This is a genomic window from Pseudomonas sp. NIBRBAC000502773, from assembly GCF_006517195.1.
In the GTDB taxonomy this organism is placed as follows: Bacteria; Pseudomonadota; Gammaproteobacteria; order Pseudomonadales; family Pseudomonadaceae; genus Aquipseudomonas; species Aquipseudomonas marginalis.
This window is the reverse complement of sequence record NZ_CP041189.1, coordinates 6,459,654-6,574,996: the sequence shown is the minus strand read 5'-3', so window position 1 is coordinate 6,574,996 and position 115,343 is coordinate 6,459,654. Positions and strand designations below refer to the sequence as shown.

The window sequence follows — 115,343 nt, the reverse complement described above, 5'->3', positions numbered from 1 at the left end:
TCGTGTCCGCGCAGTTGCGCCAACGCCTGCAAGCAGGCTTGCCACCAGTCTTCCGGCGCCTGTTCAGACCAGCCGCTGTGCCGGCGCGACACGCTCAAGCGCACGCCGGCATGGGCCAGCACCGCGCCAGTGGCGTCCATGAGGATGGCTTTGAGTTCCGACGTGCCCAGGTCAATGCCCAGGGAAACAGGACTGTTCATGCGTGTGTTATTCCCATCAAGGACAGCCACAGGAGTTACGTAACTGCAGGGTCGGCGCCAGGCGCACGCTCTGGGGCGGTGCATCAGGCGACGCCATACGTTGCAGCAACAGGTCGACCGCGCGGGCGCCAAGGGCCTTGACCGGCTGTGCGATCAGGCTCAGGCGCGGCACGAAAAAATCCGCCCAGTCAAAATCATCAAAGCCCACCAGGGCCATTTGTCTCGGCACTTCAAGCTGCGCGTCACGCAGAGCGTGCATCGCGCCGAGGGTCATCAGGTTATTGCCGGCCATGATCGCCGTGGGTGGCGAAGCCAGGCCCAGCAACTGCGCCGTGGCCTGGCGCGCCGGTTCGGTGTTGGAGCCACCGTTGACCAGCAGCTGCGGATCGAAGGCCAGCCCCGCCGCGTGCAACGCCGCGCGGTAACCCCCGACCCGCTCATCCGTGGTACTGAAACCCGTGCGCCCGGCGATAAAGCCGATGCGGCGGTGCCCGTGCCCGATCAGGTGCTCAATCAGGGCCTGGGTGGCCTGGGCATTCTCCACCCCGACCTGGTCAAACTGCTCGCTCATCATGCGGTCCACCAGCACCGCCGGAATCTCGTTGGCGCGCATGTATTCCAGGGCCATCGAACCGTTCGACGGCGCCAGCACAATACCGTCGACCCGCCGGTGATGCAGCGCCGTGACCACACGCAGCTCCTGCTCCGGGTCGTCGTGGGTGTCGACAAACAGCATCATGTAGCCGTGCTTGGCGCACTCGGTTTCAATCGCGTGCACCGTCTCGCTGAAGTAATGGTTGGACAGCGCCGAGATCGCCACGCCGATCGTGTTGGTACTCGACCGCGCCAGCGAGCGCGCCAGGGTGTTGGGGATATACCCCAGTTCCTGGATCGCCCGCTGCACCGCCAGCACCGTGGCCGGGCTGACCTTGCGGGTGCCGTTCAACACGTGTGACACGGTCGACGTCGACACTCCCGCCCTGCTTGCCACGTCATCCATGGTCACCACGACGCTGTTCCTCTCACGTTATCAATGTTTACTCGACCAGCCGCTGTACGTACCGACGTTGTCGCGGGTGATCAGTTTTGGCGTGAGCAGGGTCACCGCTTCGGCCGGAGCTTTGTCATTGAGCAGGTCATTGCCGACATTCACCGCCGTCTGCGCCATGGCCCATGGGTCCTGGCTGGCTGACGCCTGGATCTGGGTGTCGGTCTTCAGCGCGTTCTCGATATCCGGCGCGCCGTCCACCGAGGTGATGATGATGCCGCTGCGTTTGAGCTGTTTGGCCGCCAGGTCACTGCCGATAGCCTGGGGGTCGTTGATCGCGAACAGGCCGTCGATTTTCGGGAAGCGCGTGAGGTAGCCCTGCATCACGTTCAGGCCGCCTTCGCGGGAGCCTTTGCCATCCTGGTCGTCGGACAGCACCTTGATGTCCGGCGCGCCGGCCAATGCGGCTTTACAGCCTTTGACACGGTCGGTCACGGCGGTGACTTGCGGGCCGTTCTGGATAATCACGTTACCCTTGCCGGCAAGCTTGTCCACCAGGTATTGGCAGGCCAGTTTGCCGGCTTCGACGTTGTCGGTCTGCACGGTGGCATTCACACCCTTGGCGTCCACATCCACCGCCACCACGACGATGCCGGCATCCCGGGCTTTCTTGATCGCCGAGGCCATGGCCGAAGGGTCGACGGCGTTGATCAGGATCAGGTCGACCTTGGACGAGATAAAGTTGTCGATCTGCGAAAATTGCTTGCTCAGATCGTAGTCGGCCGACACCGAGGTGACCTTGACGTTGGGGTTCAGCTCCTTGGCCCGGGCCGTGGCGCCATCGGCCAGGGTCACGAAATACGGGTTGCCGAGCGAGCCCATGCTGATGCCCAGGGCCTTGAGTTCGCGGGCCTCTGCGGCTTGGGACACCAGGGCAGCCAAGGCAATGACGGGAAACATGCGTTTAAGGTTCATGCGGGTCTCTCTTGTGATTGTTGTATGAGTGAAATCAGGTCCGTGCACCGGACTGGCGGTAGCGATCCAGCGCGACCGCGCCGATGATCACAATGCCCTTGATGATGTACTGCCAGATATCCGACACCCCCAGCAGCACCAGGCCGTTGGTGAGTACCGCGATGATCAGCGCGCCGATCAGCGTGCCGCCGATGGTACCGACGCCACCGGTAAAGCTGGTGCCGCCGAGGATCACCGCGGCAATCGCATCCAGTTCGTAGGATTGCCCCAGTTGCAGGCCGTTGGCGGCGAACAGGCGCGAGGCGCTCATCACCGCCCCCAGCCCGGCCAAGGCGCCGGACATGGCGTAGACGAACAGCAGCACCTTCCACACCTTGATCCCGGAGAGTCGCGCCGCTTCAGGGTTGCCGCCCACCGAATAGATCTGCACGCCCATCACCGTGCGCCGCAGGATGAACCACGACAGCGCCACCACCGCCACGGCGATCACCACCAGCCAGGGCACGCCGAGGATCGAGTCGTTGCCGATAAAGGCAAACGGCAGGTCGGGGTTGAACACCGTTTTGTCATCCGCCAGCAGACGCGCCAGTCCGCGCATGGCGGTGAGTGCACCGAGGGTGACGATAAACGGCGGCAGGCGCATGAAGGCAATCAACCCACCGTTGACCAGGCCCAGCAACAGGCCAAAGCCGATACCGGCCGCAATCCCGAACATGCCGAACTGCGGCGACATCGACGCCTGCAGCGCCACCACAGCCGACGCCGCCAGGATCGCCCCCACCGACAGGTCGATCCCCGCGGTTAGGATCACAAAGGTCATGCCCGCCGCCAGCACCACGTTGACCGAGGCCTGCTGGGTGATGATCGACAGGTTCTGCATGGTCAGGAAGTTCTCGCTGGCCAGGGCGAAGCCCACCAGCAGCAAAATCAGCACCGGCAACATGCCGACGGTGCGCATCAGTTCGCGGGCACGTTCGGCCTTGCCTGTTGTAGCAATCATTGAATCAGCCATGGGCAACCACCTGATCGCCACCGGTGGCGAGGTCAATAATACGTTCCTGGGAGATGGCGTGACCGGAGGCCCCGCCGACTTCGGCCACCAACTGGCCTTCGCGCATGATCAGCACCCGGTCGCAGGTGCCGATGATTTCCGGCAGCTCGCTGGAGATCACCACGATGCCCACGCCGGCCTGCGCCAATTGATTGATGATGCGGTAGATCTCGGATTTGGAGCCGATGTCCACGCCGCGTGTGGGTTCGTCGAGGATCAGCACGTGGGGCTTGACCTCCAGCAGCCGTGCCAGCAGGACCTTCTGCTGGTTGCCGCCGGACAACGTGCCGACATTGACCTTGCCCGACGCCACGCGAATCGACAGTGACTTGATTGCATCATTGGCGCGTTGCCAGCCATGGCCACGGTCGAGCACGCCGCCGGCACGGGCATCCGGCACACAGGCGCAGACGTTGATGTTGTCGGCCACGCTCATGTCCAGGAACAGGCCCTGGGCCTTGCGGTCTTCGGTGAGGTACACCACGCCGGCACGAATCGCATCCGCCGGGTTGCGCAGTTGGGTCACGGTCCTGCCCACCACTTCCAGGGTGCCGCTGGTGCGCGGGTCGGCGGCGAAGATCAGCCGCGCCAACTCGGTGCGCCCTGCCCCCACCAGCCCGGCGATCCCCAGCACTTCACCGGCATGCAGGTCGAAGCTGCAGTTGCGCACGCGCTTGCCATCGGCCATGTCACGCACGCGCATCACCACCGCACCGGGGTCGTAGGCGGCATGTTCCTTCTTGTAGAAACCGGACAGATCGCGGCCCACCATCATCTTCACGAGGACTTCGGCCGACAGTGCGTCGCGGCTCAGTTCGCCGATGTATTGGCCGTCGCGCAGCACCGAGACACGGTCCGACAGTTCATAGATCTCGGCCATGCGATGACTGATGTAGATGATCGCCAGGCCCTGGCTGCGCAGCTGCTTGATCAGCGCAAACAGACGGTCGGTCTCGCGGGACGATAGCGGCGTGGTCGGTTCGTCCATCACCAGGATCCTGGCGTGGGCGTGCAAGGCCCGGGCGATTTCCACCAGCTGACGCTCGGCAATCGACAGGCTGCTGACCTTAGTGGCTGGAGTGAATTCGGCGCCCAGACGCTGCAGGACTTCGACGCAACCGGCTTGCATGCCCTTGCGGTCGATGGTCCAGCCACGGCGCAGTTCGCGGCCCAGGTAGATGTTCTCGGCCACGCTCAGGTTCGGGCACAGGCTCAATTCCTGGTAGATCACGGCGATGCCGAGGGCTTTGGCGGTGGCGGGGGTAAAGGTGGCGACGGCCTGGCCGGCCATGTGGATTTCACCGCCGGGATCGGCCTGGTAAGCGCCGGAGAGGATTTTCATCAGGGTCGATTTGCCGGCGCCGTTCTCCCCCATCAAGGCGTGGATTTCGCCGGGGTAGACCTTCAGGCCGACATTCTTGAGCACGCGCAAACCGTTGAAGGTTTTGCTGATGCCCTGCATCTCGAGCAAGGGTTCAAGGCTCATCAATGAGCTCCTGGTTTTATTATTTTTGTCGTTCAGCCCCCTTTGATCAGAGCCGATTGCCACCGACTCTAATCAGATACATTTACTTACGCAAGCGCTTGCGCAGCCCGTTTGTCGCTAGAAGAAACGTTTCATCAAGCACATAAAGTGCAATTTTGGCATTTTTAACGTTTTGGCAGCAGGTGCTCAGGGTGTTCTGCGCGCAGGCTTTCAAGGCGTAATCGCGACTTTCATCACCCCATCGCGCTGATGGGCAAACAGTTCATAGGCCGCCTCGATGTCGTCGAGCTTGAAGCGGTGGGTCACCAGCGGCGACAGGTCCACCCCGCCGCTGGCGACCACCGCCATCAAGCGACGCATGCGTTCCTTGCCGCCGGGGCACAGGGTCGAGACGATGCTGTAATCCCCCAGGCCTGCGCCAAACGCGTCATAGGGGATGCGCAGGTCGCTGGAGTACACCCCAAGGCTGGACAAGCGGCCACCGGGACGCAGCACGCGCAAGGCCGATTCGAAGGTGCCTTGGGTGCCCAACGCCTCGATGGCCACATCCACGCCACGCCCGTTGGTCAGGTCCATGATTTGCTCGACCACGTTGCCTTGCTTGAAGTCGACGATATGGGTCGCGCCCAGGCCACGGGCGACGCCCATGCGTTCGCTGACGCCGTCGACCCCAATGATCATCGACGCGCCTTTGAGCCGTGCCCCGCCACCGCGCACAAGCCGATCGGCCCGAGGGCAAACACCGCCACGGTATCGCCAATGTTGACCTCACCACGCTCGGCACCGGAAAAGCCGGTGGACATGATGTCCGGGCACATCAGCACCTGCTCGTCACTCAGGCCATCGGGGATCGGGCACAGGTTGGCCAGCGCATCGGGTACCAGGACGTATTCGGCCTGGCAGCCGTCGAGGGTGTTGCCGAATTTCCAGCCGCCGGCGGCACGGAAACCATGGCGGGTGTCGGGGCCGTCCTGGGCGCCGCAGCCGCACAGGCACGCATAGCTTTGCCCGCTGGGCGTGATCGCGCCGGCGATCACCCGTTGCCCTTCGACGAAGCCGCGCACCTGGGAGCCCAGCCGCTCGATGACGCCCACCGGCTCATGGCCCACCGTCAGCCCTTTGGCCACCGGGTACTCACCGCGCAGGATATGCACGTCGGTGCCGCAGATGGTCGTGGTGGTGATCCGCACCAGGGCGTCCAGCGGGCCGACCTCGGGGATCGGTTTGTCCTCGAGGACGATGCGGTTTTTCTCAACGAAGACAGCGGCTCTCATGGTTGCCATGGTGTGACCTCCTGCTGGGCATGTGGGGTTGGACCAGACTGCGCCGCGACGGCGCGCCGAACGTTGATCATGGTCAACCCTTTGCCGATGCGCATGACCGAATGTCGCCTGCCCTGCCCGGCGGCCAGGCGTCTTGATGCAGATCAATGGCGCCCCTGCTCCCAGGGGCATGATCGAAAGGCACTGTTGCCCGATGCTGACCGCCAGGAGCCCACCATGCCTACCCTCGAAGCACGCAACCAGCAGGCCGCCCTCGCCTACGCAGCGCAACCGAGACCCCACTGGATCGATCAGCTCGACGATGGCCGTCATGTGCTGGTGCGCCCCCTCGGCGCCGACGACCGTGAACGGGAATACACGTTCATCAAGGGCCTGTCCCGTGAATCGCGGCACGCGCGCTTCCTGGGGGAAATCAACGAGCCCGGCAAGACCCTGATGGACCAATTGATGGATGTCGATAACCAGCAACGCATGGCCTTTATCGCCCTGGTGCACGACAACGGTCAACTGATCGAGATCGGCGTGGCTCGCTATGCCGCAGCCAACGCGGATGAATGCGAATGCGCGGTCACCGTGGCCGATGCCTGGCAACACCTGGGCCTGGGGCGCCTTTTGATGCTGCACCTGATGACGGCGGCCCGCGCCAATGGCTTCAAACGCATGTACACGGTCGACGCGGCAACCAATGCGCCGTTGCGCGAGTTGAACCAGGCCTTGGGATTCCACAGCCTCATCGACCCGGATGACAGCACCCAGGTCATCAGCAGCGTGATGCTCTAAGCCGCGCCGCCCGGTAACAGGGCGGCCCGCCGCCCTGTGTCGGCGTACACTCGTTTGAGTGTATCCATACCGTAGTGCGAGCGGTATCTGCTATTGTCCGGGGACCTCATCTCCTCCTCATCGCGTCCACGCGATTTTCTGTGAGCATGCTCTGCGGCCCTGTCATCGACATGGCCGGGCCGATCTGCCTGGAAAACACCGCCATGGACAAACCCGTCACTGGACCACCGCTTGAAGCCCAATCACGGGCTGAAAAAATCGTCGAATTCAAACGCCAGAAAACCCTGCTGAAAACCGGTGCCCTGCAAGACGCAATCTTCAATAGCGCCTACTTCTCCAGCATCGCCACCGATGAAAAGGGCGTGATCCAGATCTTCAATGTCGGCGCCGAACGCATGCTCGGCTATGCCGCCGAGGATGTCCTCAACCGCATTACCCCCGCCGATATCTCCGACCCCGACGAACTGATCACCCGCGCCGCCGCCCTCAGCCTGGAGCTGGACACGCCGATCACGCCGGGCTTCGAAGCCCTGGTGTTCAAGGCGTCCCGTGGCATCGAAGATATTTACGAGCTGACCTATATCCGCAAGGACGGCAGCCGCCTGTCGGCCATGGTCTCGGTGACGGCGCTGCGCAACCGTCACGACACCATCATCGGTTACCTGCTGATCGGCACCGACAACACCGCACGCAAACACGAAGAAGCCGAACGCAAGGGCTTTGAGCGCGCGCTGGAGGAAAAGAACCTGGAGCTGGAACATGCCAGCCATATGAAGTCCGAGTTCCTCGCCACCATGTCCCACGAATTGCGCACACCGCTGAATGCGGTGATCGGTTTTTCCGAGGCGTTGAAGGACGGGCTGGTGGGCGACATGAGTGAGACCCAACGCGAATACATCGGCGACATCTTTACCAGCGGCCAGCACCTGTTGTCGCTGATCAACGACATTCTCGACCTGTCCAAGGTCGAAGCCGGGATGATGGACCTGGAGTTGGAAGCCGTGGAGCTGGCGGGCCTGTTGTCCAACAGCCTGTTGATCGTGCGCGAAAAAGCCGCCCTGCAACGCATCCAGTTGAAGCTCGAAAGCCAGGGCGACTTCGGCACACTGGCCCTGGACCTGCGCAAGACCAAGCAGATCATCTACAACCTGCTGGCCAATGCGGTGAAGTTCAGCGCCCACGGCAGTTCCGTGACCCTGGCGGTGCGCCAGGTGGCCCGCGCGCAGGTCGGGCGAGTGCCCGGCGATTGGCCGATGCACGGGTTCGCCCTGCAACCCAGCGGCCACCAGCAGTTCCTCGAATTGAGCGTCAGCGACACCGGTATCGGTATAGCCGAGGAGGACATGGGCAAGCTGTTCAAGGCCTTCAGCCAGATCGACAGCAGCCTGGCGCGCAAATTCGAAGGCACCGGCCTGGGCTTGGCGATGGTCAAGCAGCTGGTCGACCTGCACGGTGGCAGTGTTGCGGTGGCCAGCCGTGAAGGCCTGGGTGCCCGGTTTGTGGTGTGGCTGCCACTCCACCGCGGCACGGAGGCTGGATGGCCCATATCCTGATCGTCGAAGACAACCAGGCCAATATGCGCCTGGCCCGACTGCTGCTGGTCAACGTCGGGCACACGGTGGTGTGGGCCGCCGACGCCGAGAGCGGGCTGACCCTGGCCCGTGAAGCCCAACCGGCGCTGATCCTGATGGACATCCAGCTGCCGGGCATGGACGGCCTGGCCGCTACCGCGCTGCTCAAGCAGGACCCGCACACCGCCCATATCCCGGTGATTGCCCTCACCGCCATGGCCATGAAGGAAGACCGTGAAAAGACCCGGTTGGCCGGTTGCGATGCCTACATCAGCAAGCCGTTGCGCTACAAAGAGCTGTACCAGATGATCGACACGCTGTTGCAACACACCACCCTCTCCCCCCTCAGATGAGTCCTCTCCATGGCCAGCCAACCCGCAACGCTGTTGATCGTTGATGACGAACCCCAGGTTCGCAAGCTGCTGGAAACCCTGTTGCAACATGAGGGCTACCAGACCCTGACGGCGGCCAGCGGCGAGGAAGCCTTGCAACTCGTGGCCAAACAGCCACCTGACCTGATCCTGCTGGACATCATGATGCCGGGCATGGACGGCTACGAAGTGGCCAGCCAGCTCAAGGGCGACGCAGCCACGGCGAGCATTCCGATCATCATGCTGTCGGCTCTCAGCGAGTCGAGTGCACGGGTCAGTGGCCTGGAAACCGGTGCCGAGGAGTTCATCAGCAAGCCGGTGGAACGGGTCGAACTGTGGCTGCGCGTGCGCAACCTGCTGCGGCTCAAGAGCCACGGCGATCAACTTAAGCGCCATAGCCAGTTGCTTGAGCAGCAACTGCAACACCATGCCGGTGACAGCGCGCGCATGAATGTGCACGACCTGGCCCGCCAGGACCTGGAAACCGCCCTGCGCCAGGCCGTGGAACGCGAGGAATTCACCCTGCACTACCAGCCAAAAATCGCGTTGGCCGATGGGCAGATCTGCGCCTTGGAGGCACTGCTGCGTTGGGAGCGCCCGGGTTACGGCGCGGTATCGCCAGCGATATTCGTGCCTATCCTTGAAAGCCTGGGCTTGATCGTGGAGGTGGGCCGCTGGGTGATCCGCAGCGTGTGCCAGCAAATTTCGACGTGGCGGCGCAGCGCGATTGGCGCCGTCGAGGTGTCGGTGAACGTCTCCGGCCATCAGTTGATCGAGGGCGACCTGATTGCCGATATCGCGCGTATTCTCAATGAGACCGGCGTCGAACCCCATTGGCTGGAAGTGGAACTGACCGAAGGCTCGCTGATGGAGAATACCCAGCACACCATCGCCAGCCTGCAACGCCTGCACGCCATGGGTGTGAAGATCTCCATTGACGACTTCGGTACCGGCTATTCGAGCCTGGCCTACCTGCGACGCTTCCCCATCGATACGCTGAAGATCGACATTGCGTTTATCCGCGAGGTCACCAGCAACCCCCAGGATGCCGCGATCACCCGCACCATTATCGAGCTGGCCCATAGCCTGAACCTGCGGGTGGTGGCCGAAGGTGTGGAAACCCAGGCGCAATTGGCGTTCCTCAAGGAGGCCGGCTGCGATCAGATCCAGGGCTACCTGTTCAGCCGGCCGCTGCCAACTGAAGACCTGGAGCGCCTGCTGATCAATCGCCAATGAATTCAAAGCGACGCAATCACATTGAACCTGCAGTCAGCGACACGCCTCGAACGTGAATAGACCACGGCCCTGGACACCCTCCCGATGACTTTTATTCTATGGATGGCCGTCCTCGGTGCCGTGCTGCTGACCCTTGCCCTCACCTCCTCTTACCTGCGCTGGATGCCGGTGACCACCTCGGCGGTGTGCCTGTTGCTGGGCGTGGGCATCGGCCCCCTCGGCGTGGACCTGCTGCACCTGGACATCAAGCAATCTGCGCGCTGGATGGAGCACCTCACCGAAGTCGCGGTGCTGTTTTCACTGTTCGTCAGCGGGCTCAAACTGCGCCTGCCCCTGGGCCATCGCACCTGGCGCATCGCGTTCGGCATGGCCGGGCCGGTCATGCTGTTGACCATCCTCGGCAGCTGCCTGGCGCTGCATTACGTGTTTGAACTGTCATGGGGGGTGTCGCTGCTGGTGGGTGCCATTCTCGCGCCGACCGATCCGGTGCTGGCGGGCCTGGTACAGGTCAATAATGCACAGGATTACGATGCGCTGCGCTTCGGTTTGTCCGGAGAAGCCGGGTTGAACGATGGCACGGCCTTTCCCTTTGTGATTTTTGCCTTGGTCTTCATGCAGCACGGCGGCTTTGACGGTGACTGGCTGGGCGGTTGGGCGATGAAGAACCTGCTGTGGGCGGTGCCGGCCGGGCTGTTGATCGGTTACTGGATGGGCCGGGGCATTGGCCGCACGACCCTGTGGCTGCGCGTCAACAACAGTGATAGTACGCTCTCCCCCAATGACTACCTGACCCTCGCCCTGATCGCCCTGGCCTACGTGGTGGCCGAAGCGGTGGGGGGTTACGGCTTTCTGTCAGTGTTCGCCGCCGGGCTCGGGCTGCGTCAGGCAGAGTTCAGGTCAACCGGCCACTCGCACACGCCGTCGGAGCATTTGGCGCTGCCGGTGGTGGGTCATCTTGAGGTGGAACCGGAGCACGCCCTGCAGGGGGATGTGAGCGAGCTGGCCGAGACCCAGATCGCCGCCGGCGTAATGATGGGCGACATGCTCTCGTTCGGCAGCCTGGTGGAGCGCTCGATGGAAGTGTTCCTGGTCACGGTGCTCGGCATCGTGCTGGCCAGTCATTGGGATTGGCGGGCATTGCCGTTGGCGGCGTTGCTGTTCTGCGTGATTCGACCGGTCAGTGTGTTTGCAATGCCCTGGGGTCGCCTGGTCGACCGCCAGCAGCGCGGACTGATGGGCTGGTTCGGGATTCGCGGAATCGGCAGCATCTACTACCTGTTCTACGCGCTCAACCATGGCCTTATCGGCACCAGCAGCGCGGTGGCGGTGAACCTGACGTTGTCAGTCATCGCCTTGAGCATCGTCGTTCATGGCTTGAGTACCCAGCCTATGCTCGCGTGGTATGAACGACGTGCCCAGGCGAAAGCTCAGTCCTGACGCTCGGTATTGCCCACATCCGCCGCGTCATCCAGATCGTTGAGCGGTACTTCTGCATCATCCATCAGGGACCCCGGGTCTTCATTGCCCGGATCGTTGAGTTCTTCTTCCAGTTCTTTGGACATGACCGTCTCCTCTAACCGCCTTGGGTGTCGATATCGGCATCGGTTTCAGGCTTGGGCTCGCGCTCAGGCTTGAAGTCTGGACTGTAGTCGTTTTCCCTGGCCTTGGGGTCGGCGGCGGGTTTCGGGTCTTTCGGTGCATCGGCCGCCGTGCCTGGGGCCGGTTCGCCGCCGTCGATTGCCGGGTCGTTACGGTTGCTGACTTGGGGATCATTGCCTGGGCACATGGGTCACCTCTGTTGAAAAAACGCAGCCTGGGTAAAGTTAAGGCCCCGTATGGCGCGATGAAGTTCCAATTGCTTAGCACCATAGGCACCTGCTCAGTCGGCCGGTGCCTATGGAAACCTCAGAGCGCCTGCTTGCGTTATAAGCGTTTCAGCCCGCGGGTGAAAACGTGACTGGCCGATAGGTGAATGTCCAGGCTTTGATAGGGTTGTAATGCGGATTTTTCTTCGCGACGTTGAACGCCTGGCTGGCGAATTTGTTTTCCACGTAGAAATTAGCGAGACCATCAACAGCCTTGCGCTCTACCGGAAGCAGCTGCTCTTCCCCTCCCAGGGTTCGTGAAATGTATTGTGTCGATTTGAGCTTGAGTTCGTTGATGAACTCCGGTGTGACATAGGCCGACAGGGTGCCCTCGTAGCCCTTTACCGGCTTGCCGATCAGCTTGCTGAATTCGGCGGCAAAGGAGTTCTCTTTGCCATTGCCGGAGTAGCACATCAATAACCGCACATTGTCATATTCGCTGGGATCGACCCCTTTGGCTTTCAGCGTATCCAATAACTCTTGTGGCGTGTGCGGCTTGCCGTCGTAAAGAATTCTCGTTGGTGTCTTGGTGTCAGTGCTCAATGTCCAGGTATTTGGCTCTTCGCCGTGCGCCAATATATTCAAACGCACCTTGGTGTCTTTTTTATTGAGATCGGCAAATGTGAAGAGGCCATCACCCGCTTCCTTGAGATTCTCCATGGTGCCCCCCAACTTAATCAGTTGGCCGTTCTGAACAGACATTTCGCTCACAGGTTGTATGCCGTTCACAGGGCTATGCGAGGTCTCCTCAGGCAACTTTTCTGTCGCGCCCGGTATCTTGGTCCGCACCGAACTTTTAGGTTTGCCAAGCATCTCTGAGGCAGGTATGTTTTTTCTGGCGGGGCTGTCAGGTTTCAATGCAAGCGCATCCGCCATGTCCCTCTTCTCTTGATCACTGAGCGGTTCATTTCTTATCGCCTTAGCAAGCAATGCCCCCAACGTTCTTGCCTGCCCATAAAAAGGAACAAAACCTTGGGCTACGTTCCCAACGCCACTTAATATGGAATCCATTTCTACTTTTTCGAGACCGAACACCTTGCCGATCTGATTATTCTTATTCAAATCCAGCAACAGTGCGCTGAATGGATTATCCATGTAGCGCTCTATGCTGTCTGCGGTATTTTTATCGACACCAAACACCTGCAATGCGTCGCCAATACCGTTGAAAGGATGTTCAAGGTGTGTCAGAAGTTCTTCGTACAGCCCTCGAATATCATTCGCGCCTACGTTATTGGCCGCCTCGTTCTCAACCTTTGCGGCGAATTCTCCGGCCGTCATCGGCACCAGCGGCTTGTAGGTATTCAAGCCCCCTTTGATAAAATAAAAATTCTCTTTTTTATCTTCTCCGATGAAGTTCCCATAAGCGTCATATGTATAAAGTACTTTTTCTCCGTCAGGCTTCACGCCGGAATAAAAAACACGCCCTTCAGGGCTGACGCGCTCTTTTTTAAGGCTGGTCAACCCGTTGACTTTAGCCGGAGGTTCAGAGTTTTGTTTATCCAGTCGATTGAATACATCTTCGCCCTCATTGGCATAGGGGCCAACGATGGCATTGATATCGTTATTCTTAAACCGGGTCATGGTGTCGATGACATGATTTTTTGCCCCGGTGCCACCCTCTGCAAAGTGCTGACTGAAAGAATCCAACTGAGTGGTGTCACTCGCCACTGTTTTTAGCCAGTTATTCATCTCCTCCATGGTGTTGAATGCCTGAAATGAAGTACCGTCGTTTTGAGGAATGAAAAGCACGATATTGACGCTATCTGTACGAGTAGGCACACGCTGCATGAAAATTATATCGCTGGCTTGTATACCATCCACGGCAAAAGTCTTGACTTGGACATTAGGCAAGTTTTTTTTGCCCGGTGATAACAATGCTTCAACGATATTATTCGTGTCCGGTGTCACACGGCCACTATTCAAATCCTTCACCAGAGCTTCACTCAACTTTTCCTGGGAATTTTTGAGCGTATAAGTGGTATGTGACGGCTCTGCGGTGCCAGAAGCCGTTGGGGCATCTGACGATTGCGTCTTGAACTTGAATTCATTACGGGGAGCAGACCAGGCAGAGGGAGCTATAGACATTAGTTTACCAAGATCGATGGGATTGTCGGAGTAATGACTCAGCAACGCAGGATCCTTCCGGCGAGGTGATCGATCTTATGTGATTTTGTTATAGGAAATTGTTCCTACAGCAACTATTACTTATTGTTTCAACAGTAACTATCATCAGTTCCAAATGCCTAGGAGCCCGGATTATCCACCTGAATGTAAAACGCATACGCCCCTAGCAACACCCAGAACACCATGAACAGCCACGGCGCACGCATGGAGAACAGCAGCGACTTGCGGTAGCCCTTATGGGACGACTCCATTTCGGAAAACAGCGGCGACTCATCGTAGGCCATGCCCATCACCGGCTCGCTGCGCAGCAGTTCGCTCTGTTTATAGTGCCAGTGATCGATGATTTCGTACGCGGCGCGGATCCCCGGCCAGGCATTCAGGGAACTGAGTATGCCGAGCAGCGTCAGGAACACCGGCACCACCAGGGTGAACAACTTGCCCCACTCGGGGTTGAGGTTGCCCATGCCGGAGACAAAGGCAATCACCAGGAACGACTGCGCCGTCAGGTAGGCATCGGTGCGGTTGGCAAGGATGGTGGTTTCGTATTGGATTTCGCGACGGTAGAAGTCCAGGCGGTCCTTGGGCGAGCCGAAGATCTTGGCGTTGTGCTCGCTGTGGTCGGCCAGGTTCGCTTCCGGGGTGTCGGGTGAAATGATTCTGGGCACATCCGTGCTCCCTGCTGGGCTTAAACCCCTTAGAAGAATCGGGCCGTGGCGAAGTTCAAGTTTGTTGTTGCACCATATCAGTGCGAAAACCGCTCCCTTATGGTGAGCAGCCTTGTCATGGCCTGCCTTTTTTGTGTGATAAGCGGGCTTAATATGGTGATCGGGCTTGTTGCGGTGAGCGGGCTTGCCCCGCGTTGGGCTGCGCAGCGGCCCCAAAAAAACTTGGGAGCGCTTCGCACTCCAACGCGGGGCAAGCCCGCTCACCACAGCAAGCCCGCTCACCACAGCAAGCCCGCTCCCCCCAGCAGTCCGGCTCCCCCCAGCAGTCCAGCTCACCACAACAGTCCAGCTCACCCCAGAAGCCTGTTAACCCCAGAAGGCCCGCTCACCACAATGGGAAATCAGCGCGGGATGCCCATTCCGGCACACGCATTGCTTTATCCATTCATCTGCCCGAATACAGGAACATTCGTTACCCCCCGACCCAGAGCCGACCCCATAAGAAAGTAAGGACCAGGCCCTGTGGCACCCTCAGCCACGGGCTCATAAAAAAATGCGTTTTTTAAAGCGGCAGTGCCACCCAAGGCTACCCTCGGCACTGACAAGGTACTGGAATGGCTCGATCTTTCTTCGATGAAATGAATGACGCAAACGGCGTGTGCCGTGCGCACTATCAGGACTTCTCCCGCTGGCTGGCCAACACGCCGCCGGAATTGCTGGCCCAGCGCCGTCGCGAAGCCGATCTGCTCTTCCATCGCGCGGGAATCACCTTCACCCTTTATGGCGACGAGCAGGACACCGAGCGCCTGATCCCCTTCGACATCATCCCCCGCAGCATCCCCGCCAGTGAATGGAGCGTGATCGAACGCGGTTGTATCCAGCGCGTCAATGCACTGAACATGTTCCTCGCCGACATCTACCACGACCAGCGCATCATCAAGGCCGGGATCATTCCGGCCGACCAGGTGCTGGGCAACGAGGGTTACCAGAAGGCCATGGTCGGCCTGGATCTGCACCGCGATATTTATTCCCACATCTCCGGGGTGGACCTGGTACGTGATGGCGACGGTACCTACTATGTGCTCGAAGACAACCTGCGCACCCCCAGCGGCGTGAGCTACATGCTCGAAGACCGCAAGATGATGATGCGCCTGTTCCCCGAGGTGTTCGCCAAGCAGCGTATCGCGCCGGTGGACCACTACCCCAACCTGCTGCTCAAGACCCTGAAAAGCGCCAGCCGCCTGGACAACCCCAATGTGGTGGTGCTGACACCCGGGCGCTTCAACAGCGCGTTCTTCGAACATGCGTTCCTGGCGCGGGAAATGGGCGTGGAACTGGTGGAAGGCGCCGACCTGTTCGTGCACGACCTCAAGGTGTTCATGCGCACCACCGACGGGCCCAAGGCGGTGGACGTGATCTACCGGCGTATCGACGACGCATTCCTCGACCCGCAGGCGTTCAACCCGGAATCGATGCTCGGCGTGCCAGGTCTGGTCGCGGCCTACTGCGCCGGCAATGTGGTGCTGGCCAATGCCATTGGCACCGGCGTGGCGGACGACAAATCGATCTATCCCTATGTGCCGGCGATGATCAAGTTTTACCTGGATGAAGAGCCGATCCTGCAAAACGTGCCGACCTTCCAGTGCCGCAAGCCCGATGAACTGTCCCACGTACTGGCCAACCTGGCCGAACTGGTGGTCAAGGAAACCCAGGGCTCCGGCGGCTACGGCATGCTGGTCGGCCCAGCGGCCACGGCGGCCGAGATCGAAGATTTCCGCCAACGCATCAAGGCCCGCCCCCATGCGTATATCGCCCAACCGACCCTGAGCCTGTCCACCTGCCCGACCTTTGTCGAAAACGGCATCGCGCCCCGGCATATCGACCTGCGGCCCTTTGTGCTCTCGGGCAAGGAAACCCGCCTGGTGCCGGGAGGCCTGACGCGGGTGGCATTGCGTGAGGGCTCGTTGATCGTCAACTCGTCGCAAGGCGGTGGAACCAAGGACACCTGGGTGGTGGAGGGCTGAGTATGTTGAGTAGAACCGCCGCAGATCTGTATTGGATGTCCCGTTACCTGGAACGCGCCGAGAACCTGGCGCGCATGCTCGAAGTCAGTTACTCGCTGTCGCTGATGCCCCAGGCCGGGCGTAGCGATGGTCTCGACGAACTGGCGATGTCGTTGCTCAGCAGCGGCACCCTGGACAGTTACCTGGAGCGCCACCAAACCCTGGATGCCGAGCGCATGCTGCACTTCTTCGCCCTCGACGAAGAAAACCCGGCCAGCATCTACAACTGCCTGCGCGCCGCCCGGGGCAACGCCCATGCAGTGCGCGGGCGCATCACCGCCGACATGTGGGAAAACCTCAACGCCACCTGGCTGGAAATGCGCAGCATCGCCGCCGGCGGCCTGGCACGCCATGGCATCAGCCACTTCTGTGACTGGGTCAAGCAGCGTTCGCACCTGTTCCGCGGCGCCACCTCGGGCACCATCATGCGCAACGACGCCTATCGGTTCATTCGCCTGGGCACCTTTGTCGAGCGCGCGGACAACACCTTGCGCCTGCTGGATGCACGCTATGAGATGTTCGGCGAAGAGTCGGAAGAAGTCAGCGACCTGTCGGCCCGCGGGTATTACCAGTGGAGCGCCCTGCTCCGCGCGTTATCGTCGTTCGAGGCATATACGGAGCTGTATCCGAATGCGCTGAATGCGCGGTCGGTGTCGGAGTTGCTGTTATTACGCAGTGACGTGCCGCGTTCGTTGCATGCGTGCATTGAAGAGTTGAGCCATATCCTCGCCGACCTGCCTGGCAGTTACGGGCGCACCGCACAGCGCCTGGCGGCGGAGTTCGAGGCGCGGCTTAGGTACACCGGGATTGATGAGATTCTCGAAGACGGCCTGCATAGCCGTCTCACGGAGTTCATCGACACCGTGCGCGAGTTGGCGCGTGCGATCCACAGTTCCTACCTGGAAGTGGTCTGACGGTTCAGTGCCGGCCCAGGAAATCGAGCAGCAACGTGTTAACCCGCGCGCCCTGCTCGTTCTGGATCCAGTGCCCGCAGTTGGCCAACACGTGCAGCTCCAACTGCGGCACGCATTCGGGCATGCGTTTGAGCGTATGGGCCTCGAATACGCCCACCGGATCGCGGTCGCCAATCAGGAACAAGGTCGGCTGCAACACCTGGCGGCCGGCGAGGAACTCGGTGCGCTGCCAGTTGCGCTCGAAATTACGGTACCAGTTCAACGGGCCGCGAAAGCCCTGTCCAGCGAAGGTTTGCACGTACACGTCGAGGTCTGCCGGTGTACACCAGCGCGGCAATGCACCGGGCGTTGAAGTGCCCTCAAGCAACGTGGCGGTGGCCGGTTTCTGCTGTAGAAACACATCCTGGTCCTGCATGAACAGGCGCAAGGTGCGTTCGATATCGGCATCCAACTCCTGCTCGGCCACTCCCGGTTCCTGGAAATACAGGATGTAATTGAAGCGGTCGGCATACAGCTCGCGCATGATGTCGATCACCGGCCGCCGAGCACGCCCGGCGAAAGGCACGGACATCGTGACCAACCGAGTGACGCGCTCCGGCTCGAGCAACGCCAGGTGCCAGGCCACCACGGCGCCCCAGTCATGGCCGACCATGGTGACCTGATCATGACCGAAGTGATCCATGGCCTGCTGAATATCGCCACACAGGGTCAACAGGTCATAGTCGGCAATCTCGGCGGGCGAACTCGATGGCCCGTAACCGCGCATTTGTGGGACAAACACCCGATAACCTGCCGCGGCCAACGCCGGAATCTGTTCACGCCAGGAGTGCCAGCACTCGGGAAACCCATGGAGCAGCCAGATGGGGCGGCCCTGTTCCGGCCCCGCGACATGCACCCATAGCTCAATACCGTTTACAGGGATCTTTTGCGCGGGCAGTTGGCTCATGGTCGGTGCCTTTCCTGGAAGTTTTTGCCTAGCCTGGGGGATCCGTCGTGCAAGAACCAGCATTATTGATGGCAGGAATAGCTCAATAAACCGTCCACCATCCCGGCAACAACTGGCGGACCCGCGCCTCCCCGAACCGATCATCCATCAACATCACCACGCCCCGGTCGTGCTGGCTGCGGATCACCCTCCCCGCCGCCTGCACGACCTTTTGGATGCCGGGGTACAGGTAGGTGTAGTCGTACCCTGCGCCAAAAATCGCCGCCATGCGCAGTTTTATCTGCTCGTTGACCGGGTTGAGTTGCGGCAAGCCCAGGGTGGCGATAAATGCGCCGATCAGGCGTGTGCCCGGCAAATCGATGCCTTCACCGAACGCGCCGCCCAGCACGGCAAAGCCGACGCCTTGGCTGTGCTCGGTGAATTGGTCGAGAAAGCCTTGGCGTTCGGCCTCGGCCATGCCCCGCGACTGTTGCCACAGCGGGATCTGCGGGTGTGTTTCGGCAAGCAGTTGCGCCACCTGCTGGAGGTAATCAAAGCTTGAGAAAAACGCCAGGTAGTTACCCGGTTGCCGGGCAAACTGACGGGCGATCAGCTCGACAATCGGCGCCAGCGAGGCTTGACGATGCACGAAGCGGGTGGAGATGTCATCGACGATGCGCACGTGCAGTTGTTCGGCCTTGAACGGCGATTCCACGTCGACCCAGGCCGTGTCCGCTGGCAACCCCAGCAGGTCGGCGTAATAGTGGCGAGGGCTCAAGGTGGCGGAAAACAACACGCTGCTGCGGGCCGCCGTCAAGCGCGGCCGGATGAATTCGGCGGGTACCACGTTGCGCAGGCACAGGGTCGAGCTGCTGCGTTTGCCGCCGAGCTGGCGCTTGCTGATGTCGAAGATGAAGTGCTCGTTGAACAGCTCGGCGACCTTGCTAAATTGCAGCGCTTCGAAGTAGAAGGCTTGCAGGTCACCGCTGAGGGCTTCGGGGTGGTCGTTGAAGTAATCGCCCAGGGCGCTGGTGCACAGGTTCAGGGCCTGGAGCAGTTTGTCCGGGCGCAAGCTGTAGGCCTGGTACGGCGCGAGCTGGTCCTTGTGCAGGGCGTTCCATTCGCGGTTGAGGCGCTGCAGGGGTTTCTTCAGCGGCTCGGGCGCGGTGTCCCGCAGGATCTTCAGGCTGTACTGGTCGAGGCTCGCGCTGTACATCGAGCGGGCGCGCTCGACCAGGTTGTGGGCTTCGTCCACCAGCACGGCAGCGCGCCATTGGTTGAGTTGGGCCAGGCCGAAGAGCATGGCACCGAAGTCGAAATAGTAGTTGTAGTCGGCAACCACCAGGTCGGCCCAGCGTGCCATTTCCTGGCTCAGGTAATAGGGGCACACCCCGTGATCGAGGGCGACATCGCGCAGGTTGTGTTGATCGAGCAGACGGACCTTGGAGGCGGCAAGGCGCGCGGCGGGCAAACGGTCGTAGAAGCCCTTGGCCAACGGGCAGGCATCGCCGTGGCAGGCTTTGTCCAGGTGTTCGCAGGCCTTGTCCCGCGCCACCAGTTCGAGAACGCGCAGGGGCAGGTCGCTGCTGGCGTGCAGCACCTTGGCTGCATCGAGGGCGAGTTTGCGACCGGGGGTCTTGGCGGTGAGGAAAAACACCTTGTCCAGTTGCTGGGGCGCCAGGGCCTTGAGCAGCGGGAAGATCGTGCCGATGGTCTTGCCGATGCCCGTGGGCGCCTGGGCCATCAGGCAACGGCCGGTGCTGACGGCCTTGTACACCGACTCGGCCAGAGTGCGTTGGCCGGGGCGAAAATCGGCATGGGGGAAACGCAAGGTCTGCGCCGCCGCGTCGCGCGCCTCGCGGTGCTGCATTTCCTGGCGGGCCCAGCCGAGAAACAGTGCACATTGCTGGTCGAAGAACGCTTGCAGCTCGTCCGCCTGGAAACGTTGATTGAGCAGGGTTTCGCCTTCGCCGACGATATCGAAATACACCAGCGCCACGTCGATATCCGTGAGGCCAAGCTTCTGGCACATCAACCAGCCGTACACCTTGGCCTGGGCCCAATGCAGTTGCCGGTGGTTGGCAGGCTGGGCACCCAGGTCGCCGCGATAGGTCTTCACTTCTTCCAGGCGGTTGGCGTCCGGGTCATAGCCGTCTGCCCTGCCCCGCACCTTCAGTTGCTGGTAGTCGCCTTCGAGGGCCACTTCGTTCTGGTAGTGCGCGCTGCGTCGCGAAGCAACGGTGCGATGGCCCGCTATACCTTCCTGGGCGCTGGGCGACGGGGTAAAGCGCAGGTCCAGGTCGCCCACCTTGGCGGTGAACTCGCACAGCGCCCGCACGGCTACGCTGTAGCTCAAGCGGGTTGCTCCGCCCAGCGTACGTAGCAGACGGTAACGGGCATCTGGTATTCGCCGCAGAACTCCAGCCAACGCAACTGGTTGTCTTGCAAGCGGTCGCCAGGGCCCTTGACCTCGATCATGCGATAGGTCTTCTGCGCCGGCCAGAACTGGATCAGGTCCGGCATGCCGGCACGGTTGGCGCGGATGTCCAGCAGCAACCGTTCGAACCAGTAGCGCAGGTGTTCGGCCGGCAGGCAGGCCAAGGCTTGTTCCAGCAGGTCTTCACTGAGCAGGTTCCAGAACACAAAGGGCGACTGGATCCCCCACTTATCGAGGTAGCGTTGGCGGATGGTGGTCATGTAGCGCCCGTCCTGCAGTTGCGCAAAACACGCGTCAAACAGGGGGGCGCGGCGCGCGTGGAAGTCTTCGCTGTGCAGGTCCGCCGGCCCGCGCTGGAACGGGTGGAAGAACGCCCCCGGCAGCGGCGCGAAGATCGCATCCCAGCACAGCAGGCCGAACAGCGAATTGATCAGGCCGTTCTCGACGTAGTGCACCGGTGCATCAGGTGCGCTCAGGTGGGCCTGGACACAGGACTCCACCGACATCAACGACTCCGGCAGCGCAAGTTCCAGGTCCAGGCGCGTGACTTCACGGGATTTGAGCGTCGGCAGCCGGGGTTCGCCCAGCTTGCGGCGCAGGCGGGGCATGACGCGCAACAGGTGCTGCTGTTCGGCGGCACTTTCCGGTGCTTGTTGCGCGACGTTTGCCAGGGCCATGGCCTGGGCGTAATCCTCCTGGCGCTCCAGCACGCGAATCAGCCGCGCGCGGGCGCCGGGATAAGCGCAGGTGCGGTAGACCTGCTGCGCCAGGTCCAACTCGGCACTGCGCTCGCAATACTGGCCGAGCTGGAACAACAGCTTGGCCCGGCGCTTTTCCAGCCAGGGGTTGTCGGTGTTCAGCGTGGCCACTTCAGCCAGCACCTGCGCCAGCGCCTCACCGCGTTCAAACGCCTGCTGGCATTGGTGCAGGAACATAAAACCGTGCACGTCGGCGCGGCTGCGCAACCCCCGCGATTCGGCGCAGAACTCGACTTTTTCATAGGTGTAGATGCCCAGGTCGGCGAGCACGAACTCGGACCAATCCTGGTGCAGGTTGCCGAAGAACATCAGCCGCAGGCGGTCGCATAACTCCATCACGGTGAGGCTGTACAGCGTGTCGGCCAGGTCCGGGCACCAGTCGGCGAAACGGCGCGTGTCGGTGAACTGCGCCGCCAACCCGTCCAGCCAGTCGGCCTTCCTGCCTTTGGGCTGGTCGATCCAGGGTGCAAAGGTGCTGAGGATCTCACCTTTTTGCAGCAAGGCGAATAATGCTTCAAATGCCAGAAGATGCTTGTCGTCCACCCATCCCAATTCCCGCAAAGGCGCGGCAGCGGCATGGGGGCAACCAATCTCCGCGTAGTGCAGCTTGCCCGCGCGAAAATGCACGCCCTTGCGCATCACCATGCGCACCAACAGCGCCTGGGACGCTTGCGGCAACCTGTCGAATTGCTGAATGAAATGCTGTTCGTCAGGATCGAGCAGATCGGCATAGCGTTGCCCCAGCCAATGCAGGACCTGGCGGAAGTTATGCAGGTAATAGAGCGGATCGTCGAGGGGATTGGGCATGGCGGGCGCAGGTCAAATACTGGTTATGCATACAGAGTGCCGTTCCCCATACTGTGTTGCAATCGGTAATAGATAAATGGCGCACGCAACTTTTTGTATAAAAGTGATCAGATGGGGGAGTCGATGGCGTAAAATTTATGGCCCGCAGCCTTGGCGCGGGACTTTTCAGGGTTAACGGTAAGGGTTATGAACATGAAGAATTTGGGGCTGCCACTGGTTGCACTCACTTTTCTGGTATTGGCCGGTTGCGCGACGCAAACCGTAGTGACGCTGCAAAATGGCACGCAGTATTTGACCAAAGACTCTCCAAAAACCAAGACGGCCGATGGTTTCTACGAGTTCACCGACATTGCCGGCAAACACATCCGTGTCAAAGCCGACGATGTGGCGACGGTGCGCAAGGAGGACTGATTTCCAGCGGCCCGCACTGATCAAATGTGGGAGAGGGCTTGGCCCCCTCCCACCGTTTTAACCGATCACAATCCCCTCCCCCGACAAGCCAACCACACCCACCAACGTCACCGAGTCCGCGCCAAAACTGATCACCGTATCCCCGCCCACGACCTTGGCGTGATCACGGTAATCCGCACTCCCCTCAACGTCCCTGAACACCAGCTTGTCCGTTGCTTGATAGCCGATAATCCGGTCCTGGCCAAACGGCCCGCTGAACAAAAAGGTGTTATGCCCGCTGCTGTCGCGGATCGTGTCATTGCCCTTGCCACCCTCGATGAAGTCCGCGCCCTTGCCGCCCTGGATCAGGTCATTGCCGTCGCTGCCAATGATGTAGGTATCGCCCTTGTGCGGTTCGGCATTGCGGTTGAGGTCCTGCACCCAGGTGGTGGCGCGTGCCGGGTCGGACAGGTTGGCGACGATAATCGTCGAGTCGCGGCTCATCTGCCCATAGAACCCGGACTCGAGGATGCGCGTCATCCCATCGCCATACCCCGTAGGCAAATGGGAGATCCAGGTCGGCAGGTTGGTGATGGAAAACGGCAGCACATTCCACAGCGTCGAAGCGTAGTGGTCGTTGAAGCTGACGATATTGTCGGTGGTCGATTCATGGGGTTTGTCATGCACGCCCAACGATGACCAATTGAAGGATGAGCCGTCCAGCGCCCGGAATACCGGGTCGTTTTCGTAGCCGATATTAAGCACCTTGTCGCCGGCGCTCTGGGTCGGCGAGGCGTAGGCCAGGTAGTTGGCGTCCTGGTAGAAACCTGCCCATTTGCTGCTGCTCAAGTCGGCCATGCTGTTGACCGCCAGGCCGCCCAGGCTGTGGCCGCTGACCACCACGTCGTGGCCGCTGAGGCCGTGGGCACTGGCGTAGTCGGCGACGTTCTTGAGCAGGCCGCCAAAGGCTTCGCCGGCGTAGTTCTTGGCGTAATCCTTGGGCCCCAAGGCCGCGAGCAGATCGCTGACCAGATCGCCAATGGAGTCGCTGACCAGCGTTTCCCGAGGGCCCGACGTACCGCGAAAACCGATACCGATTTCCAGCAACTTGCCGGCGTCGTCGTACTTGCCCAGCACCTCGACCTGGGCCGTGGTGTAGCCAGCCTTTTCGCCGAAGAACGTACCGCGGGCGTCGACCTTGCCGGTATAGCCCAGGGTGCTGGCGCTGATGGGGGTCCAGCCTGCAGCCTGTACGGCGTCCAGGGCGGCTTTTTCCGAATCCGGGTTCCAGGGAATGCCGGGAATCACGCCCTGGGAATCCGTGCTGCCCAGCAGTGCGCCCACCAGCGTGGCGGGCAAACCGAGCCCCAGGCCGTTGTGCTGGTAGCCCACGGCAAAGCCGTTATCCAGGTTGTGGTAGGTATACAGCGTGATCGCCATGGCATCGGCGAACAACGCTTTGGAGCCCTCGGCCCCGAGGTTTTTATAGTCAAACACGCCCATGGTCTTGCCTCTCTGTTGTTGGAATTGTCGAGAAAGTCAATTAATGCGGTGCCGACCCGAACGCCTCATCCACCTTGGCCAGGTCGGTGTCGCGCAGGTTGCCGGCGTAGTAGTGCAATTTGGTCCAGGCCATCAGGTAGTCGTAACGCGCCTGGGCCAGGTCGCGCCGCGTGCTGTAGAGCTGTTGTTCGGCGTTCAGCGCATCGAGGTTGACCCGCTCGCCACCGAGAATGCTCTGTTTGGTCGACACCACCAGCGCTTCTGCGGAGGCCAGGGCTTTTTGATAGGCGCGCAGTTTGCTCACGCCGGACAGACAGGCACTGAACTGCCGACGCAGTTCGATCAGGGTCTCGCGGGTCTTGCCTTCCAGCTCATACTCGGCCTGTTCCATGGCGCGGCTGGCCTGGCGAGTGGACGCGGAGATGCCGCCACCGGCATACAACGGCAGGCTCACTTCGACGCCGATGGTGTTGGTGTCGTAGCGCTGGTTGTAGGTGTTGCCGCTGTCGGACTCCTGCTGGCGCGAACTGGCATACGCAGTGACCTTGGGCAGGTGCCCGGCGCGGTTGCGCTCCACTTCATAACGTGCGACTTCCAGGGCCTGGCGCTGGGACGCCAGCGTGGGGTTGTTGCTGATCGCCAGTTCATGCCAGGTGTCGTAGTTCGCTGGGGTCAAGGTGAACGCGGCGAAGCCTTCGTTCAACGGGGCGAGGTCGTGGATATTGACGCTTTGCACACCGATCAGCGCGCCCAGTTCTCTAAGCGAGGCATCCTGTTCGTCCAACGCCTGGATCTCTTCGGCGGTGGCCAGCTCATAGCGCGACTCGGCTTCGAGGATATCGGTGCGGGTGCCCTCGCCCTGCTGGAACAGGTGCCGGTTCTGCTGGAACTGCTGCTCGAAGGCTTTCTTCTTGGCCCGTGCGATATCGATCTGGTCCTGGGCAAACAGCGCCTGGGTGTAATAGCTCAGCACCCGCACCAACAAGGCCTGGCTCTTGTCGCGAAAGCTTTCGTCGGCGAACAGTGCCTGGGCCACGCCCTTGCGGTAGTTGGCGTAGGCCTCATAGTCGAACAGCGGCTGTTGCAGGCTGAAGGTCGAGCCGTAGCTGTTGTAGTTGCGGTCGTCGTGGTAATTGCCGCCGCGGCCGTCGGGCAACGTGGCCTGGGAGTTGTTGCGGCCCTTGTTGTAGTTGTACGACAGTTTGGGCAGCAAGCCGGCGCGGCCGATGGTGCGGTTTTCCAGGCCGGCGTCGCGCTCCTTGATCGCACCGAGAAACACCGGATCGTTACGCAAGGCCTGCTCGTACACATCGAACGGGCCCATGGCGGCCTGGGCATTGACGCAGGTGAACAGCAAGGCGATGAACACAGCTTTCATGCTCATTCCTCGGTCAACGCGGAGCCGGCGCGGTCGAGCAGCGGCTTGAACAGGTAATTGAGTAACGAGCGCTCGCCGGTGCGCACGAACATCTCGGCGGGCATGCCCGGCTTGATCACCAGGCCGTGGAGGGTCTCCAGCGCCGCCTCGCTGACGGTGGTGCGCAGCACGTAATACGGCGCGCCGGTTTTTTCGTCGAGCATCTGGTCGGCGGAAATCAGGCTGACCTCCCCCGGCACACGCGGGGTGCGGCTCTGGTTGAAGGCGGTGAACAGGATATCCACCGGCAGGTGCGTGCCGACCTTGTCCACCAGGTGCACCGGCAAATGCCCTTCCACTTCCAGGCGCGTGCCCTGGGGCACGATTTCCAACAGGGTTTCACCGGCACGCACCACGGCGCCTTCGGTGTGCACGCTGAGGTTGACCGCAATGCCGTCGGCCGGTGCGTTGATCTCGCTGTGTTGCAGATCGAAGCCGGCCGAGGTGAGTTGCTGCTCCAGGGTCAGGCTGCGCAATTGCGCGTCGGCCAACTGGCTGCGCACGTCCTTCTGGTATTCCTCGCTGTGCTGCTGCAATTTCAGGCGCGATTCAAGGATGCCCTGCTCCACCCGGCCGCTCTCTCCGGTGTTCTGCGCCAGGTCCTGTTGCACCTGGGACAGCTGGCGTTGGTACTCCATCAGCCGGTTGCGCGGGATATAGCCGTTGTCGGCCAGGGGTTGCAGGTTGCTCAGTTGGTCGCGCAGGGACTGGGCCTGGGCGGTCAGGTCGCTGCGGGCGCGGCGCATGCCGTTGAGCTGCGCGGTGGCGCCCTCGATATTCGCGCGGATGCCCGCCTGTTCACGGGCAAAGGCTTCGCGACGGCTGCTGAACAATTGGCGCTGGCCTTCCAAGACCAACGCCAGTGCCGGGTCGGGGTTGCTGCTCAGCTCGGAGGGAAAGGTGATAGCGGATTGATTGTCGCGCTCGCTCTGCCACCGCGCGACGCTGGCCCAGGCCATGCGGTACTGGGCTTGCAGGGACTGCACGTCGGCCTGGTGCTGGGTCTGGTCGAGACGGAACAGCGGCTGGCCTTGCTTCACCAGCTCACCCTCCTTGACCAGGATCCGACTGACCACGCCGGGGCTGAAGGTTTGCACCGCCTTGCGTTTGCCCGACACCACCACCGTGCCCTGCACCGGGATGCCTTGGTCCAGGGGCGCCAGGCTGGCCCAGAGGAAAAAGCCACCGGCACCGACCAGGGTCAGCAGCCAGCCCATGCGCGCAAAGAACCGGGCGTCGCGCTCTTTGAAACGTGGTTCAACAGTGATACTGCTCATGCGCCTGGATTCCTTCCGGCTTGATACTGACGGCTGAAACTCACACCGGGTTTATCCTTCGGTGCTTCATGCTGGCCCGACAACGCCCGCAGCACGTCCTGGCTTGGCCCGAATGCCTGCAAACGCCCTTCGTTGAGCACCAGCAATTTATCGGCCTGGGCCAAGGCCGAAGAACGATGGGTCACCAGCACCACACTGCTGCCCTGGGCCTTCATCTGCACAATGGCGCTGGCCAGCGCGGCTTCGCCGACGGTGTCGAGGTTGGAATTGGGCTCATCCAGGACGATCAAGCGCGGCCCACCGTACAGCGCACGTGCCAGGGCTACGCGTTGTTTCTGGCCGCCGGACAGACCACCGCCGTTATCGCCGAGGACCGTGTCATAACCGTGGGGCAGGCGCAGGATCAATTCATGCACGCCGGCTTGCTGCGCAGCTTTCACTACCAGCTCGGGGTCGGCCTCGCGAAAACGTGCGATGTTGTCGGCGATGCTGCCGCTGAACAGTTCGATGTCCTGGGGCAGGTAGCCGATGTGCGGGCCGAGGTCGTCGCGGTCCCAGCGGTGAATATCCGCACCGTCCAAGCGCACGGTGCCGGCCAGGGTCGGCCACACGCCCACCAGCACACGGGCCAGGGTGGATTTGCCGGAGCCAGAGGCGCCAAGCACGCCGAGCACTTCACCGGCGCCAAGGGTGAAGCTGACCTGATGCAGAGTGGGCATGCGCCGCCCGGGCGGCCCCGCGCTGACCTGTTCGAAGCTGACCTGGCCCTTGGGTGCGGGCAATTTCATCTGCTCCACTTCCGGCGGGAACTCGCGCAGCAGTTCGTCCAGCCGCTGATAGGCCAGCTTGGCCGAACTCCATTGCTTCCAGACGGCAATCAACTGGTCGATGGGGCTGAGTACACGGCCCATCAGGATCGAGCCCGCGATCATCATCCCGGCGGTCATGTCGCCCTTGATCACCAGCAGCGCGCCCAGGCCCAGCACCAGGGATTGCAGGCACAGGCGCAGGGATTTGCTCAACGAGGTGATCACCGACCCGGTATCACTGGCTCTGTTCTGCAAACCCAGGAACTGCGAATGCACAGCAAACCAGCGGTGGCGCAACGCGCCGAGCATGCCCATGGCCTGGATGGTTTCGGCGTTGTGCAAATGGCTGGTGGCCAGCTGCGTCGACTGCTGGGAGAAACCACTGGCCTCGCCCAATGGCTTCTTGGTCAAGTATTCGTTGAGGCACGCAAGGCCGATCAACAGCACTGCGCCGGCGGTGGCCAACACCCCGAGCCACACGTTGAAGAGGAAAATCACAAACAGGTAGATGGGAAACCACGGCGCATCGAAGAACGCGAACAGCGCCGGGCCGGTGATGAATTGGCGGATATGGGTCAAATCCCCCAAGGATTGCCCGGCATGCCCCTGGCCGCGTTGCAGGTTGCGTTCGAACGCGGCCTTGTATACGCGCAAGTTGAAACGCCGCTCCAACTGGCTGCCGATGCGGATCACGATAAAACTGCGGATGACTTCGAGCAGGCCAATAAAGGCAAAGAAGCCCACCACCATCAGGGTCAACATCACCAGGGTGGTTTCATTCTGCGAGGAGAGCACACGGTCATACACTTGCAGCATGTAGATCGACGGCACCAGCATCAACAGGTTAATCAAAGCGGTAAAACAACCGACGCTGATCAAGATGCTCTTGTATTCACCCAGCGCCTTGAATAAAGGCGCAACCGCATGGGGCCTGGCCATAGGTTCTGATCTTCCTTGAATCAAATTACGCGCATAAGTTTGCCGCCCTCTGCGATAGAGGTCGCTCAACTAATGAAATCGAGTTATAGGCTTATAACAACAACTAAGGCACTCGTTTTAATTCAACCACGGTGCCGGACTTCGTCCGAGCCTGGTACTCACCGTCCTTCTGACGATTCAGATGAGTGATCCCGCTGCCTTCGGCATTGAACAGCCAGATACCGTCGGGTGTGGGCGACCAGGTCAGGGGCTTGTCCCCCAGCCACTGCGCCACACAGGCCACATCGCCGCCCAGGGCATTGGCCTGCTCGAGCAGGTCCAGTGCACACACCTGATCCTGCTGGTGCAACTGCCAATGCCCGGCCAGTTGGGCGCTGGTAGGTAAAACAAGACTGCTCGCCATTGCGTGGGCTCCTGCCGACACGAACATCACCTGCAACACGCAGGCGATCACATTGTAAAAACGCTGCATCTGTACGCTCCAGCCTGGAGGCGCGGCGCTTGCGCGCCGCGCCCGTGCATCATGCCACGATGTCGCTGACCGCTGCCTGGCCGACGGTGGTGACGAGGAAATCCGCCACGCCGTGCCCGGAGAAGTCGACCGCCAGGGTGCCCAGGTTGGTACCTGCCGCGTAGCTCAATACCGCATCGCCGGCATGCCCGGTGAAGGCATTGACGAAGGTCAGGCCGGCCCCTTTGGTGATGCCGCTGAGGTCGATCTTGTCGGAGCCCGAGGTGAAGTCAAAGATCTTGTCCGCCGCTCCTGGCTTGGAGTCGGAACTGGCGCCGAACACAAACGTGTCGTTGCCCGCGCCGCCCCACAGTTGATCCGCGCCGCCAGCGCCGTAGATGAGGTCGTTGCCGGCGCCACCCTTGATCACGTTGGCCGCGTTGTTGCCGATGATCAGGTCGTTGCCCGCACCGCCGAACGCGTTCTCGACGGTCACGCCCTTGGCGATGGAGACGTTGCCCACCAGGCCGCCAACGTCGGAGAACGAGGCCTCATTGAGGTTGATCTTCTGGTTCTGGGTGAAGCCGGAGAAGTCCAGGGTGTCATTGCCACCACCGTCCCAGACCGAGAACACCAGCTTGTCGGCGTTGGACGTGGCGCTGAGGAAATCACGCCCAGTGTTGGAGTTGAACCCGTAGGTGGTGTCGCCGGCGCGGGTGTTGTAATTGGCACCGTAGAGCTTCTGGATCGCGGCGATGTCGTCGATCAGCGGGCCGGAGGCATAGGCTTCTACCCCGCCTTTACTGAAGTTCTGGTTGGTGTTGCTCTCGCTCCAGTAACTCATGAGGCTGTAGCCACGCGTGTCCTGTCCATAGGTCGCGTCGTTGTAGGTCGGGGCGCCTTCGCCGGCGTTGTAGTCGCCAGGGTGAGCCAGGCCCAGGGTGTGCCCGATTTCGTGGGTCAGCGTCTGCCGGCCGTAGTTGTTCAGGTCCGGGGTCTTGTTCGGCGTGTAGCTGTTGTTGGTCAGGTACCACGAGGTGCCGTCGTAGCCTGCACCGGTGCCGGGCAGGTAGGCGAAGGCTGCCGCGCCGTCCTGGCCGCTGCTGTAGTTGCCGAATGTCATGTGGCCGTCACCGCCGCTGGCTTTTTCGGTAAAGGTGACGTTGGCCACGTCCGACCAGGATTGCATGGCCAGTGCGGCCTGTGCCTTCTGCTGGGCGTTGAACTGGCTGAAGCCCGAGATGCCATGTTTGTTCATGGTGCTCGAGGACGCCGAGGTCAGGAAGGTGTAGGTCAGGTCGATCTTGCCGTTGCCGTCAAAGTCCCGGTACGCGGCGCCGTCGCGCAGCAGCTGGGTGGCTGCCTGGTCAACGGAATAGGAGGGTTTGCCATTGACCGTGAGGTTGCCACCACGGTCATACAGATGGCTGAAGCTATCGATTTGCGAGTAAGCGGTGCTGGCTTGCGCCGCCGACACGATAGCCTTGTCTTTAACTTTTGACATAAACGTACTTCCTTGTTTGCAAGTTCATCAGTCTTTGATCGATAGGAATCTCGCGGGCGAGATCGTCCTATCACTCGCCTCTTTTGAAGGCGTCACGAAACTGACACAACTTGAAATCTTTCGTCTACATCTTTTCCAACCTGAAAAGCGGACCCACAATAGCGCCAACAAGTTTGGCTCTGTATTTATTGGGTGGCGTTGCTTTTGTCTGACAAAACACACCGGGCACTTATTTAAATATTAAATAGCGTTAATGCCGCTCAAGTTGAGCGGCACACTTGATAATTGGATCCATAATATTGTCACGGTGTCATTGGCAACATTAAACAGCCACTATTTATATTTATATATCGGCGTTGTCCCCTATTACCGGGACACGCGCCAACCCGTGTCGTGCAATGCCTGTAACAAGGTCTCGCTTTTCAAACCTGGCACCTGTACGCCGTCGTCGGTCACCATGTCTTCGCCCGCCAGGATCGCGTTGATGATCGCTTCTTCTACCGCTTCCGCCGCAGCGCTGAACAGCGGGGAAATATGATCGTTATTCACCATCTGTAAGGTGCTGCTCAACGGCAGGCCCTTGCGCGCGTAGTCTGCTGGCGGCAGATCCTGGTTGCCGGTGGCGAAGGCCAGGAACAGGTCGCCGCTGGAGTCCTCGGTGCCGCCGCCGGTGCGCGCGATGCCGATAGACGCGCGTTGTGCCAGGCGCTGGCATTGGTGCGGCAGCAGGGGCGCATCCGTGGCGATGATCACCACGATCGAGCCCATGCCCGGCGTGCCTCGTTCGGCGAAGGGTGACGGGATGTCCATCAAGCGGCGGCCCACCGGATAACCGTCGACCCGCAGCTCCTGGCGCTTGCCATGGTTGGCCTGCACCAGCACGCCGACGGTCCAGCCGCCCTGCTCTGCCGGCAAGCGCCGCGAAGCGCTGCCGATACCGCCCTTGAATTCATGGCAGATCATCCCCGTCCCACCGCCCACGGCGCCTTCTTGCACGGGGCCGCGTTCGGCGCTCTCCAGCGCCTGGCGCACATGCTCGGGGGTGACGTGCTGGCCCCAGATGTCGTTGAGCAGGCCGTCGTAGGTTTCCATCACCACCGGCATGCACCAGTACACCGCCGGATCCGCCAGGCGCTCGCGCTCCAGGGCAATCAAGGTGTCGCGCACGATGCCGATGCTGTGGGTGTTGGTGATGGCCAGCGGCGTGGTCAACAGGCCTGCCTCGCTGATCCATTCCAGGCCGGTGGCGTCGCCATTGCCGTTCAGCACGTGATACCCGGCAAAGCACGGCTGCAACCGCGCTTCCCCGGCGCGGGGCTGGACCACGCTGACGCCAGTGCGCACCTGTTTACCGTCGACACGGGTCTTGAGCGTACTGTGACCGACCCGGACCCCGGGAACGTCGGTGATGGCATTGAACTCGCCGGGTGTGCCCAGCCCCAACGTGATGCCCAATTGACGTGCACGCATAACCACTCCTTACAATTTCTGAAAGGCCGGACTCGACCGGCCGCTGATGCAATACAGAATCACCGACAGGGCCAGCAAGCCGATGATGATCATGATGTCGCGTACTGACGCCGCGTAGATCAAGGTCACCAGCAAGTAACCCGCGCCCAGCACAGCCAGCAGCGCCGGCAACGGCCACAGCGGCATGCGATAGGGATGCTCGCGGTCGCGCAGCAGCACGCGGCTCATCAGCGCGCTCAACGCCACCACCAGGTACACCAATATGATCAGTAATACGCTGAACGAGGTGAGGTCGGCCAGGTTGGAGCTGAAGCTCAGCAACGCCGACGGGATCGCCAGGAACAACGTGGCCAGCCAGGGTGAATCCCAGCGCGGATGAATGCGGGTGAACAGCTTGTTAATGGTAGGCGTCCACAATGCATCGCGCCCGCTGCTGAACACCACGCGGCCGATCTGGATAACGATGGCGACGATGGCATTGGACACCGACAGGAAGATGCCCGCGCTGACCAGGCGCGACAGGGTTTCATTGCCATGGCTGGTGAGCAGGTAGCCGATGGGGTCCGGGCTGCTGATCATCGCACTCAGTGACGGCGCGCCGATCAACAGCGCCGTGATCGGCACCAGCTCGATCACCACCACCAGGCCCAGGGACCACAGCACCGCCTTGTGTACGCCCTTGCCCCCGCATTTCATGTCTTCGGCCAGCAATACGGCGGGGCCGTAACCGTTGTAGGAAAACAGGCCAATGCCTACCGCGCCGATCACCAAAGCCCAAGGCGCCAGGTGCAATACACCGTTTTCGACGATCTGGGGTTGAAACAGCACGCTGGCGGGCTGCACCGGGTTACCGAAGCCGATGCACACGATCACCAGCAACGCCGCGACTTCCAGCAGCAGGCAGGTCCCGGTGATCCAGGCGTTGAGCTTGATATTGAGGATGCCCAGGGCGTAGCTGCACACCACGATCACCAGGGCCACGGTTTGCGCGTCGAAGGTGGTACCCAGGGCATTGTTGAGATAGGTTGCGGCACCGGTGGCCAATACCGGCGGAATAAACAACAGCATCACCAGCACGGTCAGGAACGTCGCGTAGCCGGCCATGCCACCGAACACGCGCTTGGCATACACATACTCGCCACCGGCGCTGTTATGGGCGCGGCCCAGTTCGGCGTAGCAAAACGCGAACATCAGCGCCAGCAGCCCTGCCATCACGAACGCCAGGAACACGCCGCTGCCGGCCTGCTGGATGGCAAAGGGCGCGATCACGAAGACGGAACTGGCGGGGGTCACCGCTGAAACGGTAATGGCCACCACATCGAAGACGCTCAGGGTGGGTTTCAGCACGCCATCGGGCGCGGGGGAAGTGCTCATATCGTTATCCTCTGTCGTTGTTCTTGGTGTGAGGCAGAAACGAAAGGTCTGAAAGTGGCGGGATATGTTTCCCGCTGGATGCTGCCGACGTTAACGGTTGGGCTAGTGCCAGCCAATTCCCCTATTGGCGTACTCCCCTTGACGGAACCCGGCAAAAGCCGAACCCTTGGGACGATCTTTTGTTGGCGGGAGCCTGCTACATGAGCCTGTTTCGTGAAGTCGGCATGCACGCCGGCCTGGGCCGCACCGTTGCGCACATCGGCACCGAGCGTTTCTGGAAACAGCTGGTGCTGTTGTTGCACCAGTGCGTGCCCTTCGATAACGCGCTGGCGATCTTCTACCCCGTGGAGGGCCCGCCCCAGGCCCTGGAAGAATACGACGCCCAGCCGAGCAGCAAGCCGGCGTCGATGCTGGTGTACCTCAATGGCCTGTATTTGCTCGATCCGTTCTTCCAGGCCTGTCGCGAGGGTTATGCCAGCGGTGTGTATCGCCTTGAGGAAGTGGCGCCGGACCATTTTCGCCAGAGCGAGTATTTTCTCAGTTACTTTCACGACAATGTGCTGGAAGACGAGGTGCAGTTGATCCTGCAATTGCCGGGCGCGGGGACGCTGTCGCTGTCACTGGGCATGCAGCGGCGATTCAGCGTTGAGGAAACCGGGCTGATGACCACCCTGTCGGCCTGGGTGCTGCCGTTGATGCAGCAGCACTGGCAACAAAGCACCCGGCGCGTGCCGGCCATGGACAGCCAGATCCGGGATGCGCTGAGCCAATTCGGCTGCGGCGTGCTTTCGGACCGCGAACTGGAAATCGCCCGCCTGGTACTGCGCGGGTTCTCGTCCAAGGCCATGGCCGAACGCCTGCATATCTCGCCGGACACGGTGAAGGTGCACCGCCGGCATCTGTACGCGAAGCTGGATATCTCGTCACAACCGGAACTGTTTTCATTGTTTATCCAGTCGTTGGGGCATGACCTGGAAAACCCGTGAAACCAAGGTTGCACTCAAACCAAATGTGGGAGGTCCCACATGGCGCTGTCGCTCAGCAAACTGGGACCTCTGTGGTGAGCGGGCTTGTCCCGCGTCGGGCTGCGCAGCAGCCCCAAAACCAGGCGCAGAGGAATACCTGATACACCGCTCAGGGCCGCTCCGCACCCCAACGCGGGACAAGCCCGCTCACCACAAGAATGCGGTCGCCTGAAATTGTTTATGCAAGACTCAGATTAATGGGGGGGGCTTGCCCTCCCCCCACATCAGACTTCTTCAGCGGCCCATACGAATGGTGTTCCACACCCGCGTGCGAATCCGGTCGATGTTCAGCGGCATCGCTTCCAGTGCGAATAACTTGCCCATCATTTCGTCACTGGGGTAGATCTTGGTGTCCGCCTTGATCTCAGGGTCTACCAGGCTATCCGCTGCACGGTTGCCGTTGGCGTAGTGCACGGAGTTGGTGATGTCCGCCATCACCTGGGGCTCCAGCAGGTAGTTCATGAACGCGTAGCCGGCCTTTTCATCGGGGGCATCGGCGGGCATGGCGACCATGTCGAACCAGATTGCGGCGCCTTCCTTGGGAATCTCATAGCCGATCTTCACCCCATTCTTGGCCTCCTTGGCGCGGCTTTCGGCTTGCAGTACGTCGCCGGAGAAACCGACCGCCACGCAGATGTCGCCATTGGCCAGGTCGCCGGTGTATTTCGAGGAGTGGAAGTACGCGACATACGGCCGCACTTTCATCAGCAGCGCCTCGGCCTTTTTGTAGTCCTCGGGTTTTTTACTGTGGGGCGGCAGCCCCAGGTAGTTAAGGGCGATAGGCAGCAATTCCGGGCCGTTATCGAGAATCGCCACCCCGCACTTGCTGAGCTTCTCCATGTACTCGGGCTTGAAGATCAGGTCCCAGGAGTCCACCGGTGCGTTATCCCCCAGCACCGCCTTGACCTTGTCGATGTTGTAACCGATGCCGGTACTGCCCCACAGGTACGGGAAGCCATGGGCATTACCCGGGTCGTTGTTTTCCAGGGCCTTGAGCAGCACGGGGTTGAGGTTTTTCCAGTTGGGCAACTGACTCTTGTCGAGCTTCTTCAGGGCGCCGCCCTGGATCTGCCGTGCCATGAAGTGGTTGGACGGAAACACCACGTCGTAGCCGGAGTTACCCGTCATCAGCTTGCCGTCGAGGGTTTCGTTGCTGTCATACACGTCGTAGCTGAAACCGATGCCGGTTTGTTTCTGGAAATTCTTCGTGGTGTCCGGCGCGATATAGCTGGACCAGTTGTAGATCTTCACCGTCTCGGCGGCCTGGCTGATAGAGGCCACCAACATCAAGGGCAACAGGGCAATGGCTTTCATGGTTCGATTTCCTGGCGATTTTAGGGCTGTTTTTATGGCAGGCGATCAAGGATCAAAGCGTTACAAAATCAGTACGTAGGTTTTGCGCACGGTTGCCTGGATGTCCCAGATACCGGTGCTGTTGGCCGGCAACATCAGTGCGTCACCGGCTTGTATGTGAACGATTTCACCGTTGTCAGGGGTGAAGGTGCAGCGCCCCTGTATAAAGTGGCAAAACTCCTGGGCCTTGATCTGCCGACGCCAGCGGCCCGGCGTGCATTCCCAGATACCGGTCTCGACGCCGTCGCTGCGCTCAACGCTCAAGGTCGAGGCCACGGCGATCGGCTCGCCCAGGGGCACGGCCACCGGTGATGAGTCCGGCAGGTGGGCATGCAGCGTGTCTTTGAAGTGAGTGATGCTCATGGGGTTTTCTCGTGTAGGTGAAACGGCTCAATGCATGAAACCTTCCATGAACCCGGCTATGCCGATCGCCAGCTTGCGGCGCCAAGGTGCTGTGTTGGGGTTGGCCAGCACCTGGTCTTCATGGACAAAACTGCGAATGATCGCGTTGTAGCCGAGCCAGCGGCATGGCTCCGGCTCCCAGGCCTTGAGCGCGTGCAGGCCACGCTCGCGGATCACCCAGGGTTGGTGGATCAGCGGTGTGTCGCGACCAAGGATCAGGTCGGCCAAGGTGCGGCCGCCCAGGTTGGTGGCACCGACGCCCTCCCCGCCGTAACCACCGGCCAGGGCGATGCCGGTCTTGTGATCGCAGAGCATGTGCGGGCGGAAACGGCGCGACATGCCAAGGTTGCCGCCCCAGGAATGGGTAATTCGCACCTTTTTCAGCTGTGGGAAGAGTTCGCCGAACAGGTAGCGGCGCAGTGCCACTTCGCTGTCAGTCAAATCAAAGTTGTGGCGCAATTTGCCGGCGAACTGGTAACCGCCGCGGGCGCCGAACACCAGGCGGTTATCCGCGGTACGCTGGCCATAGGTGACCTGGCGGCTGCTTTCGCCAAAAGCCTGGCCATGGCTCAGGCCGATTTCATCCCAGGTACCGGCGGGCAGCGGTTCGGTGGCAACGATCAGGCTTTGCACCGGCAACTGGTATCGGCCCAGGGGCGGCAAGGTATTCGCATAACCTTCGACAGCCGGCACCACCCAGGCAGCGCGTACACGGGCCTTGGCGGTGCGCACAGTGCCGGACTGCCAGTGGGTGACCGGACTGTTTTCATAAATCGTCACGCCCATGCTCTCCACCACCCGCGCAAGACCGCGCACCAGCTTGGCCGGGTTGATCGTGGCGACATGGGGGGCATGGATACCGCCATAGGGCTTGGCGATGCGAATCTGTTCAACCAACTGTCGAGGGCTCAGCCAGCGGTAGTCGGCTTCGGTCAGGCCTTGGGCGTAGAGTTTGTCCAGATAAGCGCGCAGGCTGCCTTCCTGTTCGGGATAGCGCGCGGCGCAGTACAGAGCGCCGCCCTTGCGGAAGTCACAGTCGATACCTTCACGGGTCAGGACCTGGGCCACTTCATCGGGAATGCCATGCAACAGGTCGAATGAGGCGCGGCGCTGTTCAGGCGCAAGGCCGGCCAGCAGGCGGTCTTCGCCCAGCAGATTGCCCATCAGCCAGCCGCCATTACGGCCCGAGGCGCCGAAGCCGGCGGTTTGCGCCTCGATAATCGCGATCTTCAACTCAGGCGCCTGGCGTTTCAGGTAGTAGGCGGTCCACAGTCCGGTGTAGCCGGCACCGATAATGGCCACATCGACGTCCAGGTCATGCTCAAGGGCCGGCCGCGCCGACAGCGGGTCGTCCAGTTGGTCCATCCATAAACTGATAGTGCGCCAAGCCGGCATGCCAAGTTCCCCAACCACGTTTCGATGGGGGATCCTAGAACTGCGGGTTATTCGCTGTCTTGCGCGCGTGCACGCAGGGAAATTTGTTTGACGTAGGCCTTGGGCGACTGGCCAGTGTGCTGGCGGAAGGCGCTGTAGAACGCCGACAACGAATTGAAACCGGCGGCGAAGGCCAGGTCGTCGACCTTGATCGGTGGCTGCGCTGTATCCAGTGCGGCCAGCAGGTGCTGGAGCCGAGCCTGGTTGACGTAGCGGTAGAAACTTTGCCCCAGCACCTGGTTGAGCAGGTAGGAAATCTGATTGCGGCTGTAGCCACACTCCCTGGCGACGCGTTGCAGGTCCAGTTCCGGGTCCAGATAAGGCTGCCTGCGCTCGAAGTACTGCTGCAAGTCATTGGCCATATGCCCCAATTGCTGGGGTGACAGGCCCAGGCGGCTGACGCTGGGGCGCTGGGTCTGGGAGGGTTGTTCATGCACCAATGACGCGTACTCGTTGACGCGCCAGATCAACCCATCGCGGACGGTGATGGCCTCGCTGGTGCGGAATGACACCAGCCCCTGACCGCCGCGTAAGGTGATGCGGTACTGGATGAACGCCGTGTCGCCATCGGCGCGGATGCGGTCGGTATGTTCAATGGCCTCGTCGGCTTCGCGGGGCATGCTGGCTTGCAGGTACTCACGCAGTTCGGCGTAACCGACCACACGGTTCTGGAAAAAGTCGTGGTACTGGATGTCCGGGTGGTAGTAGGACATCACGCCGTCAAGGTCGCGATGACGCCAGCACAGGTGGTGGCGCAGCACCAGCTCACGCGTGGCGTGGGTGTTATGGCAATCATCGTCTGGCGCGATGTCGGGCATGGAAGGCTCTGAGGCGGGTAAACCTCGGAGATTGCCGAATTTTGTCAGTGCCGACAATGGCCAATTGGAACTTCGCATTAGTGGCATTGTGCCCAATCATTGGTAAGAGATGACCCACATCAAGTGAATGGCTGACAACCGCCGAACGGGGCAGAAAAAGTCACCTTGTACTTGCGAACGAATGCTATTTTTAGCTTCTACGACGCCACGACCAGTGACGGTCCTGGCCCCCTGCCGCGAGCTAAAGGAAGCGCTCAATGAACAAGGTGGGCAACATGAACAAAGTGACATTCCCCAACGCCTGCCAGCTGATGCGCTGGCATTTTCATCCGATGGGCTTCGAGGGCAGCATGGATGCGCCCGGCAGTATGGTCGCCCGCCTGTTCGACCGGGCCAGCGGCGAGACGCTGATTGCCATCGCCGGCATCCCCTGCGCCACCGTGATGAATGCTGCCGATGTGGAGCGGATTATCGAGGCGGTGGAGGATGAGTTGGAGTCGTTTGTGCCGCCGTTGTCGCTGAGGGCCTGATCCGCAGCCAACAGAAAGATGGTCAACTGTGGGAGAGGGCTTGCTCCCGATAGCAGAGTGCCAGTCACCACCTACAGTGACTGAAACAACGCTATCGGGAGCAAGCCCCCTCCCACAGTTCGATTGCGTTCATTCTCTAGTGGCGCTGATCGTCGAAAAACGCTTTCCTGCCGTCGACCCGCTCCGAGGCCTTGGGCACATTCACCGCCTGGCCTTCGGGTTTTTCCACATACCAGTAGCAATGGCTCACGGCCCGGGTAATCCCGACGTAGGCCAGGCGCAGCACTTCGTCCTTTTGCGCAGTGTCATAGGGTTCGCTGTCCCCTTCCTTGCCCAGGCCCGCCATGCGGTAGACCTGGTTCTTGTAGGGCGAGCTGGTCACATGCTGGCAATCACCGAGCAGGAATACCGCATCCGCCTGCAGTCCCTTGGCGCTGTGGTACGTCAGCTGCTTCAACCTGCGCGCGGCTGCAGGCAAGCTAGAATCAACATTAACAGTCGACTGAATATGCTCTTGAATCAGCAGCTTATCGCTACTTTTTCGATACAGCATTAATATCGAATCGCCCCGTTGATAATGCTCCAGCAGTTGCCGCCCCAACGCCGCATCGTCCCGCTCCAGTACCGTGACCGGCACCAAGGCTTTTGGCGTGCCGCTGGCCTTGGCCTTTTTCCCCGGGATGGCCGGTGCGGCGCGCACGATATGTTCTGCGGCGTCGATGATGTGCTGATGGCTGCGGTAGTTCTCGCCGAGCATGACGCGGGTAGTACTCGGCGCCGGGAATTCCTGGTTGAATTCCATGAAGTACTTGGGCGAACTGCCGCGCCAGCCGTAGATCGACTGCCAGTCATCGCCCACGCACAGCAAGGACGAACGTTGCGCGCCACGGCCCACATGCATCGCCGGCCCACGACTGCGGATTTCCCGCAGGCTGGCGCGTATCCACGAAACGATCTGGGGCGATACGTCCTGGAATTCGTCGATCATCAGGTGCGACATCGGCCGCAGCAGCGGATCGCTGAGGAGCTTGAGGTTTTCCGGGGTGTTCTCGCCGAACAGCGAGAACATGCGGTTATAGGTCATGATCGGCGGCGACTGATCCAGCAGGTGGTCTTCCAGGGCTTTCCAGAAAATGCTCAGGGCTTCGAAGAAGAAGCGGTCCGGGTCGTCCTTGGCGAAAGTCATCTGGCCGACGGCGGTCGGCACGTCCAGCCCCAGGTTCTCGATAAAGCCGGCGGCCATCACGAAACTGTCCAGCAGCGGCGCCGACGCCAGCTCGCCCTTGACCTTGTAATCAAAGCCGGGACCTGCGCTGGCGTCCCCGGCAAGGCTGCTTAACAGACGCTTTGATGCATCATAGCTATCCAGCCATATCAATGGTTTACGACAGAAAGCTTGAAACAGGGTGCGCTTTACCGCCCACTCTGCACGGACCGACAGCTTCGAATTCGGCCGGCTGATCTGGGCATTTTCCCTGGGATCAAAGCCCAGCACTACCCACGCATCCAGCGCCGGGATATAGCCGTGGCAATGGAACTGCGCGCCATTGATTTCGAAGCGTTGGCGACTGGGCTCAATCCCCTTGATCGGCCAGGCGCCGGCACGAAACCACAGGTCCTCGATCACATCGCAGAGTTCTTCATCGCGCTTGGCCGCCAGTTCGGTCACCGCTATGCGCTTCTGTACATCCGGATGATCGCGCTCCAGTTCGCGCAGTTGCAGGCCGTGGCGTGCCAGCGGCGCAATCAGTTCACGAAACCGTGCATGTCGCCCCTGCAACTGGTGGTAGCAGGCATTCATCTGCTGGCGCTGGGCGTCGCTGATGCGCAGGTCGAACGGGTTGCTGTCAGCGTCTTCGAAACCGGCACTGAGGTTTTCGAACGCCTGCAGGCGTTCAAAACCCGGCAGGCTGCGGACCATCGGCAGGATGCGCGAGTGAAAGGTGCGCACCACCGCCTGGGCTTCTTTCATGCCAATGGGTTGGCCCCACAGGGTGAGAATGTCCATGAGCTTGTTGATGAAGTCTTTGCGCGACTCGCGGGTGAAGGTGACCACGGTCATCGAGCTCAATTCGAAGCCCAGGTAATGGGTGAGCAGCAAAATACGCAGCACCAGCGAGGTGGATTTACCCGCGCCGGCACCGGCGATCACCGAGGTTGACGGCGTATCGCTGAAGATCATCTTCCATTGTGCCGCGCTAGGCTGGGCATGGGCCGGCAGCAAGCGGGCCACATCAGCCTTGATGCGTTTCTTCATGTCGGCGGTCAAGGGCAGCCGCCAATCGTCGAACAGGCTGTCATCGACGCCGGGCGCGCGGTGCTCATCGGGACGGAAGTCGCGGATCAACAGGACTTGTCGGCCCTCCTCGATGCCATCGGCCTTGCCCTCGCGATAGCCATACTCCACGCCGGCCTCGTGACCACTGCGAAAACCATCGGCCTGCCCGTGCAACCAGGAAAACCGATGCTGTGCGCGCAAACGCGTCAGGCCATGGCCAAACAGGCGTGCGGCGAGGCGTTTGAGTAGGGGCATTTCCGCCAGTGGGCGCAGTTCGGGGGGCAGATCAGGCTTGTGTTGCGGCACGCGGACTCCTGCGATGAGCTGGGTTTTGACAAGGGCACCATGGTCGCCGGAATCGGCGCTCAGTTCCAGCCAATTGCTTTACCGTCATGCAGTTAGGCGATGAAGTGAAAGTCAAGACACTGTTTACCCATCGAATCTGCTGATAGGAATCAGGCATTTTTTACGCTTTTTATCGATCATGGGCTCACGGATCATAGCGCCATCAACAGGAGACGATCATGCTTGAACTTCGACCTTTCAACGCCCTGGGCGGCGCCCACCACGGCTGGCTTGACGCCCATCACCACTTTTCATTTGCCGAATACCACGACCCCAAGCGCATGCACTGGGGCAACCTGCGGGTCTGGAACGACGACATCATCGCCCCCGGCACCGGCTTCCCGCAGCACGCCCATCGCGACATGGAGATCATTACCTATGTCCGTGAAGGCGCCATCAGCCACGCCGACAACCTGGGCAACAAGGGCCGCACCGAAGCCGGCGATGTGCAGGTGATGAGCGCAGGCACGGGGATCGCCCACAGCGAGTACAACCTGGAAGCCACGCCGACCAAGATTTTCCAGATCTGGATCATCCCTAACGAGGCCGGCCTGCCACCTTCCTGGGGCGCCAAGCCGTTTCCGAAAGGCGATCGCGAAGGGTTTGTGACCCTGGCCAGTGGCAAGGCCGGTGACAGCGAGAGCTTGCGCATCCGCGCGGATGCACGCCTGGTAGCGGCGAACCTGAAAGCCGGGGAAAGCGCGGAATACCGCTTGGACAGCGGGCGCCGAGCTTACCTCGTGCCGGCGACCGGCGTGATTGAAGTCAACGGCTTGCGTGCGCAGGCTCGAGACGGTGTAGCGGTTGAGGATGAGCAGGTGTTACGGGTGACGGCGATTGAAGACAGCGAGATCGTGTTGGTCGACCTGGCCTGATCAACCCTGAGGGAGGAAGGCAATCCTCCTCCCACAGGGTTTTGCGGCGTTACTGGGAGATGGCGCCGTCTACCAGTATCTGTGCCTCTTGCACCAGTTGCTTGAGGTGATCTTCACCAATAAAGCTCTCGGCGTAGATCTTGTAGATGTCCTCGGTGCCCGATGGCCGTGCGGCGAACCAGCCGTTTTCGGTCATCACTTTCAGGCCGCCAATCGCCTGGTCGTTGCCCGGCGCGTGGCTGAGGATCTGCTGGATGCTTTCCCCGGCCAGTCGCGTGGAGGTCACTTGCTCAGGCGACAGCTTACCCAACAAGGCTTTCTGCGCCGGCGTGGCCTTGGCGTCGACACGAATGGCGAACGGCTCGCCCAAGGCATCGGTGAGGCCACGGTAGATCTGGCTCGGGTCCTGGCCTTTGCGCGAGGTCATTTCCGCCGCCAGCAAGGCCGGGATCAGGCCGTCCTTATCGGTGCTCCACACCGTGCCATCCTTGCGCAGGAACGACGCCCCGGCGCTTTCTTCGCCGCCAAAGCCCAATGAACCCTCGAACAGGCCATCGGCAAACCACTTGAAGCCCACCGGCACTTCATACAGGCGCCGCCCCATGCGCGCGGCCACGCGATCGATCAGGCCGCTGCTGACCACGGTCTTGCCCACGGCCGCATCGGCGCGCCAGTTGGGACGGTTCTGGAACAGGTAGTCGATGGACACCGCCAGGTAGTTGTTCGGCGCCAACAGGCCGCCGGACGGGGTCACGATGCCATGGCGATCATGGTCCGGGTCGCAGGCGAACGCTACGTCAAAGCGCTCCTTGAGACCGATCAGGCCTTGCATGGCGTAGCTGGAGGACGGGTCCATGCGGATCTGGCCGTCCCAGTCGACGCTCATGAAGCGGAACGTGGCGTCGACTTCAGTGTTCACCACCTCCAGGTTCAGTCGATAGTGCTCGGCAATCGCCGACCAGTAGCGCACCCCTGCTCCGCCCAGCGGATCCACGCCCAGGCGCAGGCCGGCACTGCGGATGGCGTCCATGTCGATCACGTTGATCAGGTCGGCCACGTAACTGTTGAGGTAGTCATGGCGATGGGTGGTGTCGGCCTTGAGCGCCTGCGCATGGGTGATGCGCTTGACCCCGGCCAGTTTACTGGCCAGCAGCTCGTTGGCCTTGGCTTCGATCCACTTGGTGACGTGGGTATCGGCCGGGCCGCCGTTGGGCGGGTTGTACTTGTAGCCACCACTTTGCGGCGGGTTGTGGGACGGCGTGATAACGATGCCGTCGGCCAGGCCGCTGGTACGGCCACGGTTGTAGCAGATGATGGCGTGGGAAATTGCCGGGGTTGGCGTGTATTCATCGCCTTCGGCCAGCATCACGTGCACACCATTGGCGGCCAGCACTTCGAGTGCGCTGGCACCGGCCGGGGTCGACAGCGCGTGGGTGTCCAGGCCGACGAACAGCGGGCCGTCGATGCCCTGGGCTTCGCGATACAGGCAGATGGCCTGGCTGATGGCAAGCACATGCCATTCGTTGAAGCTCAGTTCGAATGAGCTGCCACGGTGCCCGGAGGTACCAAAGGCTACGCGCTGAGTGGAGATCGCTGCATCAGGCTGGCCGGTGTAATAGGCCGTGACCAGTCGCGGGATATCCACCAGCAACTGGGCCGGCGCCGGTTTGCCCGCAAAAGGACTGATTGTCATGCATAAACCTCGGATAGAAGGATTCGGAAAAAATGGCAGTTTACTGAGAGTTGGACTGCTGCGCGACGGTATCGATCCTACATCGTTAAGAGAAATTTCACCCAGTCTGCGCCTGGCGCAACGCGTCGCTCAATGCTTCCAGGGCAATGTCCAGATTGGGTTGCCCGTGAAAGGTGTGACTCACGCGCAGGTGCTGCTGGTGCAAGCCACTGACACTGAACAGCTCCCCGGGGGCGATCACCACTTGCCGTGCCAGCAGGCGCTGAAATGCCTGGCGCATGTCCACCGCACGGGTAGAGGCCAGCCAGAACGCGGCACCGGCGGCCGGCATCCGATAAGTCACCTGGTCGCCCAGATGCTGCTCCAGGCGCTGGCTCATGTGCGCCGCCTGCTCGCTCAAGCGTTGGCGCAGTGTGCGCAGGTGCTGGTCAATCCGCCTGCTTTGGTACAAACGGGCAATCGCGCGCTGACGGATCGACGATAAACGGAATGAGCGCAGCAGGAACTGACGCTGCAACTCATTGCTCATGTGCCGGCACAGCAGGTAGCCGTAGGGGGCTTCCGAGCCAAGCACCTTCTCGAACGAAGAAAACACGATCAGCCGCTCAGGGTTCACCCGTTCGCGCAATGCGGTGTGGGGGGCTTCGAAACCCAGCTCACCAAAGGTGTCGTTTTCAAGCAACCAGCAACCGGACTGCTCCAGCAGGTGTGCCACGTCGAGACGTTCGTCGATTGACATGGCCACCCCGCCGGGCAGGCTGACGGAAGACGAGAGCAACACCAGATGCACCGGCTCATCACGCAACAGCTTCCCCAGCACGGTTCGATCCAGGCGACCCTCAGGCGTCCAGGGCAACTCGATGATGCGTACCCCGGCGTCCTGCAACAGGCGCAGGATCAGCCAGTCACAGGGCGACTCGACAATCACGGTGGTGCCCCGCAGGCCCAGCACTTCGATCAGGATATCCAGCACGCCACGCAGGTCGGCACCGATATACACATCGTCGGCATGCCAGCAGCGCGTGGGCGACGAGGTATAGCGCGCGGCCAGGGCTGCGCGTAATTCCCATACACCGCAGGGCTGGGACCAGGGCTGCAAATGCGACGGGTACTGGCGCACCAGTTCCCGCTCGAGCCGCAGCAGTGTTTCATCCAGGGAGCCCAGCAATGCCGGCTCGTCACCACTGAGTACCAGCATGCCGGGGCGTCGGGCCGCCGCGTAAAGGCGATCAAGCAGATCCCCGCCGGCCCAGGCCAGCGGGTTTACCGACATCGGCCAGGCGTAATAGCCGGATTTGGCCACCGAATACACCCTGCCTTCCTTCTCCAGCAACGCATAGGCGTACTGGATCGTCGAAATGGACACGTTCAGGCGTCCGGCCAACTGCCGTAACGACGGCAGTTTTACCCGGGTGTCAGTACTGACCTCGTTGATCAGACTGATCATGTAGCGATAGACCGCCTGGTACGCGAAATCCGCCTGACGCTCGCCACGCAGGGTCATCGCCCGAACAATGGCACGGCCTGCGCGGCGCCCTGGGCCGCAGCGGCGCGACACATGCCGTTTTCTCCGGCCAGCGGCCGCTTGCGGTACAGGTGCTGCAACAAGGGCATCGGCAAACCGCTGGTGTCCGTTACCCACTGCTGCAGCATTTCGGCGGAACCGTTGCCCTGGAGGACTTTGTGCAACTCAGGCAACGCCACCAGCATGCCCGGGTGACATTGGCGCAGATAACCTTCCAGTCGCTCTCCGTGATGTACAAACGGTGAAAACAGCAGGCAGGTCAGCTGGGTCTCATCCAAGCCGAAGAACTCCTGGGCGTAGGTACTCCAGAGCATGCGCCCTTCGCGGGTCCCGGCTTGAATAAGCAAGTCGTCGGGCATGCGCAGACGGCGCATGTACGCGGCGGCCTGCTGGACAAAACCTTCGACGCCCTCTTCATAAGTCAGCTCACGCAGGCATTCGGCCTGCAACCCACGCAGATGAGCCATCAGCAACGGATTGGAATAGATCGGATGGCTGAAGTGAAAGCCGAGTGGATCGGGAGCGTAGGCCATGAACTCGGTGAGCAGGGAGGTCGACGCGATGTCGACATCTTCCAGCAGGTCGGCAATGCCGATGTAGGCCAAGTGACGATGCCCTGCCGTGCTGGGGTTATCGCTGGCTACGTAATGCTCACCGAACACATCCTGGTAATAACCGGTGCTCCACTCGTCCATGTGTGCGAACAACGCGTTGAGGGACATCGGATGGCCCTTGGGAACACGGACGCCTGCACCCTGGGCGGTTTTCTTGAGCCAGGCAAGAAACTGACTCTGCCTACGCGGGGAGTCACCACTGACCAGCGCGTGGACGCCGCCATTGCACGTGGTGACACGCTGGTAAAAATCACCGACGGCCAGGTAAGTGTCGTTGCACAGGGTGGCGCGGCAGTCCCCGGCGCTCACATGGCCCACCATCAACATATTGCGCTGACTGATCTTTCGCCCGATCGCTGAGGCCGGGCGCTGGTGATTGAAGGGGTGTACCTCCTGGTTTTCCACCATCAACAACTCGACACGCGGGTCATCGTGGAGAAACAGCCGGCCGTAGCCGCGATTCAGGGTATCGAGCTGCCCCTCTGTCATGCCCGCGTGCCGTAACGTCGCGACCCTCAGTTGAAAGGTACGTGGCGCGCGACCGGCAATGGTCAGTTGAGCCGCTCGCAGCAGCGCCAGGGTATAGCTGCTCACTTCACCGCCACCGTGGGCCACCAGTACCTTGAAGTCCCCCACCTGTTCCATCCCGCCTGCCGCGACAATGATTCGCTGGATCAGTAACTGGAGAGCGGTACGTCCCGCGCGACTGAAGTGCCCGATCAGACGTTGCAGAACTTGCTGGTAAACATGATTCATAGCCTGTTCGTGAATAGTGCTCATAGTTCTACTACCCAAGTTGAAATATCAGTTTCAAGCAACTGCTGACAGTGATTGCTTGACCTATTTTGCGTGTAGGAAAATCGCGCCACGTAGTGTGCGTCGACGTTTAAACACTAGCACCGCGCAACAAAACGACATGAATTGCCGGGCAGCATTTCTCACCCGCGCAGGCGCACAACCCAATGAAAAATAATGGAAAACTCTTTTAAAAAGCCATCCTTAGGACTCTTCCCACAAGCTCCTACGCTTTTTTAGCTCGCCTTTTAAAGAAGCGTCCGACAATAGACTCAAACAACTTTTTCCATTTGCAGGGTCGGTGCACTTTATGAAAGTACCTGTCTTGCTGAGTACACATGTCTGCCGCGCCGATAGTTCGAATAACTATCTGCAGCCGAGTCAGAGATTCAATCATTGCTCAATCCTTGAGATGAAAGTGAAGGCGCAATTATCAGTGTTGGAATAATGATTCATAGATACAGAAACTGGCCGAAAACCAGCTCAGATGAACAACTGATGTCGCGTAAAAGGCGCACATGCAACGACGCCGCGCTGGAATTCAGGGCGGCGTCAGGGAGAAAGGGCCGGATTTGTGGGCTAAAGCGCCAGGTCGGCAGCTTCTGGAGCGGGCGGGTTAAGCCCTGTCAAATGGCGCATTTGCCCCATTCACTCAGGCGTCGGAGCACTCATTTACGAATACTCCTACAGCTCAAACAGCCGCAACCTGCAATGCAACCCGCTCGCGGCACGGGCATTCGTCCATGTAACGGTGGGCTTCGACAAACTGATTGAACGGAAACACCGTGGTTTTCAGAGGCACGAGCACACGATCGGCAGTCAGTTGGTTGATGTCACGCAACGCACGCTGCAACGCCACCTGATCCTGGATGATGCCCAGCTCCGGCTTGCCGGTGAAGTTGCCGATACAGTGCACGAAGAACTGAATGTTCTTCTGGAACGCCGCACACGCCGGGAACGGTGTCTGGTTACCACCCTGCAAGCCATACAGCACCAGGCTGCCACGGGGCGCCAGCACATCACCGAGCAGCGACATCTGCGGGCCACCCAAGCCATCGAACACCACGTCAACACCGCGGTTGTCAGTGAACTTGTTGATTTGCATCAGCAGGTCCTGTTCCTCGGTGACAATGACTTTTTCTGCGCCAAGAGAAAGCAGGTACTCGCGCTCAGCGCTGTCCTTGGTTGCGGCAATCACCCGCACACCCAGGGCCTTGCCCAGTTGTACAAACGAAGGGCCGGCGCAATGGCTGGCGTCGGTCACCAGGGCAAACTGCCCGGGCTTGACCCGTGCCAGGTCCACATACGCAAAGTAGGCGATCAGCAACGGCGTGTAGTGCACGCTGGCTTCGATGGGGCTCAGGACATCCGGATAGCGGGTCAGGGCCGAACGGGGCAGGACGATCTGCTCGCCATACACCGGGTAATCATTGGGGCTCTCGGCCGGAAAACTGGCCACTTTATCGCCCACTGCCAAGTCATCCACGCCCTCGCCCAAGGCTACGACCACCCCGGCCATCTCATGGCCAAGGCCGGATGGAAGACGTGCGTGGGAAGACGCCAGGTTCTGGCGCCACAAAATGTCATACCAGCTGATGCCAATCGCCTCGACACGGACCTGCACTTCGCCCGGTGCGGGCTGCGCGGCTGCATGCTCTTCGCACTTGAGCACCTCGGCCGGACCAAACTTGTGAAAACGGATCGTGCGGGACATCGCAAACCTCGTCAAAGTAACCTCTATTGCCATGAACTCTATCTGGGCTTTCCGGCTAAGGCCACCGGTCGCCGTTAATAGTCGACATGTCTGTCATTGATTCCGCATCTGAGGAATAGACCTCAAGTATCGTAGGAAAACTCAATTAGCCGGTGCAGAGTACCAGCCTTTCCCCGTAAGATTCATACCGGTCACGCGTCTGAATGGACCTTCAGGGCTCTTATATCGCCGTTCTCGTCAAATAAAGCTGACTCTTCCAGGACACAAGATGAACCGTAACGACCTGCGTCGTGTCGACCTTAACCTCTTGATCGTATTCGAAACCTTGATGCATGAGCGCAGTGTGACCCGCGCCGCCGAGAAATTGTTCCTCGGCCAACCAGCCATCAGCGCCGCGTTGTCGCGCCTGCGTGGGCTGTTCGACGACCCCCTGTTCGTGCGCACCGGCCGCAGCATGGAACCCTCGGCCCGGGCCGTGGAAATCTTCGCCCTGCTCTCCCCGGCCCTGGACTCGATTTCCACCGCCGTCAGCCGCGCCGCCGAGTTCGACCCGGCCACCAGCACCGCGGTGTTCCGCATCGGCCTGTCCGACGACGTCGAATTCGCCCTGCTGCCCCAACTGCTCAAACGCCTGCGCGCCGAAGCGCCCGGCATCGTACTGGTAGTGCGCCGGGTCAATTACATCCTGATGCCCGGCCTGCTCGCCTCCGGCGAAATTTCCATCGGCGTCAGCTACACCGCCGACCTGCCGGCCAACGCCAAGCGCAAAGTACTGCGCCGCAGCCTGCCGAAGCTGCTGCGCGCCGACAGCGTGCCGGGCTCCCTGAGCCTGGACGACTTCTGCGCCCGCCCCCACGCCCTGGTGTCGTTCGCCGGCGACTTGAGCGGGTTCATCGATGAAGAGCTGGAGAAACTCGACCGCAAGCGCCATGTGGTGCTGGCGGTGCCGCAGTTCAACGGGCTGGGGACATTGCTGGCAGGCACGGACATTGTCGCCATCGTGCCGGACTATGCCGCCGAGGCACTGACCGCCGCAGGTGGTTTGCGCGCGGAAGAACCGCCGTTGCCGGTGCGTTCGTTCGAGCTGCATATGGCTTGGCGAGGGTCGCAGGACAATGATCCGGGGGAGCGGTGGTTGCGGTCGCGGATACAGATGTTTTTTGGCGATCCTGAGAGCCTTTAACGCCAGGTTACGCCGACGTTCAGACAAATAGTGTGCAGGACACGTTTCTCGATGTTGGTGCGCTTCCGGCGTTACGCGATCGCTACGGTATTTCTACCCAGGCTGTGCGCGTGCAGATCAAGGGTTGATTATAGGATTTAAAACTGCAGGGCCTGAATCATCCCCCTTGAATACCGACAGTCTGTTTGGGGTAAGTGTCATGCCTGAAAAGGCTGCATCGAACAAAAAAATCCGAGAAGAACTAGAGGCGAACGGGTCAGATTTGGGCAACTGATGGAATGACGTGCACGTTGGAACCCCTTAAGCTGCTGGCTGCCATGCATTCTTCCAGAGGCTAACAATGTCATTTGATCTGCACCACTTACTGCTGGTATTCACAGCCTACATTGTGGGAGCTGCCAGCCCGGGCCCCAGCAACATGCAAATCATGGGCGTTGCCATGCACCAAGGGAGAAAGCCTGCGCTGATGCTGGCAACTGGAGTCATCAGTGGTTCTTTCTTCTGGGGGGCAATGGCCGCTACAGGTGTATCAGCCATTCTGCTCCAGTTCGCACAGGCGCTCTTCATACTCAAGATAGTCGGCGGAGCGTACTTGCTGTTCCTTGCTGTAAAAGCCGGGCGTTCTGCTCTGAGCTCTGATGAGCGAATTCAGAAGGCGCTAGCCGCAGCACCAACCGTTTCTGGCTTTGGCCTCTACCGGCGCGGCTTGCTTATGCACCTTACCAACCCAAAGGCTTTGCTGGGTTGGATTGCAACAATGACACTGGGGCTGGGACCACAAGCGACGCCTGAGACGGTTTTAATCATCCTGGCGGGCTGTGCCGTTTTGAGCATCACAATTTTCTGCAGCTATGCGATCGTTTTCTCAACAGCTCCAATGATTCGGGGTTATCGCAGGGCACGCCGATGGATCGAAGGTACCCTCGCCTTAGTATTTGGAGCAGCAGGCTTGAAGCTGTTGTTTTCCCGCACATGACTTAATGTCGGCCCTTGTGGGGATGGCCTAGGTTCGAAAGCCATCCACCAACTGTTTGAGTCGTGTGGCTTGTCGTTCAAGATCGTCACAAGCAAGCAGTGTGGCCTTCAGGTTTTCCACCCCTTCCTGGTTGAGGGTTTTGATCTCGGTGATGTCGATGTTCAGTGAGTCGATAACTGAAGTTTGCTCTTCCGTTGCTGTCGCTACCGACTGGTTGACTCCGTCAATCTCGCCGATGCGCTGACTGACACTGCCCAGCCGCTCACCGGCCTGGTTGGCGATAATCACACCGTCCTTACTGTAGCGTTCGCTTTCGTTCATGGTGAGTACCGCCTCACGTGCGCCCATCTGAAGCTCTGCAATCATTGTATGGATCTCCTGGGCTGACGCCTGAGTGCGGTAAGCCAGGCTGCGGACTTCGTCAGCCACAACAGCAAAACCACGCCCGGCGTCACCCGCCCGCGCGGCCTCGATTGCGGCATTAAGTGCCAACAGGTTGGTCTGTTCAGAAATGCCTTTGATGACTTCAAGAATCCGCCCGATATTTTCCGTCTTACCATTCAGCGCTTCTATGTTGCTGCATGACGTACGGATTTTCTCCGAGAGCGCCCCCATTGCATTTATCGTTTGGGTCACTACCTCACGACCATCTTCTGCCTGGCACCGGGCATCCGACGCCTGAAGGGAAGCTTCACCCGCGTTACGCGCGATTTCCTGGGCCGCTGCGCCGAGTTGGTTAATCGCGGCCGCAATACTGTTGGTGCGATTGGCTTGGTCGTCCGAGTTTGACATTGACGCACTAGAGGTCTGCGTTACACGCCTGACCACTTCATTGACGTGCTCGGTGGCAGAAGACACCTCACGTATTGAGCGCTGGATGCGCTCCACAAAAAGGTTGAAGTCTGCGGCCAACTCTCCGAACTCATCTTTCGAGTGTGCACTCAAGCGGCGGGTAAGGTCGCCCTCTCCCAGGGCGATATCCCGCATGGTTGTACCCATCAATCTCAGGGGCCGCATCAGTACGCGAATAAGCAGCCCCAGCAGAAGCAGCGTGGTCGCCACGGCAACAATCATCGATAAAATGGCGGAAGTGCGAAAATCATCAAGTGCTGCATAAGTTTTGCTTTTGTCGATGCACAAACCGATATACCAGTTCACCGAAGGCAGTCCCTTGATCGGCGAGAACATCAAAACTTGAGGTTTTCCGTCCTGCTCCGTCTCGCTGATATGAGAGCTAAGGGATGGCGTGTTCAGCGGGTAAATATCGTTCAATTGCTTCATCACCCGTTCTTTTTCGGGATGAACCAGCACCCTGCCATCTGCGTTGACCAGAAAGGCATAGCCCATTCCACCCAGGTCGAGCGAGCGGACTATGGTCGACAGCGTCTCAAGTGTCAGGTCCCCGCCTACCACCCCAAGCGGCTGGCCATCGTGACTGACCGGCGTTGCGATGGTCATCATCAGTTGGCCCGTCGTCACGTCCAGGTACGGCTCGGTCAGCGTGGTCCCTCCGACAGTCATTGCGTCCGTATACCAGGGTCGGGTGCGAGGATCGTAATCAGCAGGTAGGTCGTCCTTTGGCCGGATGACGAAACTACCGTCACGACTGCCTAAATAAGTGAAGGTAAACGTCGACAGCAACGACCTCTGCTCCAGCAGCCGCGTGATGTGTTGCGACGCGGGATCATTGGCAACCGTCTGGGCAACATGATCAACCAGAAGTATTCGCCCGGAGAGCCAGGACTGAACACTTGCAGCAGTGATCTTGCTCATTTCCTCGAGGTGGTTTTCAAGGTTAGTTCGGATGGTTTTGCGTTGAATCGAGTCGTTGTAAAGCGTAAAAAGCGAAAACGCTGCGACAACAACGAATGATGCCGCAAGCAATACCTTATGACTGAACTTCAGGTTCGCAATCATCATGGTTTATCCATAGGCTTGGGGTGTTGTAATTGTTATTCGATACCGAGGTGCGTTGATGACGGCTTGATGACGGCCAACTGTGGATAGGCCACCAGTTTCTCGATGCGCAGTTCAGTGCTCTCCAGCCAGGACTCAGTGACTGATCGGAAATGCTCCATATCCCGGCAGCGCATTCGCAGGCAGTAGTCAAGTGCACCACTCACTAGGTGACACTCAATGACTCGCGGGCTAGCACTGATAAGGGCCTCAAATGCTTTTTGCGTGTTGCTTCCCCTGCCCTCAGCCAGCGTCACCAGAACCACCAGGAACAAACCGGGGGATAGTTTGTGCTCGTCAATGAACGCACCGTAACCACGGATGACTCCCAGCCTTTCCAGCTTACGAACGCGTTGCTGACAAGGGCTCTCGCTCAAGTGCACCAATGAGGCAAGTTTTTTATAGGTGATGCGCCCGTTGCAGCGCAGCACATCGACGATGGCCTCGTCGATGCGTCCCAAACACTCAGAGGCCCCGTGGTTCTTTCTTCCGCAGATCATAGCCAAGGCATTTCACTTCAGCCCGTTGGAAAGAAACTGCTGCAGGCGCTCGCTTCTGGGATTATCCAGAATCTCAGGTCCGCCCTGCTCTTCAACCAGTCCCTGGTGAAGAAACAGCAGCTGGTTTGACACTTTGCGTGCGAACCCCATTTCATGGGTCACCATGATCATGGTGCGCCCCTCTTCAGCAAGGCCCTGGATGACTTTGAGCACCTCGCCCACCACCTCAGGGTCAAGCGCCGAGGTGGGCTCGTCGAACAGCATGACTTCGGGCTCCATGGCGAGGGCGCGGGCGATCGCTACCCGCTGCTGTTGACCTCCGGAAAGAAACGCAGGGAACTGATCGGCAACACGGGCAGGCAAGCCGACTTTATCCAAGTACCGCCGGGCACGATCTTCTGCGTCTTTTTTGCTGACGCCTAGCACCCGCCGCGGGGCAATGGTGATGTTTTCCAACACGGTCATGTGTCCCCACAGGTTGAAATGCTGGAAGACCATGGCCAAGCGGGTACGCAGCCGTTGCAGCTCGCGGTCATCCGCCACACGTAATCCTGCATGATTTTTAACCATGCAGATCTGCTTGCCATCCAGACTCATGGCGCCGTCGTTGGGTGTTTCGAGGAAATTGATACAGCGCAGGAACGTGCTCTTCCCCGAGCCACTGGCGCCGATCAGGCTGATGACATCGCCCGTTTTGGCTTGCAGGGAAACACCCTTGAGTACTTCATGGGTACCGTAACTTTTGTGTAGCCCGTCAACCGTCAATTTGTACATGTTCGCAATCTTCCTCTAAGCAGTTCGGGAGCGGCCCTGTCAGACACAGGACTCAGTGAGTCGGCCCTAAGAAAGCCAACCAATGACGTTCGGCAATTCGGAACAAACCGACCAGCGCAAAGGTCACCGCCAAGTAAATCAGCGCCGCAATCCCAAACGATTGAAAGGTCAAGAAGGTCGCAGAGTTAGCGTCACGGGCGACTTTGAGAATGTCCGGAACCGTGGCGGTGAATGCCACCGTGGTCGAGTGCAGCATCAAGATCACTTCGTTGCTGTAGTACGGCAGCGAGCGACGCAAGGCTGACGGCATAATCACAAACGCGTAGAGCTTCCATCCAGAGAGGCCATACGCTTTTGCAGCCTCGACCTCGCCATGGGCGATGTTGCGAATGGCCCCGGCAAAGATCTCCGTGGTGTAGGCGCAGGTGTTCAGCGCGAAGGCAAGAATGGTGCAGTTCATCGCATCACGAAAGAATGCATCCAACACAGGCTGAGCACGTATTGCGGCCAGGCTATAGATCCCGGTGTAGCAGATCAGCAGCTGGATATAGAGCGGTGTGCCCCTGAACAGGTAGGTGTAGAACTGCACCGGCCAGCGCACGTAAAACCTGGGCGAGACACGAGCGATGGACAATGGAATCGACACGATAAAGCCGATGAAGAGCGATGCACTGAGCAACCACAACGTCATGGCCAGACCGGTAATTTGCTGGCCATCGCTGTAGACAAATGACCTCCAGTACTCCTGCAGTAGTTCGATCATCGCACCGCCTCCCGTGAACCCGCGGCGTAGTGTTTTTCCAGGCAGCGCAGGGCGAAATTGGAAACACTGGTGATGAGCAGGTAGGTCAGTGCAGCCAGCACCAGGAAAAAGAACAATTGATAGGTGCTTTTTCCTGCGTCCTGGGCAGCCTTTACCAAATCAGCCAGACCGATGATCGACACCAATGCGGTGGCTTTGAGAATCACCATCCAGTTATTGCCAAGACCCGGCAAGGCGAACCGCATCATTTGCGGGAACACCACGAAGCGAAAACGCTGAGCGCGACTTAACCCATAGGCGGTAGCGGCTTCAACCTGGCCACGGGGTACTGCCAGCATGGCACCGCGGAAGGTTTCGGTGAAATAGGCGCCGTAGATAAACCCAAGGGTGATGATTCCTGCGACGAAGGGATTGATTTCGATGTACTCCCAGCCCAACGCCACCGTGATGACCGTCAGCCAAGTTTGCAGGCTGTAGAAAATCAACAGCATCAGAACCAGATCGGGCACCCCACGAATCAGCGTGGTGTAGAGCTGCGCTGGCAGGCGCAGCAGCCTAAGACTGGACAGTTTGGCGCTGGCCCCAATCAGCCCGAGCAATACGCTAAGTGCCAGGGAGGATAGGGACAGCTTGACGGTCATCCAGGCGCCTTCGAGCAGCAGTGGGCCGAAGCCTTGCAAGCTGAATGCAGACAGCCCCAATGCGCCTAATAGTGTTTCGAACATGATCAACAACCTATAGCGAAAAACGCCCATCCAGCGGACGAGCGCCGGGTGGTTATTTACCGCTGTAAAGATTCAGATCGCCAAAGTGCTGCTTCTGGATCGAATCATAGGTGCCATCGTCGTGCAGGGCCTGGATCGCTTTATCCAGCAAGGCCTTGAGCTCTGCATTGCCCTTAGCGATGCCGATGGCTGTCTTGGAGGGAAGATAAGGGCTCTCTACCGATGGGCTCATTTCGTAATCAGTGCCCTGGGGTGAGTTGATAAAACCCAGTTGAGCTTGAAGCGCATCCTGCAGGGATGCATCCAGCCGCCCCGCTACCAGGTCGTAATACACCTGGTCCTGGTTCTGATAGGACTGGATTTTTACACCGGCTTTGTCCAGCACGGCCTTGGCGTAGGCTTCCTGGATACTGCCTTGAAAATAGCCAACCGTTTTGCCTTTGAGTGACGCCACATCTGTGCTCAGGCCCGAACCTTTCTTGAACACATAGGACGTGAACCCGGAAAAAAGCTCATTTGAAAAATCAATGGCTTTTTCGCGAGTGGCCGTCACGGTCATGGATGACAGGATGCCGTCGAACTTGCCGGCCCTGAGGCCCGGAATCAGGCCATCAAAATCGCTTTCCACCCAGATGCATTTGACTGAAAGCCTGGCGCAAATCGCGTTGCCCAAGTCAATATCAAATCCCTTGAGGCTGCCATCAGCTGCCTTGGACTCAAACGGTGCGTAGTTGGCATCTACGCCGAAACGCAAGGTGGAGTATTCTTTGGCCGACACTGCACTTGTGCACAACGCCAAGCCCATTATCAAATACAGCTTTTTTAGCGAAATCATAAGTACATCCCTAGATATTGTAGTTGGATTAAGGGCAGTAAACATCTGACAGCGTTAAACGTGACGCTTGTAATTATTTACCAAGGCCAGCGCCTTGACTTGAACGTTACCTGAGTACGGCGACTTTACGAATATGGCAAATTGAACGTTATCACGAGCAAAATGCTCGCCTTTCAAGCAGACACCAGCTTCATCATTAACAACCCACTGACAATCAATACGGCCGCCACGATACGCAACAGCGTGGCGGGTTCACCCATGAAGAAAATACCCGCCGCAAAAGCGCCCACAGCGCCGATCCCCGTCCAGATGGTGTACGCCGTACCCAGCGGCAAGCTCTTCATCGAGAAGGATAAAAGCGCGAAACTGGCAATCACGGTGACAAATGTAATGACCGTGGGCACTAACCGCGTAAATCCTTCAGATTGTTTCATCGAAAACGCCCACACAACTTCAAATAGTCCTGCAATGATCAAACTCACCCAAGCCATGAGCAACTCCCAAACAATAAAAAACGCAAAGACTGTCCGCGCCAGGCGCAATTAAAACGTCAACGTTATTAAAAGGACCCCCGCGAGGACGGGGGTAAAGACGGGTTGACCAAACCCTAGTTCCGTGACGCTATCAACTAAATCACTTGAACGTTGCGTCCAGCGCGAACGCAATATCCTTGATCAAGTCATCTGGATCTTCCAATCCGACAGAAAAGCGCAAATGACCATACTGGCGGAACTCTTCAGGGTACTTGTCAAAGCCACCTCGACCCTCTGCCCCTACGTGCACGATCAGTGATTCGTCATGCCCTAATGAAACGGCCGACGTGATGATGCGCAGGTTCGAGACAAAGCGATTCTGGATGTCAGGATCGCCCTCTACGGCAAACGCCATCACAGCACCATAGCCTTTGCCCGAAAATTGCCGGCGCGCCAACTCATGCTGCGGGTGGGAAGGCAAACCGGGGTAGTAGACATAGGCAATCCGATCGTCGCCATCCAGAAACTGAGCCAACTTTTCGGCCGTGTTCAGCAATTGCTTCAAGCGCAGTGGCAACGTGACCGAACCGCGCATGATCATCCACGCGTTGAACGGCGAAATGGTCGCGCCGAGGTCAACCAATGCATCATTCTTGATCTTGTTGATCAACGGATTGGAGCCGATCACCACCCCGCCCATGGCATCACCATGGCCATTGATGTACTTGGTCAATGAGTGGATGACGAAGTCGACACCATGTTGACTTGCACGAAAAAATGGAGGCGGCGTGAATGTGGCATCCACAGAGATCAGCGCGCCATGGGCGTGTGCAATCTCAGCCAATGCGGCAATGTCCGCAACTTTCGTGGTGGGGTTGGCAATCGTTTCAGTGTGGATCAGCTTGGTATTGGGGCGAATGGCGTTACGTACCGATTCCAGGTCACCGACGTCTACGAAGGTTGCCTCAATGCCGTAACGTTCAGGCAGTAGTTCGGCGAAAAGCCGCCAGACTGCCTGGTAGGTGATGTCACTGACGATGACGTGATCACCACTTTTCAAGAATGAAAAAAATACCGAGTGCAAGGCAGCAACACCGGTCGCGAATACCACCGCGTCTTCACACCCTTCAAGGGCTGCGAGTTTCTTCTCAAGGCAAACCTGGTTGTGGCCTTGATTGCGTGTGTACACGAGCCCGTCCGGGCTCGACCAGTCCATGGTCGCCGGATCTTCCGGCAAGAGATAGGAGTTTGCCATGACCAATGGTGTACGGACGGCGCCACTGGTGACATCCGCGACATTGCCGCCATGAACAGCCAGCGTCGCTGCAGATAATGTCGAAAGATTGTGCTTATCGGGGCGCATGTCGATTCCTCTTTATTGTTGTGTGTTTCATTCTTGAGTTGAGCGAGTTGCTTAGCTTCCACTCACACCGTTAATACAAATGACCTTGGGCTGCGTCATGTCTTCGTAAGCGAAACGTACGCCCTCACGGCCCATGCTCCCGTACTTGAAACCGCCGAAAGGCATTGCATCAAAGCGATAATCGGAAGAATCATTGATCATCACCCCGCCCGCCTCCAGTCGTTTGGCCGCTGTCATTGCAACGTTCAGATTGCTGGTGAAGATCCCGGCATGCAGGCTGTATTCAGGTTCGTTAGCCAGCGTCAATGCCTCGTCCAAGGACGCAACGCTCTGGAGGATGACCACCGGGCTGAACACTTCTTCGCACCACAACTTGCAATGGCGGTCGACACGTTCCAGCACGGTCGGTGAATAGAGCGAGCCATTACGCGTATTGCCACACAACAAGGTGGCGCCTTTGACAATGGCGTCATTGACCACCTCTTCGGTACGCTTGGCTGACGCCTCGGTAATCATCGGCCCCACGTCCGTCTGCTCGTCAGCAGGGTTGCCGACGATCAACTGCCGGGTCTGTTCAACAAAGCGCGTTTTGAAGACTTCGTAGAGTGGGGCCTCGATGAGGATCCGCTGAGTACCGATGCAGTTTTGACCAGCTGCCCAGAAGGCGCCCGACACGCATGAATCGACTGTTTCATCCAAATCACAATCAGCCATCACGATGACCGGTGCATTACCGCCAAGGTCCATCGCCAGTTTCTTGAGGCCGGCTGTGCGAGCGATCTGCTCACCGGTGACAAAGCCGCCCGTGAACGACACCATGCGCACCGCACGGTGGGCCACCAGAGCCTTGCCCAGCGCGGCGCCGCCTGTAGCGACGGTGACGACAACCGGAGGCAGGCCCGCGTCGATCAAGCACTCCACCAGCTTGATCGCTGATAACGGTGTGAGCTCAGACGGCTTGAGAACAACTGCATTTCCTCCTGCAATGGCAGGCCCCAATTTATGCGCGACCAGGTTAAGCGGGTCGTTGTAAGGGGTGACGGCAACGATGACGCCCAACGGTTCACGGGTGAACCAGCCCTGACGGGATTCAGACCCGACATAGGCGTCAAAAGGAATGACTTCACCGGCATTGCGCTTGGCTTCTTCGGCAGACAATTTTAAGGTATTGACGCAGCGCAACACCTCCTTTCGCGCCTGCTTCAGCGTTTTTCCTGACTCCGCGACGATCAGTTTGGCAAAGGAGTCCTTGTCACACTCGACTGAGCTTGCGGCCTTTTCCAAGATACGCGCACGCTCATGGCGTGGCAGATCCTTGGCAATCAAGGCGCCTAAAATGGCGGTGTCAACTATCGTGGTAGCGGAGGATGCAGGTATGTCTGCCACTTCACCCACCTTGCTTCCGTCAAACGGGCTGAGCACCGTAATGGCCTTATAATCAGCAGCGAGCGAGAGACTCAAGCTATTCATGATTACTTACCTGACGTGGTTTTGTGGTTGTGGATGCTTACGATGTCGGCGAGCAATGCGAAGGCGGTTTCAAAACGACCTGCCCCCGCCCCCACTACAGTGACGGGACCGAGAATGGTCGTGTTGAAGGTAATTGCGTTGGTGGCTCCGCTCACGGCTGAGAGCGCGTCGTTCGCCGGTAAGAGCTGGGGACTCACCGATGCCGAAATCGAACCATCGCTCCGTTTCTCTGCACTGCCAATCAGCTTCCAACGGGCATTCACTTTCGTTGCCTCGGCGATATCCTTGGCCGTGATTTCAGAGATCCCTTTGCACAAGACATCGCTTGGTTTGAGTTTTGCGCCCAGTAGTTCATTGGCGAGGATGACGACCTTCAAGCGCACATCGTGCCCTTCTACATCCGCTGTTGGATCGGCTTCGGCATAACCCAACTCCTGGGCTTTTGCGACAGCACTCGAGAAGTCCAACCCCGTCTCCATGCTGGAGAGGACAAAGTTTGACGTGCCGTTGAGGATCCCCTTGAAGCCGGTGATTTCCGAGCCTGCCAGTGACTCCTTGGCCAAACGGATAACCGGGGTTCCGCTCATGACAGAACCTTCAAATTCAAAGCGGGCGCCGGTGCTATCGGCCAGCGTCTTCAAGCTTTGTGCATGCAGCGCCACGGGCCCTTTGTTGGTGGTTACGACACTGACGCCCTTCTCCAACGCCCAGCGGCAGAAGGTAGTAGCCGGCTCACCATCCACAGGATTGGTGAAGGTTGCTTCAGCCACAATATCGGCACCTGAGAAACGGATGACGGTTTCGTTCGCCGGTTCAGCACTGCCGCCGGGTAGCGTCCTGAAGCCGCCTTTAGCAGCAGGCACTGCAGCCAATTCATGAGCATCCAAGCCGTCTTTGTTAATGATTGAGCCGAGGTAAAGGTCACTGACACCGACAATCTTCAACGTGAAACCTAACTCATCGGCCCAGCGCGAATTCTTATCGGCAATAAGCTGAGTCAGTGCGCGGTTAACACCACCAAAACCAAGCAACGCAATTTTGTATTCAGTCACGACAGGGTTCTCATTGTTATGTTGTGGTGCTGAGATAGTAATCCGCCAATTTAACTTTACGAATATGGCAAACAGATCGTTGTTACGAGCAAAATGCTCGCACAACGGCACAACTTGCTACTTTGTGCTGGATAGCACAAAAGATGTCACGGTATTCAGGACACCCGGCAGCGCAGAAATCTCACTCCATACCCTGTGGATTCGATCTGCATTCATCGCCTGAACCGTCAACACAATATCGAGGTCACCACTCATCACATTGCAGGAAATGACTTCAGGCATTGCCCCGACGGAGCGAACAACTTCTGAATCCCGCATACGGTCCTGACGATAAACAAAGATCAACGCATTAATGGGCCCTACATCGGCTGAGGGTATACCTTTAATAATTGTGTACCCCCGGACATAACCATCGCGCTCCAATCGCTCAATCCGAAGCCTGACTGCGTTCCTGGACAAATTAACTTTCATGGCAATATCGTTGTGGGCCAGCCGTGCATTTCGGGTGAGTTCTTCCAAAATCTTCTCATCAACTTTATCTAAAACACGTTTCATCTCTGGCTCCGAACTTATAACGAGTGAGACTCCGTGTCTTTGGATAAGGCCCTGACCAGCGAGGTCAGCGCCCCGATGTCGTTAGGAATTGAAGTACAGTCTTGTTCGGTGAATGCAGGAGCGCCGCCTGTATTCAGGTGGCCGAAAATCTCCGACTTATCGGTTGCAGCGCCAATCTTCGAGGGATGCGTCGTCGCCAGGCAAACCATGGGGATCAGCAAGCTGCGCCTGCTCACACGTGCAGCGCGCAAGCCGATAGCGGTATTGGGGCTGACGAGATACCCACTCTGTGCAAAGACCTCATGAATACAACTGAATGCATCCGCATCGTCCACAGCCAGTGAGTCAAACAATTTGCGCGCCTCCAACCATTCATCCTGCTCTAAGTGGATGGTGCCCTCTCCTTCTAACAACTGCATATTACGAGCTACTTTTTCTCCACATCGATTTAAAATACTCCACTGCAAGCGCTCAAAATTAGAGGCCAATGAAACATTCATAGTGGGAGTTCTGGTAGTACGAATCTCATGTCGACTGTACAGATTCGATTGGAGAAAGTGATGCAGGCCGGCGTTGGCATTCGTGGCAACGATTAGCTGTCGAATGGGCAGCCCCATTTGTTTGGCAATATAACCAGCGTACAGCGCACCAAAATTCCCAGTCGGCACACTGAAAGCAACTTCTCTTTTAGGCGCGCCGAGCTGAAGTGCGGAATAGAAATAGAAGGACAGGTGCGCAAGTACGCGAACCCAATGCACTGAGTTGAACGAAACAAGATGCTGCTGCGCATCATTATTTTGCTTTAAAAACTGCTCACACAAACGATGGCAATCAGAATAATCTCCGTCGATCGCAATATTGACTACATTGCCTTCCTCCACACTCAGTAAGCGTCGGCGATCCTCCGCCGTTAGTCCCTTGGAAGGATGCAACACCAACAAAGTAACGCCCTTCATTCCCGAAAATGCTTTTATTGCAGCTGCTCCAGTATCTCCGCCTGTGCAACCTACAATCAGAGCCTTCTTCCCAGACTTCAGTAAATCGTGATTGATAAAGCGAGACATTAATTGAAGACCAAAATCTTGATAGGCGCCTGAAGGCCCATGAAACAACTCGAGTATCCACTCGTTACTTGCCGTCTGGTAAAGCGGTGCCACTGCGTTGTTTGTAAAACAATCAAAGGTCTCCTCAAGCATCCGAGATAGCTGATCTTGCTCGACCCAGCCCCCCAGAAAGGGCTCGATTACATGGTGAGCCAATTCGTGAAAGGGCAGCCACTCAAGTTTTGAGAGTTCCTCCTTTTTTAAACGGGGCACCTTGCGCGGCACGTACAAGCCACCGTCAGGCGCATACGACCCCATCAGGACCTCGCTGAATTCAAATGTTCTACCAGGCGTCCGTGTGCTGACGTACTTCATGGTCCAAGACACCCTCAAGCCATTTTCGAGCGGATCACCTGCAAGGTGATGCTCTGTGGAATTCAATGCGGCGGTTTTAATCGCCTTTGATCCAGCTTCACTCCATTGACTATTAAAGTCAATATAGTGACCATCGTATCTCTTCAACGGTATTCCGTTCCGTTGCACGAAAACGCCTTTGTCCTTGCTCTTGTGGTGCGCCAAGGGCCGCCAACGCTTAGAAAATGGGAGAAAATCATGTGTGCCAAGAACCTGCTGCACTCGCTTTATCAGTACAAGGCATGGTCTGAGGAGGCGCTTTTCAGTTGTTTGAAAGCGCCCATAGCAAAGTCCTTTCCGATGGAAATGGAGGAAGCCTGCTACTGGCTCAGGCACATCAACATCGTGGACCAGTTGTTCATCGCCAGACTGCAAGGAAAACCGGAGGAATTTGACGACGTCGTCACTGAGCAACGGCAAGACATTCGCCAGCTGGAAGAGGCATTTACAAAGGCAAATCAATGGTTTGTTGACTATACGAAATCAGTCACTGCAACGGAGCTGTCTGACCCGGTAGCGTTTATCTTCAAGGACGGCAAACCCGGCAACATGACCAGGGAGCAAATCCTCGCTCATGTCCTTTCTCATGGCCTGCAACATCGGGGGGCTGTTGGCACGATCCTGCCAAGGGAGATTCTGGAGGGGCACCAGGATCATTTCACAACGTTTTTGAAGCTGTAAATATCGCAACATCTGCCTCATCCGCCACGGGTGAGGCAGAATTTCCCTGTCGATACTCAGCTCAATTCAAGCACTTCAATCACCGCAGCAATTTGCTCACGCCCTTCCCCATCAATGGCTCTGAGCGGCAGTGGCACACTCGGAGAGTGAGTAAACCCGCGAAGCTCCGCCGCTGTCGCCATCACGCGAAAGCTACCGCCAAATTGGCTGAACAAAGCCCAGAGCGGCTTCAAGGATTCGGAAAGGCGCGTGGCTTCACAGGCGTCACCTGACAATGCTGCTCGCGTGATGGCGAGCGCTGTATTGGGGAACAAACCGCCCATGACCGAGTACCAGGCATCGCAGCCCGCATTCATACCAAGAGCGGCAAATGCATCGCCGCTTATTCCGATAGTCACGTGACTCGGAATCAATTTTCGCAGGCGTTCCACGCGCTCCCTGGCCACGTGCGGCGCGTCGGGGACGCCAGGGATTTTGATTGACCTGACATTGGGTAGCTCTGCAATACGCCCGTGTAACTCATCGGTAAATTCGAAATGGGTGGTACCAGGATTGTCATAGACACATAGCGGGACTGAGATGTTGGCCGTAACCATTTCGTACATCGAAAAAACATCGTCCTGAGACAGTTTTTGATACGACACGGGTGGCAGCAACAAGGCTTGGACGCCCACGTCTTGCGCATCTTCGGCCAGCAGCAAAACGTCGCGTGTACGCAGCGCTCCGATGCTCACCATCACAGGAACACCCTCCGCCGCCTCTACTGCCAACTGCGCAACTCGAGAACGTTCGGCTCGAGAAAGATACGCATAACTTCCGGTGGATCCGAGAGCCCCGATGGAATCTACTTTCGCCGCCACCAGTTGCTGCACAAGACGGGTAAAAGCATTTTCGTCCACACCCTGCTCATCCATAGGCGTCAGAGGAAATGCACTAAGGCCGGTAAACATCGTCATCACTCCTTGCAGTGGTCTATGGACTATTTGGCCCCAGGACCAATCAGTGAGCTTTCGATCTGGACGCCTGGCATCATTTGCTGCAACCCTTCGATGAGTTTGTCCCCCGCTTCCGTCAAGGCTTCAAGCGGCATCGCCGGCAAACTCTCCAGAATGAACCACATGCTCTTCGCGTCAGCACCGAGACGGGTCCTGACACCTTGCCGCCAATTCCAGCGACGACAGGTCACGCCTTTGTCATCGCGCCAGACAACCTCGCCGGGGTCTGGATATTCGAAAGCAGGAGCACCCTCTTTTATGGTGTCAAAAGGCTCAGTGCCATCAGCGACTACGAGCCGTGGATAACCCAAATACGCTTCAATGTTTTCCCCGCCAACAGGGATGGCGTACTCAATACTGATTGCGTTGTAGAGATCGACGATGGGATCCAGGCTAGGCAAGCTTCCGTCACGTAAAACCCGTTTACGCAGCGCCTCAGCTGAACAAGGCGTACGCTGCGGCTTGGCGCCGAACTTTCGGAATGTCTCCGCCCATGCGGCCAGGTGAGCTTCTCCCCAGCTTGGCCTACCTTCCTGCACAGCCTTGCAAGCACGGTCCAGGGCTGCCTGAGCAACCTCAGGATGGGTCAGTGACGCAGCTTCCACCACAATGCTCAGGGCCCTGAACTCCGGAGCCAATTCTGCAACGGCTTGATCGATCAACGGCAGTACGGACAGCATCAAAAACCTCCAGGAATCCAAATGTCATTTCATGCTAGTCAGTGACGACCAATAAAGTCAATATAATGACCAATATCATCTACTATAACGCATGTGCAGATTGACGGGGCGATTGGTAAAGGCCGAGAATCCCCACACATTTTTTCTCATGACCCTCATCAATGACCACGAATACCAGCCTGTCGACTACCCCTGGTGCTGACGCTCAAGCCGTCAGCCTGGCCGTCGCGCGCACGCTCAAACAGGCGCGCAAAGCACAGAAGATCACGTTGGATGAGCTTTCTCGCCGCTCAGGGGTGAGCAAAGGAATGGTCGTCGAAATAGAGAAATGTACGGCGAACCCCAGTATCGGCATCCTTTGCAAAATCGCCGCCGCGCTTGGCCTGTCCGTTGCAGACATCGTCAATGTGACCGAAGCCCCATCCGCCCATATCATCGACAGTCAAGACATCCCCACGCTCTGGACCGGGGACCTGGGAGGAACGGCGCGGCTTCTGGCAGGAACGTCCGGTCCTAATATGATCGAGCTGTGGCGTTGGGAAATGCACCCAGGCGAATCTTTCGCTTCACAGGGGCATCCTCAGGGCACGCTTGAGCTGTTTCATGTGGAGAAAGGCACGCTGAAATGCGTGGTAGGGGAAACAGAGCTGGTCATCCCTGCGGGGAGTTCGGCAGTGGCCAAAACCGATGTTCCCCATACCTATTCCAACGCTGGCAGATCCAAGTTGGTATTCACTATGTCCGTGACCGAGATGCATCAGTAGATAGCAGCAGGCTGGCTGTCAGTAAGCATCTGCAAAGTGGACGAACCTGCCAATTTCAAGGGGTTGTACCACTGAGCCCGATCAATTACTGCGGTGGATCACCGCCAGGGCGCGAATTCACAATTGCTCGAGCAGCGCATGTGACTGGCGGCAAAATTGGGGGCACATTTAGCGTTTTCCAGCCTTAAAATACCGTTCTAGAGCCCAGTCAAAATGTTCTTTGGCGATCCTGAAAGCCTTTAACGCCAGGTTACGCCGACGATTCACAAAGCCTGTACACGTGAATAAAACGCTGTCCTAACCAAGCCTCAATCGTCCATCAGCTCCGCGAAAGGACGTTCAACCTAACCCAGGTCGAGCAGCAAAACGACCTATCGAAGGAACTCTCCTGATGGAGCTCAGACAGCTTCAATACTTTCTTAAGATTGCCGAACACAGAAGCTTGAGCGGGGCTGCTGCTGAGCTTGGCCTGGGGGTTTCTGCCTTAAGCCAGCAAGTCAGTAAGCTGGAAAATGAACTGAGTACTCGGTTACTCAATCGCACGACCACTGGCGTGACACCGACCAGCGCCGGCATGGCGTTTCTTCACCATGCGCAACTTGCGGTAAGGCAGATAGGTAATGCGGTACATGCCGCTCAGCGAGGTCGCATGAGCGGATACGTCAGTGTGGGCCTGCCACCCACTACGGCCAGCGTTCTGGCGTTGCCTCTGATCGAGCGCATGCGCACCCGCTACCCTGACATTCAGCTGCACTTAGTGGAGATGTTATCCGGCCATCTCGCGAGCCAGCTTAACGCTCGGCAGTTAGATCTGGCGGTTGTGTTCCAAGCCGATGCCGGAAGGCGATGGCACGTCACTCCGTTGCTCGACGAAAAGCTGTTTGTCATAGCAGTCCCGACTCTGCTTGATATCCCTGAAGGCGATACCGTGCAAATTGATCAACTCGGGCATGTACCGTTGGTTATGCCGAGTGCACAGCACGGATTACGCACTAGCATAATCATGGCGTTTGAGCGCAGTGAGACCGTTCCTCACATCGTGATGGAGATCGATGGGCTAGCGACGCTGATGCAAGCAGTCAAAGCTGGACATGCAGCGACAATACAGCCTGGTGCCGCCGCCGCTCGCTTAGGGGATGCAGAACTTCGCATGGTCGAAATCTCTGACGACCATGTGGGGCGCCGCAACTTCCTAGCCAGCCTTTCGGACGACGAGCTGTCCCCTGCTGCGTTAGCCACGCGCGTCGTTCTTCTTGAGGTCAGCCGTGAGCTAGTGAATATGCACCTTTGGCCGGGGGCAAGCCTTCAACCGCCAGAGGCTCTCCATCGGGTAGGCCTTTAGTAAAAGTAAAGGCCCTGCCGCTAGCACGTTCTTTCGACCACCCAGACCTCGCATTAAGCTTCGCTCACTCACAAGGAGCACCGTGCTCCAGCCGGTTGTAGAGTCGAGTCGAGGAAAATAACAATGATTGATGTGTTAGTCATCGGAGGGGGTAATGCCGCCTTATGCGCTGCGCTGATGGCGCGGGAGGCTGGTGCGAGCGTCATGCTTCTGGAAGGCTCGCCCAAGATTTGGCGGGGTGGCAATTCGCAGCACACACGTAACCTTCGATGTATGCATGATGCGCCGCAAGACGTTCTAGTAGACGCCTACCCGGAGGAAGAGTACTGGCAGGATTTGCTGAAGGTCACCGGCGGGATCACGAATGAAAAACTTGCACGAATCACGATCCTTGCATCTTCCAACTGCCGAGACTGGATGCGCTCCCACGGCGTTCACTTCCAGGCGCCGCTCTCCGGCGCGCTCCATGTTGCAAGGACAAATGCCTTTTTCATGGGCGGTGGCAAAGCCTTGGTCAATGCTTATTTCCGAAGCGCTGAGCGAATAGGCGTTCAGATTCGCTATAACGCCCAGGTCACCGATATCGAGCTCAAGGACGGAAAGTTCATTGCTGCACATCTCCCTGAACGCGTGGTGGATGACGAGCATCTGCCGGCTGAACGGATCGAGGCCAAGTCCTGTGTGCTCGCTGCTGGCGGTTTTGAATCCAACCGTGAATGGTTGCGAGAAGCCTGGGGCCAGAACGAACGGGGTGAATGGCCCTCCGATAACTTTTTGATTCGCGGCACGCGTTTCAATACCGGAGTGCTACTTAAACGCATGATAGCGCTGGGCGCGGATGTCATCGGTGACCCGACTCAAGCCCACATGGTTGCGATTGATGCGCGGGCTCCTCTCTACGATGGAGGGATATGCACCCGTATCGACTGTGTGTCTCTTGGGGTCGTAGTCAATCGGGAAGGTGAGCGCTTCTACGATGAAGGCGAGGATTTCTGGCCCAAACGTTATGCCATCTGGGGTCGACTGGTCGCAAGGCAGCCCGGTCAGCAAGCGTATTCAATCATCGACCAGCAAGCTATAGGCAGATTCATGCCACCTGTGTTTCCAGGCACCACCGCTAACACACTGGCAGAGCTTGCCCGGAAACTGAACCTGCCCGTCGAGACCTTCGTTAAGACGGTGGAAGATTTCAATCAGGCATGCCAGGCAGGGACATTCGATCATACCGCGCTCGATGACTGCCACACTGAGGGCCTAACCCCTGCGAAGACCCACTGGGCGCGCCCTCTAGTTAACCCCCCTTTCTATGCATATCCGCTCAAGCCGGGAGTTACGTTCACATACTTGGGACTGGCGACTGACGAAACCTCTGCCGTTCATTTCAACGGCAAGCCTAGCCCCAACTTGTTCGTCGCAGGGGAGATGATGGCCGGGAACGTACTGGGAAAAGGTTACACAGCCGGGATTGGCATGGCCATCGGCACTGCTTTCGGTCGCGTTGCCGGGATCCAAGCCGCAGCCAGCGCAGACATTGCTTCCAAATCAGAGACAGGGGGATCTCGATATGCAGCTTTATGATCCCAAAACTGCCAACCCGTTGATTCCGGTTCTAAATGTCGATGAGACTGAAGTTCAGCGACAAATGACCATTTGCAACTCGTGCCGTTATTGCGAAGGGTTTTGTGCAGTTTTTCCAGCCATGACGCGCCGCCTGGCGTTCGGGCAAGCAGACATCCATTACTTGGCCAACTTGTGTCACAACTGCGGCGCATGCTTGCATTCTTGTCAGTACGCAGCCCCGCACGAGTTTGCGGTCAATGTTCCAAAAGCCATGGCCAAGGTGAGGGTCGATACCTATGGGGAATACGCATGGCCTAGACCATTTGGCCAGCTTTATCAGCGTAATGGGCTGACCCTCGCTGTAGCCTCAGGTATTGGCCTGGCGCTGTTTTTGTGTCTGACGCTGGCCATCATGGGCAACCTGTTCCGTGAAATGCCGGGCGGTAATTTCTACGGCATTTTCTCTCATAACACCCTTGCATTGATGTTTGGCGGCGTGTTTGGTTTCTCCATATTGGCGTTAGGGATTGGCGTGAGGCGTTTCTGGAAAAATGTGTCACCCGCCCAAGTTCCTACTTCCCTGAAGGCATCGGCAGCCATCGAGGCAACAGCCAATGTCGCTAAGCTCAAGTACCTGGACGGCGGTCATGGTGAGGGGTGCAACAACGCCGATGACAAATTCACGCTCTGGCGACGTCGCTTCCACCACTTGACGTTCTATGGCTTCCTGTTGTGCTTTGCAGCCACTTGTGTGGCCACGCTTTTCCACTACTTTCTCAACTGGTCCGCACCCTACCCTCTCTTCAGCCTTCCAGTGATTCTCGGCGTACTAGGCGGCATTGGGTTGTTGGTGGGTCCTGCAGGCTTGTTGTGGTTGAACTTCCGGCGTGATCCCGAACACGGCGATGCGAGCCAAAGGCCCATGGATCGTGGTTTCATAGCCCTTCTGTTTCTGGTCAGCCTTAGCGGTCTGGCTTTGCTGGCCTGGCGGGAGTTTTCAGCCATGCCGCTGCTGCTGGCGATCCACTTAGGATTCGTTATGGCCTTCTTCCTGACGATGCCTTACAGCAAATTCGCCCATGGGATTTTTCGATGTGCGGCGTTGCTTAAGTTCTCAATCGAGAAACGCCAACCAAATCCTATCAACGCCGGGAGCGATTGAATCCGGCCTTCACGATTAGAACCCGTTTTTTCACAGAAATAACTAATGCAAGGAGACGAAATTGAAAACTCTCGAGTTTCTCACCCATGTTCGTAGCAGCTGAAGCCAACGATGCCGGCGGCCTGGCGGTGGGGGACGATAAATGTAAGGTCTCAGTAAATATACCGCTGAGTGAGCTGCAGCCGCCGGCAACAACCTGGTGAGTCAAAATGAGTAGGTCTAGATAGACTGACAGGCATTGACGGTCGTTCCAAACATCGGCAGGTCAACGGCGCCAACGGTGGTTAAGCACTCGGCGGACCTAGCTCTCAATAGTTACGTATTGCGCAGGAAACGCTCGAGCACATTGTTGGTGATCATCACGGTGTAGATGTCTGCCTGCATGAGCCCATGCACCCATTCGCACGTGGCGGCAGTGAACACCTCGCCTCGACCTTTGTGGAAGTGCACCACCATGCCGGCCCCGCGGCTATGCATATCGATGCTGGCGTCGCTGAGGTCCGGCGCCAGTACGGAAGCACGAAACCGCGCATCGCCATCGCCGAGCATGAATGAATAGGCATCCTCGGACCGGCCATGCTCGGCATTGGTCGCCCAGCCCATGGCGAGTATTTGCAATCCGCAGGGCGCCCCGTCTGTGTAGAGCGGTTCCGGGAGGCCGTCGACGAAGGTGTATTCCAGGCCATCCACCTCATAGCCGAAGATGTTGGCTTCGTCTGCGAACATATCCGCGTAGCCGAGGCCCGTCCCCAGGAACGCCCAGTGCTTGGGCCTGAAGACTGTGTAGCCGCGCGGGCTGCGCGGCGCCATGCCTCCAAAGCTGGCGTAAATCCCTCGCAGAGCATTCACCCCGAACGTCGTTGCCCCGGGGTGATTCACCCTCGGATCTTCCCAGGCCCCCGTTAGCCGATGAGGCTCGGTAGCGGCCACAGGATCGAGCGCACCAGCATCGTACTTGTAGGCCACCTGCCGCCGGCCTTCATCCTCCAGGCGAATCTGCCACATGAAATTGCCGGCGAAGCGCGCGACCTTGCCGCCCTCCTCGACAAAGGCGTCGACATGGTCGCGCATTTCCCGCGTCCAGTACTCGTCGTGCCCGATGAAGACGGCGCAGGCGTAGCCCTCAAGCGCGTGGGGGTCGTGATGCAAATCGTCCTGGGTCAGGATATGCACCGTATAACCTTGCTGCTCGGCCCAGACCACAAAAGGTCTCTCGAAGGAAGCCCACCCCGCCAGCGCGTAGTACTTGGCGTAGCCGTTAAGGGAGGCCCATTCGATGAACTCATAGCGCGCCGGCCCTGGCTTGCGGAGCCGGGTCGCGTTGACGCAACGTGGCGCATCGGCCGGCAGCCACACCTGCCCTCGCGCCCAGGGGCGCTGCGCCGACAGCAACGGCGAGCGGCCACGTGGCGTGTCGGGGTGAATGCCAAAGTAATGATTGGCGCCGCCCCAGTCGTTATAAGCGGCCCACGTCGAGGTGGCCGCGACGAGCACCAAGGCATCGGCACGCTTGCACAGCGCCTTGACGATAAACAGATGATGCCCGAGGACGCTGTCGTCGCCGTCCCGCACTTCCACTATGTAGCCACCCTGCTCGGCATCCGCCGGAATTGGCCATTGCATGAAGACAGGCCATTGGCAGCCATGCTCGTAGGCACGTTCGGGTATGGGGTGGAATCGAGCGTCAAGGCTGTCGGTGGTATGCAGCGTGCGGGCGATGGCGCCATCACGATAGATCCGCAGCCGCACGTGCGGGCGGTTCGACGACAGATACAGGCAAACCGAATCACCCGGGCTATAGGCGCGGCGGTCCGAGTAGCACCAGGCGGCCGCCGGGCCCGACTCGCAAGGAACTTCGACCCAGGTCTCGCGTGCGGCCTGACGTGGGCCCGAAGTCTGGCTGACGGTCACGTTGGCGCCCGGGCGTTCGCCTCGCGCAGCGGTGTTTTTGAGGTCTGTGGAATTCATTGAGTCGTACTCCTTTGATCGGCTGATTCTGCGGATCGACCAGCCAATGTGTTTACGCTGACTCGAGCGCCAGGCGCCTTGATGTGCGCAAGGTCGATGCCCGCTGTTTCGTCGATAAGAAACCCTGCCAGGACGGTGACGACGCCCAACCCGATGACATAGCTGACGTACAGATAGCCAAGGTCGGCGCCGCTGAGATAGTTGTGTAGGTAAGGGGCGGTGCCGCCAAAGATCGCCACCGAAACCGACGAGACCAAACCGACGCCCTGGGCCCGTGCCTGGGTCGGCACCTGCTCGGACAGCACAGCAGGGAAAATCGCCGCGATCAGCGACCAGGCGCCCAGCCCCAGCACCTGGGCCAGGAACAGCGTCCAGGGTTCAGTGGTCACCATTATCGAGAGGGGATAGGTCAGCAGGATCACGCCCAGGCCCCAGGCGATAACCATGGGCCGGCGCCCTACCCGATCGGACACCATCCCGCAGACCGGCAGCCAGCCCACACAGAGGAGCTGCGCGAGAAGGCTGGCCACATAGGCACCCGTAGCGTCCATGCCTTGGGCAATCGCCGTCGAAGCGCCGAACGTGACCCACGCGTAGTAAGTGACATTGGCGGCCGCTGCAAGCATGACGATGTTGCGCGCCACGCGTAGCATTTCGCCCCTGGACAGCTTGCGCGGCGGCCGCGCCAGACCCTGCTGCTCTACAAATACATGAGACTCTTGGGCGCCACGGCGCAAAAACAGCGCATAAATACCGAGTACTCCACCGATGGCGAAGCCAATCCTCCAGCCGTAGTCACCCATGGCCTGGGCGCCCAGCAACCAGGTCAGCGTCGCCGCCACGGCCGTTGCTGCCATCACTCCCAGCGTCACTCCCACATACACGGAACTGGACCATAAGCCACGGTGCTTGCTTGGGGCGATCTCGGCGACATAGGTATAGGAAACCCCTGTCTCGCCACCATGGGCGAGCCCCTGCATCAGCCGGAAAAACAGCAGCGCGACCGATGCATACAGGCCAATGCTCTGGTAGTCAGGGATAAGCGCGATGCCCAGGCTGCTGATCGCAAGCAGCAGCATGGTGAGCACCATGATGGTCCGGCGCCCCAGTCGGTCGCTCAGCCGGCCAAACAACCAGCCGCCGACAGGGCGTGCGACAAAGCCAACCGCAAACACCGCAAGGGTCGCGAGCATCGCCGAGCGCGCATCGGTCTTGTCGAACAGGTTGCTTGCCAGGTACACCGAAAAGGTGGCGTACAGGGTCCAGTCGAACCATTCAAGCGCGTTGCCAATACCGGCCGCGCGCAACGATTTGAGGCGTCCTTGGTGAGACGTCGTATTGTTCATGGGGTATCTCCTGGTGACGAACGGGATCGAAACGGTTTGGCAAACCGGATCAAAGGTGCAACGCGGGCTTGGGCTGGCGTACGCCCTGGGCAGAAGGGACGCGGACACGCAGCGCAATCAGCAACGCGGCCAGCAGCATCAGCACGGCCGCCGCTACGAATACGCCTGCGCTGCCACCGAAGCTGAACACTGCACCGCCAGCGGCGGCGCCCGTGGCGATGGCCGACTGCACGGAGGCCACTACCATGCCTCCGGCGCTTTCCGCCTGGTCAGGTACCGCGCTGGCGACCCAGTTCGACCACGCCACCGGCACACCACCAAAGGCCAAGCCCCAGACCGCCAGCAGTAGCGCCTGCCCCGGCACCGAGGCCGGCAACAGCACCAACGCCAGGGCTGCAACGCCGACCAGCGCCGGCATCAACACCAGCGTGGCCAGCGGGTGGCGCTCCAGCAGCCTGCCGGCCAACAGCGTGCCGGCGAAGTTCGCCACGCCAAAACCCAGCAACATCAACGACAGCCCCTGGGGGCCGATGCCAGTCGTCCCTTCAAGGAATGGCCGAACATAAGTGAACATCGCAAAGTGGCCGCTGTGCACCAGTACACAACCGAACATCCCCATGGCGATGCCCGGGCGCTGCAATACCTCGAGCACAGTGCGCAGACGTGCCGGCCGGCGCGGCGCCAGGCGCGGCAGCGTGAACGACTGGAAAGCCAGGGTCACCATGCCTACCGCCGCTGCGGCAAAAAACGCGCTGCGCCAGCCGTACAGCCCGCCCAGATAGCTGCCCAGCGGCACAGCCACGACCGTCCCGACGGCAATGCCGCTGAAAATGATCGACAGCGCCCGGGGCAACAACGCACTCGGCACCAAGCGCATCGCCACCGCCGCCGCCATGCTCCAGAACCCGCCAAGGGCAATGCCCAGCAAGATGCGCATCACCAACAGCACCGCGAAGCTGGAGGAAACGGCGACCAACAGATTGGAGGCGACCATCAACGTGGAAAAACCCAGCAGCACCCAACGTCGGTCGATGCCGCGGGTCAAGCCTGGTACCAACAGGCCAGCGAACAGCGCAACCACCGCTGTCACCGTTACCGCCTGGCCAGCCAGCGCTTCGGACACCCCCAGGTCGGCAGACATCAGCGTCAACAAACTGGCCGGAAGGTACTCAGCGGTCAGTAATCCGAACACACCCATTGCCAGCGAAAATACCGCCATCCACGCGGGGGTTGCAGGCTCTACGTCCGCGCCGACGCCGGAATGGCGGTCGGATACGGTGTTACATACACAGTCAGTCATTGCACGGATCTCCCAATCTTCATGGCGAGCCGAAGTCTAGGCGCGGGAAGCTGGATGATCTATGATCGAAAATCTCTCCTTTTTGACTAAAACACCTGAATGATGCCAGCAGATCAGTTTGCTCTTTCCTCGGACCTCATCAACGAGCTGTTGCGCGGCATGCGCCTGCGTGGCGTCGAATACCGGCGTATCCAGGCGGGTCCAACCTTTGGTTTGGGCTTCGCGGAAAAACCTGGGCACGCCTGGTTCCACTTCATGGCCGTCGGCAACGCAGTGCTGCGAATGGAGGACGGCAGCACCTACGCGCTGTCTGCCGGCAACGCCGTGTTTATCTCCCATGGCGCGGCCCATCAGCTGTTCTCCCATCCGGACGTGCCGGTTCAGGACATCGACCGTCTAGATGGCGCCCCCCTCGGTGACACCGTCAGCGCGGTGAATACCGGAACCGATGCCAGCCCCACGCCGAGCACTATTTTGTTCAGTGGTTGCATGGAGTTCGAACTGGGCAGCATCCATGGCCTTGGCCGGCTGATGCCGGGACTGATGCTGATTGATGCCGGCGGCCAGCGTTACCCCGGACTGGTGCCGATCCTGACCACCATGGAGCGCGAGGTCAGCGCCGCGCGTATCGGCTTTGCCGGTATCCTCGCGCGGTTGGCTGACGTGGTGGCCGCCATGGTCGTTCGCGGGTGGGTGGAGTGCGCCTGCGGGAATGCCTCTGGCCTGGTCGCCGCCTTGCGCGATCCACGCTTGGCCGGTGCCCTGCTGGCGCTCCATCAACAACCGGGGCGCGACTGGACCGTTGCGCAGCTGGCCGAGCACTGCAATACCTCACGCTCGGTCTTCGCAGACCGCTTTCAAGTGACGATTGGCATGACCCCGCTGCGCTACGTCACCGAACTGCGAATGCGGCTGGCAAGCCAGTGGCTGACGCTCGAAAGGCTGCCGATTGAAGAGGTGGCGCAACGCTTGGGCTATACCTCCCAGGCCGCTTTCAGCCGCGCATTCAAGCGCATTACGGGCAAGACACCGGGTTTGAGTCGCAAGGTGAGGCCGCACGCTGTTACTTGAAGCCGATGAGCCTTTGACTCATTTACCCCCCGTTACGTCGAGGAATGTACCGGTAACGAAGGATGCCTCCGCGCTCGCCAGCCATAGAATCGCGCGCGCCACTTCCTCCGGCTGACCGCCCCGCCCCATGGGGATCGAGTCCTTGACACGATCCACCCGCCCCGGCTCTCCGCCGCTGGCGTGCATGTCGGTATAGATATGTCCGGGGCGAATACAGTTAACGCGTATGCCTTCCCGGGCCACCTCCTTTGCAAAGCCAATGGTGAACGTCTCCAACGCGCCCTTTGACGCCGCATAGTCGACGTACTCATTGGGGCTGCCGAGGCGTGCCGACGCCGAAGAGACATTGATCACCACCCCGCCCGGGCCGTTGTAGCGGTAAGACATGCGCTTCACCGCCTGCTGGGCACAGAGTATCGGCCCAATGGCATTGACCGCAAAGATGCGCTGCATCCGCTCGAAGCCGAGGGCCTCCAGGCGTGACTGAGGTGCGAGCATCCCGGCATTATTGACCAGTACGTCGATGCGACCGAACGTGCGGTCGATGGCCGCGAACATATCGGCCACCTGTTGCGGGTCCGCACTGTCGGCCCGCATCGCCAATGCCCGGCGCCCCAATGCTTCTACATCCGCAACTACCGCCAGCGCTGCGGACTGGTTGGCAACGTAGCTGATCGCGACGTCATAACCTCTTTCGGCGGCCAGCCGGGCGGTTGCCGCCCCCACTCCACGACTTCCACCCGTGATTAGAATCAGCGGTGCCTGCGAGACATTGACCATTAAACATTGCTCCTGAGCCGTTGGCTGTATCAGCCGATGATGAGGGTGCCGCTGGCGATCACTACGCATGCCAGTATCCGGCGTGCGGTAAGCGTCTCGCCGAGGAACACATAGCCGATCAACGCCGCAAACAGCACGCTAGTTTCGCGCAATGCGGATACCGCGCCCAGTGGCGCTTCGTTCATGGCGTAAATGACCATTCCATAAGCGAGCAAAGAGACCAGCCCGCCGACCAGCGCGGTCACTGTTCCAGGCCGGACGCGGAACAAGCTGCGGGTGTCGCGCAGGCCGATGTAGACCACCGGCATCAGCACGCCCCACAGCGCGCACATCCACACCGTGTAGGCCAGTGGCGCACCGGAGAGCCTGGCGCCGATGCCGTCGACCACGCTGTAGGCCGCGATAAAGCCGCCCGTCCCCAGCGCATAGGGCAGGCTGGGAACCGACAGACTGCGCCCTCTGAAGGCCAGCGAAATAATCCCGCCGGACACCAACGCAATACCGAGCAACTCGCCAGGCGTGATGCTTTCCCCGGCAAAAACGGCGGCGCCCAAGGTGATCAGCACCGGCGACGATCCGCGTGAAATCGGATAGATCTGCCCCAGGTCGCCGACGCGGTAACTGCGCACCAGAAACAGGTTGTAGCCCACATGCAGCAACCCCGACAGCACCGCGTAGCCCCAGCTTTCAATCGCAGGGGACACCATGAACGCTGCGGCGACGACACTGGCGATGGCGATGGCAATGCACATCACCGTCATGGACCACAGCCGGTCGGCGCCGCTACGCAGCAGCGCATTCCAGCTGGCATGCAGCAGCGCGGCGAAAAGCACGAGGAAGATGAGATGAGTAGGCATGCCCCACTGTAGGTAATCCGGCGCCGGGGCTAAAGCGAAGTCTCCTCAGCACAGCATGAGCGGAGACTCATGACTCACTCATCCGGTCGTTGGACTTTCATTGCCTCGCTGACCAGCCATTGGCGAAAGCTGGCGATGTGCGGCTGGGATTCGATGCCCTTGGGGCAGACAAAGTAGTAAGCCAATGGCGATGGAAGCGGCACATCAAACAGCCGCACCAAACGGCCATCGCTGATTTCGTTCTCGACATGCCCGCTGCGCACCAATGCAACGCCCTGGCCGAGCAAAGCCGCCTCGACCGTCATGTTGGTATCGCCAAATCTGACGCTTTCCTGGAGCGGCAAATAGGCCAACCCGACGGCTTGAAACCACACCTCCCACTTCGGCACCAACTCGGCGCCATCCCGAGTCAGGAGCGGGAAATGCAACAAGTCTGCCGGGCTTTGCGGCGTGCCAACGCGCCGCAGCAGCTCGGGACTGGCCACGGGAAATACCTGCTCCCCAAACAGGAACTCCGAATGCAGGCCTGGGTAATTGCCCTTGCCGAGCCTGATCGCAACATCAGCCTGGCCGTGAGAGAAGTGGATGATTTTATCCGTGGTATCCAGCGAGACCAGCAGCTCGGGGTGCTGGCGAGACAGGCGCGGCAAGCGTGGCAGCAGCCATTTGAGCGCGAAGGAATAGGTGGTGCTGACGCTGAGCCGAACCCGGCCCTTTTGCTCGCGCAGGTCACCCAAAGTCGCCTCCAGGCTGATGAAAAACTCCCGCACGATGGGCGCCAGCGCAGCCCCCGCTGCCGTGAGGCGTAACGCCTTGCCACGTTCAAACAACGGCAGCCCCCAAAGCGCCTCAAGGTGCTTGAGCTGGTGGCTGACCGCGCTTTGAGTCACATGCAGTTCCTGTGCGGCTGCAGTAAACGTCGGGTGGCGGGTGGCAACTTCAAAGGCGCGCAAGGTCGCGGTAGGCGGCAGGTCTTTCATCGGGGCAGGATCCAGCGAGTTATAGGAAAAGCGCATGCATGAACGTTAGCTCATGCAGCAGCTTACTTCACTGTACCCATTTGAATCCTCGTCCTTGTTCAGTCCCCGCCTACAGAAGCAGCAGCTTTGGCGAATTGACCGACGAGAGGACGCCGGCGCCCTCCCCTCGAACACCCCTTGCTCAGGTAGGTTGCGCCGCTTGAGCCTTGCTCGCGTTGCCTGGGCGGATTTTGAACCAGATGGCGTACATCGCCGGCAGGAACACCAACGTCATGATGGTGCCGACCAAAGTACCGCCGATCAGTGTGTAGGCCAGCGTGCCCCAAAAAACAGAATGGGTCAGCGGGATGAATGCCAGGATGGCCGCCATCGCCGTCAGCAGTACCGGGCGAGCCCTCTGTACCGTGGCTTCGATGACGGCGTGAAAGGGATCCAGGCCTTCCTGGGCGTTGTGATGGATCTGCCCGATCAGAATCAGCGTGTTGCGCATCAGGATGCCCGACAGCGCGATCAGCCCAACCAGGGCGTTGATACCAAACGGTTGATGAAATATCAGCAGCGTCGGCACCACGCCAATAAGTCCCAGCGGTGCGGTGAAAAACACCATGATCATTGCCGAGATCGAACGCACCTGGACGATGATGATCAGCAGCGTCAGCGCAATCATGATCGGAACCAGCGGCACTATCGCCTGGCCTGCCTTGCCCGACTCCTCGATTGCACCCGCTTGCTCGATCCGATAGCCGGCGGGGAGCGTGTCGATAATCGGCTGCAGTTGCTTGATGATCACACCCGATACATCAGGTGGTTGAAGGCCTTCGTCAATATCGCCACGCACGGTGATCGTCGGTGTACGGTCACGGCGCCTGAGGATCGGATCCTCCATACGCACATCCACCTCTCCGACCTGGGACAGAGGGATCCGCTGGCCCGCGGCGCCCACCAATGTAAACCCTTCAATCCGCGCAGGGTCCAGACGTATATCGCCTGCGGCGCGCCCAACCACCTGCACTGAACGAATGTCTTCACGAACCGACGTGATCGGCACGCCCGCCAGCAGGAATTGCAACTGCTGGGCGACGGCGCTGGAGGTCAGTCCAACCGCCTGCAAGCGATCCTGATCCAGGCTGAAATGCAAGGTCGGCGCCAGAGGGCCCCAGTCGCTGTTGACCGTCCTCATCAGCGGACTCGCGTGCATGACCGCTTGTACACGGCCCGCAATCTCGCGCAGCTTCGTCGGGTCAGGCCCCATTACCCTGTAGGCGACGGGATAGGGTGAATACGGACCAAACACAATTTGAGTCGCCCTGACACGGGCCTCTGGGGCGAGCCCGGCAGCGACCGCCTCGCGAAAACGCAGCTTGAGGGTTTCACGTGCCTCCTGGCTGGACGTCAGCACCACGATCTTGGCGAATGACGGATCCGGCAGTTCTGGCGCCATCGCCAGGAAGAAACGCGGCGCGCCCTGCCCGATATAGGCCGTGACGATTTTTGCCTCTTCCTGCTTTTGCAGCCAGGCCTCGACCTTTTTCGCAGTGGCACTGGTCTGCTCGATGGAGGTTCCGTAGGGCATCTGCACCTCGACCATCACCTCGGGACGGTCTGACGTCGGGAAGAACTGCTTCTTCACCAGGCCCATGCCCAGGACGGCCACGACAAACAGCGTGATAACCGTGCCAGCCACCAGCCACTTGAGTTCGATGACCCGGGTCAGGACCCGGCGGAAGCGGTTGTAGCGCGGGGTATTGTAGATAGCCGCATGCCCACCCTCTACCTGCTTGATGTCTGGCAGCAACTTCACGCCCAGGTAAGGGGTGAAAGCCACTGCAACAACCCAGGAAGCGATCAGAGCAATGCCCACGATCCAGAACATGTTGCTGGTGTACTCGCCGGCAGTGGACTGGGCGAAACCGTTGGGCATGAAGCCAACCGCCGTTACCAGTGTGCCCGAGAGCATCGGCGCGGCCGTATGACTCCAGGCATACGCGGAGGCTTTGATGCGGTCGTAGCCCTCCTCCATTTTCACGACCATCATTTCGATCGCGATGATCGCGTCATCTACCAGCAACCCGAGCGCCAGGATCAATGAACCGAGGGTAATACGGTCAAAGTTCTTTCCGGTGGCCGCCATCACCACAAACACGATCGCCAGTGTCAATGGCACGGCAGCTGCGACCACGACGCCCACACGCCAGCCCATGCTGAGGAAGCAAACAAGCATCACCACGAGCAGCGCGACAAAAAACTTGACCATGAACTCGCCAACGGCCGAGTCGATGTTGACGGCTTGATCGGTCACCTTGGTCAGCGTCATGCCCAGTGGCATGCCTTCATTGATCTTGGTCGTCTCGGCGTCCAGCGCCTTGCCCAGGTCCAGGCCGTTCCAGCCTTCGCGCATGATGACCCCCAGCAGCAGGGTCTCTTCTCCGTTACTGCGCACCAGAAAGGTTGCCGGGTCTTCATAGCCACGTTCGACAGTGGCCACGTCGGAGAGCTTGAGCGTGCGCCCCTGAACCACAATCGGCGTGTCACGAATCTTCTCCAGCTTATCGAAGGCGCCGTCCAGGCGGAGGAAGACTTGCGGCCCATTTGTTTCAATCGAACCGGCGGGCGTGAGCACGTTCTGGTTATTCAGCGCGGCAAAGATGTCCTGAGGCGCAATGCCCAGGGTGGCCAACCGATCATGGGAGAACGAAACAAATATCCGCTCGGCTTGCTCACCGATAATGTTGACCTTCTTCACGCCCGGCACATGCAACAGTTGCTGGCGCAACGACTCAGCATCACGCACCAGCAGCCGCTGCGGCTCGCCTTTGGCTTTGAGGGCGAACAGCGCAAACGTCACGTCCGAATACTCGTCGTTGACCAAGGGCCCGATTACCCCCGCCGGTAGCTTGGTGGCTTCGTCGTCGAGCTTTTTGCGTGCCTGATAAAACTCTTCCTGCACCTGTGAGGGTGGCGTGCGGTCCAACAACGACACCATGGTGAAAGCAAGACCAGGCCGCGTATAGGTTTCCGAGCGGTCGTACCATTTCAATTCCTGCAGGCGTTTTTCAAGTGGCTCTGCGACCTGGTCCTGCATTTCCTGCGCAGTAGCCCCCGGCCAGGCAGTAATGACCGTCAACTGCTTGACCGTAAACGGTGGATCCTCCGCACGCCCCAGTTGGAAGAACGCCAGGGTGCCCGCAACCGCGATCAGAAAGATCAGGAATACCGTAATGGATCGCTCACGAACGGCGATCGCCGAAATATTAAAGCGGCCTTCGCTCATGGATGACTCCCGGCAACATGGGCTTCATCCTGCTGGGACACTCTCACGTCTTCTCCATCGCGCAGCAGATGGGCGCCTAACGCGACGATCTGCTCACCGACCTTGAGATCGCCTGCCACGCGCGCGGCATCGTCGCTCAATCCCAGCACCTGAACAGGACGCCAGGTCACCTTTGCCGGCGAGCCTGCGATCACCCACACACCGGTGCCATTGCCTGGGTCATAAAGGGCTGCGATGGGGACCTGCAGCGCCTGCCCTTGCGCGGCGCCTTCTGCGATCCGCAACGTGACCGTCGAACCTATCGGGGCATTGGCCTGCGCGCCCTCAAGCACATACCGCGCCTCAAACGTGCGCGTCACTGGGTCGGCAGAGTCAGAAAGCAGCCTGAGCTTCGCTGTAACAGCCCCTGCGGTACTGCCGTAAAGCGTCGCTTGCGCGCTGGATCCGGCTGCAGGACGCAACGTCTCGGGCAGATGCACGATGGCTTCGCGCTGGCCTGCACGGGCCAGTCGAACCACGGGCTGCCCCGGGCTGACGACTTGCCCGGGCTCTGCGAGTGTTTCCACCACGACACCGTCGGAGTCCGCAAATAACACCGCGTAACCGGAAGCATTGCGGGCGACATCGGCCTGGGCTTGTGCGGCGCTGAGCTGCGCCTTTGCGCTATCCGCTGCGGCCTTGACCTGGTCGTAGGCCGATGCAGAAACAGCCCCTGCGGCGACGAGGTCGCGATATCGCGCTTCGTCATCGGCTGTCTGGTTGGCGCGGGCCCTGGCGGCGGTGACCGACTCTTGCTGTGCTCGCGCCTGCAGCCCCAGGTCGATAGGGTCAAGGCGCATAAGCGGCTGACCGCGTTTAACGCTCTGGCCGGTATCGACCAGCCGTTCGAGGATCTTGCCGGAGACCCGAAAGCCGAGATCGCCCTGCACGCGGGCCGCCACTACTCCCGTGAATGAACGTGAAGTCTCCGATGAGCCCTCAACCGTTCCGAGCCTTACCAGAGGAGCCTGCGTGCGCGGATCGTCAATGTTGGATGAGTCACCACACGCCGTCAGGACGAGAGGCAACAAGCAGGCTGCAATGGGGATGGGTCGGAGCCGGAGCATAGGTTCCCTTATTGAATAGAAAGAACAGGGATCATATATTCAGACCGGTGACCATTATTGTCAACGGTCACAAACGAGATTTCAAACGACACAGAAAAATGCGCTACCCCGCTACGTGACCGCTCATAACCTCGTTGCAACAAGACTGGGTTGATGCAGGCCCGCATACTCCAAAGCAGCACATGACGGAGATGAACGATATTTTTCAATCATACCTGAATTTAGCCCAGGGGCCTCAATTGACAGAGAGTGACCATACAGTACTATGGTCACCAACAATGTTCGATTCAAGGAATCCCAATGCACTCCCTCCGCCCCGCTGCTTTTTTGATCAGCGCCAGCTTGATGACAGGTTGTGCGGTCGGTCCGGACTATCGCCGTCCGGACGCCCCGCTCCCGGACCGCTACCTGGGCCAGTCTTCTGTCGAGCAGAGACCAGGGGTGACGCCTGCCAGCCTCGTCATCTGGTGGGAGGGCTTCGGTGATCCACTGCTCGCCGACTTCGTCGCCAAGGCGCTTGAACAGAACCTCGATCTGGCGCAGGCCCAGGCACGAGTCGCGCAGGCGCGGGCAGGACTAGGCGCCGCCAATGCCGCTTTATGGCCCTCGGGAAATATCAGCGGCCAGGCCGCCCGCGCCTACCAATCAGTCGAGACGCCACTCGGCCAGGTGCTGAACTCAACCCCTGGCTATGATCGCTATGGCAGTTCCTACGAGGCCGACCTCAATGCCAGCTGGGAAGTGGATGTCTTTGGCGGCCTGCGACGCGGACGCGAGTCGGCACTGGCCGAGTACCAAGCGTCCGAGGCTGGCGCCGCAGCCACGCGATTGGCCATCGCCGCACAGACTGCGGATATCTACATCACTGTCCGCGGACTGCAGGCTCGGCTGGACATCGCGAATCGACAAGTCAAAACCCAGCAGGGGTTGCTGGAGAAAGTCCAATTGCTCTACAACAAGGGGCTTGCCGCCAGCCATGAGGTTCGTCAGACCGAGGGGGCTTTAGCACAGGTCCAAGCCACCGTACCGGTGCTGCAGACCGGTCTGGATGCGGCCATGAATTCACTCGATGTCATGCTCGGCACGCCACCCGGTACTCATCGCACGCAACTTGCCATGGTCGCAAGCATTCCGGCAGCGCCGCAGTTAAAGGCCATGGGAACGCCAGCCGACTTACTGCGCCGCAGGCCTGACCTCATAGTGGCCGAGCGCCGCCTTGCCGCTTCAAACGCACGCATCGGGGAGGCGATTGCCGAGTACTACCCTAAGTTCTCTCTGAGCGCCTTACTGGGGAGTGCGACGGCTGTATCGGCAGGCAATCTTTTTTCCGGCGGCGCCAGTCAATCGTCGGGCGTACTCGGACTGCGCTGGAGACTCTTCGACTTCGGTCGCATCAACGCCCAAATCGACCAAGCCAAGGGACAGGAAGCCGAATCCATGGCCGCTTACCGTCAGTCTGTGCTGCGCGCCACCGAGGATGTCGAGAACGCGCTCTCCTCACTGGTGAATCGGGACGCCCAAGCGTCCACCCTCATTGGAGGCGAGACGTCTCTGACGCAAGCGCGCCAATCGTCGTTCACTGCTTATGAGAAAGGCACGGCCAGCTTGATTGACGTCCTGCACGCTGACGAGACCCTGCTTCAGGCTTCCGACGCTCGGGCGCAGGCACAAACCGAATCGGCACGCGCGGCAGTCGCCGCGTTCAAGGCGCTGGGTGGCGGCTGGCAGCCCTCGGATAGCCGACTGACGAGCCGATGACACGGGTGGTTTTCGAGATTCAAACAAGGGGTATGCAAGATGGCAGTGAAAGAAAATTCATGGGTGCTCATTACTGGAGCCTCCAGCGGATTCGGCAAGGAATTTGCCCGACAGTACGCCGCAAAAGGGAAATCCCTGATTCTGGTAGCCCGCAGGCTGAACGAGCTTGAAGCACTCGCGGACGAATTGCGTAGTCGTTTCGACGTCGACGTGATGGTGCAGCAAGCAGATCTTTCATCAATAAATGTGATTATCGATCTGCATCGGCGCCTGCATGACAGCAATACGGTGGTCGATGTCCTGATCAACAATGCGGGTTACGGCTTGCAGGGAGCATTCCTGGATGAGCCCCTGGAAAGCTCCCTGGCGATGATCGACCTGGACGTCGCCAGCCTGACCGCCATCACTCGTCTGTTTGCAGAGGATATGCGGGCCAGGCGCAAGGGGCATATCTTGATGACAGCCAGCCTGCTGTCCTACCAGGGCGTGAAGAACTTTGCGGTTTACTCTGCCGCCAAGGCTTACGTACTCAGATTCTCCGACGCCCTGCATCGTGAGCTCAAAAAAGACGGCGTGGTGGTCACAGCGCTTTGTCCAGGCATGTCGGATACCGGGTTTGCAGCAAGTGCCAAACAAAAGATAACACCGGTCTTGAAGAGGGTCATGATGCAACCCGAGCCTGTAGTGCGAGCGGGGATACAAGCGTTGCACGCAGGCCGCATGAGCGTCGTGCCGGGCTTTGGCAACAAGGCTATTGCGGTCTTGACCTGGGCCACACCCCGTCGACTTCACCAGGGCCTGATGTCACGGGTAATGGGTGTTTGAGCGGGCCAGGCAATGCCCCCACGACGGATACCTGATCCACTAGGTATCCGCTCTCAGGCCCCGCCGCGAGTCAGAATCGATAGCTGACAGAAGTGCCCAAACCGCTCGCGCTATTTTTATACTTCGAGCTGTAGGCGCCTCTTGAGGCGGATACGTCATTGACCTGTACGCTTTCCTCCCATAGGTAGGAATACGCCACATCGATCGTGACATTCTCCGCCGGCGTCCACCCTGCCCCGACACTGATGACTTTCCGGTCACCGGTAGGGATTCGCGGCCCACGGTTGACGTTGTTGGTGGGGGACTGGTCAACCGAGAAGCCGGCGCGAAGAACCCACTGATTGTTCAGCTTATACGCCGTGCCGATAGCGTGCGCCCACGTGTCGTGCCAGTTCTGCTCCTCGGTAATACGACTCAGCGTTCCGCTCAACGCCGCAGGCAAGCCACTGTTTTCGAACACCAATTCCTTGAAGCGACTCCAGCGCGTCCACGTACTGCCCAGGTAGAGCGTCCAGTCACTGTTGAGTTGGTGAGTCACGGAAAAATCGACTGATTCCGGGGTGTCCACATCCAAGGACGCGTCATAGCTCGTACCGCTTACACCCAGCACACTGAAGATGCCGTCGGTGAGCTTGGTCTTGGCATCCAGCTGGTAGCTGACCTTGGAGTGATAGGTCAGACCCAACCGAGTTCGATCTGTCGCCTGCACTAGAATACCCGCGTTAAACCCAAGCGCCGTGTCGTCGCCGGTGCTTTTGAGTTTTCCGTCATTGCGGCCCGGGCTGAGTGGATTGAGGACCATCCCGGAAAGCTCACCACTGATACGGTTGATGGTCGGTCCAAAACCGATGGAGACCTTGTCGTTGAACGCATAGCTGATGGTGGGCTGAAACGTAAGGGTCGTGACCTCACTTTTGTTGGCGTAGTAGCGGCCGGCGAACCCACTGCCATAATCGGTCATTAGCCCAAACGGCACATAGAAACCCACACCGAACGCCCAGTGCTCATCGATGGGTTTGACGTAGTAACCCATGGGCACTGTGGTGGTCGGCACCATGTCCCCGTCCTCCTGCCCCCCGAATGTGCTGCGCGTCTGGCTTATATGGGCCTTTGCGAAAAGCGTTGCCGCCCCGACGCTGGCCTGCTCTTTTTTCAAGCGAGACATACCGGCCGGATTACCGAAGACGGTACTCGCATCTTCTGCCGATGAAGAACGGCCGGCAAATCCGGAGCCCATCCCACTGATGCTTTGTTCATTGAGAGCGAAACCGCTCGCGAACAGTTGTGTCGACGAGAGGGCAACAGCAAGGCCAAGCGGGGTCCTGCGCAGTATTTTTTTCATTATTAGGACTCGATAGATCATCGGGATAAAGCGGTAGAGAGCGTCACGCCGAGCGCGGGCTACCGGGAGGGGCCGCTGCGCAGCGTTACGAAGATCGTGCGCGCCGCGGCGATTCCTCCAGGATAGGTACAGCATATTTATTCATGTGACTATTTATGTCAATAGTCACCAATTCGACAAATGAACATGCGTGGCTAGGCGGCAAATGCTGCGCGGATAATCCACTCAGTTACCTGGTGAGGTTTGATACATGGCTGTGAAGGTGGGGATCAGGCCCCGGATTCGAGTTAATACCGCGCCCCGGAAAAGGGTGTCCACCTGGATCGGTGTTCACCATCATCTCAGCGTTGATATCAGAGCAAAGTGATAGAGATGATTAGCGCAGGCTCACGGCATCAAGCTACGCAGAATGAGATTGGAGGTGAGGACCGGAGCCAGCTCGACGAAGTCAAGGTTGTATTGCAAAAGCAACGGATTGACGAAAGGACGCAGCGCAAGGTGGATCGAATCGACTGTTTCGTCCAAGGGTGTTTTGCGTTCAAATTCGCCGATTTCTCGGCCTTCACGCACAATCTGCAACACGAAGCCCCTGACCAAGGCATCATATTGCTGAGCGCAGGGCCAGTTCTCAGACGCTGCAAATGCGGCGATGTCATAGAGCTTTCGATCACTGAAGAACAAATTCACCCCGGTAGCGATCAGCGTTTTCACCAAACGTCGAAAACGTTCGGTCGGCGAGATGTCCTCTGCATTAATGGCCTGTTCTACGGCCGAGATGATTTCCGCCAGGCAATTGCCACAGATAGCCTCACCAATCGCCTGCTTGGAATCAAAAAACTTGTAGATGTACGCCTTGGAAAACCCGATCGCTTTCGCCAGGTCGGAAACCGTGGTTTTGCTATAGCCGTATTGACTGAAGTGCTGATTGGCCGCCGCGACGATCTGATTCCGGATCTCATGATCGGCTGGGCCACGGATGCTGGGGGAAGCTATGGATGTCTTGTTCATGCGAGCTAGCTTACGCATCCGAAAAGCGCTTGACAACGAGTGACCAAATTATACTTTTGTCACAAGTTCGCAATGATCAGGGTTGGTTTCAGGTCAATTGTCTCTACGCGGAAGGCCAAACACCTCCCCTATCAATCCCTGTCAGCTTGCCGGATTGCGTGCCAGGACGATCCACGTCGCGCCGTCGATCATCACCGACCGCTCGCCGGGGAGGCCCGCGAAGGCGGCGCGAACCGCGGCCCAGGCGCGGGCTCGGATGGCGTCGGGCTTATCAGCGAGCACAAGCGCCAGCGGGCCACCCTCGAATGCCATCTTCACCGCGTCATCGATCGCCGCGTCCCGCGTCACGCCCTCGCCGAACGGGATGGAAGCATCGAAGGGCGTGCTGGTGATATCGGTGAAGCCGGCCGCTGTCAGGATGCGTGCCACGCGCTCCCGGTCGCCAAACGAGAATGGGCCGGGCGCTTCGGGATCGGGCCGTGCGGTCAGCGGGAGGATGCCCTTGAGCGCGCCCATCGGCAAACGCACCCAATCATTCTCGGCCACACCGCGCCAGCAAACGAAAGCGACCCGCCCGCCCGGCCGGAGCGCGCGTCGCATATGGGCGAACGCCCCTATCGGATCGTCGAAGAACATCACCCCGAAACGCGAGAACAGGAGGTCAAACGCGCCCTCGGGCAACTCGGCGGTGCTGGCATCGGCTACCCGGAACCGGGCCGGCATATCCGGTGGCGCCAGCGCACGCGCGCGGCCGATCAGTGGTTCGGATATGTCCACGCCCAGCACATGGCCGCCCGCGCCGACGCGGGCGGCCAGAGCCAGGCTCGACGCGCCCGCGCCGCAACCGACGTCAAGCACGCGTTCGCCTGTGGCGGGCGCGGCGGCTTCGATCGCGGCCTGGCCGAATACCGCAAACATGGCGTCGAGCCGGGCCTGGTTAGCGGCCCAGTACTCTCCGCTTTGGCCATTCCAGTCGGCAACCTGATAGGCATTTTGCTCTGTCATGACATCTCCTCGTTTTGATTCGTTTTTAACCAGGCCGTGCAAAAGCCGGGAACGGCGACCTTCTGAGACCCGTGTTCCAGAAGCCTGCGACAACCGAATTGCCCTCAAACCAGCATCGACTGTTGGGCGGAGATACCCGCCGTCGCGCCGTGCGATATTGCCAGGGTGACCGAGGCCATAAGGGGGTTTGCCAGGTCGCCCGCGGCGTAGATGCCGGGCACGCTGGTTTCGCGGCGCTCGTCGACCTTCAGGGCGACACCCTGGGGCGTATCCACCGTGGCGAGGCCCAGCGACTCATGCAGGCGTGCAGACGGCTTGTTGCGCGGATGCGCGAACAGAATGTCGACCGCGACAGGAGGGCCGGCGTTGAGCCTGACGGTGGCGTTATGGTTCTCGTCATGGTCGATTTCGGAGATCCGGCCATTGACGACAGAGATGCCACGTCGCGCCAGGTCGGCCTGGATGTCGGGTGGAAGGTCATGCCCATTGGCGAAGACCGTCAACATGTCGGTCCAATCGTGGAACAGCCTGACCTGATTCATCGATTGCGGGCCGGACCAGACGAGGCCCCAATGCTGGCCGGCGACTTCAAAGCCGTCGCAATAGGGGCAAGGCACGATGGAGATGCCCCAGTTTTCGGCATAGCCCGGAACATCAGGCATCTGGTCAACCACGCCATAGCTCAGGATCAGGCGGCGCGCCCTGAGGCTTTCGCCATCGCCAGTGAGGACGCAGAAATCGTCGATGGCGCCGGAGATGCTCTCGGCACGGGCAGTGACCAACCTGACCGTGGGATAGCGCGCCAGCTGCCGCCGCGCCTCGGCCAGGATCTCCAGCGGTGGCTTGTGATCGTGGCCAAGCAGGCCATGGGAGTGGCCGGCGAAGCGGTTGCGTGGCAGGCCGGTATCGAGAACGGTGACCTTGCGCCGGGCACGACCGAGCTGCAGGGCTGCAGCAAGACCGGCAAAGCTGCCGCCGATGATGATGACGTCATTCATGGTGATGGGCTCCGCGCTGTGGATGAAGGGAGATCGGCTTGCATTTTTAAGATACTTTGAAGTACCCTAATTCAAGAATTAGAATACTGTAAAGTACTGGAATATTTATGACTGAACACAACCAGGGTCGGCGCGGCCGGCCCGCCAACGAGGCGCTTGGCCAAACGATAGTCGACGCCGCGTGCGAACTTTTTTTGGAATTGGGTTTTCAAGCGACGACAATGGACAAGGTCGCCCAGCGGGCGAAGATATCCAAGCTCAGCATCTATCGGCACTTTGAGAACAAGGAAGCGCTGTACAGCGCGGCCATCGCGGCCCACTGCCATCAGTTTGCACCACAGACCCTTATTGAAGGCGTCGACGGTTCGGCGGCAGATCAGCTCATGGCGGTGGGAACATTCCTGCTTCGCACGTTGTTGAGCCCGGATGTGCGCAGTGTCGAAGCCATGATCATGGTCGACAAGACGAATCAAACGTCGTTAAGCAAGCTCCATTACGAAGCCGGCCCCGCCTATGTCGTCGCCCAGATCGAGGCCCTGTTGCGTCAGTTGCACGGGAAGGCGGTGCTGAACGTGCCCGATCCTCTGGGGTCCGCCCGCTTGTTTGCCGCGCTTTTCAAAGGCTCCGATCTCCTGATGATCGCCCGCTTCGATGAGGCGAGAGCAGAGGATGAAATCGAATCCTATTGCCGATCGGCCGTCACCCTGTTCATCGCCGCGCATGGTGGCAACGACCGCGCTGGCGAATAAGCATTTCATTGCTCCAGGCAGCTTGGCCTGAGCCGCCGTCCGGGCCTTTCGTCATATTGGCCCGGTGCGCGCGGCCGAGCTTGCACAGGTTCACGCGTTTTTCGCCGCCAGGTTGGCGAGCGGTGGTCGGCCTTAGGACGGCCAGCCCCTCAAAACACGAAACTATGCCCTAACTCCACCTCCATCCACCCCAAGAACCGCCTGACCCTGGGAAAACTGGAGTGCGCCTTCGGGAACACTAAATGGTGGGCGGCGACCGCAGCGCTCAACGCTTCGGGGGCGACTTCAACCAGCGAACCGTTGGCCAGGTATTTTTGCGCCAGCAGCGTGCTTTCAAGGGCGAACCCCAGGCCGTGGCTCGCGGCTTCCAGGCTCATGTAGGAGCGGTCGAAACTCAAGGCGTAGGGCTTTTCGGGGCGCGCCAGGCCATGCTGGGCGAACCACTCAGGCCACCTGAGCAAGGTTGCTTCGGAAAGGATCAGCTCTTGCGCCAGGAGATCCGCGGCGTTTTCTACCGCGCAGCGCGCGATCAGCTTGGGCGATGCCAGCACCGCGAAACTTTCGTTGCGTACGGTACGCACTTCATAGCTGGGCCAATTAGGCCGGCCGTGACGAATATCCACATCGATCTTGTCCTGGCTGAAATGCAGCGACTCATAGGAACACGACAAATTGATCTGGATGTCCGGATTGCTCGCGCGAAACGACTCCAACCGCGGCATCAGCCAGAGTAAGCCAAAGCTGGGGGCCGAATGCAGCCGCAGGCAATCCAGGCTGACGTCACTCGCGGCGCGCTCGGTGGCGACCTCAAGGCTCTGCAACAGACCGGAAATATCCTTCAAGTACTGCTCACCCACTGGCGTCAGGGTCACCCCACGCGCTGCCCGCACAAACAACTGTCGACCAATCATCACCTCCAGCTTGGCCAGTTGATGGCTGATCGCTGACGGTGTGAGGTCGAGCACTTCGGCGGCCCTTGCCAGGTTGCCGAAACGGGCTGTCTGCTCGAAGGCCTGAATGGCTCTCAGCGGTGGCAGATTGGAGGTGGGGATATCGTCCTGGCGCATCGGTATTCAGCCTATTGTTTTTGGGTCGCGGGCGGATCGTGCCATTCAAGCATTTGCGGTCCACATTGACGAGTGCTGAATTTTATTCATGTAGCAGTGAGGTTTGCGTTATTGCTCGGCCCGTCGACGGGGACCACTCTGAGCCATCGATCGCTGAATCGAACCATAAAAACAATCAGAGGTATCCCTCATGCTTCTTCAAGGCAAAGTCGCGATTATTACTGGCGCCGCATCCGCACGCGGCATCGGCCGCGCAACCGCGCTCACTTTCGCCCAACACGGCGCCCGCGTTGTCATCCTGGATCTCGACGAGTCCGCCGCCCGTGACGCCGCCGCCACCCTCGGCGAAGGCCACCTGGGCCTGGCTGCCAACGTGGCCGATGAGCAACAAGTCCAGGCAGCGGTCGCCAAGGTGCTGGAGCACTACGGCCGTATCGACATACTCGTCAACAATGCCGGCATCACCCAGCCCATCAAGACCCTGGACATTCGCCCGAGCGATTACGACAAGGTCCTGGATGTCAGCCTGCGCGGCACGCTGTTGATGTCCCAGGCGGTGATTCCGGTAATGCGCGCCCAGGCTTCGGGCAGCATCGTCTGCATGTCATCCGTATCGGCCCAGCGCGGCGGCGGCATTTTTGGCGGCCCGCACTACAGCGCCGCCAAGGCCGGCGTGCTCGGACTGGGCAAGGCCATGGCCCGCGAATTTGGCGCGGACAACATTCGCGTCAACGCCATTGCGCCAGGCCTGATCCATACCGACATCACCGGGGGCCTGATGCAGGATGAGCGCCGCCACGCAATCATCGAAAGCATCCCCCTGGGTCGGCTTGGTGCCGCGCAGGATGTTGCCAATGCGGCACTGTTTCTCGCCAGCGACTTGTCGTCCTACCTCACCGGCATCACCCTGGATGTCAACGGCGGCATGTTGATCCACTGACCACAGGTGCCAGCACCCGCTGTCCATTAAGTTCTGGATCGAAGATACGTCGGGCCTCAAGCCCGGCGTTCTATAAAAACAAGAGATCAGACCCTCATGATGACCACCATGACGCTCGACACTGTGTCCACAGTGCGCGCAAGCGCGTATCGCAAAACTGCCTGGCGATTGATGCCTTTCCTGATGCTGTGCTACCTGTGCGCCTACCTGGATCGGGTAAACGTCGGGTTTGCAAAGCTGCAGATGATGAATGACCTGTCCCTGAGCGAAACCGTATACGGGCTCGGCGCGGGCATGTTCTTTCTTGGCTATTTCCTCTGCGAAGTGCCGAGCAACCTCATCCTCCACAAAGTCGGTGCCCGGCGCTGGATCGCGCGGATCATGATTTCGTGGGGCATTATCTCCGCCCTCTTCGCCTTCGTGGAAACCGCCTGGCAGTTCTATGCGCTGCGCTTCCTGCTCGGTATCGCCGAAGCCGGGCTCGCACCGGGCCTGCTGCTCTACCTCACCTACTGGTTCCCCTCCTACCGCCGCGCCAAAATGACCGTGCTGTGGTTCATCGCCATCCCGCTCTCCGGCATGATCGGCGGGCCGCTCTCGGGCTACATCATGACCCAGTTCGCCGGCGTGCATGGCTGGGCGGGCTGGCAGTGGATGTTCGTGCTCGAAGCCATTCCGACCGTCATCGTTGGCCTGATGGTGCTGGCTTACCTCAAGGACGGCGTACACCAGGCCACCTGGCTCACCGATGAAGAAAAAGCGCTGGTCAGCAAAGAACTCGCCGAGGACAACAGTCGCAAAGTCACCCATGCATCGGTCGGCGCCTTCCTGCGCGACCGCCGCCTGTGGATTCTCGCCTGCATCTACTTTTGCGTGGTGATGGGCCAGTACGCGATCACCTTCTGGCTGCCGACCCTTATCCGTAATGCCGGTGTTGCCGACCCGATGCACATCGGCTTGCTCACCAGCCTCCCCTACCTGTGCGCCATTGTCGCGATGGTGCTGATGGGGCGCAGCGGCGACAAGCACCAGGAGCGCCGCTGGCATCTGGTGGTGCCGATGCTTGCCGGTGCGCTGGGCCTCACGTTGGCGGCGGTGTTCGGCACCCACCTGATGCTGTCGGTGTTGTGCCTGTGCCTTGCAGCAGCAGGCGTGCTGTCGGCGTCGTCACTGTTCTGGATGCTGCCGACCACCTTGCTCGGTGGCGTCTCCGCCGCTGCCGGGATCGCTGGAATCAACAGCTTTGCCAATCTGGCGGGTTTCTGCTCGCCCTACCTGATTGGTTGGATCACCACCACGACCGGTTCTAGCGCCATCGGCATGTACCTGATTACCGGTGTGCTGTGCATCGGTGCCTGCCTGGTGCTGCGCATTCCTGCCGCTTCGGTCAATCGTTGAGTTAACGGAGAATTTCCATGACTGCCACTTTATCTCGCGCGTCCTCCACCACGCTGGTGCAGCGCGCCCATAACATTCGTCGCCATGCCTTGCGCATGGGCCAAGTCCAGGGCCAGGGCTATGTCGGCCAGGCGCTGGGCGCGGCAGACTTGCTGGCCGTGTCGTACTTTCACGCCTTGAACTACAAGCCCGAAGACCCGGAATGGGAACAGCGTGATCGCTTTTACCTTTCCATCGGCCACTACGCGATCGCCCTGTATGCGGCGCTGATTGAAGCGCAAATCATCCCACTGGATGAACTTGAAACCTACGGTTCGGATGACAGCCGCCTGCCCATGTCCGGCATGGCCGCCTACACCCCCGGCATGGAGATCACCGGCGGCTCCCTGGGCCAGGGGCTGGGCATCGCAGTGGGTGCCTGCCTGGGCTTGAAGCGCAAACAGTCCGCCTCATTCGTCTACAACCTGCTGTCGGACGGCGAGCTGAATGAGGGATCCACCTGGGAAGCGGTCATGTCCGCTTCGCACTGGAAGCTCGACAACCTGATCGCCATTGTCGACGTGAATAACCAGCAAGCCGACGGACATTCCAGCGAAGTGCTGGCATTTGAACCCATCGTTGACCGCTGGCAAGCCTTTGGCTGGTTCACCCAGCGGGTAGACGGTAACGACCTGGATGCCTTGGTCAAGGCGTTCGACGCGGCCCGCAGCCACCCCGGCGCACAACCGCGCGTCATCATTTGCGATACCAAAATGGGCAAAGGCGTGCCGTTCCTTGAAACCCGCGAAAAGACTCACTTCATCCGCGTCGACGAGCATGAATGGGATGTGGCCCTGAACAACCTGGAAGAAGGCAAAACCGTATGAGCAACGCACACAAGACTGACGTTCAGGCACCCGCGGCGGCGAAGAAAAAGCTGACCACCTCGGCGATGATTGCCTCGATTGCCGCTGAAGGCCAGGCCACAAAACCAGCGCCATTCGGTCACGCACTGGCCGCACTCGCGGACCAGCGCCAGGACATCGTGGGTTTATCGGCTGACTTGTCCAAATACACCGACCTGCACATTTTTGCCAAGGCGCATCCGGAGCGTTTCTACCAGATGGGCATGGCCGAGCAACTGTTGATGAGCGCGGCAGCCGGCATGGCTCGGGAGGGGTTCGTGCCCTTCGCTACCACTTACGCGGTGTTTGCTTCGCGCCGGGCCTATGACTTCATCTGCATGGCAATTGCCGAGGAAAACCTCAACGTCAAAATCGTCTGCGGCCTGCCGGGCCTGACCACCGGGTACGGCCCCAGCCACCAGGCAACCGATGATCTGGCGATCTTCCGCGCCATGCCCAACCTGATGATCGTCGACCCCTGCGATGCCCTGGAAATCGAACAAGCCGTGCCCGCCATTGCTGCGCACCAAGGGCCGGTCTACATGCGGTTACTGCGCGGCAACGTACCGCTGGTGCTCGACGAATATGGCTACACATTCGAGATCGGCAAGGCCAAGACCCTGCGTACGGGCAATGAGGTTTTAATCATTTCCACCGGTTTGATGACCATGCGCGCCCTGGAAGCCGCCAAGGAACTACAGGCAGAGGGCGTGGATGTCGCGGTGCTTCACGTGCCCACCATCAAGCCTTTGGATGAGCAGACCATTCTGGCTGAAGCCAGAAAGCCGGGACGACTGGTAGTGACGGCCGAAAACCACTCCATCATTGGCGGATTGGGCGAAGCGGTGGCAACCGTGCTGTTGCGCAATGGCGTTACCCCGACGTTCCGGCAAATAGCGTTGCCGGACGCGTTTCTCGATGCGGGAGCGCTTCCGACGTTGCACGATCGCTACGGTATTTCCACCCAGGCTGTGTGTGCGCAGATCAAGGGTTGGCTATAGGGTTTGAACCTGCAAGGGACTGAGTGAGTCCCTTGGCAGTCATTACGTTCCACCACCTTCCAAGAACTCGCTGAAACCCACATAGAACCTGCCTACAGGTGAGACCATTTACGTATTTGCGAGTCCCCATCCAATCTGGTCACCAGAACAGCATCCTCAATGCCAGCGCGACCACGACTAGATTGAAAACTGCCTCCATCCACTGGTCGCCCTTCTTTAAGGCAAACTTCGCGCCGGCATTTGCACCCAATAGCGTGCCAATAATCAGGCAACATCCGTACTGCCAGTCAATGATGCCGCTGACGCCGAAAATCAGTAATGAACCCACGGAGAGGACCAGCCCACCGACTTTGCGGGTACCCACCGATTCGCTGATGCTTTTTCTGAAAAAGATAATGAATAAATACGTCGAGAGTTTGGCTTGCCCACCAAATAACCCGCCGATCATTCCTACGGGGATAAACAGGATATAGCCAAACAGACGTCTGATCGCTGAGGGAGGTGTTTCGCCGCTACGAGGTTTTTTTATAAGGGACAGTGCGACGAGCAGCAATGTCAGCCCGCCAATTACCTTGTGCAGCAGCGCGGGATCTATTTGAAGAAGCAGGCTCGCGCCTGCCAGAGCCCCAACCAGCCCCAGTACCGCAGCTGGAAAGGCCAGCGCATAATCGACCTTTCCCTGGTTATGGAAGTGCCGCAGTCCGGCAACCATGGTGCCTACCGAGGCCAGGCGCGCAGTGGCGATCGACGACTGAGGTGCAATCCCCAGCCAGATCATCACCGGAACGGTCAAAAACACACTGCCACCGGTGTTGGTCCCGACGAATCCCGTTATTATTCCGAGGAAAATCAGACCGACGCCTGTCAACCACTCATGACCCATCATGTTGAGGTGCTCGCATAAGATTCATGGCACGGCTTACTCGCTCAAGTAAGCCGGGTCTATCCAGTGATAGCAGTTTCTGTTTCGGGAGCTGGCGGTCACATGAAGCTTTGCGGTATGTACGAAGCTGTACTCGCCGATAATCGGGCGGCGTCGGTCAAAGGCGTCGCCCAGCGTTTTCGAAACGATGCTGCTGAGCTTTAGAACTTTCGACGCTCTACCGCTGCAAGCTATTGAGTTGAAGTGCAAATTAGTAATCAGAAGGCATGTTTCGGTGATACCGCATCGCTCGCCGATGCCATTGACGGTACAGGAAATAAAAGTAGCGCCTGCTTCAATGGAGGCCAAGGTATTTGCCATCGCCAAACCTCTGTCGTCATGAAAGTGCACTTCGAGGTCAATCTCAGACAGTGACTGCCTGATTAGTTCAATAGTGGCCTGAACCTTGAAAGGTTCGCAAATCCCTAATGAGTCGGCATAACAAATTCGGTCCGCGCCGGCAGCTTTAGCAATCTTAAACGTCTCAATCAAATCATCAGACGGCGTTCGAGAAGCGTCTTCAATGGTATAGCGAACTTTCAGGCCCAGTGATTTTGCATACAACACACTTCGTTTAATGAGATCCTGTATCTGTGCTTTTGATTTTCTAATTCGATATTTCTGTGACGTCTCATTGATACCAGCAAATATGCCTATCCAGTTTGCCCCTGTCGCCGCAACCGCATCAATATCATCTTGATGCGCGCGGGAATGCGCAAGGATATTTTTGGCGATCTTTGATTGTACAAGCGCGGTAACCCTGTCGAACTCTTGTTTCGACGCATACGGGTGGCCGGCTTCGATAAAGTCGATACCTGCATCTGCGAGTGCGTAGGCTATGGTCAAGGTAGATTGGGTTGTGAGTTTAACCCCAGGCGCTTGATTTCCTTCGCGCAGCGTAGAATCGACGAGTGTTATAAAAGTCATAAAATACATTCCATTGCATTAAAAGATTATACGGCTTTCGAGCGCTCAATCGACTTGTAGCGCGAGGTATATGAAAGTAGTTTTTCTTCATTAACCTCTACACCCAACCCTGGCTTATCGATGGAAAGTTTCACTTGCCCATCGCAAAACGAGTAACAACTTTCATCAACTATATCGTCTACAAATCTCTCAGTAGGGCATCCGTATCCGGTGGTCGCTACATTTTTCAGGGTAGAAACAAAATGATGAAGGGCTGCTGTGCCAATACCAAACGGGTGCATGCTACCAGTACTGACTTGTAAATCGGCGATCTCGGCCGCAGCACATAAGCGGCGGGAGGCTAATATGCCACCCGACTTGAATGGTTTCAGACAGATGACGTGCGCGGCGTTGAGGTGAATTATCTCCTTTAGATCTCGAGCATTGAAAACGCTTTCATCGGCGATGATAGGGGTGCAGACATTTCGTTTGACCTCCGCCAATCCGCAGATATCATGGCCGGGTGTAGGTTGCTCGACAGCAAAAACACCGTGCTGCTCTATACGCTTTATAAACTGAATAGCGGTGGAAACGTCATAGGCACAGTTGGGATCAACTTCCAATTCAAAGTCATCTCCTAAAGCCTGCCTGACAGATTTAAAGCAGGCGTAATCGTCTTTCAATACACCGGATCCCTTGAGCGTCAATCGCTCATAGCCAAGCCCTTGCAACTCCAGCGCACGCTCAGTGACCACTTTAGCGCAAGCAAACGGTAAGCTGCGGCTCACCTTATAACTAAGCGCATGCGCGCCGCCCAACAAGTTACAAACTGGAACGCCATATACTTTTCCCGCAAGGTCGAGAAGCCCATGATCTATTGCACACTTAGCAAACAGATGCCCCTTAATGACCAGATCAAGCTCGCTCATTATTATTTCAAACAGGCATGGATTCTTACCAATTATTGCAGGGCACAAGTAGGTTTCCAATACTGCCAGCATCGTTTCGGGAGTATCGCCCTGGGCGGGGTAACCTCTCGATATAATTCCCGACTCTCCCCATCCCACCAGTCCCGTGTCTGTCGTCAGTTTCAACACTATATGCCGCCCTTTGGCGGTGATATTGGTTGCGGTCTGATAAGGATTTTTATACGGAACCTCTACTAAAAACACTTCAGCTTTAGCAATCAGCATAGGGTAACTTCCTGTTGGTGAGCGTTGATACTGGAAATTAAATGAAATGTACTGGGATGCTTGCAGCAATATCAAGCATCGCAAACCAGGGTTTCTCAGCCACCAACATGAATAAAATTTCATGATTTCGCATATTGATTTTCTTAAAACTACCGACTGCCTGTTCTCGCCTATTGAATCAAAAGAAATTTTATTTATGACACTTTTTCGCACTAGGCAGCTTACTGCCTGACTTCCCAGCCCCTTTATAGCTTCCAACAGCTTTGCACTCAGCAAGCTATATATATTTAATCTAACAAAGGACCTGAATTAGGTTGGCACTGATTAAAAGTCGCCCAGCGCCACCCATATATCATTCCGGAGAGGTTCGATGCTCATCGCTTACTCTACGGCGCATCAAGAGGGATCTCGAGGATGAAGGTTGCGCCCTGCCCGGCCCCGTCGCTGTGCACGGTGAGGCTGCCACCCATTTCCTGCGCGGCGAGCGCGCAGCTGTGCAGGCCGAAACCGTGACCGTCTTTGCGAGTCGTGAAGCCATGGGAAAAGATACGCGTCAGGTGCTCTGGCGTAATCCCGTTGCCATTGTCGGCCACTGTAATACGCAAGACTGCTCCGTCACCGATGAGGGAGGCGCTGAACGTGATGCACGGGCTGCGATCGACCAGGCCGTCCAACGCCTGCCTGGCGTTTCTGATCAGGTTCACCAGTATCAGCAGCACCCGGTGCCGGTCCAGCGACAGCAGGGGCAAGTCGGCAATGTCCTTGACCACCTTCACCTCCTGATTCATCCGTGAGCCGGCACTCATGCGCCAGGCATCATCGATTAATTCCGAGACCGGTATTGTCTCGACGACACTGACGGCAACGGCATAGGACTGCTGGGCAGCGACAATGGTCTTGATGTGGTCAATGCCTTTGGTGAGTTGCTCGAGCTCTTCGATGATGCCCTGCTGCTCTGCCGCCACCGCCTGCGCCAGCTTGAGCAGGTAGTCGGGCAGCATTTTCCCCCTCTGGTCCTGGGTGAGGAAATCGCTCAGCTCATGGATGTGTTCGTTCATCATCTGCGCCACCTTGCCCAGGCCCTGGGCCTTGGAGGTGCGCATCTGGCTGCTGACCAGCTCGGCCGAAACGTTCACGCTGTTGAGGACATTGCCGACATTGTGCAGCACCGTCGTGGCGATCTCGGCCATGCCCGCCTGACGGGATTTCGCATTCAGCTCGGATTGCACCTGGCTCATGCGTAGCGCCGCGCGTACGCGAGCCTTGAGCTCCAATGGCGAGAAAGGTTTGGCGATATAGTCATCGGCGCCACTCTCCAACCCGGAGATGCAAGCCTCGCTGCCGCCGCGGGCGGTCAACAGGATGACGGGCAGATGGGCAAAACCGGCGCTCGCCTTGATTCTGGCGGTCAGGCCAAAGCCGTCAAGCTCCGGCATCATCACATCCGAGAGAACGACATTGATCGGATGACGCTGCAGCATGGCCCAGGCCTGCTCTCCATCAGCGGCGGTGACGACGCTGTAGTCGTCGCGCAAAAGCTCGCTGAGGTAGCCAAGCATTTCCGGGCTGTCATCGACCACCAGGACCCTGGACTGCGAGGTGCGTTCCGGGTGCTGCTCGTTGTCTGCATCGCCCATGGACGCCTGGTCGTTGCTACTGCCACGGCGGCCGTCATCGAACAGCAAGTGGCGCTGCTCGGTTGTGATCATTGCGGTGGGTGACGATCCCTCATGTAGATGACCGGCTTCGGTCGGCACCGTGTTTTGCTCGGTTCCCCGAGGAAATCGAACAAGGAAGCACGACCCCTTTCCAGGCTCACTGTTGACGCTGACTTCGCCCCCCATCAGTTCGACCAGATCCTTGACCAGGGCCAGGCCGATGCCTGTACCGCTGTAATGCCGCGTGGCGGAATTGTCGATCTGGGAAAAACGCTGGAACAGCAGGGGTAATTTGTCAGGCGCGATGCCAATGCCCGAGTCTTGCACCGCGAGCTCAAATCGCTCGTCATCAAGCGCAGTGACTGCCAGATGCACCGTACCGCCAGCAGGGGTGAACTTGATGGCATTACTCACCAGGTTGAGCAGAATCTTCTCGAAGTGTCGGGGGTCCAGGAACACGGTGCCGAGGGCAGGATCGATGCTGCAGGTCAACGTGCAGCCTTTGCCCTTGGCCACCATGGCGGCGTCCTCGGCCAGCACGCCCACCGCCTTATTCAAATCAACGGGCGCCGGACACAGCTCAAACTTGCCTGCTTCGGCCTTGGAGAAGTCAAGGATATCGTTCACGCGGTTCATCAGGCGCAGTGCGTTTCGTTGTGCGCGCTCGATTTGCACGCGCCAGTCCGCCGGCGGCGTGATCGCCACCGAGAGCTGCTCCAACGGGGCGAGAATAAGGGTCAGGGGGGTACGCAGTTCGTGGCTGACCGTGGCGACGAAATCACTCTTTGCCTGGTTGGCCGTCTCGGCCTGGTTGCGCGCCTGAATAAGTGCAACCGCCTGCGCCTCCAGCACCTCGGTCTGTCGGTGCAGCGTGTCGGTCCGTTCGGCGACCATTCTCTCCAGAGAGGCCTGCACCTGCTGTCTTTCGGCTTCGGCCTCGGCCTCCAGCACCCGGATGCGTAAGGCATTCTCCTGGAACACCCGAACGGCGCGAGTCATGATCCCAATCTCATCGCCGCGTCCAGCACTGGCGATTTCGGCGCTCAAGTCACCGGCTGCCAGCCGGCGCATGACCGAAGCCAGGGCGACGATGGGCTGCGCGACAAACCGCGAGGTGCTCCAGGCGATGGCTCCGGCCAGCAGGATGGCGACGGCGCCAGCGACTATCGTCGCAAGCATGCCGCGATCCTTATGGACCAAGGCGTCTGAACGCGCTTCGCCAGCGAAGCGCGCAACCAACAGGCCAGCGCTGCGTGCCTCGATGCGAACCTGGTCGCGCGCGTCGCCCAAGGCGTTGCTCGCCTGATGGAACCCGGCAAATGCCGCCCGGTAGCCAGCAATCTGATCGCTGACCGTCAGGGGCGTAGCGTTGACCTGCTGCCCCACAGACGAAGGCAGAACCCGGGCGAGACGGGAGAGTTCATCGAGGATGACGCCTACAGAGCTGGCGACCTCGGCCGACGGCGCCAGGCGAAACGACAAGGTCTGCGCTTCCAGGGTGGCAACACGTTCGGCGAAACGCTTGGACAACGCGGCGGCGTTTTGCAGCAAACCGATGGCGGCCTGAATGTCACTGGCGTCATGGGCAATGTGCTCGTCCACTTCAGCCAACATGACTTCAAGGCGCTCTGCCACACCTCCAACAGCCCCCAGATGCCGCAAAGCCTCGCCGCCCCGGAGCCTGGGAGCCTCGCCAAGCTGTTCGAGCGCAAGGCTGGCTGCTGCCACCGCCGTCGCCAACTGTTCCAGGGTCTCCACCTGTTGCGGCGCCCCCATCAACTCACGCAATTGCTCGACCACAGGCGGCAGCGCCGCACAAGCGTTGCGCGCCGCAATGGCGGCGGCACCATCACCGCTCACCAGCACCTGGGCCACATTGGCGGTAATGATGCGTTCGCCGTTGCGCAGGATATCCAGGATGCGATGGGCGCTCTGGGCGTTGCTCACCCGCGCCTGGTGGTCGGCAGCACGGGAGTCCAGGCCCTTCAGCCCAGCGGCGATACCCTCTTCAACGAGGGCCGTCGCCTCTCGCATCCGGGCGTAATGGGCGGTCATATTCTCGGTTTCGCCATCCATGGTCAGCGTCGCCACCCGCAAGGACGCGATCGCCGCAGCGAGCCTCTCCAGGCTGCCCTTGAGCGATTGCGCCTCTGCCGCCGGGATAGCGTTAAGGCCGTTGATAGCGGTCGCGACCAAGCCTTCGGCCTGGGACACGCTGTCCTGGTCGCGGGTGGCAATGAAGTTTTCCACCCGCCCGGTGGCCCCGTTGACCGAGGCCAGAATTTCCGCGGAATGGCTGGCGGAATCCACCGCACGTACCATGCCTCGCAGGCCGTAGAGGTTCACGAGCGATACCGCCAGCATCAGCAACACCAGTGCGGCCACCGCCAGGCCGATCCTGACCGCAATAGGCCTGGCCGTGGCTGATTTGAATGTCAACATGGGGCCTCGCCTCCTAGCCCGCCGCTACTGTTTCGTCACCTCCGGCAAAGGCGCCGGCGGCGCCGTATGGTTGATGGCTGCATCGATCATCGCCGCAACGGAAGCCTGGCCGTAGAACGGATTGGCGGCACCGCCCACCGGCATAGTGGCAAGCCAGGCGTCCAGGTCTTTGGCATCAATACGTACCAGCGGCACCTCGACGAACTTCGGCACTTGCTTGCCCGCCAATATCTGCTGGGCCACCCAGAACCCCATCTGGGAGACGCTCGGGGAGGCAGAGATAGAAACTGTCTCGTAGCCATTGGCATCGCGTTCCTGTTTCCACAGGGCAAGTTCGTCCTGACGGTTCCCCATCACAATGATCGGCAAAGGGCGACCCGCCGCCTTGAACGCCATGGCCGCACCATATCCGTCGCCACCCTGGGTAGCCACGGCATCAATGGCGGGCAGCGACGGCAGCGCCAGCGTCACTTCCCTGCGGGCGACAGAAGCCGTCCAGTTCCCGTATACGGTCTTGACGAATTTCAGGCCCGGATAGTCGCTGGCGGCCTTGCGAATGCCATCGCTGATGTTTTTATCCGTGGCATCGCCAGCGATGCCGCGGATCTCCAGCAACGTCCCGTTGCCCTTCAGGCGCTCGGCGATGTAGTCCATTTCCACACGGCCCATGGCGGACCAGTTGTAATCCACGGTATAGACACAGGGCTCGGTGACCAGGCTGGCCATGACGACCACCACGATGCCGGCGTTGCAGGCATCGCGGATCACCCCGTTGAGGGCCGTGTCGGAGGCAGCGAGGATCACGATGGCATCGACACCCTTGACGATCATGTCCTGGATATGGGCTGCCTGTTCCGAAGCCGAGTTATTGGCGCTGACGACGGGAGCCTCGCGGATCAAGCCCTCCTTTTGCGCCTGGAGCGCAATTTCCTGCCAGTTGCGCACCATCACCTTGCGAAAATCGCTGCCTGCATAGGAATTGCTGAAGGCAATGCTGTAGCTCGCGGTAGGGCCGCTGGCGATGCCGTCGGCGGCAGCGTGGGCCGGATTGCCGGCAACTATCGCCAGCACCGCCACGCAGCCGGCGAAGCGCCCCAAGGTCGTGTGGATCGACTGGGTGTTCATGCTGTTCTCCATCGTGCTTGGCATTTACCAACAGTCATCCACCCGCACTGGCTTACAGCCTGGATCGACGGAGTGTTCTGGTTGGAGCACTTGGCCCCCAAATTGGAGATTTTCGAACAGGTGAGGTGTGGGGCAGGCATTGAACGTTTCCCTGTATGCCGCGTGCGGGTTGTTGCGTGAGCCGTTGAAAACGCCTGAAGCCCACCCACCGGCTGTCTGGCCGATACAAGGCTGCTGGCCAACGTCAATGTTTTGCTAGGCTCAGTGCCCTTGGCGGCCGAACATTGAGACCCATAGATGGCTCGCATTGGCAATGAGCATAGTATCAAAGTGCCCGCTTTGCCCGCGGTCTGTGAACGGATGCGGCGTTCCGAGCCATAGTTTTGTGTTTGACTGCCGCCCCACTCAACCCTGCCTGCTGTTCTACGCTTGTTGCTCGACCCACTTATCGGAGACCCGACATGAACCCACACACCACCGCCCTGGTCCTGATCGAATACCAGAACGATTTCACCACCCAAGGCGGCGTCTTCCATGACGCCGTCAAAGACGTCATGCACACGTCCAATATGCTCGCGAACACCGCCACCACGGTTGAACAGGCGCGCACGCTCGGCGTGAAGATCATCCACCTGCCGATCCAGTTCGCCGAGGGCTATCCGGAACTGACCACCCGCGACTACGGGATTCTCAAGGGCGTTGCCGATGGCAGCGCTTTCCGCACCGGCAGTTGGGGCGCCGACATCAGCGAGGCGATTACCCGGGAAGCCGGCGACATTCTCGTGGAGGGCAAGCGCGGGCTGGACGGTTTCGCCACCACGGGCCTGGACCTGGTGCTGCGCAACAACGGCATCCAGACCCTGGTGGTAGCGGGTTTCCTGACCAATTGCTGTGTCGAAGGCACGGTACGATCAGGTTATGAGAAGGGCTATAACGTGGTGACCCTGATCGATTGCACCGCGACCTTCACCGAGGAGCAACAACAGGCTGCCGAACGCTTCACGCTGCCGATGTTTTCCAGGACGTTGCAACACACCGAGTTTCTCGACGGGCTGAACGCCCGCTAGCCATCGCCCAGAAGGCGGCTTTACAGCCGCCTTCAGATTCCCAGCCACCTGCGACACCCTGGCCGGGTTCGTTGATCTGAAACACCTCAGTTGTCAGGGTGTTCGCTCGCCACTGAATCGGCAGCGTCCACATCAGACATATCCTCCTCAAGGGGGGCATCGTCGTCCGGCGGCAGCGGGATCTTATCCTCATCACGCCTCGGGTCGTGCCCTGTCTCGTTGTCCGTCCCGCGCGTTACAGCCTGCTGTGAAATGTTGCCCGGGGCATTCTCATTGATTTCCATGCTGGCTCTCCGTTCTTGGGCTCGGGATATCCGTGCTTAAGGTTGAGAAACGCCATGCCCCCCAGAGTGCCGGGCAACAGACGAATGGACGCGCCCAGGCTGGCACAAGGTGACACTGCCGGTGCGTGTTTCGATCCATTCGACGCCGTGGGTATTTGCTGGATGGCGCTGACGGCGGGGCAATTATCGATGCGATTGAAAGGTGATAGTGCCCGGAGGTGCTTCGTTCATTTGTCCAGATTCATTGGTTCATGCATCCGTTCGCCTATTATTGCGCGCAGCCATGCAGCATGAAATTCCATGTCTTCCAGAGAAGTCCCCTCAGCCAATCGATATTCGAACTCCTTGCCCCTCCGCCCCTGGCACACGACGCTGAAATGGCCATGGCGGTCATAACTGGCGAGCACGTAAGGGCTGATACAAATGATATCGCTGAAGGGCACCTGCACTTCGGCGGGTTTACGGCCGCGACGGGTGACGGTGAGAGTCAGCAGTTGCCGGTTTTCGTCAAAGGTGAAGGCCAGCACTCTGGACGCAGAGAACATCCACGCGAAAACCAGCCCCATGAGCACAACAACACCAAGCATAGCCAGGATGAGAGGCGACGTGGTGGGACTCGCCCCATCGCTGGACGATGCGCCTTGCATCGCTTCGAGACCGAAAAGGATCAGCACCGTCACCCCTATGACCGGCAGGAACATAAGCAGCACAAAACAGAAACCCAATATGGCCGCCCCAGTGCTGCCGAAGGTGGGTAAGTCCGGATTGCCATGCCACATAGGTGGGTGAGCGCGCGGTTTTTCAGGGCCTGGCGCGGCGGGAGGCGTTGCGATGGGGTGAACTGAAGTTTGATGGGTCATCCAGCAGGCTCCGGGGGGACTGCGTAGACAGTAGCACTATCGCCAGACAGTCTGGTCCGCTACCCACCGATAGACGTCAACACCTGGCTCACACTGCCGGCCGGCAGACGGGGGGACGCCCTCCCGCAACGGTTCAAATCGCGGCCCGCAATTCACGGGGTGACAGGCCATAGTGTGAGCGAAAACGCACGGCAAAACGTGAGGCCGAGGCGTAGCCGCAGGCGCCGGCAATTTCACCGATCGGGCGAGACGTTGTCTGCAGCCGTTGTAATGCTGTCGACAGTCGAACGCCCTCCAGAATGTTCCTGAAACTATTCCCCTCGTTCGCCAGTTGGCGACGCAAGGTCGACTCCCCCAGGTTCATGTGCTGTGCGACGCTCGCAACCGTCCAGTCTCGCTCCGGGTTGGCCATTACCAGATGCTGCACCCGCTCGCACAAGGGATCGTTGCGCCCCATCAGCAAAGGTCCGACCTGGCCGCCAAGGCATAGGCTCAGCAGCACCGCTTCCCCATAATGTGTGCAGAGCGCCTGCGGGGCGTTTGCATGGATGGCGACCAGCAACTGCTCCCATGCCTGGGTGGTGTGCCTGTCCAGGGGAACGCATAGATCGCTCTTCAGTGCACCGCGACCACTCTTGATCTGCTGGCTATATCGGCTGCTGAAGTGACGCAATGTCGAGACGGGAAAGGTCACCGCATCGGCGATGTAGTGACCCTGAGGGCCGGGGAAGTTTGAGATACCCAGCTCGCGCCCGGCCGGCATCAGAATCAGATGCCGAGGCCCTGCGCGCATTTCACGGTCATCCCATTGCAACAGTTTTTCCCCCTGCCGCACTCGACACAAGGTGGTCACGAACACCGGCACCCTGGGCAAGGTAAGGGCATGTCGCGCCCGTATGACACAGGCATCGATAATATTTTCCCGGTGCTGTATGCCGTCACAAGGGCGCATGGTTCTTAACGTCCGTAAGTGGAAGTAATGGTCGCTTTGGCCAGGACGTTGGCGTTGAGCATGTAACCGACCAAGGCTCCGCTGGCCTGGTTGTCGAGCGGTAGCTTATCGACTTTCAAGGCCCACACGGTGAATTGATAGCGATGGGGTTTATCGCCGACAGGAGGGCAAGCGCCACCGAACCCCGGCTGGCCATAATCGGTTCGCCCTTGTACTGCACCCGCAGGCAGGTTCGCCCCCACGCCGCGTGGCAAACTATGGGTGGAGGCCGGCAGGTTGACCACCGTCCAATGCCACCAACCGCTGCCGGTGGGGGCATCGGGATCGTAAACGGTGATCGCGTAGCTTTTGGTCCCTGCCGGGGCGTTTGTCCACGAAAGCTCAGGAGACGTGTTGCCACCGTCGCAACCGAAGCCCTGGAACACTTCGCGACGGGTCAACGGGCGGTTGTCAGCAATATCCCGGCTGGTCAGTGAGAAATCCGCAGCGTAGCCACTGAGTGTGACGGCCATGGAGAGTGCAGGCAGGATTGATCTGATGTTCATCGCGGCTCCAGCTGAGTCTGAAAGTGAAGCTCGAGTCTAGGTTGAACAAAACCGGGAGACTGTGCCGAAATGCTCGATAACAGTGCCGAAATGCTCGATTATCCGGACGAACGATGGCTCTCCACGTGCCCGACCGCCTTCAGATGCTCAAGAGCTCGCTGACGGGCAGTCGATGAGTGGTCTTCATCTCGCGCAGGGAGAGGTTCGAGCGAATACTGGAAACCCCCGGGAGCTTCCTCAGCACTGTTTCGACAAAGCGGCTATAGCTGTCCAGGTCCCGTGCAACCACCTCAAGGAGAAAGTCCGCCTCCCCCGTTGTGTTATGGCAACTCAATACCTGCGGGGCCGCCTGGATAATCTTTTCAAACGTTGCCGTGGCTTCTTCGCTGTGATCCGTGCAGGAGATCTGGACAAACGCCTTCAGGCCCAGCCCGAGTTTCTTTCGATTGAGAATGGCCTGGTATCCCTCGATAACCCCGCATTCTTCCAGGCGTCTTTGCTTGCGCCAACAGGACGCTTCGCTGAGGGACAGCTGCTCGGCCAGCTTCACATTCGACAGCTTGCCGTCCCGCTGCAAACGTTCCGATATTGCAATGTCCGCCTTATCGAGCTGCTCAATCATGAAATAACCCCTCAAATTCATGCTTAAAAATGAAGGTTAATTTCAATTATTGCGTTCGGTCAATGGCAACTTGAAGGGTAATTTCAAGGCGCTCATTCATAATGGCAATGCCTGAATCGCCCCTCCAAGCCTAGGTAATTTGAATGAAAGCAGTCGTCTACGAAGCCTTTTCCAAACCGCCGCGCCTGATGAACGTGGCCGATCCATCTCCGGAACGCCATGGCGTGGTGATCCAGGTGCTTGGCACCGGAGTGTGCCGCAGCGACTGGCATGGCTGGAAAGGTCATGACCCCGACATTGAACTGCCCCATGTACCGGGTCATGAGCTGGCCGGCATCGTGGCCGAGGTGGGCCACGACGTCACGCGGTGGAAGGTCGGTGACCGGGTGACCGTGCCGTTCGTGGGTGGCTGTGGTACTTGTGCGCAGTGCAACAGCGGCAATCAGCAGGTGTGTCACACGCAATTCCAGCCGGGCTTCACTCATTGGGGGTCGTTTGCCGAGTACGTCGGCATCCATCAGGCCGATCTGAACCTGGTCGCGCTGCCTGAGAGCATGGACTTCGCTACCGCCGCAAGCCTGGGTTGTCGCTTCGCCACCTCGTTCCGTGCAGTCGTCGACCAAGGCAACGTCAGCGCCGGTCAGTGGGTCGCGGTACATGGCTGCGGAGGTGTAGGCCTGTCTGCGGTGATGATCGCCCAGGCCATTGGCGCGAACGTGATCGCCATCGACATTTCCCAGGAAAAACTCGACCTGGCACGCGCCCTCGGCGCTGTCGCCACCATCAATGCCCAGTGCGTCGCGGACGTCACCGAAGCCGTGCTGGAAATCACCCAGGGCGGTGCCCACGTCTCGCTGGACGCCTTGGGCCACCCAACCACCTGTTTCAACTCCATCAATAACCTGCGCCGTCGCGGCAAGCACGTCCAGGTCGGGTTGATGCTCGCTGATCACGCCACGCCGGCCATCCCCATGGGCAAGGTCATCGCCCATGAACTTGAGATCTACGGTAGCCACGGCATGCAGGCGCATCGCTATGGCGCGATGATCGAGATGATCACCTCAGGCAAGCTGGCGCCTGAAAAACTCGTGGGCAAAACCATCAGCCTGGAACAGTCCATCGACGCGTTGACGAACATGGACCGCTTCGAGACGGCAGGGGTAACCGTCATAACCGAGTTTTGACGCATGGCGCCACCCTGAACATCCACCTATCTAGGGTTTGCCTGATTAACCTCATGCAGGCCCTTGTTTCCTTCGCACGAATTTCCGGCCGCTTTGACAAAGGATCAGGCGCCCACGGAAATATTTAATAGACTAACGATTAGCGCGCAATAATTTATCGCAACTATCACCTCGATTCATTTTTTTGAATTCCTCACTGTACGCATCGCCGCCAGGATGACAGTCAGCGCCAATGTGCCGCCTGCAAAGGCAGCCCTTGTTCGTGATCAACAAAAACTGACGCAGGGGCTGCCCCCTCCCCTGACACCTCGGCCTTCGGAGGCCTATATGAAACTAAGATCCTTGAATATCGCGCGCAGAGCGTTCGTCTGCTTCGGTCTGATCACCCTCTTGCTGATCAGTTTGGCAGGCTTCTCCTATTTACAAATCGGTCATTTGCGCACGGCGGAGCAGAACATCGAGCAAAACTCCCTGCCGAGCATCCAGGTGATTGACGATATTCAGATCGCCCTTCTGCATGCGCGCCTTGAGAGTATCCGCATGCTCTCGAGTACCTCCAAAGACGTGCATGATGCATCGCTGTCAAAGGTCGAAGAGGCCATGCGAACGCTTGAAGCGAAGAGCGCGTTTTATCGTGACAACCTGATCTCCGGCGAACAGGATCAACTGCAGTTTGAGAAGGCCAGCCAAACAATGGATGCCTACATTGAGGGCCTGAAAAAAGTACTCGCCCTCGATCAGCCTGACCATGAACAAGCGATCTCGTTCGCCAACACCGAGCAGGCACAGCGGGCCAGTGCCTATCAAGAGCAGCTCACACTTCTACGTGAGCAAAATGCACGCCAGGCGGTTTTGTCGGGGCAGGATGCAGCAGAGGTTTATACCCATAGCGTCAGGGTACTGATAGCTGTGCTGGTGGTGGCTTTTGCGCTCACTACCCTGCTGGCCACGTTGTTCACCAACAGTATTGTGAACCCCATCAGTTCGTCCCTCAAACTGGCGGAAGATATCGCGGCCGGCGACCTTACCCATGACCTGGAAGTCACCGGTTCGGATGAAGCATCCCGCTTGATGCATGCGCTCAATATCATGCAGAAGAACCTCCGGAGCACGATACTGGAAATATCAGGCGCCTCAGCTCAACTCAGCAGCGCTGCCGTCGAGATGATTTCGATCACGGAAAGTGCTGATCGCACCTTGCAACAGCAGAACAGCGAGATAGAGCAGGCTGCCACGGCCGTCACCGAGATGAGCGCTGCTGTCGAAGAGGTTGCCCGCAATGCCAACTCCACCTCGGAAGCCGCAATGCAGTCCAGCCTGGCAGCCGATCTTGGCAATAAAAGGGTCACTGAAACGCTCACGGCCATGCGCGGCCTGACGGGGTTAGTCGAAGTTTCCTCGGAGCAGGTAAAAGCGCTAGCAGGCCAGGCGCAAGACATCAGCAAGGTACTCGGCGTTATCCGGGCGATTGCCGAGCAAACCAATCTGCTGGCGTTGAACGCTGCAATTGAAGCAGCCCGCGCAGGAGAACAAGGCCGCGGTTTTGCAGTGGTCGCCGACGAAGTCAGGGCACTGGCGCACCGCACCCAAACCTCTACCCAGGAAATTGAACAGATGATCTCGACGATTCAAACAGGCTCCTCAGCCGCCGTCGAATCGATGCAGATGAGCACGTCTGAGGTCTACAGCACGCGAGATACGGCGGAGCAAGCCGGCCAGTCGCTGCGCCAGATCATAGATTCCGTACTCGAAATCAACGATCGCAATATCCAGATCGCAACCGCCTCCGAGGAACAGGCTCACGTAGCGCGTGATGTGGATCGCAGCCTGATAAGCATCCGCGACCTTGCCGTTCAAAGCAGCGAAGGCACTCGCCAGACGCTGACGGCAAGTAATGAGCTGTCACGGTTGGCTGTAAACCTGAACGACCTGGTGCTTCGCTTCAGAACTTAGTAATTGCCGTAGCGCGCCATTTCGGGTGAATGACACATGCCTGCAAACACCATGGGCGCGCGCTCGGTAAAACTCACCTTTTTTTCACGTTTTTTTTTCATTCCCGGCTCTACATTCGCCGCGCCTCAGCATGCAAATGATTCCTATTGGTCAGGAATCTCCAGCTATATTCCTCAAGCACACCCTCACCATCAGGAGCTTGCCCTCTCATGACTATCGGTTTTCCGTCGTTCCTTGAAAAAGCCCTGCTGGTCGGCGCGCTGCTCGCCGCCGGGCACGTCTATGCCGCGAGCGACAGCGTTGGCATCGTGGTGTACAACGCCCAGCACGAGAGCCTGACCAAGGCGTGGGTCGAAGGGTTTACCCAGGAAACCGGGATTCCCGTGACCATCCGCAATGGCGATGACACCGAGATGGGCAACCAGATTGTGCAGGAAGGTGCTGCCTCCCCGGCCGATGTGTTCCTCACCGAAAACTCACCGGCGATGGTGCTGGTCGATAACGCCGGGCTGTTTGCCCCCGTGGCGCCGACCACCCTGGAACAGGTCGGTGCGGCCTATCGTCCGGCCCACGGCAAATGGGTGGGTATCGCTGCGCGCTCGACGGTGTTTGTGTATAACCCGGGCGCGCTCAAGGAAGCCGACCTGCCCAAATCCCTGATGGACCTTGCCTCTCCCCACTGGAAAGGCCGCTGGGCCGCCTCCCCGGCCGGGGCCGACTTCCAGGCGATCGTCGCTGCCGTGCTCGAACTCAAGGGCGAGGCCGCCACCCTCGACTGGCTCAAGGCAATGAAAGCCAACGCGAGCATTTACCGCGGCAACAGTGCGGTACTCAAGGCCGTCAATGCCGGCCAGGTCGACAGTGGCGTGATCTACCACTACTACAGCTTCGTCGATCAGTCCAAGACCGGCGAAAACAGCAAGAACACTTCACTGCACTACTTCAAGCACCAGGACCCGGGCGCGTTCGTCAGCATCTCCGGTGCCGGCGTGCTGGCCTCCAGCACACACAAGGAGCAGGCCCAGGCTTTCCTGGCGTGGATCACCGGCCCGGACGGCCAGGCGATTCTCAAGAGCGGCAATTCGTTCGAGTACGCCGTGGGCCGGAACGCCGAGTCGAACCCCAAGCTGGTATCGCTGACGCAGCTCGATGCTCCCAAGGTTGATGCGTCCAAACTCGACAGCAAAAAAGCCGTCGCATTGATGACCCAGGCCGGACTCCTCTGATTGTTGCCTGAAACCCTGGAGGCGGCTGCCGCCCGGTCGATACCCGCGCGACCTTCACAGCGCAGCCACGCGCGTTTTTTCAGGCGTGGCGGCGCATGGGTCACCGGTTTATCGGTGCTGGTTTCGCTGCTGGCCCTGTTGCCCATCGCCTTCGTGATCGGTGTGTCCTGGCAAATCGGCTGGGCACAGATCGAGGCCTTGGTGTTCCGGCCTCGGGTTGCCGAGTTGCTGGTCAACACCGTATTGCTGGTGGTCATCACCCTGCCCTTGTGCGTGGCGCTGGGCGTCGCGCTGGCCTGGTTGACCGAACGCACCGACCTGCCGGGACGCCGTCTGTGGTCATTGCTGGCAGTGGCTCCCCTCGCGGTGCCGGCCTTTGTGCACAGCTATGCCTGGGTCAGCCTGGTGCCGTCGATCCATGGCTTGCCGGCGGGCGTGCTGGTCTCGGTCATCGCCTACTTTCCGTTTCTGTACCTGCCAGTGGCGGCCACGTTGCGGCGGCTCGATCCTGCTATCGAAGACGTAGCCGAATCCCTGGGGCTCAAACCCTGGGCGGTGTTCTTCAGGGTGGTGGTGCCGCAGTTGCGCCTGGCGATCTGCGGCGGCGCGCTGCTGGTGGGCCTGCACCTGCTGGCCGAATACGGCCTGTACGCGATGATCCGCTTCGACACCTTCACCACGGCGATCTTCGACCAGTTCAAGTCGACCTTCAATGGCCCGGCCGCCAACATGCTGGCGGCGGTATTGGCACTGTGCTGCCTGGCGATGCTGACGATCGAATCGGCGGCCCGCGGTGCCGCGCGTTATGCACGGGTCGGCTCGGGCAGTGCCCGGGACCAGCGCACCCTGCGCCTGGGCACTCCCATCCGCATCGCCGCCCTTGGCCTGCAAGCGTTCACCTGCGCGCTGGCCCTGGGTGTGCCGCTGATCACCCTGGGCAAATGGTTGGTCGCCGGCGGCGTGGCCGTGTGGCAGATGAATGAACTGCTGCCGGCCCTCGAGCAAACCCTGTTGCTCGGCGCTGCCGGAGCGCTGCTGACCACCGGCGCGGCGGTACCGATTGCCTGGCTGTCGATACGTGCGCCAGGGCGCTTGCAGCGCATCCTGGAGAGCTGCAACTACATCACCAGCTCTTTGCCCGGCATCGTCGTCGCGCTGGCACTGGTGACCGTGACCATTCACTTCGCGCGACCGATCTACCAGACCACGATCACCGTGCTGCTCGCCTACCTGCTGATGTTTTTGCCAAGGGCGCTGGTGAGCTTGCGGGCCGGAATCGCCCAGGCGCCGGTGGAGCTGGAACACATGGCACGCAGCCTCGGCCGCTCGCCCGCCCGTGCACTCTGGCTGATCACCCTGCGCCTGGCCGCACCAGGTGCAGCGGCCGGTGCCGCACTGGTGTTCCTGGCGATCACCAATGAGCTGACCGCCACATTGCTGCTGGCCCCCAACGGCACCCGCACCCTGGCCACCGGCTTCTGGGCAATGACCAGTGAAATTGACTACGCCGCCGCAGCCCCCTACGCGCTGATCATGATCCTGTTGTCCCTGCCGTTGACCGGCCTCCTCTATCACCAATCCAAACGCACGGCTGGCCGATGAACGCCCTCGAACTCAATGCAATCTGTAAGTCCTTCGGCAGCCAGCGCGCCTTGGCCGACGTCAACCTGTCGGTGCCCACCGGCAGCCGAACGGTGATCGTCGGGCCGTCAGGTTCAGGCAAGACCACGCTGCTGCGGATGATCGCCGGATTCGAGTTTCCCGATAGCGGCAGCCTTGCGCTCAATGGCCAACTGCTGGTCGACGCCACGCACGCCGTCCCGGCCCATCAACGCCAGATCGGTTATGTGCCGCAGGACGGTGCGCTGTTCCCGCATATGAGCGTGGCCGACAATATCGCCTTTGGCCTGGCCGCCAAGGGCGCGCAACGCGAAACACGCATCGCCGAACTGATGGACAGCGTGGCCCTTGAAGCCAGCATGGCGCGGCGCTGGCCCCACGAACTGTCCGGCGGGCAGCAACAACGGGTGGCCCTGGCCCGTGCACTGGCGCAACAACCACGCCTAATGCTGCTGGATGAACCCTTTTCGGCGCTGGACACCGGCCTGCGAGCAGCGATGCGCAAGATGGTCGCACGGCTGCTGAGCGACGCCGGTATTACCACGATTCTGGTGACGCACGACCAGAGTGAGGCGCTGTCGTTTGCCGATCAACTGGCCGTGATGCGTCAGGGACGCCTGGTGCAGTCCGGCCATCCGATGGACCTGTACCAGTCCCCCGGCGACCAACAGACCGCCTTGTTCCTGGGCGATGCAGTGATCCTGCCTGCCAGGCTCGAAGCCGGATGGGCCCATTGCGAACTGGGCCGTATCGCGGTCAACAGCCTGGACAATTGTCCCGTTGCACAGATCATGCTGCGCCCCGAGCAGTTGCAGGTCAGCACGGGGTCA

At 59.4% G+C, this 115,343-nt stretch carries 97 protein-coding genes and 5 pseudogenes (2 of these 102 cut by a window edge); 33 read left to right on the top strand and 69 right to left on the bottom strand.

Annotation, left to right across the window (positions count from 1 at the left end; translation table 11 throughout):
- The 6 genes and pseudogenes from xylB to NIBR502773_RS29970 all read right to left on the bottom strand — a co-directional run.
- Positions 1–200: the beginning of a xylulokinase gene (xylB, locus tag NIBR502773_RS29995; protein ID WP_141157730.1), read on the bottom strand. It extends 1,261 nt beyond the left edge of the window; 200 of the gene's 1,461 nt are visible here — the first part of the coding sequence; the start codon lies at positions 198–200; its stop codon lies beyond the left edge, outside the window.
- 16 nt (positions 201–216) lie between these two features.
- The gene (locus tag NIBR502773_RS29990) at positions 217–1,209 is read right to left on the bottom strand and encodes a LacI family DNA-binding transcriptional regulator (RefSeq protein WP_141157729.1); all 993 of its coding nucleotides are present in this window, start codon (positions 1,207–1,209) and stop codon (positions 217–219) included.
- Positions 1,210–1,230: 21 nt separating this feature from the next.
- On the bottom strand, positions 1,231–2,163 hold the full coding sequence (locus tag NIBR502773_RS29985) for an ABC transporter substrate-binding protein (protein WP_141157728.1): 933 nt from the start codon (positions 2,161–2,163) through the stop codon (positions 1,231–1,233).
- Between the two features lie 34 nt (positions 2,164–2,197).
- Positions 2,198–3,175, bottom strand: coding sequence for a ribose ABC transporter permease (locus NIBR502773_RS29980; protein ID WP_027605811.1), 978 nt, complete (start codon positions 3,173–3,175; stop codon positions 2,198–2,200).
- The gene (locus NIBR502773_RS29975) at positions 3,168–4,700 is read right to left on the bottom strand and encodes a sugar ABC transporter ATP-binding protein (protein ID WP_141157727.1); all 1,533 of its coding nucleotides are present in this window, start codon (positions 4,698–4,700) and stop codon (positions 3,168–3,170) included. The genes NIBR502773_RS29980 and NIBR502773_RS29975 overlap by 8 nt, the downstream gene beginning before the upstream one ends.
- Before the next feature lie 210 nt (positions 4,701–4,910).
- Positions 4,911–5,983: pseudogene (locus tag NIBR502773_RS29970) on the bottom strand (NAD(P)-dependent alcohol dehydrogenase).
- A gap of 216 nt (positions 5,984–6,199) precedes the next feature.
- On the opposite strand from NIBR502773_RS29970, the gene NIBR502773_RS29965 reads away from it, so the two are divergent.
- From NIBR502773_RS29965 to NIBR502773_RS29945, 5 genes are all read left to right on the top strand, one after another.
- Positions 6,200–6,763: a GNAT family N-acetyltransferase gene (locus NIBR502773_RS29965; protein ID WP_141157726.1), complete on the top strand. Its 564-nt coding sequence runs from the start codon at positions 6,200–6,202 to the stop codon at positions 6,761–6,763.
- 203 nt (positions 6,764–6,966) lie between these two features.
- Entirely contained in the window at positions 6,967–8,316 is a 1,350-nt protein-coding gene (locus NIBR502773_RS29960; RefSeq protein ID WP_141157897.1) for a HAMP domain-containing sensor histidine kinase, read from the top strand.
- On the top strand, positions 8,301–8,687 hold the full coding sequence (locus tag NIBR502773_RS29955) for a response regulator (protein WP_141157725.1): 387 nt from the start codon (positions 8,301–8,303) through the stop codon (positions 8,685–8,687). Before NIBR502773_RS29960 ends, NIBR502773_RS29955 begins: the two co-directional genes overlap by 16 nt.
- Before the next feature lie 9 nt (positions 8,688–8,696).
- Positions 8,697–9,941 (top strand): EAL domain-containing response regulator, encoded by a 1,245-nt coding sequence (locus tag NIBR502773_RS29950; RefSeq protein WP_141157724.1) that lies wholly within the window; start codon positions 8,697–8,699, stop codon positions 9,939–9,941.
- 84 nt (positions 9,942–10,025) lie between these two features.
- Entirely contained in the window at positions 10,026–11,378 is a 1,353-nt protein-coding gene (locus NIBR502773_RS29945) for a sodium:proton antiporter (RefSeq protein WP_141157723.1), read from the top strand.
- Here NIBR502773_RS29945 and NIBR502773_RS31105 read toward each other — a convergent pair.
- The 4 genes from NIBR502773_RS31105 to NIBR502773_RS29930 all read right to left on the bottom strand — a co-directional run bounded on the left by NIBR502773_RS31105 (position 11,369) and on the right by NIBR502773_RS29930 (position 14,595).
- Entirely contained in the window at positions 11,369–11,503 is a 135-nt protein-coding gene (locus NIBR502773_RS31105; RefSeq protein ID WP_256097785.1) for a hypothetical protein, read from the bottom strand. The genes NIBR502773_RS29945 and NIBR502773_RS31105 overlap by 10 nt on opposite strands.
- Before the next feature lie 11 nt (positions 11,504–11,514).
- Positions 11,515–11,727, bottom strand: a complete 213-nt coding sequence (locus tag NIBR502773_RS29940; RefSeq protein ID WP_115487360.1) for a hypothetical protein — start codon at positions 11,725–11,727, stop codon at positions 11,515–11,517.
- A 148-nt stretch (positions 11,728–11,875) separates the two neighbouring features.
- A complete protein-coding gene (locus NIBR502773_RS30725) occupies positions 11,876–13,936 on the bottom strand; it encodes a dermonecrotic toxin domain-containing protein (protein WP_177414162.1) in 2,061 nt (686 codons plus the stop codon).
- 113 nt (positions 13,937–14,049) lie between these two features.
- Positions 14,050–14,595, bottom strand: coding sequence for a hypothetical protein (locus NIBR502773_RS29930; RefSeq protein WP_027605795.1), 546 nt, complete (start codon positions 14,593–14,595; stop codon positions 14,050–14,052).
- 614 nt (positions 14,596–15,209) lie between these two features.
- Here NIBR502773_RS29930 and NIBR502773_RS29920 point away from each other — a divergent pair.
- Positions 15,210–16,619 (top strand): circularly permuted type 2 ATP-grasp protein, encoded by a 1,410-nt coding sequence (locus tag NIBR502773_RS29920; protein WP_027605794.1) that lies wholly within the window; start codon positions 15,210–15,212, stop codon positions 16,617–16,619.
- Positions 16,620–16,621: 2 nt separating this feature from the next.
- The gene (locus NIBR502773_RS29915) at positions 16,622–17,572 is read left to right on the top strand and encodes an alpha-E domain-containing protein (RefSeq protein WP_065941447.1); all 951 of its coding nucleotides are present in this window, start codon (positions 16,622–16,624) and stop codon (positions 17,570–17,572) included.
- Positions 17,573–17,576: 4 nt separating this feature from the next.
- Here the strand turns inward: NIBR502773_RS29915 and NIBR502773_RS29910 are convergent, their stop codons facing one another.
- From NIBR502773_RS29910 to NIBR502773_RS29900, 3 genes are all read right to left on the bottom strand, one after another.
- Positions 17,577–18,518 (bottom strand): alpha/beta fold hydrolase, encoded by a 942-nt coding sequence (locus NIBR502773_RS29910; protein WP_141157722.1) that lies wholly within the window; start codon positions 18,516–18,518, stop codon positions 17,577–17,579.
- An 82-nt stretch (positions 18,519–18,600) separates the two neighbouring features.
- The gene (locus NIBR502773_RS29905) at positions 18,601–20,853 is read right to left on the bottom strand and encodes an ATP-dependent DNA helicase (protein ID WP_141157721.1); all 2,253 of its coding nucleotides are present in this window, start codon (positions 20,851–20,853) and stop codon (positions 18,601–18,603) included.
- Entirely contained in the window at positions 20,850–22,499 is a 1,650-nt protein-coding gene (locus tag NIBR502773_RS29900) for a VRR-NUC domain-containing protein (protein WP_141157720.1), read from the bottom strand. Before NIBR502773_RS29900 ends, NIBR502773_RS29905 begins: the two co-directional genes overlap by 4 nt.
- A gap of 186 nt (positions 22,500–22,685) precedes the next feature.
- Here NIBR502773_RS29900 and NIBR502773_RS29895 point away from each other — a divergent pair, with 186 nt between their 5' ends.
- On the top strand, positions 22,686–22,910 hold the full coding sequence (locus tag NIBR502773_RS29895; RefSeq protein ID WP_065941443.1) for a YgdI/YgdR family lipoprotein: 225 nt from the start codon (positions 22,686–22,688) through the stop codon (positions 22,908–22,910).
- A 57-nt stretch (positions 22,911–22,967) separates the two neighbouring features.
- On the opposite strand, the gene NIBR502773_RS29890 is transcribed toward NIBR502773_RS29895, so the two are convergent.
- The 8 genes from NIBR502773_RS29890 to NIBR502773_RS29855 all read right to left on the bottom strand — a co-directional run bounded on the left by NIBR502773_RS29890 (position 22,968) and on the right by NIBR502773_RS29855 (position 33,633).
- Complete coding sequence (locus NIBR502773_RS29890; RefSeq protein WP_141157719.1) at positions 22,968–24,392, bottom strand: lipase; 1,425 nt, start codon at positions 24,390–24,392, stop codon at positions 22,968–22,970.
- A 40-nt stretch (positions 24,393–24,432) separates the two neighbouring features.
- Positions 24,433–25,770 carry a TolC family outer membrane protein gene (locus NIBR502773_RS29885; protein ID WP_141157718.1) on the bottom strand — a complete coding sequence of 446 codons (1,338 nt, stop codon included), beginning with the start codon at positions 25,768–25,770 and terminating at the stop codon, positions 24,433–24,435.
- Between the two features lie 2 nt (positions 25,771–25,772).
- On the bottom strand, positions 25,773–27,086 hold the full coding sequence (locus NIBR502773_RS29880) for an HlyD family type I secretion periplasmic adaptor subunit (RefSeq protein WP_065941440.1): 1,314 nt from the start codon (positions 27,084–27,086) through the stop codon (positions 25,773–25,775).
- Complete coding sequence (locus NIBR502773_RS29875; RefSeq protein ID WP_141157717.1) at positions 27,083–28,834, bottom strand: type I secretion system permease/ATPase; 1,752 nt, start codon at positions 28,832–28,834, stop codon at positions 27,083–27,085. Before NIBR502773_RS29875 ends, NIBR502773_RS29880 begins: the two co-directional genes overlap by 4 nt.
- A gap of 103 nt (positions 28,835–28,937) precedes the next feature.
- Positions 28,938–29,306 carry an AprI/Inh family metalloprotease inhibitor gene (locus NIBR502773_RS29870; RefSeq protein WP_027605779.1) on the bottom strand — a complete coding sequence of 123 codons (369 nt, stop codon included), beginning with the start codon at positions 29,304–29,306 and terminating at the stop codon, positions 28,938–28,940.
- Between the two features lie 49 nt (positions 29,307–29,355).
- Positions 29,356–30,789 carry a serralysin family metalloprotease gene (locus NIBR502773_RS29865; RefSeq protein WP_065941437.1) on the bottom strand — a complete coding sequence of 478 codons (1,434 nt, stop codon included), beginning with the start codon at positions 30,787–30,789 and terminating at the stop codon, positions 29,356–29,358.
- 366 nt (positions 30,790–31,155) lie between these two features.
- Positions 31,156–32,259 carry a P1 family peptidase gene (locus tag NIBR502773_RS29860; protein WP_141157716.1) on the bottom strand — a complete coding sequence of 368 codons (1,104 nt, stop codon included), beginning with the start codon at positions 32,257–32,259 and terminating at the stop codon, positions 31,156–31,158.
- A 9-nt stretch (positions 32,260–32,268) separates the two neighbouring features.
- Positions 32,269–33,633, bottom strand: coding sequence for an APC family permease (locus tag NIBR502773_RS29855; RefSeq protein WP_141157715.1), 1,365 nt, complete (start codon positions 33,631–33,633; stop codon positions 32,269–32,271).
- Between the two features lie 200 nt (positions 33,634–33,833).
- Between NIBR502773_RS29855 and NIBR502773_RS29850 the strand changes: the two genes are divergently transcribed.
- Positions 33,834–34,619 (top strand): helix-turn-helix transcriptional regulator, encoded by a 786-nt coding sequence (locus NIBR502773_RS29850; protein ID WP_065941434.1) that lies wholly within the window; start codon positions 33,834–33,836, stop codon positions 34,617–34,619.
- Positions 34,620–34,892: 273 nt separating this feature from the next.
- Here the strand turns inward: NIBR502773_RS29850 and NIBR502773_RS29845 are convergent, their stop codons facing one another.
- From NIBR502773_RS29845 to NIBR502773_RS29830, 4 genes are read right to left on the bottom strand one after another with little or no spacing between them, the layout of a single operon-like run.
- On the bottom strand, positions 34,893–35,972 hold the full coding sequence (locus tag NIBR502773_RS29845; RefSeq protein ID WP_141157714.1) for a polyamine ABC transporter substrate-binding protein: 1,080 nt from the start codon (positions 35,970–35,972) through the stop codon (positions 34,893–34,895).
- A gap of 60 nt (positions 35,973–36,032) precedes the next feature.
- Positions 36,033–36,374 carry a cupin domain-containing protein gene (locus NIBR502773_RS29840; RefSeq protein ID WP_141157713.1) on the bottom strand — a complete coding sequence of 114 codons (342 nt, stop codon included), beginning with the start codon at positions 36,372–36,374 and terminating at the stop codon, positions 36,033–36,035.
- Positions 36,375–36,401: 27 nt separating this feature from the next.
- On the bottom strand, positions 36,402–37,808 hold the full coding sequence (locus NIBR502773_RS29835) for an FAD-binding oxidoreductase (RefSeq protein ID WP_141157712.1): 1,407 nt from the start codon (positions 37,806–37,808) through the stop codon (positions 36,402–36,404).
- A gap of 47 nt (positions 37,809–37,855) precedes the next feature.
- A complete protein-coding gene (locus tag NIBR502773_RS29830; RefSeq protein WP_141157711.1) occupies positions 37,856–38,665 on the bottom strand; it encodes an AraC family transcriptional regulator in 810 nt (269 codons plus the stop codon).
- A 257-nt stretch (positions 38,666–38,922) separates the two neighbouring features.
- On the opposite strand from NIBR502773_RS29830, the gene NIBR502773_RS29825 reads away from it, so the two are divergent.
- The gene (locus NIBR502773_RS29825) at positions 38,923–39,195 is read left to right on the top strand and encodes a DUF1652 domain-containing protein (RefSeq protein WP_027605770.1); all 273 of its coding nucleotides are present in this window, start codon (positions 38,923–38,925) and stop codon (positions 39,193–39,195) included.
- Between the two features lie 136 nt (positions 39,196–39,331).
- On the opposite strand, the gene NIBR502773_RS29820 is transcribed toward NIBR502773_RS29825, so the two are convergent.
- Complete coding sequence (locus tag NIBR502773_RS29820) at positions 39,332–41,779, bottom strand: UvrD-helicase domain-containing protein (protein WP_141157710.1); 2,448 nt, start codon at positions 41,777–41,779, stop codon at positions 39,332–39,334.
- 218 nt (positions 41,780–41,997) lie between these two features.
- Between NIBR502773_RS29820 and NIBR502773_RS29815 the strand changes: the two genes are divergently transcribed.
- Positions 41,998–42,693, top strand: coding sequence for a pirin family protein (locus NIBR502773_RS29815; protein ID WP_141157709.1), 696 nt, complete (start codon positions 41,998–42,000; stop codon positions 42,691–42,693).
- 49 nt (positions 42,694–42,742) lie between these two features.
- On the opposite strand, the gene pgm is transcribed toward NIBR502773_RS29815, so the two are convergent.
- The 4 genes from pgm to NIBR502773_RS29795 all read right to left on the bottom strand — a co-directional run bounded on the left by pgm (position 42,743) and on the right by NIBR502773_RS29795 (position 49,034).
- A complete protein-coding gene (gene pgm / locus NIBR502773_RS29810; RefSeq protein ID WP_141157708.1) occupies positions 42,743–44,386 on the bottom strand; it encodes a phosphoglucomutase (alpha-D-glucose-1,6-bisphosphate-dependent) in 1,644 nt (547 codons plus the stop codon).
- Positions 44,387–44,483: 97 nt separating this feature from the next.
- Positions 44,484–45,890: a PLP-dependent aminotransferase family protein gene (locus NIBR502773_RS29805; protein WP_141157896.1), complete on the bottom strand. Its 1,407-nt coding sequence runs from the start codon at positions 45,888–45,890 to the stop codon at positions 44,484–44,486.
- The gene (locus tag NIBR502773_RS29800) at positions 45,887–47,305 is read right to left on the bottom strand and encodes a hypothetical protein (protein ID WP_141157707.1); all 1,419 of its coding nucleotides are present in this window, start codon (positions 47,303–47,305) and stop codon (positions 45,887–45,889) included. Before NIBR502773_RS29800 ends, NIBR502773_RS29805 begins: the two co-directional genes overlap by 4 nt.
- Before the next feature lie 706 nt (positions 47,306–48,011).
- On the bottom strand, positions 48,012–49,034 hold the full coding sequence (locus tag NIBR502773_RS29795; RefSeq protein ID WP_027605764.1) for a zinc-dependent alcohol dehydrogenase family protein: 1,023 nt from the start codon (positions 49,032–49,034) through the stop codon (positions 48,012–48,014).
- A 268-nt stretch (positions 49,035–49,302) separates the two neighbouring features.
- Here NIBR502773_RS29795 and NIBR502773_RS29790 point away from each other — a divergent pair, with 268 nt between their 5' ends.
- From NIBR502773_RS29790 to NIBR502773_RS29780, 3 genes and pseudogenes are all read left to right on the top strand, one after another.
- The gene (locus tag NIBR502773_RS29790; protein WP_027605763.1) at positions 49,303–50,217 is read left to right on the top strand and encodes a LysR substrate-binding domain-containing protein; all 915 of its coding nucleotides are present in this window, start codon (positions 49,303–49,305) and stop codon (positions 50,215–50,217) included.
- A gap of 6 nt (positions 50,218–50,223) precedes the next feature.
- Positions 50,224–50,345, top strand: a pseudogene (locus NIBR502773_RS31500) (transketolase family protein); the annotation flags it as partial.
- Positions 50,346–50,557: 212 nt separating this feature from the next.
- The gene (locus NIBR502773_RS29780; protein ID WP_141157706.1) at positions 50,558–51,193 is read left to right on the top strand and encodes a LysE family translocator; all 636 of its coding nucleotides are present in this window, start codon (positions 50,558–50,560) and stop codon (positions 51,191–51,193) included.
- Between the two features lie 27 nt (positions 51,194–51,220).
- On the opposite strand, the gene NIBR502773_RS29775 is transcribed toward NIBR502773_RS29780, so the two are convergent.
- The 12 genes from NIBR502773_RS29775 to thrC all read right to left on the bottom strand — a co-directional run bounded on the left by NIBR502773_RS29775 (position 51,221) and on the right by thrC (position 63,224).
- Positions 51,221–53,110 (bottom strand): methyl-accepting chemotaxis protein, encoded by a 1,890-nt coding sequence (locus tag NIBR502773_RS29775; protein WP_168209051.1) that lies wholly within the window; start codon positions 53,108–53,110, stop codon positions 51,221–51,223.
- A 35-nt stretch (positions 53,111–53,145) separates the two neighbouring features.
- Entirely contained in the window at positions 53,146–53,649 is a 504-nt protein-coding gene (locus NIBR502773_RS29770; RefSeq protein ID WP_141157895.1) for an Lrp/AsnC family transcriptional regulator, read from the bottom strand.
- Positions 53,650–53,661: 12 nt separating this feature from the next.
- Positions 53,662–54,423: an ABC transporter ATP-binding protein gene (locus tag NIBR502773_RS29765; protein WP_027606621.1), complete on the bottom strand. Its 762-nt coding sequence runs from the start codon at positions 54,421–54,423 to the stop codon at positions 53,662–53,664.
- 52 nt (positions 54,424–54,475) lie between these two features.
- Entirely contained in the window at positions 54,476–55,186 is a 711-nt protein-coding gene (locus NIBR502773_RS29760) for an ABC transporter permease (RefSeq protein WP_007896174.1), read from the bottom strand.
- Positions 55,183–55,911, bottom strand: coding sequence for an ABC transporter permease (locus NIBR502773_RS29755; protein WP_115486060.1), 729 nt, complete (start codon positions 55,909–55,911; stop codon positions 55,183–55,185). The genes NIBR502773_RS29760 and NIBR502773_RS29755 overlap by 4 nt, the downstream gene beginning before the upstream one ends.
- Before the next feature lie 52 nt (positions 55,912–55,963).
- The gene (locus NIBR502773_RS29750) at positions 55,964–56,746 is read right to left on the bottom strand and encodes a transporter substrate-binding domain-containing protein (RefSeq protein ID WP_007896172.1); all 783 of its coding nucleotides are present in this window, start codon (positions 56,744–56,746) and stop codon (positions 55,964–55,966) included.
- 173 nt (positions 56,747–56,919) lie between these two features.
- Positions 56,920–57,237 (bottom strand): multidrug efflux SMR transporter, encoded by a 318-nt coding sequence (locus tag NIBR502773_RS29745; protein ID WP_027606625.1) that lies wholly within the window; start codon positions 57,235–57,237, stop codon positions 56,920–56,922.
- A 142-nt stretch (positions 57,238–57,379) separates the two neighbouring features.
- Positions 57,380–58,582 (bottom strand): PLP-dependent aspartate aminotransferase family protein, encoded by a 1,203-nt coding sequence (locus NIBR502773_RS29740; protein WP_177414161.1) that lies wholly within the window; start codon positions 58,580–58,582, stop codon positions 57,380–57,382.
- A 51-nt stretch (positions 58,583–58,633) separates the two neighbouring features.
- Positions 58,634–60,052, bottom strand: coding sequence for an aldehyde dehydrogenase family protein (locus NIBR502773_RS29735; protein WP_141157703.1), 1,419 nt, complete (start codon positions 60,050–60,052; stop codon positions 58,634–58,636).
- Positions 60,053–60,054: 2 nt separating this feature from the next.
- The gene (locus NIBR502773_RS29730; RefSeq protein ID WP_141157702.1) at positions 60,055–61,104 is read right to left on the bottom strand and encodes a homoserine dehydrogenase; all 1,050 of its coding nucleotides are present in this window, start codon (positions 61,102–61,104) and stop codon (positions 60,055–60,057) included.
- Between the two features lie 117 nt (positions 61,105–61,221).
- On the bottom strand, positions 61,222–61,659 hold the full coding sequence (locus NIBR502773_RS29725) for an Lrp/AsnC family transcriptional regulator (protein WP_007896167.1): 438 nt from the start codon (positions 61,657–61,659) through the stop codon (positions 61,222–61,224).
- A 14-nt stretch (positions 61,660–61,673) separates the two neighbouring features.
- A complete protein-coding gene (gene thrC / locus NIBR502773_RS29720) occupies positions 61,674–63,224 on the bottom strand; it encodes a threonine synthase (protein WP_257228089.1) in 1,551 nt (516 codons plus the stop codon).
- On the opposite strand from thrC, the gene NIBR502773_RS29715 reads away from it, so the two are divergent.
- Positions 63,204–63,797 carry a DinB family protein gene (locus NIBR502773_RS29715; RefSeq protein ID WP_177319010.1) on the top strand — a complete coding sequence of 198 codons (594 nt, stop codon included), beginning with the start codon at positions 63,204–63,206 and terminating at the stop codon, positions 63,795–63,797. The genes thrC and NIBR502773_RS29715 overlap by 21 nt on opposite strands.
- A gap of 56 nt (positions 63,798–63,853) precedes the next feature.
- Here the strand turns inward: NIBR502773_RS29715 and NIBR502773_RS29710 are convergent, their stop codons facing one another.
- Both NIBR502773_RS29710 and NIBR502773_RS29705 read right to left on the bottom strand, forming a co-directional pair.
- Positions 63,854–64,747 (bottom strand): dihydrodipicolinate synthase family protein, encoded by an 894-nt coding sequence (locus NIBR502773_RS29710; RefSeq protein ID WP_115486066.1) that lies wholly within the window; start codon positions 64,745–64,747, stop codon positions 63,854–63,856.
- A 29-nt stretch (positions 64,748–64,776) separates the two neighbouring features.
- Complete coding sequence (locus tag NIBR502773_RS29705; protein WP_141157701.1) at positions 64,777–65,472, bottom strand: B3/4 domain-containing protein; 696 nt, start codon at positions 65,470–65,472, stop codon at positions 64,777–64,779.
- A gap of 161 nt (positions 65,473–65,633) precedes the next feature.
- Here NIBR502773_RS29705 and NIBR502773_RS29700 point away from each other — a divergent pair, with 161 nt between their 5' ends.
- From NIBR502773_RS29700 to tcuB, 4 genes are all read left to right on the top strand, one after another.
- Positions 65,634–66,236, top strand: a complete 603-nt coding sequence (locus NIBR502773_RS29700) for a helix-turn-helix domain-containing protein (RefSeq protein WP_065941597.1) — start codon at positions 65,634–65,636, stop codon at positions 66,234–66,236.
- 391 nt (positions 66,237–66,627) lie between these two features.
- Positions 66,628–67,578 (top strand): LysR family transcriptional regulator, encoded by a 951-nt coding sequence (locus tag NIBR502773_RS29695; protein WP_141157700.1) that lies wholly within the window; start codon positions 66,628–66,630, stop codon positions 67,576–67,578.
- Between the two features lie 123 nt (positions 67,579–67,701).
- A complete protein-coding gene (tcuA, locus tag NIBR502773_RS29690; protein ID WP_141157699.1) occupies positions 67,702–69,156 on the top strand; it encodes an FAD-dependent tricarballylate dehydrogenase TcuA in 1,455 nt (484 codons plus the stop codon).
- Positions 69,143–70,300 (top strand): tricarballylate utilization 4Fe-4S protein TcuB, encoded by a 1,158-nt coding sequence (tcuB, locus tag NIBR502773_RS29685; RefSeq protein WP_141157698.1) that lies wholly within the window; start codon positions 69,143–69,145, stop codon positions 70,298–70,300. Before tcuA ends, tcuB begins: the two co-directional genes overlap by 14 nt.
- A 315-nt stretch (positions 70,301–70,615) precedes the next feature.
- Here tcuB and NIBR502773_RS29680 read toward each other — a convergent pair whose 3' ends face one another.
- The 3 genes from NIBR502773_RS29680 to NIBR502773_RS29670 are packed head-to-tail and all read right to left on the bottom strand — an operon-like array spanning position 70,616 to position 74,914.
- Positions 70,616–72,268: a N,N-dimethylformamidase beta subunit family domain-containing protein gene (locus NIBR502773_RS29680; RefSeq protein WP_141157697.1), complete on the bottom strand. Its 1,653-nt coding sequence runs from the start codon at positions 72,266–72,268 to the stop codon at positions 70,616–70,618.
- The gene (locus NIBR502773_RS29675) at positions 72,265–73,614 is read right to left on the bottom strand and encodes an MFS transporter (RefSeq protein ID WP_141157696.1); all 1,350 of its coding nucleotides are present in this window, start codon (positions 73,612–73,614) and stop codon (positions 72,265–72,267) included. The genes NIBR502773_RS29680 and NIBR502773_RS29675 overlap by 4 nt, the downstream gene beginning before the upstream one ends.
- A 49-nt stretch (positions 73,615–73,663) precedes the next feature.
- Positions 73,664–74,914 (bottom strand): MFS transporter, encoded by a 1,251-nt coding sequence (locus NIBR502773_RS29670; protein ID WP_141157695.1) that lies wholly within the window; start codon positions 74,912–74,914, stop codon positions 73,664–73,666.
- A gap of 102 nt (positions 74,915–75,016) precedes the next feature.
- On the opposite strand from NIBR502773_RS29670, the gene NIBR502773_RS29665 reads away from it, so the two are divergent.
- Positions 75,017–75,985: an AraC family transcriptional regulator gene (locus NIBR502773_RS29665; protein ID WP_141157893.1), complete on the top strand. Its 969-nt coding sequence runs from the start codon at positions 75,017–75,019 to the stop codon at positions 75,983–75,985.
- A gap of 18 nt (positions 75,986–76,003) precedes the next feature.
- Here the strand turns inward: NIBR502773_RS29665 and NIBR502773_RS29660 are convergent, their stop codons facing one another.
- The 5 genes from NIBR502773_RS29660 to NIBR502773_RS29640 all read right to left on the bottom strand — a co-directional run bounded on the left by NIBR502773_RS29660 (position 76,004) and on the right by NIBR502773_RS29640 (position 82,979).
- A complete protein-coding gene (locus tag NIBR502773_RS29660) occupies positions 76,004–76,765 on the bottom strand; it encodes an SDR family oxidoreductase (protein WP_065948722.1) in 762 nt (253 codons plus the stop codon).
- Between the two features lie 29 nt (positions 76,766–76,794).
- Positions 76,795–77,622, bottom strand: coding sequence for a DMT family transporter (locus NIBR502773_RS29655; protein WP_141157694.1), 828 nt, complete (start codon positions 77,620–77,622; stop codon positions 76,795–76,797).
- A gap of 74 nt (positions 77,623–77,696) precedes the next feature.
- On the bottom strand, positions 77,697–78,602 hold the full coding sequence (gene gcvA / locus NIBR502773_RS29650) for a transcriptional regulator GcvA (RefSeq protein ID WP_141157693.1): 906 nt from the start codon (positions 78,600–78,602) through the stop codon (positions 77,697–77,699).
- Positions 78,603–78,783: 181 nt separating this feature from the next.
- Positions 78,784–81,873, bottom strand: coding sequence for an efflux RND transporter permease subunit (locus tag NIBR502773_RS29645; RefSeq protein ID WP_141157692.1), 3,090 nt, complete (start codon positions 81,871–81,873; stop codon positions 78,784–78,786).
- Positions 81,870–82,979, bottom strand: coding sequence for an efflux RND transporter periplasmic adaptor subunit (locus tag NIBR502773_RS29640; protein WP_141157691.1), 1,110 nt, complete (start codon positions 82,977–82,979; stop codon positions 81,870–81,872). The genes NIBR502773_RS29645 and NIBR502773_RS29640 overlap by 4 nt, the downstream gene beginning before the upstream one ends.
- Before the next feature lie 300 nt (positions 82,980–83,279).
- On the opposite strand from NIBR502773_RS29640, the gene NIBR502773_RS29635 reads away from it, so the two are divergent.
- Both NIBR502773_RS29635 and NIBR502773_RS29630 read left to right on the top strand, forming a co-directional pair.
- Positions 83,280–84,737 carry an efflux transporter outer membrane subunit gene (locus NIBR502773_RS29635; RefSeq protein WP_141157690.1) on the top strand — a complete coding sequence of 486 codons (1,458 nt, stop codon included), beginning with the start codon at positions 83,280–83,282 and terminating at the stop codon, positions 84,735–84,737.
- Positions 84,738–84,776: 39 nt separating this feature from the next.
- Entirely contained in the window at positions 84,777–85,562 is a 786-nt protein-coding gene (locus NIBR502773_RS29630; RefSeq protein WP_141157689.1) for an SDR family oxidoreductase, read from the top strand.
- 70 nt (positions 85,563–85,632) lie between these two features.
- Here the strand turns inward: NIBR502773_RS29630 and NIBR502773_RS29625 are convergent, their stop codons facing one another.
- The 4 genes from NIBR502773_RS29625 to NIBR502773_RS29610 all read right to left on the bottom strand — a co-directional run bounded on the left by NIBR502773_RS29625 (position 85,633) and on the right by NIBR502773_RS29610 (position 89,915).
- Entirely contained in the window at positions 85,633–86,904 is a 1,272-nt protein-coding gene (locus NIBR502773_RS29625; protein WP_141157688.1) for an OmpP1/FadL family transporter, read from the bottom strand.
- A gap of 387 nt (positions 86,905–87,291) precedes the next feature.
- Positions 87,292–87,912: a TetR/AcrR family transcriptional regulator gene (locus NIBR502773_RS29620; RefSeq protein ID WP_141157687.1), complete on the bottom strand. Its 621-nt coding sequence runs from the start codon at positions 87,910–87,912 to the stop codon at positions 87,292–87,294.
- 141 nt (positions 87,913–88,053) lie between these two features.
- Positions 88,054–88,917: a class I SAM-dependent methyltransferase gene (locus tag NIBR502773_RS29615; protein ID WP_141157686.1), complete on the bottom strand. Its 864-nt coding sequence runs from the start codon at positions 88,915–88,917 to the stop codon at positions 88,054–88,056.
- A 104-nt stretch (positions 88,918–89,021) separates the two neighbouring features.
- A complete protein-coding gene (locus NIBR502773_RS29610; RefSeq protein ID WP_141157685.1) occupies positions 89,022–89,915 on the bottom strand; it encodes an NAD(P)/FAD-dependent oxidoreductase in 894 nt (297 codons plus the stop codon).
- A gap of 107 nt (positions 89,916–90,022) precedes the next feature.
- Here NIBR502773_RS29610 and NIBR502773_RS29605 point away from each other — a divergent pair, with 107 nt between their 5' ends.
- Entirely contained in the window at positions 90,023–90,664 is a 642-nt protein-coding gene (locus NIBR502773_RS29605) for a TetR/AcrR family transcriptional regulator (RefSeq protein ID WP_141157684.1), read from the top strand.
- Positions 90,665–90,813: 149 nt separating this feature from the next.
- On the opposite strand, the gene NIBR502773_RS29600 is transcribed toward NIBR502773_RS29605, so the two are convergent.
- Entirely contained in the window at positions 90,814–91,731 is a 918-nt protein-coding gene (locus NIBR502773_RS29600) for a LysR substrate-binding domain-containing protein (RefSeq protein WP_027605724.1), read from the bottom strand.
- 190 nt (positions 91,732–91,921) lie between these two features.
- Between NIBR502773_RS29600 and NIBR502773_RS29595 the strand changes: the two genes are divergently transcribed.
- From NIBR502773_RS29595 to NIBR502773_RS29580, 4 genes are all read left to right on the top strand, one after another.
- Entirely contained in the window at positions 91,922–92,671 is a 750-nt protein-coding gene (locus NIBR502773_RS29595; RefSeq protein WP_027605723.1) for an SDR family NAD(P)-dependent oxidoreductase, read from the top strand.
- A gap of 96 nt (positions 92,672–92,767) precedes the next feature.
- Complete coding sequence (locus tag NIBR502773_RS29590) at positions 92,768–94,069, top strand: MFS transporter (RefSeq protein ID WP_065941615.1); 1,302 nt, start codon at positions 92,768–92,770, stop codon at positions 94,067–94,069.
- 17 nt (positions 94,070–94,086) lie between these two features.
- Positions 94,087–94,935: a transketolase gene (locus tag NIBR502773_RS29585; protein ID WP_027605721.1), complete on the top strand. Its 849-nt coding sequence runs from the start codon at positions 94,087–94,089 to the stop codon at positions 94,933–94,935.
- The gene (locus NIBR502773_RS29580) at positions 94,932–95,954 is read left to right on the top strand and encodes a transketolase family protein (protein WP_141157683.1); all 1,023 of its coding nucleotides are present in this window, start codon (positions 94,932–94,934) and stop codon (positions 95,952–95,954) included. The genes NIBR502773_RS29585 and NIBR502773_RS29580 overlap by 4 nt, the downstream gene beginning before the upstream one ends.
- Before the next feature lie 139 nt (positions 95,955–96,093).
- Here the strand turns inward: NIBR502773_RS29580 and NIBR502773_RS29575 are convergent, their stop codons facing one another.
- The 7 genes and pseudogenes from NIBR502773_RS29575 to NIBR502773_RS29555 form a co-directional block, all read right to left on the bottom strand.
- Positions 96,094–96,840 carry a sulfite exporter TauE/SafE family protein gene (locus tag NIBR502773_RS29575; RefSeq protein WP_141157682.1) on the bottom strand — a complete coding sequence of 249 codons (747 nt, stop codon included), beginning with the start codon at positions 96,838–96,840 and terminating at the stop codon, positions 96,094–96,096.
- 33 nt (positions 96,841–96,873) lie between these two features.
- Positions 96,874–97,803, bottom strand: a complete 930-nt coding sequence (locus NIBR502773_RS29570; protein ID WP_168209026.1) for a LeuA family protein — start codon at positions 97,801–97,803, stop codon at positions 96,874–96,876.
- A 26-nt stretch (positions 97,804–97,829) separates the two neighbouring features.
- Positions 97,830–98,975 (bottom strand): mandelate racemase/muconate lactonizing enzyme family protein, encoded by a 1,146-nt coding sequence (locus NIBR502773_RS29565; RefSeq protein ID WP_168209025.1) that lies wholly within the window; start codon positions 98,973–98,975, stop codon positions 97,830–97,832.
- Between the two features lie 386 nt (positions 98,976–99,361).
- Positions 99,362–99,646 (bottom strand): annotated as a pseudogene (locus NIBR502773_RS31495) (ATP-binding protein); the annotation flags it as partial.
- Between the two features lie 567 nt (positions 99,647–100,213).
- A pseudogene (locus tag NIBR502773_RS31490) lies at positions 100,214–100,501 on the bottom strand (response regulator transcription factor); the annotation flags it as partial.
- A 309-nt stretch (positions 100,502–100,810) separates the two neighbouring features.
- Positions 100,811–101,704, bottom strand: a pseudogene (locus NIBR502773_RS31485) (sensor histidine kinase); the annotation flags it as partial.
- A 1,395-nt stretch (positions 101,705–103,099) separates the two neighbouring features.
- Positions 103,100–104,200, bottom strand: a complete 1,101-nt coding sequence (locus tag NIBR502773_RS29555; protein WP_141157678.1) for an ABC transporter substrate-binding protein — start codon at positions 104,198–104,200, stop codon at positions 103,100–103,102.
- Positions 104,201–104,661: 461 nt separating this feature from the next.
- On the opposite strand from NIBR502773_RS29555, the gene NIBR502773_RS29550 reads away from it, so the two are divergent.
- The gene (locus NIBR502773_RS29550) at positions 104,662–105,267 is read left to right on the top strand and encodes a cysteine hydrolase (RefSeq protein WP_065941621.1); all 606 of its coding nucleotides are present in this window, start codon (positions 104,662–104,664) and stop codon (positions 105,265–105,267) included.
- Positions 105,268–105,353: 86 nt separating this feature from the next.
- On the opposite strand, the gene NIBR502773_RS29545 is transcribed toward NIBR502773_RS29550, so the two are convergent.
- The 5 genes from NIBR502773_RS29545 to NIBR502773_RS29525 all read right to left on the bottom strand — a co-directional run bounded on the left by NIBR502773_RS29545 (position 105,354) and on the right by NIBR502773_RS29525 (position 108,530).
- Complete coding sequence (locus NIBR502773_RS29545; protein WP_141157677.1) at positions 105,354–105,551, bottom strand: hypothetical protein; 198 nt, start codon at positions 105,549–105,551, stop codon at positions 105,354–105,356.
- A gap of 227 nt (positions 105,552–105,778) precedes the next feature.
- Positions 105,779–106,411: a hypothetical protein gene (locus NIBR502773_RS29540; RefSeq protein WP_227451460.1), complete on the bottom strand. Its 633-nt coding sequence runs from the start codon at positions 106,409–106,411 to the stop codon at positions 105,779–105,781.
- Positions 106,412–106,544: 133 nt separating this feature from the next.
- Positions 106,545–107,363: a helix-turn-helix transcriptional regulator gene (locus NIBR502773_RS29535; protein ID WP_065941623.1), complete on the bottom strand. Its 819-nt coding sequence runs from the start codon at positions 107,361–107,363 to the stop codon at positions 106,545–106,547.
- Positions 107,364–107,368: 5 nt separating this feature from the next.
- Positions 107,369–107,908 (bottom strand): kinase inhibitor, encoded by a 540-nt coding sequence (locus NIBR502773_RS29530; RefSeq protein WP_141157676.1) that lies wholly within the window; start codon positions 107,906–107,908, stop codon positions 107,369–107,371.
- 139 nt (positions 107,909–108,047) lie between these two features.
- Positions 108,048–108,530, bottom strand: a complete 483-nt coding sequence (locus tag NIBR502773_RS29525) for an Lrp/AsnC family transcriptional regulator (protein WP_065941773.1) — start codon at positions 108,528–108,530, stop codon at positions 108,048–108,050.
- 143 nt (positions 108,531–108,673) lie between these two features.
- Between NIBR502773_RS29525 and NIBR502773_RS29520 the strand changes: the two genes are divergently transcribed.
- The 5 genes from NIBR502773_RS29520 to NIBR502773_RS29500 form a co-directional block, all read left to right on the top strand.
- Positions 108,674–109,714, top strand: coding sequence for a zinc-dependent alcohol dehydrogenase family protein (locus NIBR502773_RS29520; protein ID WP_141157675.1), 1,041 nt, complete (start codon positions 108,674–108,676; stop codon positions 109,712–109,714).
- A gap of 327 nt (positions 109,715–110,041) precedes the next feature.
- The gene (locus tag NIBR502773_RS29515) at positions 110,042–111,667 is read left to right on the top strand and encodes a methyl-accepting chemotaxis protein (RefSeq protein WP_141157674.1); all 1,626 of its coding nucleotides are present in this window, start codon (positions 110,042–110,044) and stop codon (positions 111,665–111,667) included.
- A gap of 209 nt (positions 111,668–111,876) precedes the next feature.
- Positions 111,877–112,893 (top strand): iron ABC transporter substrate-binding protein, encoded by a 1,017-nt coding sequence (locus NIBR502773_RS29510; protein ID WP_141157673.1) that lies wholly within the window; start codon positions 111,877–111,879, stop codon positions 112,891–112,893.
- 3 nt (positions 112,894–112,896) lie between these two features.
- Positions 112,897–114,495, top strand: a complete 1,599-nt coding sequence (locus tag NIBR502773_RS29505; protein WP_373682403.1) for an ABC transporter permease — start codon at positions 112,897–112,899, stop codon at positions 114,493–114,495.
- Positions 114,492–115,343, top strand: the 5' portion of a protein-coding gene (locus NIBR502773_RS29500; protein WP_141157672.1) for an ABC transporter ATP-binding protein. The gene runs 195 nt beyond the window's last position; only the first 852 of its 1,047 coding nucleotides appear in the window; its start codon is at positions 114,492–114,494; the stop codon falls past the right edge of the window. The genes NIBR502773_RS29505 and NIBR502773_RS29500 overlap by 4 nt, the downstream gene beginning before the upstream one ends.

Coding starts and splice junctions, on each gene's coding strand:
- NIBR502773_RS29795 (WP_027605764.1), bottom strand. CDS start 49,034: ATGTCCCGCACGATCCGTTTTCACAAGTTTGGTCCGGCCGAGGTGCTC.
- NIBR502773_RS29940 (WP_115487360.1), bottom strand. CDS start 11,727: ATGTGCCCAGGCAATGATCCCCAAGTCAGCAACCGTAACGACCCGGCA.
- NIBR502773_RS29745 (WP_027606625.1), bottom strand. CDS start 57,237: ATGGCTTGGGTGAGTTTGATCATTGCAGGACTATTTGAAGTTGTGTGG.
- NIBR502773_RS29825 (WP_027605770.1), top strand. CDS start 38,923: ATGAACAAGGTGGGCAACATGAACAAAGTGACATTCCCCAACGCCTGC.
- NIBR502773_RS29630 (WP_141157689.1), top strand. CDS start 84,777: ATGGCAGTGAAAGAAAATTCATGGGTGCTCATTACTGGAGCCTCCAGC.
- NIBR502773_RS29700 (WP_065941597.1), top strand. CDS start 65,634: ATGACCACGAATACCAGCCTGTCGACTACCCCTGGTGCTGACGCTCAA.
- NIBR502773_RS29575 (WP_141157682.1), bottom strand. CDS start 96,840: ATGATGGGTCATGAGTGGTTGACAGGCGTCGGTCTGATTTTCCTCGGA.
- NIBR502773_RS29815 (WP_141157709.1), top strand. CDS start 41,998: ATGCTTGAACTTCGACCTTTCAACGCCCTGGGCGGCGCCCACCACGGC.
- NIBR502773_RS29670 (WP_141157695.1), bottom strand. CDS start 74,914: ATGACTGACTGTGTATGTAACACCGTATCCGACCGCCATTCCGGCGTC.
- NIBR502773_RS29545 (WP_141157677.1), bottom strand. CDS start 105,551: ATGGAAATCAATGAGAATGCCCCGGGCAACATTTCACAGCAGGCTGTA.
- NIBR502773_RS29615 (WP_141157686.1), bottom strand. CDS start 88,917: ATGACAGAGCAAAATGCCTATCAGGTTGCCGACTGGAATGGCCAAAGC.
- NIBR502773_RS29680 (WP_141157697.1), bottom strand. CDS start 72,268: ATGAATTCCACAGACCTCAAAAACACCGCTGCGCGAGGCGAACGCCCG.
- NIBR502773_RS29800 (WP_141157707.1), bottom strand. CDS start 47,305: ATGAGCACTATTCACGAACAGGCTATGAATCATGTTTACCAGCAAGTT.
- NIBR502773_RS29835 (WP_141157712.1), bottom strand. CDS start 37,808: ATGCCGGCTTGGCGCACTATCAGTTTATGGATGGACCAACTGGACGAC.
- NIBR502773_RS29945 (WP_141157723.1), top strand. CDS start 10,026: ATGACTTTTATTCTATGGATGGCCGTCCTCGGTGCCGTGCTGCTGACC.
- NIBR502773_RS29805 (WP_141157896.1), bottom strand. CDS start 45,890: ATGACCCTGCGTGGCGAGCGTCAGGCGGATTTCGCGTACCAGGCGGTC.
- NIBR502773_RS29735 (WP_141157703.1), bottom strand. CDS start 60,052: ATGAATAGCTTGAGTCTCTCGCTCGCTGCTGATTATAAGGCCATTACG.
- NIBR502773_RS29620 (WP_141157687.1), bottom strand. CDS start 87,912: ATGAACAAGACATCCATAGCTTCCCCCAGCATCCGTGGCCCAGCCGAT.
- NIBR502773_RS29895 (WP_065941443.1), top strand. CDS start 22,686: ATGAACATGAAGAATTTGGGGCTGCCACTGGTTGCACTCACTTTTCTG.
- NIBR502773_RS29855 (WP_141157715.1), bottom strand. CDS start 33,633: ATGAGCACTTCCCCCGCGCCCGATGGCGTGCTGAAACCCACCCTGAGC.
- NIBR502773_RS29640 (WP_141157691.1), bottom strand. CDS start 82,979: ATGCTCCGGCTCCGACCCATCCCCATTGCAGCCTGCTTGTTGCCTCTC.
- NIBR502773_RS31105 (WP_256097785.1), bottom strand. CDS start 11,503: ATGTCCAAAGAACTGGAAGAAGAACTCAACGATCCGGGCAATGAAGAC.
- NIBR502773_RS29755 (WP_115486060.1), bottom strand. CDS start 55,911: ATGTTCGAAACACTATTAGGCGCATTGGGGCTGTCTGCATTCAGCTTG.
- NIBR502773_RS29775 (WP_168209051.1), bottom strand. CDS start 53,110: ATGATTGCGAACCTGAAGTTCAGTCATAAGGTATTGCTTGCGGCATCA.
- NIBR502773_RS29980 (WP_027605811.1), bottom strand. CDS start 3,175: ATGGCTGATTCAATGATTGCTACAACAGGCAAGGCCGAACGTGCCCGC.
- NIBR502773_RS29525 (WP_065941773.1), bottom strand. CDS start 108,530: ATGATTGAGCAGCTCGATAAGGCGGACATTGCAATATCGGAACGTTTG.
- NIBR502773_RS29860 (WP_141157716.1), bottom strand. CDS start 32,259: ATGCGTGCACGTCAATTGGGCATCACGTTGGGGCTGGGCACACCCGGC.
- NIBR502773_RS29705 (WP_141157701.1), bottom strand. CDS start 65,472: ATGCTGTCCGTACTGCCGTTGATCGATCAAGCCGTTGCAGAATTGGCT.
- NIBR502773_RS29710 (WP_115486066.1), bottom strand. CDS start 64,747: ATGTTTACCGGCCTTAGTGCATTTCCTCTGACGCCTATGGATGAGCAG.
- NIBR502773_RS29655 (WP_141157694.1), bottom strand. CDS start 77,622: ATGCCTACTCATCTCATCTTCCTCGTGCTTTTCGCCGCGCTGCTGCAT.
- NIBR502773_RS29865 (WP_065941437.1), bottom strand. CDS start 30,789: ATGTCAAAAGTTAAAGACAAGGCTATCGTGTCGGCGGCGCAAGCCAGC.
- NIBR502773_RS29600 (WP_027605724.1), bottom strand. CDS start 91,731: ATGCGCCAGGACGATATCCCCACCTCCAATCTGCCACCGCTGAGAGCC.
- NIBR502773_RS29975 (WP_141157727.1), bottom strand. CDS start 4,700: ATGAGCCTTGAACCCTTGCTCGAGATGCAGGGCATCAGCAAAACCTTC.
- NIBR502773_RS29565 (WP_168209025.1), bottom strand. CDS start 98,975: ATGCTGATTGCTAAAGCTGAAGTGTTTTTAGTAGAGGTTCCGTATAAA.
- NIBR502773_RS29960 (WP_141157897.1), top strand. CDS start 6,967: ATGGACAAACCCGTCACTGGACCACCGCTTGAAGCCCAATCACGGGCT.
- NIBR502773_RS29695 (WP_141157700.1), top strand. CDS start 66,628: ATGGAGCTCAGACAGCTTCAATACTTTCTTAAGATTGCCGAACACAGA.
- NIBR502773_RS29890 (WP_141157719.1), bottom strand. CDS start 24,392: ATGGGCGTGTTTGACTATAAAAACCTCGGGGCCGAGGGCTCCAAAGCG.
- NIBR502773_RS29555 (WP_141157678.1), bottom strand. CDS start 104,200: ATGAACACCCAGTCGATCCACACGACCTTGGGGCGCTTCGCCGGCTGC.
- NIBR502773_RS29625 (WP_141157688.1), bottom strand. CDS start 86,904: ATGAAAAAAATACTGCGCAGGACCCCGCTTGGCCTTGCTGTTGCCCTC.
- NIBR502773_RS29635 (WP_141157690.1), top strand. CDS start 83,280: ATGCACTCCCTCCGCCCCGCTGCTTTTTTGATCAGCGCCAGCTTGATG.
- NIBR502773_RS29770 (WP_141157895.1), bottom strand. CDS start 53,649: ATGATCTGCGGAAGAAAGAACCACGGGGCCTCTGAGTGTTTGGGACGC.
- NIBR502773_RS29950 (WP_141157724.1), top strand. CDS start 8,697: ATGGCCAGCCAACCCGCAACGCTGTTGATCGTTGATGACGAACCCCAG.
- NIBR502773_RS29550 (WP_065941621.1), top strand. CDS start 104,662: ATGAACCCACACACCACCGCCCTGGTCCTGATCGAATACCAGAACGAT.
- NIBR502773_RS29750 (WP_007896172.1), bottom strand. CDS start 56,746: ATGATTTCGCTAAAAAAGCTGTATTTGATAATGGGCTTGGCGTTGTGC.
- tcuA (WP_141157699.1), top strand. CDS start 67,702: ATGATTGATGTGTTAGTCATCGGAGGGGGTAATGCCGCCTTATGCGCT.
- NIBR502773_RS29520 (WP_141157675.1), top strand. CDS start 108,674: ATGAAAGCAGTCGTCTACGAAGCCTTTTCCAAACCGCCGCGCCTGATG.
- NIBR502773_RS29530 (WP_141157676.1), bottom strand. CDS start 107,908: ATGAACATCAGATCAATCCTGCCTGCACTCTCCATGGCCGTCACACTC.
- NIBR502773_RS29920 (WP_027605794.1), top strand. CDS start 15,210: ATGGCTCGATCTTTCTTCGATGAAATGAATGACGCAAACGGCGTGTGC.
- NIBR502773_RS29840 (WP_141157713.1), bottom strand. CDS start 36,374: ATGAGCATCACTCACTTCAAAGACACGCTGCATGCCCACCTGCCGGAC.
- NIBR502773_RS29605 (WP_141157684.1), top strand. CDS start 90,023: ATGACTGAACACAACCAGGGTCGGCGCGGCCGGCCCGCCAACGAGGCG.
- NIBR502773_RS29760 (WP_007896174.1), bottom strand. CDS start 55,186: ATGATCGAACTACTGCAGGAGTACTGGAGGTCATTTGTCTACAGCGAT.
- NIBR502773_RS29590 (WP_065941615.1), top strand. CDS start 92,768: ATGATGACCACCATGACGCTCGACACTGTGTCCACAGTGCGCGCAAGC.
- NIBR502773_RS29570 (WP_168209026.1), bottom strand. CDS start 97,803: ATGACTTTTATAACACTCGTCGATTCTACGCTGCGCGAAGGAAATCAA.
- NIBR502773_RS29645 (WP_141157692.1), bottom strand. CDS start 81,873: ATGAGCGAAGGCCGCTTTAATATTTCGGCGATCGCCGTTCGTGAGCGA.
- NIBR502773_RS29675 (WP_141157696.1), bottom strand. CDS start 73,614: ATGAACAATACGACGTCTCACCAAGGACGCCTCAAATCGTTGCGCGCG.
- NIBR502773_RS29510 (WP_141157673.1), top strand. CDS start 111,877: ATGACTATCGGTTTTCCGTCGTTCCTTGAAAAAGCCCTGCTGGTCGGC.
- NIBR502773_RS29850 (WP_065941434.1), top strand. CDS start 33,834: ATGAGCCTGTTTCGTGAAGTCGGCATGCACGCCGGCCTGGGCCGCACC.
- NIBR502773_RS29660 (WP_065948722.1), bottom strand. CDS start 76,765: ATGGTCAATGTCTCGCAGGCACCGCTGATTCTAATCACGGGTGGAAGT.
- NIBR502773_RS29610 (WP_141157685.1), bottom strand. CDS start 89,915: ATGAATGACGTCATCATCATCGGCGGCAGCTTTGCCGGTCTTGCTGCA.
- NIBR502773_RS29910 (WP_141157722.1), bottom strand. CDS start 18,518: ATGAGCCAACTGCCCGCGCAAAAGATCCCTGTAAACGGTATTGAGCTA.
- NIBR502773_RS29870 (WP_027605779.1), bottom strand. CDS start 29,306: ATGCAGCGTTTTTACAATGTGATCGCCTGCGTGTTGCAGGTGATGTTC.
- NIBR502773_RS29885 (WP_141157718.1), bottom strand. CDS start 25,770: ATGAAAGCTGTGTTCATCGCCTTGCTGTTCACCTGCGTCAATGCCCAG.
- NIBR502773_RS29515 (WP_141157674.1), top strand. CDS start 110,042: ATGAAACTAAGATCCTTGAATATCGCGCGCAGAGCGTTCGTCTGCTTC.
- NIBR502773_RS29595 (WP_027605723.1), top strand. CDS start 91,922: ATGCTTCTTCAAGGCAAAGTCGCGATTATTACTGGCGCCGCATCCGCA.
- NIBR502773_RS29830 (WP_141157711.1), bottom strand. CDS start 38,665: ATGCCCGACATCGCGCCAGACGATGATTGCCATAACACCCACGCCACG.
- NIBR502773_RS29955 (WP_141157725.1), top strand. CDS start 8,301: ATGGCCCATATCCTGATCGTCGAAGACAACCAGGCCAATATGCGCCTG.
- NIBR502773_RS29790 (WP_027605763.1), top strand. CDS start 49,303: ATGAACCGTAACGACCTGCGTCGTGTCGACCTTAACCTCTTGATCGTA.
- NIBR502773_RS29915 (WP_065941447.1), top strand. CDS start 16,622: ATGTTGAGTAGAACCGCCGCAGATCTGTATTGGATGTCCCGTTACCTG.
- gcvA (WP_141157693.1), bottom strand. CDS start 78,602: ATGAAAGACCTGCCGCCTACCGCGACCTTGCGCGCCTTTGAAGTTGCC.
- NIBR502773_RS29765 (WP_027606621.1), bottom strand. CDS start 54,423: ATGTACAAATTGACGGTTGACGGGCTACACAAAAGTTACGGTACCCAT.
- NIBR502773_RS29580 (WP_141157683.1), top strand. CDS start 94,932: ATGAGCAACGCACACAAGACTGACGTTCAGGCACCCGCGGCGGCGAAG.
- NIBR502773_RS29585 (WP_027605721.1), top strand. CDS start 94,087: ATGACTGCCACTTTATCTCGCGCGTCCTCCACCACGCTGGTGCAGCGC.
- NIBR502773_RS29985 (WP_141157728.1), bottom strand. CDS start 2,163: ATGAACCTTAAACGCATGTTTCCCGTCATTGCCTTGGCTGCCCTGGTG.
- NIBR502773_RS29900 (WP_141157720.1), bottom strand. CDS start 22,499: ATGCCCAATCCCCTCGACGATCCGCTCTATTACCTGCATAACTTCCGC.
- pgm (WP_141157708.1), bottom strand. CDS start 44,386: ATGACAATCAGTCCTTTTGCGGGCAAACCGGCGCCGGCCCAGTTGCTG.
- NIBR502773_RS29880 (WP_065941440.1), bottom strand. CDS start 27,086: ATGAGCAGTATCACTGTTGAACCACGTTTCAAAGAGCGCGACGCCCGG.
- tcuB (WP_141157698.1), top strand. CDS start 69,143: ATGCAGCTTTATGATCCCAAAACTGCCAACCCGTTGATTCCGGTTCTA.
- NIBR502773_RS29540 (WP_227451460.1), bottom strand. CDS start 106,411: ATGACCCATCAAACTTCAGTTCACCCCATCGCAACGCCTCCCGCCGCG.
- NIBR502773_RS29665 (WP_141157893.1), top strand. CDS start 75,017: ATGCCAGCAGATCAGTTTGCTCTTTCCTCGGACCTCATCAACGAGCTG.
- NIBR502773_RS29725 (WP_007896167.1), bottom strand. CDS start 61,659: ATGAAACGTGTTTTAGATAAAGTTGATGAGAAGATTTTGGAAGAACTC.
- NIBR502773_RS29535 (WP_065941623.1), bottom strand. CDS start 107,363: ATGCGCCCTTGTGACGGCATACAGCACCGGGAAAATATTATCGATGCC.
- NIBR502773_RS29780 (WP_141157706.1), top strand. CDS start 50,558: ATGTCATTTGATCTGCACCACTTACTGCTGGTATTCACAGCCTACATT.
- NIBR502773_RS29965 (WP_141157726.1), top strand. CDS start 6,200: ATGCCTACCCTCGAAGCACGCAACCAGCAGGCCGCCCTCGCCTACGCA.
- NIBR502773_RS29740 (WP_177414161.1), bottom strand. CDS start 58,582: ATGCGCCCCGATAAGCACAATCTTTCGACATTATCTGCAGCGACGCTG.
- NIBR502773_RS29875 (WP_141157717.1), bottom strand. CDS start 28,834: ATGGCCAGGCCCCATGCGGTTGCGCCTTTATTCAAGGCGCTGGGTGAA.
- NIBR502773_RS29845 (WP_141157714.1), bottom strand. CDS start 35,972: ATGAAAGCCATTGCCCTGTTGCCCTTGATGTTGGTGGCCTCTATCAGC.